Here is a 105,493-nt window from a genome sequence, read left to right on the forward strand (position 1 = left end):
ATATTGAAGTATTTTACAATCGAGTTCGACTGCACAGCCACCTTGGCCATCAGTCCCCTGAAGAGTTTGAAACTAGGTATAAATCAGCAAGCTAGGTGTCTAGAATTTCAAGGGAAGATCATGATGCTTCCAGAACCCATCAGGCATGTGAAAAGTTAGAGGCTATGGCAGAAGAATTGAGTATCTCTAGCTTAAACCTACCTTTATCCAATGGTATGAAAAGTGCTATTTCAGGTTGTAACTCATATTCTGAGAAAGTTGAGGATAAGACAATCACCTTGGTTGTAGAGCATTGGCCAAATCATAAGTTTAATGGGTTTGATCTCAAACTCTTGATATCAAGCATTTAACAAAGCGCTGCTGTCGGATAAATTTTCAGCTGCGCTCCAAATTTGCCGCAGAGCGCGGCGTTAAATCTTAAGTGGTAGTAAATGACTTCACAGAAAATCAAAGTAAATGAATACACATCTGCGAGTATCACTGGGAAGTCTACTCGTAAAAGTCTTAAGTCAATTGATAGAGCTTCAAACGTTCACTCAGATCTAAAAATAAATTTCTTAAAGCTCTCAACAGCAATGGTGAAGGCTAATACAACAATCTGCCAAAGCATGTTATCTCAGGTGTATGATATCTTTCTAAGTGCTTTGATGCTGCGTGGTTTACTCGATTGTAACCAGTCAAGAATATGCTTAAAAGATGGCTTTAGAGAAAAGTATCGCGATTTTTCAAAAAGTGGAAGAACCGGTGAGCTTGCTCAAGCGATAAACTACATATTCGCGCAAGAGAAATTGGGGTTTAAGTTTGTAATCGACTATGACGAATTTTTAACCGCGTGCTCGATACCTCGAAAAACAACAGGTCGAACACCAGATTACGTATTGTTTGGTAAAGCAAACTCCAATTTGGCTGTGCTGGAATCAAAAGGAAGTTCTACCAAAGAGGAACTTACAAAGCCCCAACTTCGCGGGAAACTTCAAGGCGCTATGGATAATCAATGCAACCCGGGAGTTCTGCACTTGCAAAGCGTAGGCAAGCAAAAAGTTTCTAATTCCTATGCATCTGTTGTTGAGTTGGCAGAGTCTTCAGAAAGTCGAGTTAGCGCTATTCACTTTGCTGATCCTGAGTACGATGAGTTTGAATATGAAACTTACGCAGAAGCTATTAGCAATTATTACATTAGATGGCTTCTCTTTATTTGTGAGGCGTCACTGGATTATACTCATGATATAAAAAAAATAATTGACATCCTTAATTTTGAAACTGATTTTTTTATTCATGAAGGGATTGAATTCTACATTCAAATGTCATCGTACAGTGACCAATATCTTAGGGTTCCCGTTCGCTATGGTATTTCCGTAAAGGTTATTGAGCTATTGTATCGAGAAGACTATGATGCGTTACACTCTCTAGACTTTAACGCTAAGTCAATGAATGGGCTGGAGATTTTCTCTGATGGTACAATTGCGATCGAGGATAAAGAGATTTAACAAACGGCTCAGGCGTAGAAAGAGGGAACATGGAAGATTTTGCTGTATTAGTTGGAAATGATATTAACAATATAAACCTTGGGAATTCATGGAGTGACTTGCTTTATGAATTGACAGATTACCTCTCCATTTCGGTAGACTTTGAACAAGATAAGCCATTTCCATTGGCATATGAAGAAATCTATTTTAAAGCTGTGAAAAATGGGAATTACAGCGATGGGGACATTAAAAAGTTTGTATCAAATCATATTAATAAAATTGGCAGTAGTTCTATTCATGAAGCGATAGTGAAGTTAAATACAAATCACATTATGACTACAAATTATGATCTATGTCTTGAATCATCCATTACTAAGAATCCTGAAAAGCTAATAAATAAAGGTTTCATAACTGAGAGTAAGTATAATATTTTTCGGAGTCATATCGTTGATGATAAGATATTTTGGCATATTCACGGGTCAGCAAATGCATATCTTTCAATTACTTTAGGTTACGAGCACTATAGTGGCTACCTACAGCATATGAGAAACTACGTGGTATCGGGAACCAAGGATGCGTATAAAAAGAAAAGTTTCTCACCACTAACGAAAAGGTTTAAAACAGGTGAAGTCGAAAATCACTCATGGATTGATTTGTTTTTTACAAAAGACATCCACATTTTAGGGTTGTCATTAGATTTTAACGAATCAGATCTTTGGTGGTTGCTGACTTTTAGAGAGAAGTCTAAATATAGTAAAAGCCTAAATATTACCAATAATATTTACTACTATTTGCCCGAAGAATATAAGAAGTTGTCCAAAAGCAAAATTGATATGTTGAGAAGTGTTGGCGTAACGATAGTATCACTGCAAGGACATTCGACTTCAAAAGCAAATTACTATAACAATGTAATAGATGTTATTGCTAGAAAATACGCTTAAAAAACTGTTTTAGAGGGATTCGCAACGCGTAGCATTTTTACTATGCGTTGGTTTAAGTGTTCGAGGCGGTATGCAGTGCCTTTGTACTTGCGTTGCTTACCCATTACGTCTGACTTTGGCACAAAGCTCGTATTCGTCCTATCTCATTTTTACCAAAAACCATTTAGTAAAGCGAAAATTAGCTCAGCACAATACAAACGAGGCGATGGTGAGTCGTCCCAATTAGCATGCTACAAAACGCCAATAGCAGAAGTTTTAAAAGCTTATCTATAATATGAAGAGCTAACATGATTTCAGGACACTCACCTATGATTGTAACTGTAGGTAAAAACAGAACTATTCCGCTACCTGATGAACTTTTAAAGGCTAGTAAAGTAAACATCGGTGACATTTTAATATGTAAAGTGATGGATGATAATCGTTCAATTAAACTAGAAATCTTTGATGATCAAACCTTGAGCGATGAACAAATAAAGGCACACGGTTCGTTGACTAGAGTCGAAGCACTGAATCCAAAGTGTTTTGACTAAGCCTTCCTGTGTAAGTTTCTGAGTGTTACTTACTTGATATTCAATATCCGAAGTTTGCGTATTCGCTATCTTGCGGGAGTTACGATTGACTGCTCATAACAATGGAAAAAAGCAATATTATTGCGAGGCAGTATAGATAAGGCTCCCTGTGTTTAAGCGAAAAAATATAAAAGTATTTTAATTCAATTGATTAGGCTGAAAAATTAGTGACACTTCTGAGATTTTAGTGACACTTCCGAGCAATTGGAAACACTTCGCGCTAATCTATAGCTAAAGATAACTAAACTTTGATTGCCTTATGTCTAACACCTCAAAGCGAGAACAAACTACCCCTGAAACACCGCCGGAATTCGATGAGTTATTTGAGCGCATAGAATCATCCTCAAAGGGTGCTGAGTCACTTTTCAACGCTAATACAGAGCAACTTCAAGAAACGTTTCACCCCGAAGGACGTCCAAGCGTATCCCAAAAAAAGCAAGCAGACGATGAACCTAGCACTTGATACTGCTATTACGCAGCGATTACCGAATTTAATGCTCTATGGGCCAATCGGTGTTGATGAGCGGTATCTGTTTATTGTTCACCGTCTACTTCGTACTCTCTGTGTTATGGCAGAGGACGATGTGATAGAAGTGCAATGTGTACTCACATGCCCAATAACCAATATTCCTACTGTTTATGTGGATGTTCCAATCGGTATGCTAAATCAGGTAGACACTCTTTTTGATGAAATTCAACGATTGTTACTCGTTGCATCTAGTAACAAAAGACTCTAGCAAAGCTGCTTTCTCTCTTCTGAAGGGTTGTAAAATCGCCCGAAGAATTCATAAACTCCGATTAATTGGGCCTCAGTTCTAATAGCCTTGCGAAATTACGCCATCCCATAGCAACATGAGTTCCTGGGCCGATTAGGTGATAGACTGAGTTTTGAGAAACAAAAGGATTTAATTCTGGGTGTTCAACAGATTGCCAACTACTTAAAACCCATTCAAAGCCTCTGGGCTGAGTATGCTCAATGGTGTCTTCACTAAACACGACTCGTGGTAGGTAACCATGTGATTCAAAGCTCATGTGTTCTTTTGGGTTAAGCAGGACATCGATTAACAGCCATCGTTTAAGCGAGACTTTCCTCATTCGCATCGGAAATTCAGCGCCTTTTTCGGGTAATACAACAGCACTAGGTCTGATATATGGGCGCAATGTGTCAGGCACCGTTGTCTGTAACATTGGAGTGATGATAGGCAGCACATTCATAATAGGTCTTCCAACAATGGAGGTGTGTAATAAGCTCCGAAGGAAGGGCCATCAATCGCGCGGTCAAAGCGCCACGCAGCATAATGAAAATGGCCTTGGGTTACATATTCCTCGACCTTTGGCGAGGGGATACCCAGACATCGTGCAACTCGGGTAATACCAATTGAATCTTTGCAAGCTAAGTTAAACTGAGCAATCAAGAACTTGGCAAATTCATCTTTATCGATATGCACTGATGATAAATCACCGACACTCACCTGATTAACGCATACTTCGCCTCGTAGCCATGCAGCTAACAAATCACCATAACTAGTCAAATACCGGCGAAAACTCCGATGATTTTCATTAATAAGTATGGGCTCCCGAATACTTTGCGTAAATCTCGCATTGAGAAAATGCGTTATCTCATGTGCATCAAACAGTTTGTCGCGCAACATTGAAGTGCTGTTAAGTTGTGGCAACAACTGCACGTCTGTGAGTGGCGTTAACGTTTCAGACTTAACACCAAGAAAGGAGGCGAGTAATGCGTGTGACAAATGAGTGTACCACTGTTCTTGCTTTTGTTTTGCTGCGGCTTTAGCCCGAGAAGATTTGATATAAGCTGCCGTTTCTAAGCTCTCATTACTTACAAGCAGATCACATTCATAACTTGGTTCATAACTCACTTCAGAACCGTCTTCATCACCTTCTTCATTAAGTATTGGCCAGTTGTCATATCTGAGCTGTCTAACAAACAGGTCTGACGGCGCTAATTGAGCCGGTTCCCATGCGTTATCAGCCATCGTTTTCCAGCTATCAAAATAGTTCACATCAAAAAGTAGTTTCAAAGCACGTAGTGCATAGCACCAGTGATGTGGTGTTTTAGGCACAGCAGTGAGGTTGTGTTGCAACATATCCTTTGGGCGGCCTGCGCTCATGAGTGCAAGCATGACATCGTGTAGTTGCGTTCTTTTGAGCGCGATAGTGCCATCATCGGATGGCCAAATCAGAGGCGTTATCTCGCAGAGCAAATCAACCTTCTCAAGCTCAATATTGCGCCATGGCGCTTTGCAAGCAGGGCAACATTCAAATAAGTCAGCATTCCAGTCAAACAAATGCTCACAGTAAGGGCACTGATTAATAAGTGGCGTGTTGTGCGTTGGACACAGGGGAATAAATGCACATTGCCAGCGCCAATCAAGAGCGGGGGATTCTTGCTCAGCAATGCAGTGAGGGCAGATACGAGGAAAATCGACCAATGCATGTTTAAATACGCGATTATCATCAAATTCCCACGGTATTATATACTCTCGCTCCATATCGTTTGCAGCATTCCGGCCCAGCACCTGAGATAGTGGTCCTTCAAGATGAGCGATTTCTGTAGGAGTGAAATGATTCATGCGGAGACTTTTAAGGGGTCGCATTCCAATCGTCCACAAAAAGTTGCTGAGCCCTGTAAATCCATTTAAATATGCGAGTCGTAACAAATAGCCTGCTAACGACTCGCTAGGTAAACGATATGGTCTTACACCCAACAAGCTTTCTGCTCTAGCCATATCTATTTATTGCTCGGATACTTAGCGTCATAGGACTCTGCTTGATATGCATGAGCACGCTCATTAACTTTGTGGATCGGCGCTTTAAACACTTGAAATTGTCCAACGTGACCGTTGAAGCCGCAAGAGCCATAGATTGCTTGCATCTGAGTAAAATTAATCCCGTTGTTTTTCTCAGCAAAGCGAACGAATCGAATGATAAGTTTAGTCAGCAGACGGGGCGAGCCTTTGCTTGCCAGCCACAGCCGAGACACCATATTGTCAGAGGTTAAGGGCTCACATTTAATTGAGTGTTTCACTAGCACCTGGTTAAAAGAACCGACATATTTCTTAAAATCCCCAAGATTGCTAGGGCCAGTCGAGAGAAATTGAAAATCATGTAAGCGGGTATCGGCATAACTCAAACGCTGGTTGAGCTCCGGGAAGGGTGCTAATAGTGCTTCAGATTCGGGCATCCCCGCAAAAGATACCGCTAATGCATGCTCATCCATCAATGTTTTAATGAAAGCCATCACATCATTGGTGCTTGTTAGTGCAAATTTGCGCAAAAGGTGTTGCACTTCATCAAAGATAATCATGCGTACTCCTTGATAACGGATGAGACGGTTTAGCCGCATTTCTGCTGACTCACCGCTTCGAGCGCTGGGTGCTAGATGACCCGCTGACTCAAGTAGCTTCTCTACTATGCGCTTGATTGTTGGTTTACCTGGGACACGAATAGCCAATAGCGGTAAAGGGGTAAGCGTGTCTGTAGGTTGAAACTCATCTCTGCTGTAGATATCTGCTGCAAAATAACGAATAAGGCGGGATTTCCCTGTCCCTGGAGGACCAAGCAATTTGCAGCCAATGCCCTCGAAACCGCTCATTTCAAAGCATTCATTTAAGCCTTCTTGTGCTTGCTTGAATTCTCGGTGCATAATCGTACCGTAGTATATTTCTTGAACCGCATCCGAAATGCTGTTGCCTAATCGTTTCGGCAAATCGCCACTGATATCGATAGGTAAAGGACGTTTCACCTTCATTATTTAATCACTCTCAAATATGCCGTCATCATCTTCATCAATGTCATCTAGCGGAGATGAAAGGTCCGATAATGATTGAGATGAGAACGATTTTGGTGGTGTGTAACTATTACTTTCAGATTGTTTATTAATCGCATCAGCCAAATCTTCAGGAATAGCGTCACGCTGACGTCGACGCTTTTTACCCTCATTTTTTGCGGCCAATTCGGATTTTTTATTTGCTAAATTTTTATCATTTGCAAGTACCATGGGTTTGTCGCGTGACATGAGCGATTTTTTAATTTTTTGTTTTATTTTTAATTCTTCATAAGTCGTACCCTCTCGAATATCAGAGTCAACTGAACTAACAATAAAATATTCGTCGGTACGCGGGTCTAATACGCTAATCTTTGATACATCGTTCTTGCTAAACTCACAATTAACTCTGGGAGGATGACCCAAGCCTTGTAAGTGGCGGGCGATATCTTGTAACCTTCCATCTTCATCGTTATATCGCAACGAGTTAATCGTGACACCCAAATGAAATGCATCACCTGAAACTTTTGCAACTCTTTGCTCACCGTAGGGTAATTCAACATTCTCCTCATGATATGGCCGCTCTGGTTCCCACTCATTTTCGATTTCGAACTCCCACGCTTCATACGGCGTTTTACCTCCCAAACCACTGTGGGGCGTATGATGATATTCATCAACAATCCAACATTCTAAGTAGTGCTTAAATTCGGGGAACGTCAGTACTGCATTTTCTTTTAGCGAATATTCAAGTTGCTTCTGATCATCCATTGGGCCTACATAGCCAGGTAGTTGGGATGCGAAGTTAAGACGGAGTGTCAGATTGAATCGCTCAATGAAAGGTTTTAACCAACCCGCTGCGACTGGAACTGTTTCAACCACAGTTCCGCACGTCATTGTTAAATAACTTATTGTAGGAACGCTAATAAATGCAGAACCACCATCCGCTACCCACTGTGAGAAAACACCGTGAAATGGCCATGTGTTTCCATTAATCGTCGAAAATGTGCCTTCTTTTTTCTCACAGAGGGCATGCCGAATAGCATGAATAACAGATGAGGAATCTTCACCTTTGCCAACTCTTGCAGAATAGCCAAGTATGCCCCGTGTGTGGACGTCGATAATGAAAATGACTGTGACAGCACCAAGATAATTACCATCATCATCAACTATGCCGACTTGCAAAAATACACCATCTGATTCTACTCGCTGTAGTGGATACTCAGTTTTAAATTTTCTATGGGCATTTCTTAGAAGCTTTTTAAACTCAGTAGCTTTTAATCCTGATTTAGGATGAAGCTCCCACACAAGTTTTTTTAGAAATTTACTAAGCCATGTCCGACTTGGCGCTTTGAGCTCTGGTTGGTTGAGTTTCTTAATTTTCTCTTTAACAACATTGAGAATGTGCGTAATAGACAGGTTTTTTGGAAGTTTTAATAAAATCTCTTCATCAATTACGCTTAACACACACAATGTGACACACTCGGGTAATGTAGGCTTTCTTGCACGTACTGGCTTCGTAATTATTTTATAAGCAGCACCTAGCGTTTGTTCGTTCTCATTTTTACATAATTCTGCAAGTGTAGAGGGGCTGATTGGATTTTTATCATTGAGAATCTCAGCAGCCTTAGCGATTGCTTTGCGTCGAGTCTGTAAACCACCGACACCTTTTGCAGAGTTGGGACCTACCATTTCTCTGTTAATTCTCACATATGTATCAATACGGTGCTTTTCTAGAATTGCAGCTGGCGTTAATTTAACACTCCCTGGGGTTTTAACTTTTTCACTCGGAAATAATAAATGTCCATACTGCATTTCAGATTTAAGATCATCATGCGTCAAAATGATTGTTTGAGGGCCATCTCGTGTGAACTGGATCGCAGCTTCTCCATTTCCCAGCTGCAACAAACGAGCATCAAGCCCTCTGTATCGAACCGAAATATTATCTGAATATATAGAATTTCGCTTAGACATTAATGAGTAACCTTATTGATTGTGAGCATCCATTGGGAATATCGAAGTGTTAAATCCACAGAAAATAAACCGTGAGCAACTGCACGGCGAATGATGATTGGCTTTATATCGCGCTCTATCGCGATAGACTTCATTTCGCTCATACTGTAAGCACGGGATTCCAGCCCATTTACTAAGCTTTTGAAACTAGAGACAGGGGATGGGTGGCTTAAAGAAGGAAGTAGCAGATAAGCGTTATTAACATTTTCACCGTCGTAAACATCAAGCTCAGTAACGACTTTAAAAATTGCGCCTTGTTTCAAATACTCATTAATGAGAAAAGCAACTTTATCTTTAAAGTCCTGATTTAACGTGTCTTTAAAGTATTTTATTTCAATGATATATCTGACACCTTTGATGATTACTTCAAAATCAGGGGTGTAATTAACCAACTTACCGTCAAGAAAGTGAGGTAATTCTCTAGGTTGGCTCTGTATAAACTCAGCCCCTAGTATACGTTGCAACACATAATAGTCAGCTTCTAGCTTAGAATCGGGTTGATTAACTAAATTTAAATTCTTATCAAAAATGACTCTGGTACTACCGTAAAACTTTTGTCTTGCTTGCTTTCTTCTTGCCAAAATTAAAACTAACCGAACTGAGTGATATTTAAGCGAATGCTAGTGTCAAACTTGGCATGAGTCAATATTGTAAATTACTGATAATATTGACATTTATTTAATTATTGATATATTATGTACCCTCCAAAATCACTAATTCTTTGTAATTTCATCATTTTTCAAAAAACGCTATTTTTAGTCGCAAAATCGCCTATTTGGCTGTTTTTATATGCTAACCATCTGAAAAGGTATGAATTTCTATAACATTTAAAATTTTTTAAAAAAAATTCATAAAATTTCGATTTTGGTCGGTATTTTGTTTCTGTTTAGAGTAAAAGTGATGAAGTAGGCACAGCTTCTATAGTTTAAAAATGTGAGATAAGCTCACATTTTTATCGCCAAACTGTAATATTGTGATAGCCTAGGCTTACTGCAATTATTGAGACTGAATTATGATCCGCTGCCACCTCGCTCGAATGATGGGCGAACACAAAATGCGTATTGCAGATGTGGCCAGAAAAACTGGTTTGAGTAGAGCCACAGTCACGTTGTTGTATAAAGAAACGGCCCAAAGAGTCGATCTCGATGCAGTAGACAAACTATGCGAACTGTTCGATTGCGATATAAAGGACTTATTTGAGCGTGTGTAACAAGGAATCTACCAGGCATGAGTGACATAAAGTTATTTCGAATTATCAAAGATGCGCCGCACGTTGAAGAGCTGTTAGCCCAATCAGCTAAGTTAGAAAAAGATCTACAACAACTTGTTGAGCCTCACATGGAAACGTTTTTGGGCGTTAAGTTCCTAGCAACTGAATTCACCACCTCTAACGGAGGGCGAATCGATTCGCTAGGACTCGACGAAAATGGCTGCCCGGTCATCATTGAATATAAGCGCCATACTAATGAAAATGTAATAAACCAAGGGCTGTTTTATTACGACTGGTTGCTCGATCACAAAGCAGAATTTCAACTATTGGTGATGAAAGTATTGGGCACTGATCTCGCAGATGATATCGAGTGGGATGGTGCTCGTTTGATATGTATCGCTACAGATTTCACTAAGTATGACGAACATGCGATTAAGCAAATTGATAAGAACATCGAACTGATGCGTTACAAGTACTTTGGAGAAAATCTGTTTCTTCTAGAACTGGTAAATAGTCACCTAAGTAAGAAAAACACAGTTCCAAAACAAGTGACAGCGTCTGACGTTAGTGGTGTTATCGACCAAGAACCACAGCAAATAAAGAAAGAACGAAGTGATTATCACGCTAATAGAAAAGAAGCCGCTGATTCAACGCTGATATCCTTATATGAGAGTGTATGCGACTTTGGGCTTTCGTTAGGAGATGACGTACAGCGTAAAGAACTGAAATTTTACACCGCCCTTAAAAAGATTAAGAACTTTGCCAGTGTACAAGTCTGGGCACCGCAACAAGATCCCTCATTACGAATTTATCTTCATTTGGATCCTGACTCCGTTGAATTACAGGAAGGGATAGTAAACGATGCCCGTAATAAAGGGCACTGGGGAACAGGTGATTTAGAAATCATCGTAAGAAACGAACAACACTTGGAGATAGCAAAACGGCTAATCCAACTAAGCTTTGAGAAGAATTAGGAAAATCATGCTAACAGGCAAACTTAAAAACCAAGTTGACGAGATCTGGGAAGTATTCTGGACGGGTGGCGTGACCAACCCCATCTCAGTGATCGAGCAATTCACCTATTTACTCTTTATCCGTCGTTTAGACGAAATTCATACCGCTCGTGAACGCCAAGCCATGTTGCTCGAAGGTGACATTGAAAATCCAATCTTCACCTCCGAGCAAAACAGCTACCGCTGGAGCAAGTTCAAAAACCTTGATCCGCAAGTGATGTTTGACTTGGTGAAAGACAAGGTATTCCCGTTTATCAAAACCATTAACGGTGAAGACACCAGCTTTGCTAAGCACATGGCCGATGCCATCTTTATGATCCCCAAAGCGCAAGTGCTTGATAAAGTCGTTAACCTCATCGATAAGATCCCTATGGACGATAGAGATACCAAGGGCGACTTGTACGAATACATGCTTTCGAAATTACAAAGCTCAGGCACCAACGGCCAGTTCCGAACACCTCGTCACATTATCCAAATGATGGTGGAGATGACAGCGCCTAAATTGGATGGTGATAAATCTGACATTATCTGCGACCCAGCATCCGGCACATGTGGTTTCTTAATGGCGTCAGAAGAGTATGTGCGAAAACAATACAGCGACGCTTTAATGAAGCCGGAAAACCACAGGCATTTCCATAACCAAATGTTTAACGCCTACGATTTTGACCAACATATGTTGCGCATCGGTGCCATGAACTTAATGTTGCACGGTGTAGAGCACCCAACGGTAGAATACAAAGATAGCTTAAGCGACCACGGTGACAATAACATCAGCGACAAATACACACTGATCTTAGCCAACCCTCCGTTTAAAGGCAGTGTAGCTTATGACGAGTTATCACCTGACTTGTTAACGGCACTAGGCAAAACGCCTAAAAAAACCACTCAAAAAGTTGAAACCGATGAAGACGGCAACAAGAAACAGAAAAAGGGACCATCAGAAAAAACTGAACTCTTATTCTTAGCGCTTATTTTACGTATGTTACAACCGGGTGGTCGTGCTGCGGTCATCGTGCCAGATGGGGTGTTGTTTGGTTCGACCAAGTCACACAAAGAAATTCGTAAAACCATCATTGAAGATCACAAGCTCGATGCGGTGGTGTCGTTACCATCCGGTGTATTTAAACCATACGCTGGCGTCTCGACCGCTATCTTGTTCTTTACCAAAACCAATAGTGGCGGTACAGACAATGTCTGGTTCTACGACATGCAAGCCGATGGTTTCTCTCTAGATGACAAGCGTACTCCGTTAATAAAGGATCAAGAGCTGACCACCGAAGCGGATGCCATCGACACCTCATTGCTAAAACAAGACAAAGCACCGTCAGAGCAACCAAACCATAAGCTCAATAATATTCCAGATGTATTGTACCGTTGGCAGTCGATAACAGATGACAGCCTTGAGCGAAGAAAGGTAGAGAACGAGCGTAAACGCATCGAACAAAGTTTCTACGTGCCAATGTCTGAGATCGTCGCAAACGACTACGATCTATCCATCAACCGCTACAAAGAAGTTGTGTACGAAGAAGTTCAGTATGACGAGCCCAAAGTGATTTTAGAACGCATCAAATCTCTGCAACAGGCGATGGATAAAGGCATTGCTGATTTGGAGAATATGCTGTGAGTTTGCAATTAATGAATTTTGACGAAATTTTTTATTTTCAAAAAAAGTCTAAAAGAAAAGCTGGAGATGGTGAAAAGGTTGGTGATTATCCGTTTTATACTTCTAGCCCGATATTATCAAAATATACTAATGAACCAGATTATAATATTCAGTCATTAGTTTTTGGTACAGGCGGAAGCCCTAGTGTACACATAACACCTAGCAAGTTTTCTTCTTCAGGCGATTGCTTAGTAGCTTGTCCGAAGGATACACTTAAAATGCATCTACCGTTTGTTTTCTATTTTTTCCTGGGCAATATGCATATTTTAGAAGCGGGCTTTAAAGGTGCAGGATTAAAACATATATCTAAAGCTTACATATCAAATATAAAAATCCCACTCCCACCATTAGCGCTGCAGAAGCAGATTGCGGCGGTGTTGGAAAAAGCGGATACACTGCGCAGCCAATGCCGACAAATGGAACAAGAACTCAACATCCTCGCTCAATCCGTGTTTTTGGATATGTTTGGTGATCCAGTGACGAATCCGAAAGGGTGGAATTCTGAAAAGCTAAGTCAACTAGCTTCCGTTCAATCTGGCGCCACACCATCTAAATCTAATGAGCTTTATTGGAGCGGCAATTATCCTTGGGTATCACCAAAGGATATGAAATCAACATACATATCGGACTCCATAGACCATATTTCAGAAGTTGTGTTCGAAGAAACAAATTTGAAAAAAATAGCTAAAGATACGATTCTAGTTGTAGTACGAGGCATGATTCTGGCACATACAGTTCCAATTGCACTAACAAAATCGAATGTATCAATTAACCAGGACATCAAGGCTCTTTTTATTAGTCGCGAAGAAGTATTGCCTCTTTATCTTTTGTGGTGCTTGAAAAGTCAACATTGCAATATTCTCCAAAAAGTTAGTACAGCAGCGCACGGTACAAAGAGGCTAGATATGCCTGATTTGGTGGGCTTAGATATTTGCGTTCCACCAATAGAATTTCAACAAAAATTTGTGTCTATAATTCAACAATATGATGCCCAACTTAGCATTTCTAGAGAGCTTACGGGACAATATCAAAGCCTATTTGAATCTCTCATGCAACGAGCGTTTAAAGGCGAGTTACAACTTAAGGATGTGGCCTAGCGTCAATGGAACTATGAACGGGATTAGATAAGGAAAGCCGATGTCGAACTTTGATTTTTTAGCGGAATGGCCAGAGTTACAAGAGCACGCAAAGCAAGCCGAGGCAGTGGTTAACTCCGATCCTCGTTCAAGCTGTTTTTATAGCCGTTATACACTAGAGCGTGCCGTTTACTGGATGTATGAGTTCGACCCTTGGCTAGCTCGAACTAAACCCAAGTACGACACCACCTTAAACACCTTAATCAACCAAGCCGAGTTCAAGCGCTCACTTGGCAGTACAGTATTTCCCAAAATAAAGGCCGTGCAAAAGGCCGGTAACAATGCGGTTCACAGTGAACGTAAGGTCCTACCGCCGGAATCAACCCAAAGCCTAAAAGAACTGCACCACATTCTTTATTGGTTCTATCGCACCTATACCTCAGTCAAGCCTGCAACCGATCAGGTGTTTGATTTAAGCAAAGTACCACAGACCATTCAGGTTGATGCCAAACTGGTGATGACCAGTGCCAAGAAGCTCAAAGAGCTTCAAAAAGAGCTAGATAGAAGCAATCAAGAGCGACAAAAGGAGTTAGAGGAAAAACTAAGAGAGAATACAGAGCTTCGTCGAGAACGTGATGAACTTCGCGAGAAATTACGCGAGCGTGTAACGCAAAATGAAAAAGAAGCAGATCCGGCAAACGATACACATGATTACAATGAGGCTGCCACTCGTAAATACCTGATTGACCAGTATTTGAAAGAGATGGATTGGGTGTTAGACGCTCCAAATGTTATCGAATTTCCGGTCAAGGGAATGCCTATCTCTAAGCAAAACCCCAATGGGAATGGCTCTGTAGATTACGTGTTATGGGGAAAAGATGGAAAGCCTTTAGCGGTAGTCGAAGCTAAAAGAACCATGCGCAGTGCCAAAGAAGGTAAACGCCAAGCTGAGCTATATGCTGACTGTTTAGAAAATGATCCTCAGTTCGGTGGCCAGCGTCCGCTAATTTATTATACCAATGGTTACGATATTTATTTTTGGGATGATACAAATTATACAGAGCGCCTAGTCCAAGGGTTTATGAATCAGGATGAAATGCAACGCATCGTTGACCGGCGTACGCTAGCTCTAGACCTAAAAGATATAGAGATCAATACCAATATTGCCGGTAAAGGCAGACCGTATCAACGCTTAGCAATTGAATCGGTTTGTGAAAAATTTCAATCAATAGAACTTGACGACAACGGTAACAAGAAATACGAAGCGAGAGAAAGGAAAACACTATTAGTAATGGCCACAGGCACAGGCAAAACGCGAACCACTATTGCCTTGGTAGATTTACTTATGCGAGCTGGTTGGGTTAAAAACGCCTTATTCCTTGCTGACCGTAACGCCCTGGTAAACCAAGCCAAGAAAGAGTTCTCAAAGTTGTTGCCCAAGTCATCACCGGAAATATTATCTAGTGGCACCAATACCTTGAAAGGGCGCTTGTACCTCTCCACTTATCCAACCATGATGAACCTACTAAGCACAGCACCTGATACTCGTTTATTTGGTGTTGGCCACTTTGATTTGGTTATTGTCGATGAAGCACACCGCAGTGTTTACAAGAAGTATCGCTATATCTTTGATTACTTTGATGGCTTGTTACTTGGCTTAACCGCAACACCGAAAAGCGAAATAGACAAAAACACTTTCGATATATTCGATCAGCCTGATGGCGACCCAACCTTTGCCTATGAATTACAAGAAGCGATTGACGATAAATTCTTGGTTCCGCCTAGAGACGTTAAGATTAATTTAGGCTTTGTTCGCAGTGGTATTCGTTATTCCGAGCTTTCAGATGAAGAAAAAGAACAGTGGGAAAGCAAAGAACAGCTTGAAGACCGAGATGAAGTGTTACCCAGTGAAGTGAATCAATTCCTGTTCAATAAAGATACGGTAGATAGAGCACTCAAGATCTTAATGGAACGAGGTGTTCGAGTTGCCGGTGGTAACCGATTGGGTAAAACCATCATTTTTGCCGCCAACAATGATCACGCTGAATTTATAGTCGAGCGCTTTGATGCTAATTATCCTAAATACAAAGGCAAGTTCGCACGAGTTATCACCTATAAGGAAACCTACGTTGATTCGTTAATAGACGAGTTTAAAGGCGAGAAGAAACCAGCAGATCCGAACATTCCACTGACTATCGCTGTATCTGTGGATATGTTAGATACTGGGATAGATGTGCCAGAAGTGGTTAACTTGATGTTCTTCAAGGTAATTAAATCTAAGGTAAAGTTTTTGCAAATGTTAGGCCGTGGCACCCGTTTGTGTGAAAACCTATTTGGGCCTGATGATCATAAGCTGTTCTTCAAAGTCTTCGACTGCTGTATGAACTTTGAATACTTTGAAATGAATCCAGATGGTGCCAAAGACAGTGGCAGCAAGTCACTCTCGCAAGCCATTTTTGAGAAGCGCTTAACACTATCTCAACAGCTAAAAGATAACGAAGAATTCGGAATTTACGGGGCTGAGTACCAGCGCTACCTCATCGAAACTTTGCATAATCGAGTCTTTGGAATGAATCTAGATAACTTTATCGTGCGTCCAAATCGTAAGGTGGTCGAGAAATACCAAAAGTTAGAGGCCTGGTGGCAACTTGATAACGAAAACCTAGCGGAGCTAGAAAAGCAAGTAGCAGTATTGCCAACTGAAGCTGAGCCAATCACGCCAGATGAAAAAGAAGAAGAGCTCGCTTTACGCTTCGACCATATGCTGTTGACCATGCAGCTCGCTCTAACCGAGAAAACCGGCATCAGTGATTATTACCGTGACAAGCTAGTTCAAATTGCATCAAAACTAGAAAGCAAAGCTAGCGTACCAGCCGTTGGTGAACAGCTAGAGTGGATCCAATACGTACAATCCGCCAACTTCTGGACGGATTTAACCTTAGAAGAATTAGAACAAACACGCCGTAAACTTCGCTTGTTAATGCGCTTTATCGAAAAAGAAAGCAAAGGAGTGGTTTACACCGATTTCCAAGACGAAGTGTTAGGTGTAGAAGAGAATGAAGGTGTTTATAAGTTCACTGGCGAAGGAGGTCTAGAGCTATATCGCAAACGTGTTGAATCTTATATTCGAGAGCATCAGGATAACCTAACTATTCAACGTATCAAGCGTAACCAATCCATCACCAAGCTGGACTTGGATGAGCTAGACAATAAGCTGTATGAAGCCAGTGGAATCGGTGATATGGATTCATATCTTAAAACCATTCACCCGGACAAATCATTAGGCGTATTCATCCGAGAGTTAGTCGGTCTAGACCGTGGAGCTGCTAAAGAAGCCTTTGCGGATTACTTGGATGAAACCAAGTTCAACAGCCAACAACTGCGCTTCGTTAACACCATCATCGACTACTTAACTCAAAACGGCGTGATGAGCCCAGCCATGCTTGCAAAACCACCGTTTTCCGACATACATTTCGAAGGTGTTTTTGGGCTATTTGATGATGGCGCAGTGATGGAACTAAGAAATAAGATAAAGGAAATCGAGGCTAAGGCAATAGGAGAGTAGGGATGCCAGTTAAGAAAAAGGATGATCGACAACAAAAATTCTTTACCTTTCTACAGAAAAAGCAAAACGCTGGCCAACTGTTTAGTCGTGAAGATGTAATTGCTGCCACCGGTTGGGAGGCAAATACATTTAAGACATATTTAAACAAGCGTCAGATATCACAATTCTTGGTTGAGGTTTCGGCTGATAAGTTTGAGGCAATAAATACCGTTGGCATTACGCTAACTGAGTTTAAGAAGCGGTTATCCCAAAGCAAGCACTTTCAAGAACTTGGGCATAAGTGTAAAAGCAATCTAGCCAAGGCTCTACTTAAAAAGTCTAAAGATAATATGATGCTGGCATTAGAGTTGTATAACAGACCCTCATTGGAGAATAAACTCGATGGCTTTGTGATGTTGTTCTGTACAGCATGGGAACAATTATTAAAAGCTAAACTAATTGAGAGAGATGGTGAGCACAAGGTATACGAAAAAGTTAATGGTAAGAAAGGATTGAAACGCACGATACCGTTACGTGTGTGCTTAGACAGGATCTATGAGCAGAAAAATAATATTCGCCGCAATATTGAAATTATAGCGGACTGGCGCGATGAAGCTGTTCATTTATTAATGCCAGAGATTCAGTCGATTGCGTCCAGAATATTCCAGTCAGGCGTACTAAATTTTTCAGCTGAGTTTGAGTCATTCGCTGAAGTGCCATTTATTTCTTCCCAACATACAGGCATGCTATCTCTGGTTGGAGATTTCCAACTACCACCGGCGTCACTATTAAAGTCGCTTTATGGTTCCGCCGCAGATCAAATATTAGAATTAGCTAGCCAATTAGAACAAGATATCGAAGCAGCGGATGACATTACGTTTGCCATACCGATTAACGTGTCTTTGATGTATACGCAGGATCAGAATGGTACACAGGTGATACTTGCCAAGGCCAATGGCAAGAAAGAAGACATTGAGAATCTCAAGAACGTACTGATGGTAGAAAAAGCGGTAAACCCTGAAAAGTCCCATCCATTTACACGAAGCAAATTGCTGTCTAGCGTTTTAGAGAAGCTGCAAAAATATGATGACGTAAAGCTAGGGCGTTGCTTAGTGTACACAGCTGGAGCAAAACCATCTTTAAACACCAACTGTATCGACGCTTGTATTCACAAGTTGAAATGGAAATCTAACGACAACGAGTATCATCATTACATTAAAGTATCAGACAGACACCTTTATTCGATGGGTGCGGTCGATGAACTTGTAAAGAGAATTACAGAAAACGAAAACTTTGTAAGAGAAGCTAAAGAGAAATACAACCGGCGTAATAAAAAGTGAAAGATATGACGCGCTACGTAAATAAATAGGCAACTTGGTGCACGCACTTAAATTTAATTCACGTAGCGTTGCGTTATTAGCATATGCAAATAATGTCAGTTTTCAGCCATCAAATGGCAGAATTGTTCAAACCAAATCCCAACAAAGGGATCCAGCGTTAAAATATCAAAATTTAAGTTCCTTAAATCTAATGTATGTCTAACCAGATGAATAGTAGTGTGAATTTATGACACATTAAACTGGATCGATCCAGAGTTAAAGTGCTAATTACACTAATGACTAATCAGGCTGCTTATAAAGATAAATACCTTATTTAACATAATATAAATTATAGGAAGTAATGAATCTATACATAACCACACCTACACTCTGTGTATGCTAAGTCCAATACTAGGCGGTATCGGACATTTCAGTGGTGTTTTATCAACTTATTCATTTAATTCGTGGCTGTTTCTTGAGCTTAGCTACTCCATAGCATATATTAAAACTATCAACTTGAGATGTAACGATAAGATGTAAACGATATGGAATTTGTGAAACCGTTAGAGCCAATTTTGATAATTGATGATATGCAAGATATCAGAGATTATTTAAATCAAATTTTAACTGGTCTGGGTTTTGACGATATTTTAGAAAGCCGAGATTTTGAATCAGCAAAAACTGTTATTGAGGAAAAGTCTCCAAATGTTATCTTTCTAGATATTGAGCTTCCTAATACAGACGGCACTGAGATCCTTGAATACTTAAATGACCATCACCCACATACTCATGTTGTTATGTGTTCCGGCCATAATAGTCTTGAGAATGTGCAAAATACTTGGGAACTTGGTGCTAAGGGTTTTATTGCAAAACCATTTAATGCCAAAAAAGTCGACACTGTCATGAAGCGCCTAGAAATGATGGAAACCATCGCAAGTTAAGTAGTTTATGAACTCAACAATCAATCTTATTATAGATGACCTATCTACTGTTATTCTTGGTAAACAACAACAAATTAAACTTGCTCTAGCTTGTTTGTTTAGCGAAGGCCATTTATTAATTGAAGATTTACCTGGGATGGGAAAAACCACATTATCTCATGCACTTGCGGCAGTCTTAGGGTTATCTTACCAACGTATTCAATTCACCAGTGATTTACTACCATCAGATATACTAGGAACAAATATTTTTGATGCAAAAGAACATGCGTTTTCTTTTCATCAAGGCCCTGTTTTTAGTCAGGTTGTGTTAGCAGATGAAATAAATCGCGCGGGACCTAAAACACAAAGTGCGTTACTTGAAGCCATGGAAGAAAAACAAGTTACTGTTGATTCGGTTAAACATGCCCTGCCTTCTCCATTTTTTGTTATCGCAACACAAAATCCAGTAAATCAATCAGGTACTTACCCGTTACCTGAGTCACAATTAGATCGTTTTTTCATGCGTATTAGCTTAGGCTTTCCTGATAAACAAGCAGAAAAAAGCTTAATTTTAGGTTTGAATAACCGCAATTATGATGAATTACCAGTTCGCATTACCCCTGAGCAACTTGCTGTTATTCAAAAAGAAATATCTGCAGTTACGTTGAGTAACGCGGTTGTTGATTATATTTTGGAACTGGTTGATTACACACGCCAAAGCTCTCATTTTGTTAATCCTTTATCGCCAAGAGCCAGTATTGCTATTTCGCGTGCAGCGAAATCATGGGCTTATATTGAAGGACGTGACTTTGTGTTACCTGAGGATGTTCAAGCTGTATTTAGCAGTGTGACTGATCACCGCCTTGGTTTGAACAATCAAGATAGTGGCTATGCATTAAATCATGTGCCTGTAAGCTTATAAGCATGTTAAAGCGCCCTGCTTTTATTATTTCTGAAATTGGCCAATCCATTTTCAATAAATTTTTGAAGTATAAACATAACGTTAATGAGATCTCTCTTCAACATAAAAACATTTATGTATTACCTTCTAAATTAGGCATGCAGTTTTTACTCATTGCACTGCTTAACTTTGTGATGGGCATCAATTATCAAAACAATCTGATCTTGGCGATGGCCTATTTGATGGTAGTTATTTTGGTGTTTTCGATTCTCACTGGTTATAAGAATATACGCGGTTTATCTGTTAAGTATCTTTTTGCTATAAATAGTTATGCTCCAAAATCTCCCTATGCTCGCTATCAGTTACAATCAACCTCTAGTAGCCAACAAATAAAATTAATGATATCTGGCTCAGAGTCAGAGACTATATCGCTGGATAACTCGGACAAAAAAAACATTGAAATAGCACTTAACTGTACTAAACGTGGTGTTTACGGTCTTGAAAAAGCAAAAATAATAAGTCACTTTCCATTTGGTTTAGTGTCTGTGTGGAGTTATATTCAGCCTAGTGATGTGATCTATGTTTACCCTACTCCTAAATCAGCAGAAAACTTAGATATTGAGTTACATGAAGAGCTGAACGATGCAGGTGATAATGCTCAATCTAGAACAGGTTCTGATGAGTTTTATCAATTAACACCTTTTATTAAAGGCTCAGCTTTGAATAAAGTATCATGGAAACACTATGCAAAAACACAGCAATTGTTGAGCAAAGAATTTACCAGTGATACGACTCAAGAGTTAGCGCTTAATTTTAATATGCTAAGTGGTAATACAGAGTATCGCTTAAGTCAGCTATGTTTTTTAGTTAATCAACTTACAGAACAACAAATCGCTTTTTCATTAACTTTACCAAAAAAGAAAATTTCAAAAGCGTCTGGTGATGTCCATAAAACAGCATGTTTAAAAGCCTTAGCGGAGCATTAGTTGTGAATTTATCGCTTATTAATGCCGTTTTATCATTCCTATTTATAGCAATCAGTGGCTTATTATTTAGTGAAATCCCTAGTTCGTTTTTATTCATATTAGTCGGCTTAAGTTTTTTTAATCTCGTGTTAGACCGGTTTTATAAAAAACTCACTGCACTGATGGCAAATATCCTTGCGGCACTGTGTTTAATTGCACTGTTTGTAACTGTAGGGATTAGCGATACAGTTAAACTGTTTGTATCTATGATGTTACTCGCTAGCACTTTTAAATTGTTGCAAGCTAAAGCTGTAAAACAGTATCAAACTGTATGTTTACTGGTATTTTTTAACCTTTCCACGGTATATTTGTTCTATCAAGGCATTTTAGAAACCCTGCTTGTCAGCTTGCTTTACATCATTAACTTTGCGGTTCTGGGTTATTTATCAAGCCCTAAAAGCTTTAAGGCTGCCAATAAGCAAAGTATTAAAACAGTTTTACTCGCATTACCAGTATCAGTTTTTTTAATTTTATTTTTACCTAAACTCCCTGCATTTTGGCAACTTCCGGGGCCAAAGCTTGCAAAAACAGGTTTATCTGAACAAGTTGACCCTTTTGCAATTGCAAAGCTTGCAGAGTCTGATGACCTTGTGTTCAGAGTTGAAGAGCAGCCGAACTCGACCTTACAAGCGCCCTATTATTGGCGCAGTTTAATTCATGATGCCTTTGACGGTCAGCAATGGTTAGTATCGGACATTTTGAAGTCTCAACAATTTAACGACAATCGTAGTGTCAATATAGAAGAACCTAACGTTGAATATAATGTTATTGCCGAGCCGTCATCATCGAACTGGCTTTTTGCGTTAGGGTTTGCCACGAGTAGTCATAATAATGTGGCAAGCACATACAACGGTTTACTAAAACGTAAAGGCAATCTAAATAAAAATATTAAATATGCTGTGCAAAGTACGCAAGTTAGTTATAGCCTAACTCCTTTTGAGCAGCGACTTTATACACAACTCCCCGTTGAAAGTAATCCCAAGACTCGTGAGCTGGCAAATAATTTAGCCAATAAAAATACTACCGCACAATCGTATTTTAATGCTCTATTAGGCTATTTTAATACGCAACAATTTAGCTATACCCTAACTCCTACTCCTATGCTTAATAAAAACACCATTGATCAGTTTGTGTTTGAAAATAAGAGTGGGTTTTGTGGCCACTACGCCAGTACAGCAGCTTTTATGTTTCGTGCCGCAGGTTATCCAGCACGCGTTGTATCAGGCTACTTAGGTGCGGAGCGACAAGGCAAAACCCTTAATATTTACCAATATGATGCACATGCATGGGTTGAAGTATTTTACGATGAGCGTTGGCATGTTTTCGATGCAACTGAAGTTGTTGCACCTGAGCGTCTCAACGGTTCGTTGTCAGAGTTTCAAGCGTTGAGCGAACGGTTTAATGATAATTTAAACTTTGGCTTAAAGCGCTGGAGTCACTTAAAAGCGATTAATTGGCTTCGTATAAAATTAGAAGAGCTTGATTACAAATGGACAAATTGGGTTTTAACTTTTGACGAGCAATCGCAACAAAACTTATTTAAAGCGCTTTTTGGTAATAATGCATTTTGGTTAACTCCATTGGTAATTATGGTTACTCTCGCACTTTGTTTTACCAGTTACTTTTTATACAGCAAGCGTTTACCTCGCAGTTCTGAACCACTTGTTTTTGAACTGATGCAGCTTTATCGCTGGGCTGAAAAACAACAAATTCACTACGATAAAACAAACACTCCTTTGCAAAATATCGCTTTGATGAAGCGCTCAAAGCCAACAGTTGCCAGCAAACTAGCTAAATTTGAACAAATATTCATCGAAGTACGTTATCAACAACAGGCTTTTAATCAAAACCGCAAAAAGCAGGTACGACTTCTGTTAAACTCCATCAAAACAGCAAAATAGAGAAAACCATGAATGCAGTAATTATTGGCGTTATTTTGATGCTGGTACTAACACTTTGCCGAATTAACGTTATTGTCGCAATGACACTGAGTGCGATTGTTGCTGGTCTAACTGCCGGGCTTGGTCTATCAGAAACACTGAATGCATTTAATGACGGGCTCTCTGGTGGTGCAGAAATAGCATTAAGCTATGCCATGTTAGGGGCATTCGCTGTGGCTATTTCAAAATCAGGATTGACCCGAATACTTGCTTCAACCCTGTTAAAACAGGTGAATGAGCACAGCCATAAAGGCGAAACAACGCTAAGTTATTTTATTTTAGTTATTATCTTACTTTGCGCGATCTCTTCGCAGAACCTAATCCCAGTGCATATTGCCTTTATTCCGATATTAATCCCACCGTTGCTGGTGATATTCAACAAACTGCGCTTAGATAGGCGTGCTATTGCGTGCATTTTAACTTTTGGTTTGGCAACCTCGTACATGGTTTTGCCCTATGGTTTTGGTGGAATATACCTATATTCAATTTTACATAAAAACTTAACCGATAATGGTTTAGAAATTGTGAATACCCAGGTGCCCATGGCAATGATCATCCCTGCACTTGGCATGGTTGTAGGTTTGTTTATCGCAGTGTTTATTAGTTATAAAAAACGCCGTGACTATGCTCCACACCCGCTTACTGAAACACCTCAAAATGTTGTTATCGAACAACCTAAAAAAGTGCTCATTGTGGGAATTGCAGCTGTGCTTTGCTCGTTAATAGCTCAAAGTGTTAGCAATTCGATGATATTAGGTGGACTAGTTGGTGTAATGATTTTCAGTTTATTTGGAGTTGTTAAGTGGGAACAAAATAGTGATGTTTTTAGTAAAGGCGTTGCTATGATGGCGATGATTGGCTTTATTATGATTTCTGCACAAGGGTTTGCTTCTGTAATGCAAGCTACAGGTGATGTCACCTCCCTTGTTAGTTCAGCAGCTGGCCTTATGGAAGGGAATAAACCACTTGCTGCTGCATTAATTTTACTTGTTGGGTTACTAATAACGATGGGCATTGGTAGCTCATTTTCGACGGTGCCTATTATTGCCACCTTATTTGTACCGCTGGCATTAGAACTAAACTTTTCAGTAATGGCCACTGCGGCGCTTGTTGGCACTGCAGGGGCATTAGGTGATGCAGGCTCCCCCGCATCAGATTCTACACTTGGGCCAACATCTGGTTTAAATGCAGACGGGCAACATGACCATATATGGGATTCTGTGGTACCGACATTTATTCATTTTAATATTCCGTTGCTGATCGCCGGTTGGATTGCAGCTATGGTATTGTAAAAGGCCCTTCGGGGCTTTGTTACTGACTAAATAGTACCCTCAAAGCCCTATTTAAATCATGAAAACGAATCGGTTTAGTTAATACTTTGTTCATTCCCGCATCTATACAGATTGCTTTATCTTGATGCGAAGCATTGGCTGTTAACGCTACTATGGGTAAGGTCATCTTTAATTCATCACGAATGTATTTTGTTGCGGTTATACCATCCATAACGGGCATCATCATGTCCATAAGAACTAAATCAAAGTGTTGTTGTTGTAACTTTTCAATTGCTTGTTGGCCATGATCAGCCAATGTGACATGGTGATTAAGCTTTTCTAAGAAAGCTTTAATCAACACTTGATTGGTCTTATTGTCTTCAGTTACCAAAATAGCGATAGGCTCTAATGTGTTTTCGTCGTCAACTACTTTGGTATCAGCACTGACAACCGTATAGGGGATCTGAATTGTAAACTTAGTACCTACATTTTGTTCACTAACAACTTTAATATCCCCTTTCATTAGATCAACAAGGCTCTTTGTTATGCTTAAGCCAAGACCAACCCCTTCAATCTGCCGGTTTACACCATAGTCATGTTGTTTAAAGGCATCGTAAATTGAATCAATATGCGAAGGAGATATTCCCTGCCCGGTATCTGATATTTCAAAGTGTAGGTATTGGTCAGTGTAATCTGCTACAAAATTGACCGTCCCCACTTTGGTAAACTTAAAAGCATTATCAAGAATATTAAAAAGTATTTGCCCTACTCGCGCACTATCAATATTTATTTTATCCGGTAAGCCGTCTTTGATTTGTGTAGAAAAAACAACGTTAGTGCCTTGTGTTATCTCTAAAAACTGTGATGCAATATTCTTCACCAAGGCATTGATGTCGGTTGCTTTAATGTCTAAATCTAATGAGCCACTTTCAATTTTAGAAAAATCCAGTACGTCACTAATTAAATCAAGTAATAAATCGGCACTTGAATTAGCATAATCAAGCCAGCGGCTTTGTTTGTCGCTAAGCTTTGAATCAGCAAGTAAATCTAACATTCCGACTATCGCATTCATAGGGGTACGTATTTCATGTGACATCACGGTTAAAAATTTAGATTTAGCAAGATTCGCTTCTTCTGCCTTTTCTTTAGCTAATTGCAAAGCTTGCTCACGGTCTTTGTTTACTGTGATATCTTTTGCAATTCCGAGGTACCCTCTAAACTGACCCTGCGCATCAAACTGTGGCTTGCCACTAAATGATACCCATGCCGATGGTGAGGAGTTAACTTCAAACTCAAAATCAAGAAACTCAGCATGCTCGGCTAAAAGATGTTTAAAGTGAGACCATTTTTTAAGCTGTTTTTGTTCTTGCTGAGTAATGATCGCATCGAAATTTTTATGTAAAAAATGACGTTTATATAAATTACTGTGGCTAGCTGTGGTCAGCACATTAATAAACCGCTCTTCTTTATTGGTGCGCCAAAACCATTCACTGGCAAAGTCTCTAAATAATTCTGACAGCTCTCCAAGGCGAGTTAATAACGATGTTGAATGAAATTTTTGCCTATTTAAACGTGTTAATTGTGAATACTGCCATGCTACTTGCTGTAATAGCACATGGAGCGCTGTTGATGCTTTTTTAGAAAAATAGTCACTTTCTTTAACTGAAAAAAACACAAAACATTGCATGCTTTCTTCAGACAAGGTGACTTTAAATATCAAGGCATCATTAAGTGGCTCTGAGTTTAGGAAAACATGGTTAGTATTAAAAAAACACCATTCGTCGTTACTGGATTTTAGTATTTCCTTTAGTAATTGTTCATCAAATTCAAGGTGTTTTGTGGTTCTCATTTCGAAAGATGCTTTGTCATGTTCGATATTGATTAAACAAAGTTCGTTAAAAGTAAAGTACGGAGCTAATACATGTTCAAGCTGCGCTTTCAACGCTCGACTGTCATTTATACCGTGAAACTTGCGAAGTTCACTCTGTAACTGTTGTAAATTTAATTCAGCCATTGCTTTTCCACGTTGATATTGCGTCGCATATTGCAAATAAATGCCCCACTTTTAGTGTAGACACTAAACCTAGAAAATAAAGTATTTAAATTTCATTGCCTTATAAAACTTAACCTTTTGGTACAGACTATGCTTTTTAAGTAGTATTGAACGAATAAGGGGTAAGAATCATGAAAATAGTATGCATTGGTGGTGGCCATGGTTTATCTCATATGCTCAGTGCTATTAGACCTCATTGTGCAGAACTAACTGCGATTGTAGCAACAACCGATAATGGTGGTAGCACTGGCAAGCTAAGAAATAGTCAAGATGTTGTTGCATTGGGTGACATACGGCGCTGTTGTTTACAGCTTGCAGATAATGACTCACTTATTCATCAAGTATTTCACCACCGTTTTAATGGCGGTGAACTCGATGGCCACAGCTTGGGTAATTTAGCATTATTAAGTTTAACGCAGCAAACAAACTCTGCGACTCAAGCAGTAGCATGGTTTAACGCAATGTTAGGAAACTCTGAAACTATTTTACCCATGTCAGATGAACCTACCGATTTACTTGCGGTGTTACCTTCTGGTTTAAAAGTATTTGGCGAATGCGAAATTGATTCTCTGGCTGAATTACCCGATTACGTCACCCTCTCTCAAAATGTAAATGCCGCACCAGGTGTTATTCAAGCAATAGAAAACGCAGATATGCTTATTATTGGCCCAGGCAGTCTGATTACCAGTGTTATGCCAGCCATGTTAGTAGAAGATATTGCCAAAGCCGTACAAAACACATCGGCATGTAGAGTGTTTATTGAAAACATCGCTAAAGAAACCAGTGTTATTAAATCGCTCGATATGAAACCTGTTGACTGGCTTGAAGGCATGCTGGGCTATAGTTTTTGCGATTTAAGTATTTCTTTAGATGCACTTAGTGAAATTGTTTCGCATTTTAATGATGTGGTGAAATCGGCTAATCAACAACACGATATAGAGCAATTAAGCACGGTGTTTGGGGAAATCTTAAAAATGCCGCTCAGTTTAGAGACTGAGCATGAGCAATTAATTCGCGCTGATCAAGCTCTGCGCGTGGGTTGAGGTCTGTGTAAATTGATCTTGCAACGTACTGATTAGGCTAACAAGTTGGTCATCGAATTGTTCTGCTTTAGCTTTCATTTCAATTTGTTCGGCAAGTTTTCCGACAGCTAATGCACCATAGCTCAGGCTACTGCTTTTTAAGCTATGTGCATTGATTTCGATGTCAGTTTGCTTGTTTGGATCAGCTAGGCTTGAAACAATTTGACTGGATTCAGTGATATAGACTTGCAAAAGCTGTTTAGCTAAGTCATCACCAACATCCTGTTTTAACTGAGAAAATGTAGCATTATCTATCATGGTCTCACCTTGGAGTGAATATGAAATACAGTGTTATTTTATTTGTTGATTCAAGCCTGATAGGTGGAATCGAAAGTCACCTAATTTCTTTAAATAAGCTTTTAGAACGAAACAATATTAAGAGTTCAATCCTATTTTATCAAGATCATAATAACCGGGATTTTTACTATCGCTTAGAGCAAGAAAATATCGTCTATGGTTTTGCTGGCGGAAGCTTAAAAAGTTTAAACGATATTTTAAAATCGTTTCCTCGTTCAGCGTTACTGCACACCCATGGGTACAAGGCAAGTATCATGGGTAAGTTAGTATGCCGCTGGCAAAACCGCCCTTGCATTTCGACTTACCATGCTGGAGAAGTTGGCCGTGGTAAAGTCTTTTTATATAACAAGCTTGATAAGCTTTTAAGCTTCTTTTCTAAAAACTTTGCAGTTTCAAATCAATTAGCTGCCGATATTTACAATGCTGAAGTGCTTGAAAACTTCATTTCTATTCCTGATGCTAACCCGACATTAGAACCTAAATGCAAAAGCAATTTAAATGTTGGTTTTGTTGGTCGGCTTTCAATAGAAAAAGCGCCCGATATATTTGTAGATGTTGCTAAGCAATTTGCCACTAGTTCTTTAAATTTTCATATGTTTGGCGATGGACCTATGCGTGACGAACTTGAGCTTTCTTCAGTATCCTTTCACGGCATGTGCGAGCAACATGAAATTTGGCAAAAACTCGATGTATTAGTGGTCTGTTCTAGGGCTGAAGGACTGCCAATGGTAGTGCTTGAGGCAATGTCGCATGGCGTATTAGTTATTGTCTCTCCTGTTGGGCAATTACCTCATATTGTGAGCCACTTAACCAATGGGCTATTAATGACAGACAACTCTGCGCAAGCGCTATCTAAGCAATTAAATAATTTAATCAATTTAACCCCTGACCAAATTACTTACATGCTTACTAATGCGCATACTTTGGTCAGGCAACGGTTTGGTGGAGAGCAACAATTCAAGCAACTTAACCGAGTTTATCGGACTAGCTTACTTGCATCTCTTCCCAGCTTTTAATTTTTCGGTATAAAGTTGAAGGGCTCACATCTAATAAAGCAGCTGCTTTAGGTATGTTGTTATCACATGCTTGTATAGCTTGTTCAATGTAACGTTTTTCAACAAGCCATAATGGTTCAATGTCTGCTTGAGTGAACGGCAACAAAGTGTCATTCATGGTAGCTTGTTCAGTATGCAAGCCTGTATCTACAGCAGTCATAATGACTTCTGGTTGCGGTACTTGATGCAACGATGCTAATTGATTCTGATTAGAGGATTGAGGTAATGAGGGGATCATATCCACTTCGATATATGATTCATCATGTAACACCATAATATTACGAATCGTGTTCTCTAATTGACGAACATTACCAGGCCAACTGTAGCCTAAAAATAAGTTTTTAACGCCTTCAGACATCCCTTTATATTGGCGCTTTTCTTCTTTACTTATTTTTTTAAATAACGCATCAGCAATTTCTATAACATCTTTGCCACGTTGTTTTAGTGGCGGTAAGGCTATTGGAATAACGTGTAAACGATAATAAAGATCTTCCCGAAAGCGACCTTCTTGTACTTCAAGTAACGGGTCTCGATTGGTAGCGCAAACGAAGCGTACATCCACTTTCACTTCTTTTTCACTGCCTACTTGTTGATAACATCCCGTTTGAATAAAACGCAGTAGTTTGCTTTGTAAGTTGATATCCATCTCACAAAGTTCATCAAGAAATAACGTGCCGCCATCAGCTTGACCTGCAGCTCCTTCTCGATTTGCTATAGCACCTGTAAAAGCGCCTTTTAAGTGTCCGAATATTTCGCTTTCAATTAAGTCTTTAGGAATAGCTGCACAGTTTAGAGCAACAAAAGGCTTATTAGCTCGAGGTGATGCTAAATGCACAGCACGTGCACACAACTCTTTACCAGTGCCACTTTCACCGGTGATGAACACGGTTGCTTTACTTGCCGATGCAGATTTTATGATTTGATAAACTGACTGCATCACGCTTGAGCTACCAATCAAATCAAAATATTTACCATTTTCGTATGTAGTTTGATAACTTTTTACCGTTTGCTTTAAGTCTTTTAATTTAAGCGCGTTATTTACGGTGATCCTAAAACGATCGGCTTCTATTGGTTTTTCTAAAAAGTCACTCGCGCCGAGTTTAATGGCTTTAATGGCCATTTCTTTGGTGCCATGACCTGTAAGAACAATAACTTGTGGTGCGGTGTCTGGGTCTAACGAAGATAAAATATCCAAGCCATTTATATCGGGTAGCATGACATCTAAAATTATTAAGTCAGGCTCGAATTCTTGTAATGCACACATTGCTTGCTCACCGTTATAAGCGATGCGTGTTTTCACTCCCGTTGGAATCAGATAAGACTGATACATCAAGGCGAGTGACTCAGTATCTTCAACAATGAGTATTTTAGGTGGCATTACTGGCTTCCTTTTTATAGTTTTTATGCTGAGATAAAGTGATTATTTTACAGTTCCTTACTAGTAGCTTAGTGCTTAATTGGTGACTTTGTAAACTCTATATTTAGTGTTTATTGATGACAATTAAAGACGCATCATCAACTTCGTCTGATAGTTTAACTTGGCTTGATTTCCAAAGCTTATATGCAAATTGTTCACTGTGAAGATCTTCGGCCGTTAAATTTGCTATGTGTTGACCCACCTCATTAAAATGTTGGTTGTCTAACCAGCCATCAGTAAATAGTAAAATATGCTCAACATCACTCAGGTCATATTGGTAATGTGAGTAGTGATGCTCATCACTTAAACCAAGTAAAGGGTCTGTTCCAGTTAACTGTATTAACTGCCCTTTTTTAGTAATAACACAAGGAGCAGGATGACCGGCATTGAACCAATGGAATGTGTTGTTTTCTATAAATGTTATTAATAAGGTCACTAAACTCGATTTACACAGTCGTTGTTCACAGAGTGCTGTGTTTAAGGTGCTAAGAACATTTTGTAAGGGGATCTCTGTGGCCAAACAGCCACTCAAAAAACCTTTGATGGCGAAGCTTTCTTTTAAAGCTGTAATGCCATGCCCCATCATATCTCCTAAGATAACTGGCTTTTGTGGCTGGTGGGGATATAAACAGAAATCGCCACCATTTTGTGAAATAATCGAGCCAAAATTATAGGCGGTATGATCTGTTAAACTACGCTGTGTTTGCATGCGCTCTTCGTTAATTAAATATTTTAACGCAGAGAATCGATGAACAATTCGTTCAATACTTTGTAGTAATCTAGTTTTTGTTACGGGTTTTACTAAGTAGTCATCAACCCCTAATAAATTTATCCGTTTAATAAGTTCATCACTATCATCTCCGGTTAGCATGACTACTGATAAATTTGTTTTTATATTTGACTGATTTAATTTTTTTAATAATGGCTCACTTGTGCCATTTTTTAGTTTATGGTCAAGCAACAAAACCGTTGCGCCCGATGTAAGTAGCTCTTGCCAACCTGACTCTATATCTTCACAGCAAATTACCTGAAAGTGATTGCAAAGATAAGCATTTAGCAAAGCTAACTGAGATTTGTCATCATCGATATAAATAAGTGTTGGTCGTTTATCAATGTTTGATAAATGAAATGAAAAGGTATTTTTATGCTTCTCTGATGTGTACTTAGCATTTGGGAAGTAATGCTTAATAAGTGCTACACCCATACCACCTTCTACTAACTCACCACTTTCTAGATGCCAATCAGAGCTATGATTCTCAAACAAATTATAGCTTGGCATTGCATCAGTGAACTCTATAAGCAATTTATTTTTAGGTAATTTATACATTGAAAACTGCAGCTTTTTATCACTTTCCTCGCTATGACGTAACAAGTTTGTTAGGTACTCAGTAGCGACCAAGCCGGCAGCATCAATATCTTGATTTTTAACACTTATAGCTGTTAATACATGTTTTAGAATATGGCGGATCTCACTAACTATAGGCCAATCTAATTGAAATGATTTTTGATATAAACAATCCATACAAGGCCTCAGTAAGGAACAAATAACCAACGTTGTTTGATCACTTTATCAATTAAAAAATTAGTGAGTGTTGGCCACTTTTGTTGATATTTATTGAGTGTATTTAAAATACGACTACCAAGCGGTGCAAACTGATGTTGAGCAACAACAATTTTTATATTTTTTATCCCCGCATTGTTTAAATTTGCGACCCCGTGACACAGCGCCTCTTCATTGTTGTAACCAAGTGATACTGTCAAAAAGGTTAATTCAGTACACAGACTTAATGCATGCAGCGGCACATTACCTCGGTTACGTTTCAAGGCCGGGCTCATATCTAAAAAAATAAAATCGTACTCTTGCTTTATTCGTTCAATGGCATCATTGAGTACTGTTTTATTTTTTACTGATTCCAGCTCTTTTAGGTGCTGCATGGTTAATAAATCAACATAATCAGTATTAATAATATTAAGCTGACAAGATATATCACTAAAACACCATGACTCTGCTTTTGTTTGCGCATTCAATTTAAAAGGGTTTAAAGGGTTCAAGTCGATAATAAGTACTCTTGAACTTTGTAAACTTAAACGTCTAGCGACACTTGCACACAATGACGTTGACCCTTCGTTGCCTGTTAAAGAAATAAAACAAATGCAACGTGCTTTAGCATTATCTATTTCGTTACACACAGCTTCTAGTTCTTGGTATTGCGCAGGAATTAATTTCATAAGCCCACCACTAAAGCTAGCACAGTAATAAAATCTAAGAAGTTTGATTTAAATTGACTCATTAAGTCTTGCCCTTTATCAGGGACATAAAGTGTATCGCCCGCTCGTAGAACCGGTATGTAGGCTGAGTTAGGGTTTTTCACAAACTCTTCTAAATCAAATACTCTTGATTGCTCTTTGCAGCAAGAGTGGTTTACAACCACGATTTTGTCGATGAGTGCTGAACTTGATGGACCGCCTGCCTCTGCTAAAACATCAAGTACTGTCATGGTATCGTCAAAGCTATAGCGTCCTGGTTTTTCAACTGCGCCCATGATTCGAACAACTTGCTCTTTAGGTGTCCGTAACCAGTCTTTGTTTTTTTCTGGGATATAAATGGTGTCGCCAGGTAACACATGGGGAAATAATGTTTCATCGCCGGTTTCAAAATACATTGCAAGGTTTAACCTGCTAACTTTAGCCGTATTACCATTACGGTGAGTAATACGAATATTACGTAGGTCTGCATTATCGGTCGGGCCATCAGCTGCAGCCAAAATATCAATAAAATGCATGTTGGTATTAAAAGCATATCGACCCGGTGAACCAACCTGCCCCATAATATAAATTGATTTTCCAGACTCTTGACGGATCCATTGTGATTTGTTGTCTGAAGGATCAACAGGTAACTCTTCAACTATAATGGTATCACCCGCTTGTAAACTCGGTAACGCATGCTTTTTAGCGCCACTAATTGTGTATTGCTCTAAATCAAAGCGTTTTGTCACTTCGCCATTTCTAACAATTTTAATGTCGTTTATATTGGCCCCTTTTGTTGGGCCGCCGGCATGGGCGAGTAAATCTGTAAAATCCATTTCTTGACTCCACTCATAGCGTCCTGGTGACATGATCGCACCAATGATTTTAATTGCTCGCTTGGGTGGAACCTTTAACCAGCTTTTCTCATTTTGATCGGTTTTCTCTGGTACAAAAATTACATCACCCGGATTTAAGTTAGGTACTTTTGCCGTGATAAGGCCTTCACTGTAGCCTTGTAAATCAAATAAGATGCTTTCACCTGCGGGAGTAAGAATTTTTATCTGGCGTGTTTCTGCAAAGCGTGTTGGCCCTCCAGCATTAGCAAGAATATCTAAAAAGCTTGTATTTTCTGCGGCTTCATAGGCACCAGGCTTTTGCACCTCTCCCATGATGTACACGGTTCTTGATGTGGTATTCACATCATCGACCATAATTGGTACATAGATAGTAGAGCCCGCTTTGAGCTCTGGCATGGTATCGTTGCTTGGTTTATCTAAGTATGCTTTTAGATCAAATACCACTGGGGTTTTATCAACAATGACGCGAATTTTAGTTACATCAGCATAGCGAGTTACGCCTTCTGCACGCATTAATGCATCTAGCACACTCATATTTTCTTTAAAAGAGAAACTACCCGGGTTGTGCACTTCACCCAATAAAGTAATCGCACTGTTATCGCTCGCATCGCCAGAAGCACTTAATGTTTGAGCATCAAAATCAATTTGTACATTGCCTAGTAGTGGAGAAACAGGCACAAATACAGTATCAGCACTTTGTAAGCTGGGTAGTAAATCTATGTTGCCTGAGTCTAGATACGCTTTATAGTTGAACTCTATAACTTCATTTACACGGCGGATTTGTAAGCGGTCTAGTTGGGCGCCGGGTTTTAAGCCCCCAGCTCTGGCTATTACCATTTGAATGTTACCGTCGTTTGGAATACTAACTTGTGAAGGTTCATTCACATAACCCATTACATTAATAAAGATATCGCGCGAATGTATTTCTACATAAAAATCATCCATTGCAACAAAGACTTCACTGAGTGATTTTTTGAGCTGTGCTTCAATTTCTTTAAGTTCTAAGCCTGCCACATTAAAACGACCCAGCTCAGGCAGTGTGATAGAGCCATCTTTATCTACCTCAAATGGTTGAGAAAAATCAGCTTCACCAGGTAAATAGACGAAAAGCTTATTGCCCACTTTTATTTCTTCAGCAGCCACTGTGGTTGCAAGAAAAATTAAACAAAGTAATAAAAGTAATTGTTTCATGGTATTACTCCTTAGGCCCGTTTAAGATTTTCGTCCAACTAGATAATGCAGGATGTTGCTCATTTGCTTTTTCGTCACCCTTGTCGATAATAATCGCGTTCACACGTCTATCTGAATGGCGCTTAAAACTTGAATCAGGTTGTTCGCTGTAAGGCGATAAACTTCCTTGCGTTAAGGTGGTCATAGTTGCAGGGTTTACACCATAAACACCCAGCCAATGTTTCACTGTTTCGGCGCGTTTAAAAGCCAGTTCATAATTTGTTATGTGCTGACCACTAATATCAGCATGACCGACAAGCAATAACTCAACATTTTTCACTTGTTTAATTAGATCAGCAGCTTGTGCTAAGCGTGAAAGATACTTCGGCGTTACCTGAAAGTCGTTTAACGAAAATTGATTATCGCTATTCAAAAGCTCTGTGAACTGTTCTTTAAGAGAAACACTCATAGGCTCTTCTGCTTTTGTTACTGCACCGCATTTAGTCAAAGCATTAACCGTCTCGAAGTGTTTAGTTAGTTGATTTAATCCGTGGTAATGAACGAGTAAATTATGCTCTGCATCAGACCACATTTTAGCCGCAATGAGGCGACGAATGCGGTTTTCATATATCTGTGCTTTTAATAATTGAGCAGGCATACATTGTTGAATACCTTGCGCTTTTAGTAAATCAAGTTTGAGTACGTGATGTTCAAACTCACTAAGTACAATGGTTTCCTGTGTATCGTAAATAAGCTCGTTTTGCTCATCGGTTAACGGGTAGTTCTGATATTTTTCAGCCCAGCCGCCTTGCCCTTCATCAGGCCAAGAAGCACATCCACCTAACGCGAGCAAAAAAATTATGATAAAGAGTGTGTGCTTCATAACTCACCTCAAGCTATATCATTTTGTTCAATGAAAGGGATTGTTTTGTCTACTCTTAACAGACACATTAACTTATGAGGCTGACCAGAGACATTAAGTAATGACAACTTTTGGCCTTTTTTCTCAATGCGTTTATATAAAAAGACCATCGCACCTATACCAGATGAGTCGATAAAAGTTGTTTCACTAAAATCGAGTACAACGTTGGTTTGTTTACCTTGTGCTACTTCTTCGAATTGATCTTTAAAGCCGTCTACTGCAAGGCCCGAAAAATCATTTGGGAGTGTGATGTATTTACTGTCTGCAGATACTTTTGTGTTGTTAGCCATGATCTTCTACCTTTGTATTTGGTTAGTCATAGTTAACAGTACAACTACAGTGCCAGTTTATAACACATTGATTTATATATCAATAAAGACTGGTTGATGCATAATGCAAACATTTTTGATAGCAAAAATTGCATTATGCAACGTAATTTGCAGAACCTGTTATTGTCCTTTACCAGTGAAAACAACAAGTAAGGTTCGCAGGATAATTGATAATTCTAATTTTGCCCATGCGACAGGAGAAGACATACTCAATGAATAAGCGTAATCCCAACCTATCTTACTTCTGGCGTCTTCTATTGTTTCGTCGTATCCGTTCATTACTTGTGCAAGACCTGAGATACCCGGTTTCACCCCGTAAGTACGTTGACAAAAATAGGGAATATCTTTTTCCAGTTTGCCATAGAAAACTGGGCGTTCAGGTCGAGGGCCTATTAAAGACATCTCTCCTTTAAGAACATTAAAAAGTTGCGGAAGCTCGTCGATACGGGTTTTACGCATAAAACGGCCAACCGCTGTTATTCTTGGATCATCTTTACTTGCCCAAACAGCACCTGAGTGTGACTCAGCATCAACAACCATAGAGCGAAATTTATAAACGTAAAAAAGCGACACAAATTCATCTGAGCTTTCGCCCACTCTCAACTGTTTAAATATCACTGGGCCTTTTGAGGTAAGTTTAATTACAACAGCAGTTATTAAGCAGATTGGCCATACAAGCGTGAGAAGTGCTAGCGCGCCAACAATATCAATTGTGCGTTTTATTATTTTAACTAGCGTTTTGGTTGAGGCCTTACGAATTGACCTAACCCGTTTCCAAGGTTTGTTAAAGTAGCCAAGTTCGTAGCGAATGATTCCCCACAATGCTAAGAAGTAGCTATTTAATATATAGTTGATCTTATCAATCAGAGGTATAGGTGTTGTAATTTGGCAAGTTGCTTTGACTATATGTGTAATGTGAAAAGACGCTATAGCTGTTGCAAGAGCTTGTGCCCACAATGTGTGTGCAATAAATGCCTCAAAAATAATGCTGGCATAGATAAAGGCTAAAATAATAGGCATTACACCACGCAGAACTTTATGAGAAAAATAATTAAGAAAAGTCCAACCTAAACGAGGATTTAACAAAATCATTAAGGCTTTAATTTGTTGCCAATTTCCGGCGCCTAAACGTACGCGACGGGTGTAATCATCGCTTTGTGAATCGCAATCACGTTCGTATATCACAACGTCTTCGTCAAGTACCGCCTTGCCCCCTTTGCCCAATACTTTCATCGATAAAACAAAATCGTCATTTATGGTGTTTTGTTCAAGTTCAAACGTATCGCTTGAGCGCATAGCAAACATAGCACCAGGGACACCAATAACAGCACCAAGGTTCGATTCTGATTTCTTAATTTGATTTTGGTAATGCCAATAAACCTTTTGTGACTCAGGTGCATCGTCATCCAATGTGTACACACCGGTTAAAATACTGATAGAGGGATTAACAAAATGCTCTACAACTTTATCGAGCACATCAATGCTTAATAAGGCACTGACATCGGTAAAAAGTAGAATATCGTTTTGATATTTTGCAATGCCCATCAGGGTATTTAAGCCTTGTACTTTCCCCATATTCTCATCGCGAATATGAAAAAAGCACTGTACTCCTTGGCTATGAAGCACTTGTTGAGCTTGCATTGCCTGTTCTATCGTGTTGTCTGTACAGCCATCAAAATAAACATGGATTGAATAGCGACTGTTATCATAAATTAATGAGGCTAGGTTATGGAGCTTCTCAGCAATGTGCTGCTGTTCATTGTAAGCGCACATTAAAATCGCAATTTTTGGTTGATACTTATCAGCACACTCTTGCTGTGTAGTTGGTTTTAACTTTCTTGAGGCAATCAGTTTTAACAAAATTGGGTAACCAATATGGTGATATATAACAACACACACCAAGGTAATAAATAGAAGCGTAACAAATGTCATACTAACCTCCTACATCAGCAGTGCTGAGTATAAATTATCGTATTTACTGCTCATTGTTCGTGCATCAGCAACCTTAATAGCATGGTGACGGATACAGAGTCCCCGCGGTAAAGTACAGGCTCTTTGAATTGCAGGAGCAAGTTGATTAAATTCATTAACACTGACAAGTTCACCTTGCTCTGGAGTAACGACTTCATGGATGCCTCCCACATCACTGGCCACAATTGGAATACCACATGCCATTGCTTCAATTATTGAAAGTGGAAGGCCTTCGCGTTGAGAGTACAAACACATCACATCAATACTTGAATAAAATGCACGCATATCATGTACATTTCCCAAAAAATGAACCCGCGAAGTTAACTGCAAGCTTCTTACCAAATTTAATAAATACTCTTTTTGGTCTCCATCTCCTGCAAATACCATATGAAAATCATCGGGTAAGTAGCGAAGTGAATGAATCATATCTTTATGACCCTTCCCTTCTATAAGTCTTGCTGCGCAGCCGATTAACCTAACATTATTTGGTAAGTTGAATTGTTCACGAGCTGCTTTAGCATCAATAGCCATAAAGTTTTCGCAATCTATGCCATTTAAAATAGTGCGCTCGGGGATAATCGCAGTTTTGGCTCTAAATTCGTCTGCAACAATGCGTGCGTCAGCAACCCAATATATATTAGTTAGCGAATCTAATAACTTTGTAAAAGTGCGTTGCTTTGTATTAGTAAGGTACCATGCGTCATGTATTGTTGAAATATGCCGTACTGAACCTTGCGATAACGAACTTGCTATACCCGCATAAATCAGTGGCCCAATGTGGTGGCTATGTATTATGTCGATATCATGCTCTTTGATTAGACTTTTGATTTTAGCTATAACAGATAAACTGATCCCTGGCTTTTTATCTAAACAAATGACGCGATGACTGAAAGGCTGAAGCTCAGGCCACTGTTCAAATGCAGTATTTCTATCCCCCTCAAGCGAAACAATAATACTTGAATGCTTAAATTGACTATTTTGAAGCAGCGTTATTGCCATTTTTTCTAAGCCACCTACCTGTAAGTGTTGAACTAAATGCATAACATTCATGATTTTTCTCCTTCAATAATGCCGGTTATTTCCCCGTTATTGACGATAGGAAGTATTGTTACCACCTCAGTGTTAGTTAACTTTTCAATGGTTTGCGTGTCTTTTAAATGGCTATCACAAAGGGCTGCAACAAACACACTTGCACCACCTGTAAATATCCCTAAGATAAGTCCAACTATTGCAGTCATTATAATTGAGGTATTTATTGGTTGCGTTGGGCTATATGCGCGTTCAATTGTCTTAACTTTGTCAGGGCCTTCATATTTAACAAGCTTGCCGGTCACTTTGGCCATTTCGTAACGACTGAGCATATCTTTGTATAGTGATTGTTTTACTTCATAGTCACGCTCGAGTTTACGTAATTGCTTTTCAACATCACTGGTCACTAATAAACGATCGCTCACTAGCTTCACTTGCTCTTCTAACATGGCAAACTCTTGCTCTTGCTGTAGTAAGTTGTTGCGTGCCTCTTCAAGTGCTAACAGTTGAGAAACCAATACACTTGATTCTTTGTTATCTTGAGAAGGTAAGGTGTTCACTAACTGCCAAAGCTGATCGATATTTGTTGTACTTAACTGTTCGCTTTTCTCTAGTAATGCTTGTTGACGGCTTTTTAAATTAACGAGGGTACGTTTTTTCTCGATGATTTTGCTGTGCTTATCGGTATAGCGAGTGCGCAGCAAACTGAGCTCTGATTCTGTTCGGATTATTTTTTCTTCTAAGTTTCCTAAAATAGGATTTGCTTGCCCTACTTTACTTACCAGTGCGTTAAGCTTTGCTTTTGCACCAGATAGAGCAATCATTTTTTGTTGTTTTTCACTTAGTAAGGTATCAAATGTTTGCCGGTTACTATGAAGCACGGCTGGTAAAGTATTACTGTTTTGACTTTTAAATTCTGCTAGTGCTTCTTCTGAAGCCTCTAATTCTTCACGTAGACTATCAAGTTGTATGTAGAAAAATTGCTCAGACGTATCCAGAGAAGCTTTAGTTGGAGCAAGTAAACGCTCTATAAATTTTTCAACGACCTTTTCAAGCACGGGTTTCATTTGTGCTTGGTTATGCCAAATAAAGTTGATGCGGACCAGCTCATCACCAATCAAAGATAAAGATAAAGCCTTAGACAACTGTTGATGTATTTCTTCAACCTGTTTATTGCTGGCATTTTCAGGGATTAATTGTGTTTCTTTCGCTACAGAGATAAGTACTTTGCGACTGATAACTAAGGTGCGTAACGCTGCAATACGATCTGATAATTGAAATGAGAAAGATAAGTCATCTAAATATGGGTTAAGTAGTGCAGATTCTTCGATTAAAATAGTTGCATGATTGCTGTATTGTTTTTGTGCAAATAAAGCAAGCACAATCACGACGAGTGGCACAATACAAAACGGGATTATAAAAAGCTTAATACGCGTGTATAGCGCATAAAGCCCTAAATATAGTAACCGTTTGATTTGCTCTTTTACTAACATGATTTACCTATTGCTTTGCATTTTGCAAAATGTTTGGGTTATTGATTGCAAATTGAAAATAAATAACCCTGATACATTCATTTAATTAGTAAGTTGCAGGTCTCGAGCCAAAATGCAAAAAGCTGCATGTTGTAGCTATACAAGATGCAGCTTTTAGGTTTTACGATTAAATCAGCAAAATCTTAGTTGTTTACAAACTAACGTGGCTTTTGCTTGCCAACTATGATTATTAGCTTGCTGAGATTGATTAGTTCGCCAGTTTAAGTTTTGTGATTTACTTAAGCTAACTGCATAGTCAATTCGATCGATAAAACCTTGATGGGTGTCTGCTATTAAGATGGTCTCACGATAAGGATTAACAGCAGCAAAGCGTGTTGTGACGATTGGTGTACCTGTGGCTATGTATTCTTTTAACTTGAGTGGATCACAAGATCTTATCTGCTCATTATCAACAAACGGTAAGATTGATACTTGCCAATGCTGTGAAAATGAAGCTAAGCGATGATGCTCTACAGCCTTTATATGGGTTACATTGTCCAACTTGAGTAGCTCAGAGAAATCTTCTATGAGGTGCCCTATTAACACTAATTGATACTCAGGCCTCTCTTTAGCAATAGTCAACAACAAGGCTTTATCAAGCCAAGCATTTAAGGAGCCATAAAAACCAATAATTGGTTTGCTTATTTGCTCAAGTTCTCTGGCTTTTGCTGTTTGCGTAGTAAAAAGTGCTAAATCAACCCCATGAGAAAGCATTTTCACTTTGGATTTTGGCATTTTGTTGGCAAGTCGCTCGCTAACAACATAGATAGAATCTGCTTTTTTGATAAGTTCTCTTTCAAATGGCGCAACCATTTTATGATCAACACCAGCCAGTGCTGAGAAGTCATCACCACAATAGTAAATTACTTTATCTTGCTCTCTTGGAGAGATTAAACTAATTGCTGTTGGCACACTTAACCAATAGACAATTGGCTCATCACCTATCAAACCTTTTTTATTAAAAATCCACTTATTATATAACCTTACAATAAGGTTATCGTGCCAAGGTAAAACGGCTAATGTGTGCGCTGTTAAATCTAAATTGAGGCTATGATCAGTTGTTTTAGCATTTGGGCTTGAGCGCTTTGATAAAAAAAGGCTTTTTAATTTATTAAAAACTCGTTTTAAATCAATCAAGCGAAATGTTGGTTTGCGCATCCCAATCGAGTTAATCCAAATAACCTGATGCTGTTTTGCTAGTTGTTTGAATAGATGCTGTGTACTACTTGGGTGACTTTGCCAGTCTTCGCCGAATACAATAAATTTCATAGCGAATCCTTAAGCTGTTTAACAACTTTTGCTGGATTACCGGCAACGATGGTGTTTGCAGGTACATCTTTAGTTACGACAGCGCTTGCTGCAACAATAGCCCCTTCACCGATTGTTACTCCTGCAAGTACAGTTGCACCAGTACCAATCCAAGCGCCTTGTTTAATGATGATATCGCCTACTTGGCACTCATCATCAGGCTCACCCTTTGCACGTCTTTCTGAATTTAATGGGTGACCAGGAAACCCTGCTAGAAACACCCTACCAGCAAGACGCACATCGTCCTCTAGAATGATATTACGCCCCACTGAAAATGCGTTTTGCCAGCCAATATCAACATTACTGCCAATTATAAGCTTAGGTGTAAATTCGCCCTGACTCCGCCCACAAAATGTTGTAATACCACTAATGCGCGTATTATCTTTACAACTAATTTCGAGTTTGCCTAATATTTGTGGCATTCCTGAATAAAGATATAAATTAGCTTTAGTGCCTTTAATTTGGCTTTTAAATAACGGTGTGTAATAAAAGATACGTGCCATCTCGCTAACCGTTGTGCTAATAAGTAAATGCAGCTTAAACAGCAAAGAATGTACACCAGGGATAACCCAAATTTGCGGATTGCGAATAGCTTTTGCAAATTGAAAAAGTGATTTTGCAAATGGGCTGTCACTTGATTTTAACCAATGTTTAAGTTGTTCACTCATGTGCGTTCTCCCGTTGTCTATCCATTACCAGCTTTTCTAAGGCAATTGTTAAAGCAAGGATTATATAAATAGGCCATGTAAATGCTTGAGTTAAAAAGGTTCCAGACACCATAAAGCCAATTAATCCGCCTTTTAACGCTTTCGCATTTACCGCTATTTTTTCATCATTTAACTGCGTATTTATCAAAAATACTCGGTTTAAACTGCGGTAAATACAGGCAATCACTAATATGAAAATGCATATGCCAACAATGCCTGTTTCACCTAAAACTTGAAACCATGTACTGTGTACCGCATGATTCTTGCCATCCCAATGGGGGCTGTAAAAATAGTAATTAACAACAAAATTATTAACGCCAACCCCCGTTAGTGGGTTATGAATCGCCATATTGATCGCTGCTTGCCATGCATAGATACGGCCCATAGCAGATTCATCAACTCCGCCTTCATGTGAACCACCGCTTTGCCTATCAGCAATACCAGCAAACGCCACCATAGCAAGCATTCCAACAGCGCCAATACAAGCTACAACTACGGGGTTCTTAACTTTTTGATAAATAAAGAAGCTAATCACTGCTGCAATACCGAGTAGTCCGCCTCGACTTTGAGTCGCAATAACGCCGCTAATAGCAATCACTAAGCAAATTAATGCAATTATTCGTCTGACTTTATGCGCACTTGTATCAAACACTTCTGCTGCTAAAAACGACACAGGGAACATCATTACCAATGACAAGTCATTGGGATCGCCTAATTGCGAGCGCAGTTCACGTGAGATTGTCACGCGTGTCCCTTCAACTAAACCAATCCCATTCATTTTGTTACTCAGTGCCACTAAGGCTATGGCCGCACCAGAAATCATGATGCCAATTCTGACTGCATTAAAATGCTTAAGTGATGTCATCCACCAAGAAATAGCAAAGACCATTATGAGCACTTTAGTTAAAACGCCACTCCAGTATTCCATCGCAAGTCCACGATTAGACGCACTGAATACACACACGGTTAGCCAGACAAACCATAAAAAGAACACAAGGTGACTTGTTTGCCAGTGAGGCTTAAGTTTTTGAGAAATGAAAAGATGCCAAACAATACCAAGCAACGATGCAAGTGCTAGCAGCTTTGGTATTTTAAAAGGCATTAATATTGGAAATGCCTCATGGAGTCTAAAGTAACTAAACAGGATGAATAATATAATAAATGCAACACTGACTTTTACCGCAGTGAAGGCTGCGAATGGCAGAAGCAACAAAGCAAATACAGCAATTGGCCCTACCATTGCGTATGTCACTGCTACAGCAAAAGTAATTAAAATGCCATTAATTAAAAGCGTGTTTTGTTTATAGTAATTGAGCATAATCATGCCCCTTAACTAGCTTTTTAATGGCAGGTAAAAATAGTGACTTATATTGGAAGGCTAATCCGGTAATGTAAAAGACAAGAATAAGCCCTTTAGCTGTTAGTGAACTTTCAAATTGCAGTGTTACAAAGGTTATTGATACTAATGCAAGCCAACTTGGGATAACAGCAAAAAAATCTAGCTGCAAAGGCTCAAGATGTTGACTCAAAATGTAAAAATACACTAATTTAAAGCTTTGCATGATAGCTAAAGCGGCTATTACGCCTTCAACTGCAAAACGTGGCACCAAGAAATACAGTAAAGTTAACCCTAAACATGCAGTTAGCAAATTAACAACAGATACATACACACCATTTTTATGCATGTAACAACCAATATTTAAAATGTCACTGTGATGTCTGATAGCAACAACTAATATTAGCAACACGAGCCATTCGTCATGCCCATGATAGTGAGTTGGTAATACAAAATTAAGTAGTAAAGGCGCAACAATGGCCATTATAACGCACAATACAAGACCCGTATTAAGAGACAAAATAGCATACTGTTGATACTGTAATTTGTTTGTTTTGATAAGGTTAAAGCGTTTAGCAAACCACCATAGTCTAATTGGCTCAAAGGTGAATGAGGTTATAATTGCAAACTGAGCCGCAACATAATAATTAGCTAACAATTTTTCATCGAAGTAAGCAACAATGAACCAATTTTCTGCACCATTACCTGCATAAACAAACAACCCCGATGAAATTATAGAAAGTAAAAACACACCCTGAGATTTTTTGATTCGCCAACTAAACTCTGCGTAGCTAACTTTTATTGCATCAGCAATATCATGAACAGTGAAAGCTAAAATAATTAGGGTGCACACAACTCCTGAAACCATCACGCCGGTGATATTATAGCCAAGCACTAATAAAGTAATTGTTAAACACGTTTGAATCAGTGCATGAGAAACGCTGTAAAAACAATACTTTTGCGCATGATCAAATAGTCGATAATAGGTATAAGGAATACTTAATATGGCTGCTAGCGCAAGATTTATTATTAATAACTTGAGATCTATCAGCTTGATATTGGCGGGTAGTGCTTTGATGATATCTTCTGAAAAAACAAATCCAAAAAGAATGAACATTAGACAGAACAATAGAATTAAGATTAAAGCGTCACGAAACAATGCCATTTTTTCTTTAAAAGAATCATATTGTTGTTTTAGCAATAACTCAGGTAACCCTAATGAAACGACCAGAGAACATAATGCAGACAGTGTTACTAGAAAGTTTAATTGACCAAACTCTTGTTGTTCTAAAAGGCGAGTTGTAATGGGTAAAAGTATAAAACCCATTCCTTTTACCGCAAAGATTGCACATGCAAAGTAGCCTATTTGCTTTAAGTTACTCATGGTCGTTCCTTATAAAGATTCAACCCATTGTGATAACCGTTCTGCCTGTTTTATTGCGTTATAGTTTAGATTTACATGCTGTTTAGCATTTTGACCTAGCATATAACGCTGATAAGGAGAGAGTTGCTGGAATTTAAATAGCATTTTGCTAATAGCAGAAATGCTCCCAGGCATGCATTTCATTCCAACTTGGGGTGTGACAATTTCGTTTGCCCCCATTAAGGTGGTGGTGAGTACAGGTAAACCAGAGGCCATAGCTTCTTTTAACACTAACGGGCCTGTATCCCTATCACCGTTTTCTGCAATACAAAATGGTGCGATAAGAGCTGAATAGTAAATTAGGTTTTCGCTGACCCAATCATGTGGTTTTTCACCTAAAAACCGGACAGACTTTCTTATTCCTAACTCTTCAGCCATAAAGGTTAAATCGTTCAACATAGGGCCATCACCAACAATATCAACAGTGATCCCAAGCTCTTTCGGAATTTGCCTCAAAGCAGGTAATAAAAACTGCAAACCTTTTTTTTCGACTAACCGCCCTATAAAAATTAGCCGGACGGACTCATTAAGTGATGTGGGGCTATGATTAAATTGACTGGTATCGATACCACAATGCAGTAACTTAACGTTACTGTCAGAAAAGCGCTTAAATTGCATAGCCATTTCTTCACAGACAGCTATCGAAAAATCACAAAATGCGAGTTTAGGTTTTAGATCAGCACTGTTTACATAAACATCATGTCCGTGGCCAATTGATGATACTGTTATATCAGCAAGTTTCGCTGCGACAATTCCATAAGCAAGTGGCCCATGCATAAAATGGCAATGTAGATGATCAATCTTTGCTGCTTGTATATAACGTGCAATTTGATAACCGTACGCAAGTAATGATTGAGTTGAAATTGATGTAAATTGAGCTGCAGTGTGAGCTGCTTTTGCTAACTTATAAATATTTAGCATTGAAGGCAATATTGATATAAGCGCTGGTTTAGTGATTTTTTTCACTTCAATAGCGCTGGTTAAGTTAATCAACACACTGGTTTTTTCGAAGGTTAACACCGTCACCTTGTGCCCTGCGTTTAACAGCGCTTTTATTTCTGTTACAACAAAGGTTTCTGATGCAATCGGAAAGCTTGGGACTAATATAGCAATGTGCTTCATAAAAAAACGCTCCTACAAAAACGGTTATAAGAGCTATGGCAAGTTCCATACCCGACAAAAAAGCCACTAAATTCCCGAAATGAGATAAAAACATGCTTAGCATTTGCAAAATGCAACGCACAAAGAGAAAAGACTTAGTAATTTAACAGAAAATACAGATTTAAAGCTGGCGTCTAAATTGCGTATCCTTTATTACGTGAAGAAATGCTTTTGGAGCATATTATGAACAGCCAAGTCAGTATTATCATTCCAAACTACAACTGCTTACAGTATTTAGATACTTGTATTAACAGCATTTATCAGCAAAAAAATGTTCAGTTCGAGATCATTATTATCGATGATGGCTCCACTGATGGCAGTATAAAATACCTACAACGACTCGCCGCTGAAAAAAATGAAGTAAGGATTTTTAGTCAACAACGAAAAGGCGTTGTTGCTGCTCGTAACCTTGCAATTACACAAGCAAAGTCAGAGTACTTAGCTTTTTTAGATGCCGATGATTATTGGTCTGCTGATAAGCTTGCTAGTCAACTTGCATTCCATCTAAAACATACTGATTGTGTGTTAAGTTTTACTGACTATATGCATTTTAATGAACAGAACGAGGACATTATTGGTTGTTTCGACTATTGGCCTGAATTTAAATGCAATAAAGAAAGTAAAGATTTCCAATTACTTGAAAACCCCATCAGCCAAATGATCACCACCAATATTGTTGGTACATCATCAGTAATGGTTAAACGTTCAGCCATTGTTGATGTGGGTGGTTTTGACAATAAGTTAAGTAGCGCTACCGATTTAGATTGCTGGTTAAAATTAGCTAAATGCGGTGATGTAGCCTACTCAACACAGTGTGCAATGCACTATTTAATGCGCGCCAATTCTATTACAGCAAACAGAGAAAACCGTTTAGCGGCCATGGTCGAAATAATTAATCGTAACCAATCTGTTGTATCAAACAATGAACTTAAAAAAATCAAAGCGAGATTAAGTGAATGCTATGGTGAATTTTATAGGGAGCTTGGTTACTACTCAAAGGCATTGGCCTACTCTTACAAAGCGTTTTGGTTATTTCCACATAAACGAAATTTTAAACATGTTTTGTATGATTTAAGGCATTTACTTGGGGCTCAATCATGAAAACAACCATTTTAATCATTGATGATGATGAAGCGATATTACGTGCCCTATCGCGTTTACTATCACAAGACCATGTTGTTGTATGCTTTAGTGACCCATGTGCAGCGATCAAATATACAAAATTAAATAATGTAAACTTAGTTATATGTGATTTACTAATGCCAACGTTAAACGGTTTAACTGTACTTAAAGAAATTCGACTGATCCAACCACATTGCTCGCGAATGCTACTTACAGGTTATGCTGAGTTAGAAGCAACTAAGCATGCGATATATAAAAACATCGCCAATATCATCACTGCAAAGCCATGGGATAATTTTGAGTTAACGATGATAATCAATCTTTTGATAGAAAATAGCTTTCTACGCGCTAATCAATATGTCGAAAAAGAAAGTTGATAGCTTAGTAAATGGTGATCACTACCTTTGATGACTTGCGTGTGTACTCCAGAAAGTCGCGTTCCTTGGCTTACAATACAATTATCAATTGGTAAACCCGCTAAGGAAATAGCCAATTTATTTTCAACAGCAGACCAACTTGCATAGTTACGACCTTGCTGAGAACAACTGTTGTTATGATTTAAAAAATAACGTGACCAAGGCACAGTATTAAAATCCCCGGCTATAAACCAATGCCCTTTTAATTGAAGCATTTGTTGATCAACTTTCGATAAAAGATAATTTCTTTGCACCCATAAAAGCTGATTTCTGGGTGATGGCGGATGCAGTAAAATTGCGCTCACGACTGTATCTTTGAACAAAAAGTTAAGTTTTACAAAACCTAGTTTTGGGTTATCTAAATACTTAATTTGTTTCTGGATAATTGGATGTTTTGAGATAACAATAATTCCAAATGGCGCCCCTTCAACTTCAGCATAGCCAAATAAATGATAACGTCCTTTAAGTTCACTAAGTAGGTGACGCTGTTTATCATTAAATTCAAACAAAATGAGTATATCGTTGTCGTTATTAACTAGCTGAGTATTAATTATGTCGGTTAAGTATGGATTACTATAATGGACGTTCGCTTGCGCTATTTTTATATCACCTGGTTGAGAGTCAGCTTGATTAAAATAATTGTAATGATGAAAGAGCAGTACCGTACTGAATACCACGCACACAGCGCCCAATTTCTTAGCCTTATGAACACAAGCCATTGCAAACAGCAAACTAAACGCAAGCAATTGCCCTCTTAATGAGGCGATAAGATCAAACCAATAGTTATCAACTTGGTTAAAAGCCAATATAAGTATGCAACTGTATAAAATAAAAAGTATGAAATTCATCGACTCCCCCTTGCTGAATTTATAGTTGCATAATTCATTCCTTGCTGAGCTTTTATTTATCCGAAATATTGTATGATGTGTTCTTTATCATATAAATAATAAGTACCCATAGGTACTTATTACATTAAAAATATTTGTCGATTAGTTAATCGAAACCGTTGATCATTTTTTCGCAAACAACCGGTGTTGGTCTATGGTTATCATCAACAGCTACAAAGGTAAAGCTGCCAGAAATAGCCAAGTGCTTATCATCTTTATGCATTCTTTCTAAGAAAATCTCAACGTCTACTTTAAGGCTGGTATTACCTACATGTACAACTTTTGAAATAAGCTCAGCAAATGTTCCAGCAGGAATAGCTTCTTTAAAATCCACACGGTCAGACGAAATCGTTACAAGTGGCTTTCTACAAAAACGCGTAGCAGCAATAAAAGCCACTTCATCCATCCAAGCAAGTGCATCACCACCAAATAAAGTATTATGGTGATTAGTACGGCCAGGAAAAACAGTTTTTGTTACTGATGTTGTTGAATCAGCAATACGCTTTGCAATAATAGCGTCACGATCGATTTGTTGTGTCATAGTCTCTACTTTTCATTAGCTAATGTGTCTTGCATCATTAGCGCAGGGTCAAGGCGTTCATTCTTCCAATTAAAACGCCAGTCTAAATGAGGGCCAGTTACGCGACCAGTCGCGCCAATTTCAGCAATTTTATCGCCACGCTTAATTTCATCCCCTATTTTGACATCTAATTTACTTAAATGAATGTAAGTAGAGGTAACGCCATGGCCATGATCAAGAATTAACGTGCCGCCTGAGTAATATAAATCTGCATCAGCAAATACCACAGTGCCACTTACAGGCGCATAAACTGGAGTGCCTGTTTTATTTGCAATGTCTAAACCAAAATGCGGTCTGCGTGGCTCACCATTAAAGTAGCGCTGGCTACCATAAACACCCGATATACGGCCGGTTGCAGGTTTATAAACTGGGTCTAAAAAGTATCTTAAGTCAGAATTAACTTGCCTAGCTTTACGCACAGCAACAGCTTCACGGCTAATACGCTCAGACACTTCTTTAGGTGGCGAAACATATTTTTTTGCAACACCAGTTATTTTATCAATTTTATAGTCACGCTTGGTGATTGTAATTGCTTGCTCGTGGCTCACACCATTACTATCAACCCAAGAAAGATTGTGATTTGTCTCAGCATCACGACCAAAACCAAATACAAACTCACCATTTTCTGAAAGCTTAAGTTTCTCGCCATTAAAACTAACGCTTTTAGCACCTTCAATTTGGCCTGTTACTAAACCGCCTTGGGTTAAATGTCCTTTTAATTCAACAGCACTTGCAGTAAGTGAGAACAGCCCTGCAAACGCTGCTACTAGTAATCCTTTACGCATAACTGATTGACCCTTTGCCAACACCTTCATAAGCAGTAATTTTTACCTCTGATTCAGGGTATTGGTTTTTAACTTGAGAACTTAAGTAGTCTGCAATGCATTCAACAGTGGTATCGCAAGGTAAAATGTCGCAGCGAGACTTATCAATTGCCATTTCAAAATAGCCTTGCTGTGATGTATACGCAAAACACACATCGTTATCATGTGCAGTTACATGTTTAAGGTCTGCTTTGTTAATTTCATCTTCAGCAGTGGCTAAATAAATGTCTTCCCATTTATCTGCCCATTCTTTTTGTAAGCGTGGCATAGCCATACCATCAAGGCCAATACCAATTTGCGAACGGTGACCATGAATAATACGCTGGCAATTACCATCATGCTTTTTAAGGCCATGGCTGTAATGATAGTAAAAGCTTTGGCTATGCTCTGGATATAAATTGATTTCGATCTTTTCGATGTTGCTAGGTAGCTCAGGCATTATCGTTTTAATCAAAAACTCAGTTACTGATTTTTCGTCAACAACATCCGCATCAATTAAACAAAATGCTTGGTTAGGAGCACTCATAGCTAAGTGATAATTATCACCAAAATGGCAATCTAGCACGCTGTGTTCAGCATGCTGTATTAGTGAACCGTTTAATTTGGCAGGCACAGCAAGTTTGTGGTCGATACAGTTATCAATAATGCCCTTGATTTGCTTTTTAACTAAGCCAAAATCAAGCACCATCGACTCATCATTTAATTGGCCATGCAGAGTTAAATCCACAATCCAGCTCTCGCCAACTGCGCCGCGTTTATTACACAAGTAAGAAAAATCAATCACTGTCAGTGAGTTTACAAAAAGGATCATAAATTTCCTTTAGACTGGTTAAAGAATCACAGTAATTATAATGATATTTACTTCACAATGCGCGGTTTTATCTCCCTTTATCGGCTACAGTTTAATTAAATGGTCATAAAACAAGCGAAAAATAGTAAATAATTAACTGCTCCGAGTTGTTTAGCGTACAAGTGTACGCTAAAGTACGTGGCAATTTCTAAGCGATGAATGAGAGTTATGGAACCTAAAAACAGCTATACAAAAGAAGAATTGGTCCTTTGTGGTCAAGGTGAAATGTTCGGTGAAGGCAACTGTCGTTTACCAAGTGACAACATGCTAATGATGGACCGCATTATCTCTATCACTGCTGACGGTGGTGAGCACGGTAAAGGTCAAATTGTTGCAGAACTAGATATCAACCCAGATCTTTGGTTCTTCGACTGTCACTTTAAAGGTGACCCTGTAATGCCAGGTTGTCTTGGCCTTGATGCTATGTGGCAATTAGTTGGTTTCTTCCTTGGTTGGTCTGGTGGTCCAGGTCTTGGTCGTGCACTTGGTGTAGGTGAAGTTAAATTCACAGGTCAAATCTTACCAACTGCTAAAAAAGTAACTTATCGATTAGACATGAAACGTGTAATTAAGCGTAAATTATTCATGGGTATGGCAGATGGTACTGTTGAAGTAGATGGCCGTGTTATCTATGAAGCAAAAGATCTTAAAGTAGGTCTTTTCCAAGATACATCTGCGTTTTAATCTCTAATTAAAGATACAAAAATAGTAGATACAAAAAAGCCCCTAAATGGGGCTTTTTTGCGTAAATAAGGTGCCTATATTAAGTTTTAAACATGTTTCGGTTTTCAATGGCTTCTCGCCAGCCACCTAACCATTCAGATTTAGGATCGACTTGTTGATAAGGGCATTGTTCTTTAGAACGGCCTGCCAAGCCTGCTTTATAACCTTGAGAATGAGCTCTTTCTAAACGATCTCTTTTCTGTCTCTTCATAGGTAATATCCTCACCTTTTTATATTTATAGATATGTAGCGAAATTGACATCTACATTTAATGAATAGTTAATAAAACTGTTAAATTCAAATAGCAAAAAGCAATTAAATAAATTGACAATAACTAACGTGCTGATGCTCAAATGAATTAACATTTAAAATGACTAAGTGGTCGTACCTCTTTAACTAAAACCATCTATTAATACACTTAAATTCAGCTAAAAACGATACAGCTCTTTTTAGCTTCAGTATTTGTGACCAACATCATTTGCGCAAAGTTCCCAATTTAATTGTAATCATGACAAATTTATGATGATTACAATTTAAGCAATATAGTTCTTGCATATTAAAAACCAATCGGTCTAATATAGTTGGCATGGAAACAAATAACTCTGTGCCAAGCCGTCGTGGCAGGCCACCAAAAATAGCACGTTCAAATGCAGATACTCGTGCCCTATTAATTAATACCGGGTTAGCTGTATTAACCGAAAAAGGCTTTAGTGCAACCGGCATTGATTTAATCTTAAAATCAGCTCAGGTTCCTAAGGGCTCTTTTTATCATTATTTCAAAAGTAAGAATGATTTTGGCCTAGCTCTAATTGATGCATACGACAGCTATTTTCAGGCCAAGTTAAAGCGCCATTTAACAAATAGTGCAACAACCCCTCTTGAGAGGATTGTGCTATTTGCCAATGACGCCAAACAAGGCATGGCAAAGTTTGAGTTTAAACGCGGCTGCTTAATAGGTAATTTAAACCAAGAAATCAGTCACCTTGATGAGCCGATGATTGGCCGCATAAAACAGGCTTACGCCAACTGGCAAGCTTTAATTGAGCAGTGCTTAATCGACGCCAAGCAGCAAAAACAAATACCTCAAGTTTCAGATTGTAAAATGCTTGCTGAGTTTTTCTGGATTGGCTGGGAAGGCGCAGTAATGCGCTCTAAACTTGATAAATCAAGTGAACCACTTACCCTTTATACAGCACAATTTTTACGATTAATTTTATAAAGCCGTTTTAATGCGGTTTTATTTTAACCATTAAAAGACGATCGGTCTAAAAGGAGTCACCATGACAACATCAGTAAAATCGGTAGTTATTAATAAAGATGATCAAGGCTATCGTGCCGAATACACAGACTTTCCTGTAGAGAGCATCCACCAGCACGATGTAAATATTGATGTTGACTACAGCACGTTAAATTACAAAGATGCCTTAGCAATCACAGGTAAAGGGCCAGTGGTAAGAACATTTCCTATGATCCCCGGGATTGACCTTGCAGGCACAGTGACAGAGTCTAAAAGCGATGAATTTAAAGTTGGCGATAAAGTGCTGCTAAATGGCTTTGGTGTTGGCGAAAAATACCTAGGTGGCCTAAGTGAAAAGGCATCTATGAGTGCTGATTGGCTCATCCCCCTACCCGCTAATTTAACACCTAAACAGGCTATGCAAATTGGTACTGCAGGTTATACGGCAATGCTGAGTATTATTGCATTAGAAAAACAAGGTATCACGCCCCAAAGTGGTGAAATACTTGTTACCGGTGCAAATGGTGGCTTGGGTAGTTTTGCTATCTACTTATTAAATAAACTTGGCTTCGATGTAGTTGCGACAACAGGTCGAATGAATGAAGCGCAGCACCTTGAAAAATTAGGCGCAAAACGCGTTTTATCTCGCGAAGAATTCTCAGCACCTGGTAAACCACTCGCTAAAGAGCAATTCGCTGGCGCAATTGATTCTGTGGGTAGCCACACCCTTGCAAATGTGTGTGCATCGATTAAATACGGTGGTGTAGTAACAGCGTGTGGTTTAGCACAAGGCATGGACTTTCCAGCAACGGTAGCGCCGTTTATCCTTCGTGGCATTAGTCTAATGGGTATAGATAGTGTAATGCGCCCTAAAGCTGATCGAATCGAAGCATGGCAACGTTTAAGCGAATTAGTTGAAACTCAGTACCTCAACACCATTTCGCAAGAAATACCGCTATCTAAAGCCATAGAAAATGCAGAAGCGTTATTAAAAGGTCAAATTCGCGGCCGCGTTGTAGTTAATTGCAAAGAATAAGCTCAAATATAAACATTCTTAGCAAGTTAGCTATAAAACTAGGGTAAAGGCAATTATACTTACCCTAGTTTTGTAATACCGGACAGTCTAATGAGTAATAAAGAAATTTTCAGCAATAACCCACTGCAAGGTGTAGGTATCGAGCAAGTAGTGACAGAGCTTGTCGAGCAATATGGCTGGGAATTGCTCCACGCCTATATGCGTTTAAACTGCTTTAAAAATAATCCAGATGTTAAATCTGCGGTTAAGTTTTTACGTAAAACACAATGGGCACAAGAAAAAGTAGAAAACTTTTATTTGTATCGCCTTAAAAATTTACCACGCCCAGACGATGTAAACTACGAGCTGCCACCTCGAGATCGCGTGATCCCTGCTGATCAAAAACCAGGTGAACCGTGTGAGTTAAGTTTTACCGACGCTAAACGCATTCACGCAAAAAAAGAAGCCAAGCAACAAGCACGAACTCGCAAACAACGTTCAAGTGCGAGTAATCCTTGGGGCAACTAATTAATAATTGCTAGTTACAAGCTGTCAATTTATTAGAGCCGCCTGTTGAGGCGGTTTTTTATGTGAGTTAGCAAGTTAATATCTTCACAACCAGTCAAACTGGTCAATATTATTTTTTATTAATTTAAGGGTAATCTGGTTATGTTAGACTGAGTGCATCATCATTAATGTCAGTTAAAAAGGATGTATATGTCTAACTACAACGAATCACCTGAACAAATCGCAAACGCAACGCAAGATTTCGTGATGCAACAAACTATGTTGCGTATTAAAGATCCAAAGCCTTCTTTAGATTTCTACCAAAACGTTTTAGGCATGAAGTTACTGGGTAAATATGACTTCCCTAAAATGGAGTTCACGCTGTACTTTTTAGGTTATGAGCAAGACATGCCAAAAGGCACCGATAAAGAAAAAGCACAGTGGGTATTTCGCCGCCCTGCTCTTATCGAGCTTACGCATAATTGGGGCACAGAAAACGACGACAGCTTTGCTGGTTATCATAGTGGTAATGATGAACCAAAAGGCTTTGGTCATATCGGTATTAGCGTGCCAGACGTTTACGCTGCATGCGAACGTTTTGCAAAATACGATGTTGAGTTTGTAAAAAAACCAGACGATGGCTCGATGAAAGGCTTAGCTTTTATCAAAGACCCTGATGGGTATTGGATAGAGATACTTTCTGCTGAAGGGATCACTGAGATAATTGAAGAGCATAAGTAAAAGCCAATTACCCACAAACCTGCTATTTAGCAGGTTTTTTATTTCATAAATTAGAAATCTTAGAATCTAATTTCTAAAAATTAGAAAAACCACTACTTTCATCATCACTTGATACTGTAACTGAAAGCTCTTCATCTATGCTTTTAAAAACTAAAAAGTTTATTGGTTTACAGCAAACCTGGCAATCTTCAATATATTGCTGATTTAAGTCTGCTGGATCCAGTAAGATTTCTATTTGCTCACCACAATAAGGACAAGTAATCTTTTTCTCTGTTAATTGATTCATCAGCCAGACTCCTTACTATTGAGATCACTTTTAGTTACTTTGTTTAAATACATTCAACATGTAGTTATTAGTTTCATCAAAAAACTCATGGCACTTAGGAAGATATCCCCAAATTCTTAATGTTGTTTTACCCTTTTCGTAAGATAAACCCATCTTATCTAAAAGCTCAGTTAAGCTCTCTGAGTGATCATACTCCTTTATAGATTGATGCCTTCTGACCTCTACTATTTCTTCAATAAAGTATAAATCTAGCCACTGAACACCAATAAAAGGAAATGGTAAATGATAGCACCACTCACAATCCCATTCTGATATTTGCCCAGTTACCCATTTCGAGCGAAAAGGTGGTTGCCAATTTTTCCATTCTCGAACTTCACAGATGAGCTCATTCCACTTTGTATTGTTTGCAGCTCCTACAAGATTCGGCATTTTAATACATCTTAATGCATCAATTTTGGCTTTCTAACTAGCTGAAGCATCAGCCAAAGGCAGAAGGCTCATATGTCTAACACTCTTTTCGGATCTCTTGGAAAAAACTCATCGGGCTGTCTGGTGCATAAATCAAATTCACGGGTATTTTTGTAAGGTAGCTTCATAAAGCCTGCTACACCTACATCTGTGATACTAACCGCGTATTGCATAAGCTTACTTAATAAACGTTTAAATTCAGGTTCTTTACTGGCATCTAGCAGACGATAGTAATGGTGTATCTTCATCCTATCAGGTAAGGCTTCGAAAATGATACAGCCCGTGTGGTGTATTTGGTTAAGCTCAAATACGCACTTTATGACCTTTTTTGGGAGCTGTAATTGCTCATCCGGGTCTTTACCATCTTCAAAGTAAGAATGCGGTCTGGTTACGTCTGAGGCTTGTACATCCATTACTTCGTAATCAAGCTCAGGTAAATGTTCAAACTTAAAAGCACCGGTGCCATCACGCTCTAGCTGAATGGTCTTACGCGCATCAAACAAGCAACATTTGAAGAGACCTTTTTGTTCAATCCCTTGTGCTAACATCACCGTGTTGTTAATCGCATCGGTAAACGCAGTGCCGAGTGTTTCATCATGCAGGATAAGTGATGATTCAACAAACATTGAGTTTTCTTTCCAATGAAAACTTAAGCCCCCTACTACCGGATATTTTGCTAATCGGCTAATAGAGGCCAAAAATGCTTTTTCGGTGTCGCCGGTATCAAATAAAAACTCTTTGTAGTATCTATCGAGCTGAGCATCGTTTACATCAAGTAATTGTTGATTATGGTCGGCTTGTCGTAAAAATTGCTTTCGAGAACTGTAAACCACTGTATCTGGGTGCTCATCAAACTCGCTAAACCAATAAGGGATATAAGGTCGAATGACTTTACGAGGCAGTTCAGGTAGGTACGCTTTAGCCATTGCAGGCATGTTACGCATAAAATAATCACCTGCGCCATCTCGGGTTGCCTTATCTTTTGAAAGCATGCCGTCAATGACCCGGGCAAGCTCCATAGGTAAATTTAAGCTTGTAGCCGGAATAACCGCCGCACCAAATCGGCAAGATTGTGCAGAGGCTAATGCATAAAGAGTTGAAGCAACACCTTGCTCATCAAAACGTGGCGATGACTGCCCGCCCGACATTTGCTCATCACCTATAAAATACACATCACCCATACGTGCATTGGTGGTGCTAATATCAGCAGACATAAGATCCATAAAGTTGCTAGCAACCGGATTCCCCTCTGTGTCTATTTGTGCATAAACAGAGCTGCCCCAGTCTACCAATGACAACTTATTAGTTTGTTCATCATAAACAATGTTAGAGGGTTTAATATCACCATGCACAATTGGCTGTGGGCTTAAGCCATTTTTGTGTTCGCGTAAATCTACAAGCACATTACGTAACCTAAGAGCCAGCGCCATGACTTTTGCTGCACTGAAACGCCCCTGTTTGATGGAGATTTTTTCTAAATCTTCACCTAGCGCGCGCTCCATCATTAAGATGCCTTGCTTTTTAATACGCTCAAAGGCATAAAATTTTGGCACGAGTGGGTTTTTAACTTGCGAGAGCATGTAGGCTTCGTCTTCTAAACGGTCACGCACACTTTGCGCTAGGGTTATCCGTGAAAACTTAAATACCCAAGGTAACTCTTCATCATCAACACCGGCAAAAACAAATCCAAACGCACCAGAACCAATTAATTCAACGTCACTGTAACCAAGCAAAGTAAGCTGTTTAATACAAATGTTAAGCCATTGACGGTGCTTTTTAGCATCATGGTGAGACAGCAAATAAACAGACTGTTCTTCATTGATATAAAAATTGCGGATTTGTTTGGGATTCACTGCATCTCTCAAAGTTAAGCGGCTTTTAACCGCTTAATTATTGAATGCTAGGCAGTTAATTACAAGGCTTTTGCTCTTCGATGATCCAGCCATGATCTTTCATAACCAGTTCTGATACTGCAAAGGTTAAGCAACAAAAGATAACCAACTCTAACAAGGTAAGAATATCGGCGGCAAAACACCAGCCTAACACCCCTGCTAATAAAAATGGGATTGCTTTTAAATACCAAGCAATTTTTCGGGTTTTACCGTATGTGAGTTGGTAACTGTGAACTAGCTTGCTCTCACATTCTAATGAAATTACAGAAGAAAACTTTCTAAATAAAGTTACTGAAATCGTTAATTGGCAGGCTTTACCATCAATATTAAATTCATGAACAGATTTTGTTTTAAAGTTACGTGATTCTGCTATTAATTCACCGTCTACTTTCAGAACTTCTTTTCCAGAATAAGCCGACCCCCAGTATTCAATAAAATGTTCACCCAGTTTGAAGTTGGCTTTAATTCCTTTGCTCATTGAGACTGTAATGCCATCAGTGTTCATAAAAATCTCCTTATCATTATGAATTTAAAATACTTAAAAAATAAAAAAACGGCAAGCTAGGCTTACCGTTTTGGTACTTTCAATGGGTAAAGGGTTACCATTTAAAACTAAAGGCGGATACCACCATCAATTTCAACAACACGACCTGTAAAGAAGTCATTCTCTACAATGTATTGTGCTGTTTGGGCAATTTCTTCTGCTTCACCAAAACGACCCACTGGCGTTACCGCCATCATGCGTTGTTTTGCTTCTGGTTTCATTGCATCTGTCATCGCGGTGCGAATAACACCTGGTGCAATTGCACCAACACGGATACCAAAGCGACCTAATTCTTTCGCCCAACCCGTTGTCATAGCAACAACACCGGCTTTAGACGCTGCATAGTTTGTTTGGCCGATGTTACCAGCACGGGCAACACTCGACATATTAACTATTACACCGCCTTTGCCTGACTCAATCATGTGGCTCGCAGCTTCACGACCAGCTAAGAATACACCGGTCAGGTTCACATCAATCACAGATTGAAATTGAGCCAGCGACATTTTATCAACTACTTTGCCTTCTTTTGCTTTGATAAACATACCATCGCGTAATATACCCGCGTTGTTAATTAACACGCCGATATGGCCAAAGTCTTTGTTGATAGTATTAAGCGTTGCTACCACAGCGTCTTCATCTGTGACATTAGCAGCATACGCCATGACTTTTGTGCCATGCTTGGCAAGCGCTGATACTGCAGTATCAAGTACGTCTTGTTGCATATCGATAAGGGCGATGTTCGCGCCAAGCGATGCAAATTTCTCGGCCATCGCAAAACCTAAACCTTGCGCACCACCGGTAATTACGATGTTGTTGTTTTTAATTTCCACAACAATCTCCTACTTCGAGAATAATTTAAAAATAGCGCTAAAATCATCACTACCCGCACCTTGATGCTGAAGCATAGTGTATAGATTCTTCGCCATTGACCCCATTGGGGTAGATGAATTACTTTGCTGAGCCGCTTCCATAGCAAGACCTAAGTCTTTCGCCATTAAATCAACCATAAAGCCCGGTTTATAATCATTACTTGCTGGCGCCGTTTCCATTACACCAGGGCATGGGTTATAAAGCTCAAGTGTCCAGTTACGACCAGAGCTTGCAGTCATGATGTCACTTAACACTTTTGGGTCGAGCCCGTTGTTAATGCCCATTTGTAGCGCTTCGCTGGTACCAGCCATTAAAATGCTGAGCAGCATGTTGTTACAGATTTTTGCGACTTGGCCTGCACCAATCTCACCAGCATGGAAGATGTTTTTACCCATATCAACTAAAGCCAGTTTGGCTTTTTCAAAGTGGCTTTGCTCACCACCGACGATAAAGGTTAAAGTGCCCGCTGTTGCACCTGCAACACCACCTGATACCGGCGCATCAACAAAATCAATACCTTTTTGAGCAAGCTCGCTACCCACTTGACGTGCTGATTCTGCATCAATGGTTGAGCAGTCAATAACTAAGGTTTTGCTATCAAGTAAGTTAATAAGACCCGTTTCACCTAAGTAAAGCGATTTAACGTGTTTGCTTGCCGGTAGCATACTGATAAAAATATCAGCGCCAATTGCACACTCAGCCGCATCATTTGCAGCAATTGCACCTTTATCGGCAAGATCACTGACCGCCGCTTTATTTAAGTCAAACACGCGAACTGTATGACCTGCATTGACAAGGTTTGCCGCCATTGGGCCACCCATGTTGCCTAAACCAATAAATCCTATTGTTAATTTAGCCATTTGTTTACCCCTTGGACTTAAGATGACGTTAATGAGTTAAGTGGATGAGATTGCTCATCCCAGCGTGCTGTAAAGAAGCTATCTACAACTGCTTCGTCGATATCGCTAAGCGATTTAAACTGCCAGTTTGGTGCACCGTCTTTGTCGATTAGTAGCGCACGAACTCCTTCTTGGAACTCACCTACTTCGCCACAGCGAACCGACATACCCAGCTCCATTTTAAAGCACTGTGCTAACGTCATCTCTTTTGAATTAGCTAATTGACGTTCAACCAGCGCACAACTAAGCGGACAACCATGCGCTAATGACTTTTGCGCACGGGTAAGCCATTTATCTTCGGTTTCTAAACCTTGGATGTAGTCAATCTTGCCCTGCAGTGAGTCAAATTCAGCCAGCTTTTGAATAACCTCAAGGTTATCTTTTACGTTACCTTTAGGGACACGGCCTGAAATATTATCAATAGAGATTAGAATGTTAGTTAGCTTTTCGTGATTTAATGAGGCTGTTTTTCCCCACTTTTCAGCTGTGATAGCCGTTAAAATAGCGTCATATTTATCTGCTGTTGCATAGTGATCAGCAAGATTAACAAACAATGCATCTTCAGCATTGATAGACGCCGCAGTTAACCCTAAAAATAAACCCACTTGCTCAGGCATTTTATGTAAGAAATAACTGCCGCCAACATCTGGGTATAAACCAATGGTTAGCTCAGGCATTGCGATACGCGATGTTTCGGTTACCACACGGTGACTTGCACCAGCCATTAAGCCAAGACCGCCACCCATGACTATGCCATTTCCCCAAAGTAATATTGGCTTTTCATAGCAGTGAATTAGGTAGTCTAATTTGTACTCATGGGTAAAAAAATCTTCAATGTAGTTAGCAGGCTCACCTGTGCTCATTGCTTTATGTAGGCTTACTACATCGCCACCAGCACAAAATGCTTTTTCGCCAGCCCCTTTTAGAATGACCATGGCAACTGCGTCATCGTTAGCCCATTTTCTAAGCTGTGGCTCAAGCAATTGGATCATGTCGTAATTTAAGGCATTTAACGACTTAGGCGCATTGAGTGTCGCAATTGCAATAAGGCCGCTCTCGGCCTCAGCAGTTTCAAACACCACAGGCGCATCTTGATGATTTAGTAGTGTTACGTTAGTCATTAGCCATTTACCCAATTAGCTTTACGCTTTTCTAAGAACGCATTAACGCCTTCTTTTTGGTCTTGCGTATCAAATAATTGTACAAATAACTCACGCTCTAGTGGCAATGCATGAGCCATAGGTTGTGTGCGACCTTTTTGAATAAGCTCTTTACATGCAGTCACAGCAACCGGGCTTTGTTCGCCAACTTGGTTAGCAAGTTTCATTGCCGCAGCTAAACTTTCACCAGTGCCAACGACTTCTTCAACAAGGCCAATTTCACGTGCTTTGTCTGCTTTTAAGCGCTCGCCACATAAGATCATGCGTTTTGCCCAACCTTCACCAACAAGCCACGCAAGGTTTTGCGTACCGCCAGCACAAGGCAACAATCCAACTTTCGCTTCAGGAAGTGCCATTTGAGCTTGCTCTTCAGCAATACGAATATCACAAGCAAGAGCCACTTCCAGACCACCGCCCATGGCATAACCATTAATTGCCGCGATTGATACACCACGGAAATTTGTTAATGCTTCAAATGCATCACCAAACACTTTTGACATAGTGGCAGCAACGCCTTTATCACCACTAGCAAACACGTTTAAATCGGCACCAGCGCTAAAGAACTTTTCACCTTGGCCTGTAATCACTAATGCATAGACATTTTTGTTAGCATTTAGCTCAGTCACAGTGTCTTTAAGCGCGGTTAATGTATCTTGTGTCCAGGTATTCGCTGGCGGGTTATTCATGGTTAAAACCGCTACATTACCTTCAATATTTAAATCAATCGATGGATTAGACATAGGTTGCTCCTTATAGAATGTCGCCAGCTGACTCAGCTAAGATACGACGTGCGATAATCACACGCATGATTTCGTTTGTGCCTTCAAGAATTTGATGTACACGTACGTCTCTAAAATGACGCTCTAATGGATATTCTTTGATGTAACCGTAACCACCGTGAATTTGTAGTGCGTCGTCACAGACTTTAAAGCCAACATCTGTAGCAAAACGTTTTGCCATCGCGCAGTAAGTGGTTTTTTCGCTGTCACCCGTATCAAGTTTAAATGCGGCTAAGCGCACCATTTGACGAGCGGCAACAAGCTCGGTGTTCATATCGGCAATCTTAAATTGCAGTGCTTGGAAAGCAGCTAATGGCTTACCAAACTGCTCACGTTCTTTTAAGTATTCGCGTGCAGTATTAAGAGCTGCTTGAGCTGTACCTATTGAACAAGTTGCAATATTAATACGACCACCGTCTAAGCCTTGCATTGCAAACTTAAAGCCTTCGCCTTCTTGACCTAGTAAGTTAGCCGCAGGAATTCTGACACCTTCAAAGCTAATTAAACGTGTTGGCTGTGCATTCCAACCCATTTTTTCTTCAGCTTTACCGTATTCAATACCTGCCGCGTCAGCAGGCACAACAAATGCCGAAATACCTGCTGCGCCTTCACCACCAGTGCGCGCCATAACCACAAGTAAATCAGTTTCACCGGCGCCCGAAATAAACATTTTAGAGCCTGAAATCACATACTCATCGCCCTCTTTTACCGCTTTAGTTTTTAGTGATGCTGCATCAGAGCCAGAACCCGGTTCTGTTAAACAGTAAGAAGCAAGTAACTCACCCATCACTAATTGTTCGCAGTACTGGGCTTTAACCTCATCAGTACCAAAGCTTGCAATCATCCACGTTGCCATATTATGAATGGTCAACATAGCAGTCGTTGCTGTACAACCCATGGCAAGCTGCTCAAAGATAATGCTTGAATCTAGGCGAGATAAACCTAAGCCACCCGCTTCTTCTGGGGTATATAAACCACAAAAGCCAAGCTCACCGGCTGCTTTAATGGTGTCTTTAGGGAAAATGTGTTCTTGGTCCCACTTAGCTGCATTAGGCGCAAGTTCAGACTCTGCAAACTGACGGGCTGTTTCAGCAAACGCTTGCTGATCTTCGGTTAAATTAAAGTCCATAGTAGACCTCTATTTGTTGTCATATACTTAAAAGAATTATTGTTGTCGTTTAAATGTGTGCTCTTTGAGCGAGCGTGTGCTCGCTCAGCAGTAAATTAATTACGGCTTATTTAAGGTTGATACTCATGTTCGGACCTGAGGCGATATCATCCTCAAACCAACGTGAAGTAATTGTTTTCGTTTCTGTGTAAAAACGAATACCTTGCTTACCGTAGGTGTGTTGGTCACCGTAGAATGAGCCTTTCCAACCGGTGAAAGAGAAAAACGGTAGTGGCACAGGAATTGGCACGTTGATACCAACTTGACCTACTTCGATTTCATGTTGGAATTTACGTGCAGCAGCGCCGCTTGATGTGAATAACGAAGTACCGTTACCGTAAGGCGAGTTATTGATAAGCTCAATCGCCTCATCGAGTGTATCTACAAACATACAAGCCAGTACTGGACCAAAGATCTCTTCTTTGTATAAATCCATTTCTGTTGTTACATCAGTAAATAATGTTGGGCCAACCCAGTTGCCTTGTTCGTAGCCTTCAACAGTAAAGTCAGAGCCATCAATTAAGCACGTTGCACCTTGTTCTTTACCACTTGCGATAAGTGATAAGATTCGATCTTTAGCTGCTTTTGATGTTTGTGGGCCGTAAGCCGCGTTAGCATCATCCCAAACACCAGGGCGTACGTTTTCAAAGCCTGCTTTAATTTCATCAACCCAGTCTTTTGCTTGACCAACGAATACAGCAACCGAAATACCCATACAGCGCTGACCCGCAGCACCTACAGACGCACCGACTAGGTTATTTACAACATGCGATTTACTTGCATCAGGCATAATTACCATGTGGTTTTTTGCACCCACACAAGCTTGTACGCGTTTAAGGTTTGCAGTGCCTTTTGAATAGATGTATTCACCTACACCACACGAACCAACAAATGAAATAGCGCGTACGGCTGGATCTTCTAATAAACGGTCAACTTGTGGTTTTGTACCATGAACAACTTGTAACACCCCTTTTGGCGCACCCGCTTCAACAAACAATTCAGCTAAACGCATTGGTGTTAGTGGATCTTGCTCTGATGGTTTAAGAATAAAGGTGTTACCACACACAATAGCCAGCGGGAACATCCATAATGGGATCATCGCAGGAAAGTTAAATGGCGTAATACCTGCACAGACACCCAGCGGTTGCATGTAAGAATAGGTATCGATTTTACGCGCTACGTTTTCCATTGTTTCGCCCATCATGAGTGATGGTGCATTGGCTGCTTGCTCAACAACTTCAATACCACGCCAAACATCGCCTTTGGCATCTTCAAATGTTTTACCCAGCTCATGACAAATAATCGTCGCAAGCTCATCATGGTTTTCTTTTAGTAGTGCGGCGTATTTCATCATAATGCGCGCACGCTCAGAAATTGGCACTTCTTTCCATGTTTTAAACGTTTCTTTTGCAGAGGCAATGGCTGCATCCATTTCAGCATCCGTTGCACACGGGACTTGAGCTAACACTTCTTGGTTTGCAGGATTGATAACATCAATCAACTGCGTTGAACTTGATTGGGTAAATTCGCCGTTGATAAATAAAGGTACTTGGTGCATGAGGCACTCCTCCCCAGTGGGTATAAAGAGGCCGCAACATGATAGTTTTTAAAATACGTTGCGGCTGTGAGAGATTAAAATTCTAAAGCGATTAAATAACTTCAACTGCCATAGCAACAGCTTCACCACCACCGATACACAGTGAGGCGACACCTTTGCTAAGACCACGATTCTTTAATGCATGAATTAAGGTAACTAAGATACGCGCGCCGCTTGCACCAATTGGGTGACCAAGTGCACAGGCACCGCCGTTTACGTTTACTTTGCTTTCATCAAGTTTTAACTCGTTAATTGCAAGCATAGTCACCATGGCAAACGCTTCGTTGATTTCCCATAAATCAACATCATTCACAGACCAACCGGCTTTTTCTAAAAGCGATTGCATCGCGCCAACTGGTGCTAAAGTAAATTCGCTTGGTGCTTGAGAATGTGTGCTGTGAGCAACAATACGGCAAAGTGGTGTTAAACCTTGTGCTTTAGCATCTGACTCACGCATTAACACAAGCGCTGCTGCACCATCAGAAATTGATGACGAGTTTGCAGCTGTAATTGTGCCGTCTTTTTTAAATGCAGGACGTAAACCTGGAATTTTATCAGGACGTGCATTGCCTGGTTGCTCATCAATCGCAACAGTCACATCACCTTTGCGTGTTGAGATAGTGTGTGCGGCGATTTCATTATCAAATGCGCCTGTTTCAATTGCGCTATTTGCTTTAGTAAGTGAGCTAAGTGCAAAGTTGTCCATTTGTTCACGACCAATTGAATATTGATCGGCAGTATCTTGTGCAAAACAACCCATTGCTTTGTTGTCGTAAGCATCTTCAAGGCCGTCACACATCATGTGATCTTTTACTTCGCCATGACCCATACGCATACCTGAACGTGCATTCGGTAACATATAAGGCGCGTTACTCATGCTTTCCATACCACCTGCAACAGCGGTGTTTATAGAGCCTGATTTAATTAAGTCATGGGCAAACATTGCAGCCTTTAAGCCAGAGCCACATACTTTGTTGATTGTTGTTGCGCCAGTACCTTGGTTAAGGCCCGCTTTTAACATTGCTTGTCGCGCAGGTGCTTGACCAAGACCAGCTGGTAATACACAGCCCATGATCACTTCGTCAATCTTATCGGCAGATAAACCAGCTTGCTCTAAGCTACTTTTAATAGCTGTAGCACCTAAATCAGTTGCGTGAGCACCACTAAGTGCGCCCATAAAACCACCCATAGGGGTACGTTTTGCGGCAACAATAACAACGGCTTCAGTAGTCATAATTGGCTCCATGTTAGTGGTTATCATCATGTGTTCAAATCATGTGTAACCAAACAGTTAATTTGTTATAGTTTAATTTCGATTTAATTCAGCATACATAATATTTACGTTTACGCCAACGTAAATCTAAAATCAACTTTTTTGCGGTCGTTAAAACTGTAAACTTATCTGTATTTTGTTGTATTAAAAATCGAACATCTGCTTACAAGGCTAGATAAATAGAGCTTTTCAACAAATCCAACCAGTTATCTTTATAAGTCTAAAGTATAACTCCCAAATCACCCTTTACCTTTACGTAAACTTCACTTATATTGGAGTTATTCGAATGAGGTAAATAAATCATGAAACAAGACAATCAAACAAACTTTGAAAGTGCAGCAGTTGAACCTGCTAGCAATGAGCAAACGTTTAGTATCAGCGAACTAGCAAAAGAATTTGATATTACCACCCGCTCTATCCGCTTTTACGAAGACCAAGGCCTGATCTCACCTGAGCGCAATGGTCAAACCCGTATTTATTCAAAACGCGACAAAGTAAGACTAAAACTTATTCTACGCGGTAAACGCTTAGGTTTTACCTTAGCTGAAACGGGTCGTTTGTTTGAACTTTACGATGCTGATAAATCAAGCGCTAAACAGCTAGTGACTATGCTTGACCTTATCGCAGAGAAAAAAGCGGACCTAAGCCAACAAATGGACGACATTAAAGTTGTACTGATGGAATTGGTTACAGCAGAACGCCGCTGTCGTGAAACCCTTAATAATTTAGACGAATAACCTGACAACAATCTCGTCGACAGACTCTCACAGGAACACACATTATGAGCACTATTTCACTATACAAAGAAATGAACTTCGGACTTGGCGAAACAGCAGACATGATCCGCGATCACGTTAATAGCTTTGCTAGCCAAGAAATCGCCCCACTTGCAGAACAAACAGATTTAGACAATGCCTTCCCTAATCAACTTTGGCCACAACTTGGCGAAATGGGTTTATTAGGTATGACAGTGCCTGAAGAATTTGGCGGTGCTGGCCTTGGTTACCTTGAGCACGTAATCGCAATGGAAGAAATTAGCCGTGCAAGTGCCTCGATTGGTTTAAGTTATGGTGCTCATTCAAACCTATGTGTTAACCAAATTAACCGTAATGGGTCACAAGCACAAAAAGAAAAGTACTTACCAAAACTTATCAGCGGTGAGCACATTGGTGCCCTTGCGATGAGTGAGCCAAATGCAGGTTCTGATGTTGTATCAATGAAATTAAAAGCTGAGAAAAAAGGCGATGTATTTGTTCTTAACGGTAACAAAATGTGGATCACTAATGGTCCAGATGCCGATACCTTTGTTATCTATGCAAAAACAGATTTAAATGCCGGCCCTAAAGGCATCACAGCGTTCATCGTTGAACGTAACACTCCGGGATTCTCTACTGCGCAAAAGCTAGACAAACTTGGTATGCGTGGCTCTAACACCTGTGAATTAGTGTTCGAGAACTGCGAAGTACCAGCAGAAAACATTCTAGGTAACTTAAACGAAGGCGTAAAAGTACTTATGAGCGGCCTTGATTATGAGCGTGTTGTTTTAGCGGCAGGCCCGCTTGGCATTATGCAAGCATGTATGGACATTGTGGTTCCTTATATTCATGAGCGTAAACAATTTGATAGCCCAATTGGTCAGTTCCAGCTTATTCAAGGCAAAATCGCTGATATGTACACACAAATGAATGCTGCTCGTTCATACGTTTACACGGTAGCTCGTGCATGTGACCGCGGCGAAACAACACGTAAAGATGCCGCTGGCGCAATTTTATATGCCGCAGAGCTGGCAACTAAGATGGCCCTTGATGCTATTCAAATCTTAGGTGGTAATGGTTATATCAACGAATACGCAACAGGTCGTTTATTACGTGATGCAAAACTGTATGAAATTGGCGCAGGTACCTCTGAAATCCGCCGCATGCTAATTGGTCGCGAATTATTCACTGAAAGCCGATAGGACCTTGTTATGACGATTTTAAAATCGAGTGTAAATCCACACGATCCGCAATTTTTGCAAAATCACGACAACATGGCAGCACTCGTAACTGACTTACGTGAAAAAGTAGCTGATATCCGTTTAGGCGGTGGCCCTGCCCTGATTGAGCGCCACCAAGGCCGTGGTAAGTTGTTTGTTCGTGACCGTATTGAAACGCTACTTGATGAAGGCTCGCCATTTTTAGAGATTTCACAATTTGCAGCCTTTGGCGTGTATGAACAAGCCATTCCTTGTGCAGGTGTTGTTGCCGGTATTGGTCGTGTGAAAGGCGTTGAATGTATGATCATCGCCAATGATGCAACCGTAAAAGGCGGTACATACTTTCCACTAACAGTGAAAAAACATCTACGTGCCCAAGATATCGCAGAGCGTTGTCATTTACCGTGTATTTATTTAGTTGATTCAGGTGGTGCAAACCTGCCTGAACAAGATGATGTATTCCCAGATAAATTACATTTTGGCCGTATTTTCTATAATCAGGCACGTATGTCTGGTAAAGGCATTCCTCAAATTGCGGTCGTAATGGGTTTATGTACTGCAGGTGGTGCTTATGTACCAGCGATGGCTGATGAAAGTATTATCGTAAAAGAGCAAGGCACAATTTTCTTAGCAGGCCCACCACTGGTTAAAGCGGCTACGGGTGAAGAAGTCAGTGCTGAAGAGCTAGGTGGTGCTGATGTTCACTGTAAAACATCAGGTGTTGCCGATCACTATGCTGAAAACGATGCCCACGCGCTTTCGATTGCGCGCCAATGTATTGAACGAATTAACTATCAGCGCCCAACAGCACCGTTACTTGATGATGTTAAACCGCCGCGTTACGACATTAACGAAATTTACGGCATTGTGGGTACCGACCTTAAAAAGCCATTTGATGTACGCGAAGTAATAGCACGTGTTGTTGATGATTCATCATTTGATGAATTTAAACGCTATTTTGGCGAAACATTAGTAACCGGCTTTGCAAAAATATTTGGTCACCCTGTCGGTATTGTTGCCAACAACGGCATTTTATTTAGTGAATCGGCGCAAAAAGGCGCGCACTTTATTCAACTATGTGCACAACGCAAAATTCCTTTGGTGTTTTTACAAAATATTACTGGCTTTATGGTTGGTAAAAAATACGAAGCCGAAGGCATCGCCAAGCATGGTGCGAAAATGGTAACCGCTGTGTCATGTGCTGATGTGCCAAAATTCACCGTGTTAATTGGTGGCTCTTATGGTGCAGGTAACTACGGTATGTGTGGCCGTGCATTCGAACCAACCATGATGTGGATGTGGCCAAATGCCCGAATCTCTGTAATGGGTGGTGAACAAGCGGCTGGCGTTCTTGCACAAGTTAAACAAGACGGTTTAGCCCGTAAAAGCGAAAGCATGACTGATGAGCAAGTCAGTGAGTTTAAAAAGCCAATTATCGAGCAATACGAAAAACAAGGTCATCCATATTACGCCAGTGCCCGCCTTTGGGATGATGGCATTATCGATCCTGCTGATTCTCGCAATGTATTAGGGCTTGCCTTAAGCGCAGCTAAAAATGCACCAGAGCGCGATTCGCAGTTCGGCGTATTTAGAATGTAATGGAGGCCTTATGTCAGTAACACTCGAAATAACAAAATCAAATGTGGCTGTACTGGTACTAAGTCGCCCTGAAAAACACAATGCATTTAACGAAGAAGTCATTAGTGAGCTGATCCGTTTAATTGAACACGCAAATAGCTGTGATGTGCGCGCTCTGGTTTTAAAAACCGAGGGTAAGCACTTCTCTGCTGGCGCTGATTTAAATTGGATGAAGTCGATGGCAGGCAATGACTTTGCTGAAAACTTAGCGGATTCAATGCAGCTGGCAAAGCTTATGAAAGTCCTTGCTACAAGCCCTCACCCTACAATTTGTGCCGTACAAGGTGCTGCTTTTGGCGGTGCGCTAGGCTTGATTGCGTGTTGTGATATTGCGATTTGCCAAGACGATGCACAATTTTGCTTAAGTGAAGTAAAGCTTGGTCTTATTCCTGCGGTTATCAGCCCTTATGTCATTAAAGCTATTGGTGAGCGCGCTGCACGTCGTTACTTTTTAACGGCTGAGATATTCGACGCTCATACAGCCAAGCAACTGGGTTTAATTCACCAGATCACCGGCGATTTACAAACAGCGCTCGACAAACACTTACAAAACCTTGTCAACAATGGCCCTATTGCCGTTAAAGCAGCAAAGCAGCTTATAAATGATGTCGCTGGCAACGTAATTGATGATGCACTTATTGAGTTAACCGCAGAACGCATTGCACGCATTCGTGTATCTGAAGAAGGCCAAGAAGGCCTAACTGCTTTTTTTGAAAAACGTGCCCCTAACTGGCAGAAATAGGAACCATTATGACAACAAAATCATTGAAAAAAATTCTCGTTGCCAACCGTGGTGAAATTGCCTGTCGAGTTATGCGTACAGCAAAGCAAATGGGCTTAACAACGGTTGCAGTGTATTCAGATGCTGATAAACATGCTCAGCACGTAAAGCTTGCTGATGAGGCGTACCATATTGGTCCTGCGCCAAGTAAAGACTCATACTTAGTGGCAGACAAAATCATCGATGTTGCAAAACAAGCAGGTGTTGATTGTATTCACCCGGGTTATGGCTTTTTATCTGAGAACTCTGAATTTGCGCTTGCGTGTGAGAAAAATGATATTGCCTTTATTGGCCCACCAGCATCTAGCATTGAAGCCATGGGCTCAAAAACCCGCGCTAAAGAAATTATGCACCAAGCGAATGTACCTTTAGTACCTGGTTATTATGGTGATAATCAAGATACTGAGTTCTTACAAGCCGAAGCTGAAAAAATTGGTTATCCCGTACTTATTAAAGCGGCCTTTGGTGGCGGTGGTAAAGGTATGCGAGTTGTTGAACACGCAAAAGACTTTATCAGTGCTCTTGAAGGCGCAAAACGTGAAGCAAAAGCCGGCTTTGGTAACGATTTAGTACTGTTAGAGCGCTACGTCACTAAACCTCGCCATGTTGAAGTACAAGTTTTTGCAGATAGCCATGGTAACTGTGTGTACTTAGGCGACCGTGACTGCTCTTTACAGCGTCGTCACCAAAAAGTAATTGAAGAAGCCCCTGCTCCGGGTTTATCTGATGCACTTCGTAAAGAAATGGGTGAAGCTGCGGTACGTTGTGCCCAAGCAATTAACTATCGCGGTGCAGGTACGGTTGAGTTTTTACTTTGCGGTGATGAATTCTTCTTCATGGAAATGAACACCCGTTTACAAGTAGAGCACCCAGTAACAGAAATGGTTACTGGTGTTGATTTGGTGAATTGGCAAATCAATATTGCGGCAGGTGAAGCATTACCACTTAGCCAAGCAGATATTCAACTGCAAGGTCACAGCTTTGAAGCGCGTATTTATGCTGAAGATCCAAGTAATGACTTTATTCCGTGTTCTGGTCACATTGATGCCCTATTTACACCGAACGAATCTGAATTTGTACGCATAGATACAGGGATTGCAGCGGGTGATGAAATCAGCCCGTTCTACGACCCTATGATTGCTAAATTAATTGTTCATGACGATAACCGTGAGGCTGCGCTTGGGCGTTTATCAAAAGCACTAGAGGAATTTCACCTAGCAGGTTTTAGCTGTAACGTTAATTTCTTACATAATCTTGCTAACCACCCAACTTTTCAAGCAGGTGCACCCGATACGCACTTTATTGAAGACCAAGGTGAACGCCTTGTTGCTAAAAGCGAGCAACAATCTGTTATTGCAACTGTTGTGGCAGCCTATGCGTATGCACATCAACTAAAAGGTGAAAGCAGCAGCCCATGGCAACAATTAACAGGCTTTATGCTAAACAGTGACGCTAAAACAACAATTCCGTTTGTTGATTTAAACGTTCATGCTGTTAAGGCGTCAGAAGGCTTTAAAATCAACCTAGATGAAGTTGACTATACAACTTCAGGTAGCGTTGAAAATGGCCTTGCGAACTTAGTCGTTAATGGCGAAAAAGTCGTTGCTCATATTAATCAAACAGACTCTCACATCACAGTGATGTACAAAGCACAGCAAACGGTGCTAGAGCTAATTGATAAACACTATATTAGTGAACATGAAAGTGATGCACTACCACTTGCTGCGCCACTCAATGGTACTGTTGTTAAGCATTTGGTTGAGGTGGGTAGTACGGTTGCTAAAGGTGATGCGGTCGTCATTATTGAAGCTATGAAAATGGAATACACACTCAATGCCCCGCATGATGGTGTATTAACGAGCTATTGCTTTGCTGAAGGTGAACTGGTGAGTCACGGTGATATGCTCGCGATCGTTGAAGAGCCGGAGGCGTAATGGCACTGTACCCTGATTTTGTTCGCATTGTAGAAGTTGGCGCCAGAGACGGTTTGCAAAATGAAGCAGCCGTTAGTACTCAAGATAAAGTCGCTCTTATCAACGCCCTTGCAGATGCAGGCCTTAAAGATATTGAAGCCGGAGCATTTGTGTCACCTAAATGGGTGCCACAAATGGCTGACTCTAGTGATGTAATTAGCGCGTTAAATTTGCCTAATGTTAACTTAAGTGCCCTCACCCCAAATTTACGGGGTGCAGAAGCGGCAAAACAAGTCGACATTCAAGAATTTGCTATCTTTACAGCGGCAAGTGAAGCGTTTTGTCAAAAGAACATTAACTGCTCTATTGATGAAAGTATTGATCGCTTTAAAGATGTGATGGCTTTTGCCAAAGCGAATAACATTCGTGTTAGAGGTTATGTGAGCTGCGTTATGGGTTGCCCATATCAAGGTGATGTCGACTACAATGATGTATTAAAAGTATCACAAAGATTACTTGAGCTTGGCTGTTACGAAATTAGCCTAGGTGACACCATTGGTGTGGGTACGGCGAAAAAAGTCGATGAGTTATTAGATTTACTTTTGCAACATATTGATAAATCGAAACTCGCTGTACATTTTCACGACACCTACGGGCAAGCGCTCACAAATATTTACACCGCCCTAAGCCGCGGTATAGCAACGGTTGATAGTGCTGTTGCAGGCCTTGGTGGTTGCCCTTATGCCAAAGGCGCGTCAGGAAATGTTGCCACTGAAGATGTAGTTTACTTACTACAAGGGCTTGGCATAGAGCATGGAATTGATTTAGAAAGACTGGCGAAAGCTGGTTGGGCTATTTGCAGTGCATTAAATAAACAACCTGTCAGCAAGGTATCACTTGCTCTAAAGAACACTCAGAATAATTAAGGAGTAGGCTCATGGCCGGTTTCGATAAAGTGGTTTCAAGTTATGAAGCTGCAATGGAAGGTTTAAAAGATGGCGATACTGTTATCGCTGGTGGCTTTGGCTTGTGTGGTATTCCTGAGGGACTTATCAATGAAATTAAGCGTAAACAGACTAAAAATCTAACCGTTGTTTCAAACAACTGCGGCGTAGATGATTTTGGTTTAGGTATTTTACTTCATGATAAGCAAATTAAAAAAATCATCGCTTCTTATGTAGGTGAAAATGCGCTTTTTGAAAAACAACTACTCGATGGCGAAATTGATGTAGTACTAACACCGCAAGGTACACTCGCTGAGAAGATGCGTGCCGGTGGCGCGGGTATTCCTGCGTTTTATACTGCTACAGGTTACGGCACTCCGGTTGCACAAGGCAAAGAAGTAAAAGAATTTGATGGTCGCCCGTATATCTTAGAAGAATCAATTACTGGTGAGTTTGCCATTGTTAAAGCATGGAAAGCCGACCGCTACGGTAACCTTGTATTTCGTCACACAGCAATGAACTTCAATCCTATGGCTGCGACAGCAGGTAAAATCACCGTTGCTGAAGTAGAAGAGATTGTTGAGCCTGGAGAACTTGAGCCAAGCCAAATTCATACCCCAGGTATTTATGTTAATCGCGTGATCAAAGGTAACTTTGAAAAACGCATTGAACGTGTAACAACTCGCGATTAAGGAGCATTCAAATGGCATTATCACGTGAACAAGTTGCAATGCGTGTTGCACAAGAACTACAAGACGGTTATTACGTTAATCTAGGTATTGGTATCCCTACTCTAGTAGCTAATTATGTACCAGAAGGTATTGAAGTCATGCTACAGTCTGAGAATGGCCTACTAGGTATGGGTGCGTACCCAACTAAAGACCAAGTTGATGCAGATATGATCAATGCGGGTAAAGAAACCGTGACAGCAGCCACAGGTGCAGCAATATTTAATAGTGCAGATAGTTTTGCCATGATACGGGGTGGTCATGTAGACTTAACAGTATTAGGTGCATTTGAAGTTGACCAGAACGGTAACATCGCATCGTGGATGATCCCAAAGAAGCTAATTAAAGGCATGGGTGGCGCGATGGACCTCGTTGCTGGCGCGAAGAATATTATTGTTACGATGACTCATGCAAGCAAGCATGGTGACTCTAAGTTATTAGAAAGTTGCACTTTACCGCTAACTGGGGTTAACTGTGTAAAGAAAATCGTAACTGATTTGGCCGTACTAGAAGTTAAAGACGGCGCATTTCATCTAATTGAACGCGCTCCGGGCGTGTCAGTAGATGAAATTATTAGCAAAACGGCAGGCAAATTGCTTGTTGAAGGTGATGTTCCAGAGATGGTTTTTTAAACCACTCTCATCCCATGTACCGACCTCATTCCCAGTGCCAATGGCGCTGAGTTACCCAAAATCCCTCGCAAGAGGGATTTTTTTTATCTCTTAGCTACAGAACTTTTGCACCAATTTGTCACACAAATGGTTTAAAATGCCCTAACTTTGTGAGGTGAAAGTCTTTGAGGCTTAGGGTGTTACCTGTTTCAGAAAAATGGTAAAATTCACAATCCACAATAAAAGTAGATTAAACAATCAATTACTGAGTGTTTTTTATGCGTTTATGCAAAGATTAGCTATATTTATTTTTTACTCTCTTACTTTTTACATTTTGGGATAATAATTGCTTAGCAGTTAATTAACTAATAAGCGCTATCGAGACTTACTGAAATTAACTATGCAAACACCTATTCGTGGCTTACGCTCATTTTGTTTTGCTGCACGTACTCTTAGTTTTAAAGATGCGGCAAACCAACTTTACCTTACGCCTTCTGCTGTAAGCCATCAGATCAAACAATTAGAAGAACAATTGGGTATTGAACTGTTTGAACGTCAAACCCGCTCAATTCGCCTGACAGCTGCAGGTAAGAATTTTTATGACTCTGTGTCACCGCTTATAAAAGCGCTTGAAAAAACCATCAACGAGTTTAGTCAATTACAAGAGAATGTGACTATTAGCATCACACTACCTGAATTTTTCGCCAGTGAACTATTAATGCCGAAGCTAAGCGAATGGACTAGTGAACACCCTAATACTAACTTACAGCTTAATACCTTAAAAACGCGTAAAGAGCTGACTAAGCAAAGTGATTTATCGATTGTATTGTCTTCGTCTAAACCGCATGAAGGCGTTGTACATGAGCTGTTTTCGCTATCGTATACACCAGCATGTAATAAAGAAAACTGGCAAGCATGGCAAGAAAACCCATTTCAGGCCTTAAACGAAGTACCTCTTATACTTCACAAAGCGCGTCCTTGGGCTTGGCACCAATGGGCAGAACATGCCGGTGTAGAAGACTTCGCACCAAAGCAAATTATTCAGGTTGATAGTATGTTTGGTGTGGCACGTGCAGCGCAACAGGGTATGGGTATTGCCCTAATCCCCTTACCTATTAGTCAGACTTGGTTTGATGAGCAATGGCTATTTAATTTCACTGATATGCCATTAAAAACCAAAGACAAATACTACTTAGTGCAACATGACCCTAGCGAAACAAATGCACAGCTAGAGCTGTTTATTAAATGGATGATTGATACTTTTAAACATCTAAAATAACAAATAATCACGACCCTCAACTTCATTGAGGGTCTTTTATTGCTAATTTAGCTTTTAGACTTGGTTACTAAAATACTTACTTTATTTTCACCAATTTCAAAAGACGCCTGTTTACCATACTCCACAATAAAAGAAGGTGTAAAAGATCTTCCAGCGAGCGTGATAGATGTTTCTATTGCCGCCGTATTCTCTTTTTGTGGTATCACTGTAACTTCATAGCTAAAAGAATCGCCAACCGAAATGGTTGCAGGTTGCTTCTCTTCCACCAGCATTACTGGTGATGCTAGTAGCTCATTCGCTTTATAAACTGATGTTTCTACTTGAAAACTATCAGCTGCGAAACAACTTGTTGATGCTAGTAATACTCCTGCCATTAAACCTAACTGTTTGTTCATATTTATGTCCTTATTCAATTTATTGGGTTTATCCGTAATTTAATCAGTTAATACGTTTATTAAATACACGGAAATTTCTGAATCTATAACTATGTCTATTAAAGCTCTCGGTAATAAACATCGATAGTATGTGATATTGCTTCATAGCGATTGTTTTTATGATTAAAACAGGCTTTGCGTAGTTCCTTCTCTTCGTAGTTTTTACCTCCAACAACGACTTGATCTAAAGTTTGTGAACTTGCACAGAATTGCTGTTTTGAAATTGTTTCTATTTTAACTAATTCAGCTTTTGAGCGTGGCAATGAACTAGGCTTTGGATTTTGCTTCATGCCCTGAAGTAACTGAGCTTTAGTAACTGGTACAGTATCTGACCCTATGCCTGGAATATGTAATGTTTGTTTAATCGTATAGTTTTTACTTAGTAATGGCGCAAACAAAGATACATCGTTACTCAAATAAGCCTGCTCAAAATTAAGATAAACAGCAACTTTATCTTCAGCTGCATTGGCAATAACAGGCCCTAAAAGTAACAACGCAAATATCAGTTTCATGGTTATACGCTTATTCTGAATAAATTAAGTCATCAACTATACATACCATCATAAAGTACCGATTTTATTTTTAATTAACAACAATTTGTTTTGCGTACTCTGCTGCTTTATCTTTCTTTATCGTAAACATTAGCTATTTAAACCCCGTGTCTACTTTATCGGGGTCACGGCTGACGGCTGACGGCTTAAAACTAATTCATTACATTAGACTAAAGTCTATAGGTTAAATTTCTTCATCTATTAGGTCATATTTTATCGTTTGTTGAATTTTCGCTGTTCAATTAAAGTTCATTTGTCGGCGATTGATACCGATTCAAATAGAGGAAAAGATTATGTTTAGTACACTTATGAAACGCGTTGCACTTAGCTCTTTATTAACTTGTTCAGCTATGGCAGTGGCTGATCAGAGTGACTACAAATTGATGGTAATTGACCAATCTATCACTGCTGATATTGCAGAAAACCGTCAATACGAACAAGCATTTAATGACTGTGCTTTGAGTGTTAAAGAGAAAAAATTCTCTGAAGCTGAAACACTTTGCTCAAAAGCAATCAGCTTACTAAGTACAAGTAAAGTACCTAGCTATAAACGTCGCGAACTAACATCATTTACGTTAAGTAACCGTGGTGTTGCTCGCATCATGTCTGAAAACGACACTGCTGCATTGTCAGACTTTTACGAAGCAGTACAAATTTCAGGTAACGAGTTAGTAGAGCACAACTTAACTCGTGCTAAAAAGAACTTAGCGTTATAAGTTCTCACAGAATTGTGTTGTCTCAAAACCCAGCTTCGGCTGGGTTTTGTCGTTTATGTTCCGATCATTTTTTGCTTCTTGCAAATTCGAGGAGCAATCTAGAAATTAAACTAACGAAGCTTACCTTAAGCTTCAGACAATGCTTGTTTGTAACTTAAATCAAAATGTTTGAGTAACTGATTCAGGTAGTTCAGGTTTATCTGGTTAGGTTTAAAACTTTGCCCTTTTTCTATATTTGCTATGTGTTTTTTTAGCTTTTCTTTGTCTTTATTCCAAAAAGCAATGTTCCCTAACACAAAGTCATTCCAATACATTTTTGAGGAAGTTAAATCTTCATGCGGTTCCAATACTTTTTTTGCGTGAAAAACCGCTTGTTGATAATCACCCGCCAAGCCTTCCATTTGAGCTAAATGCCACGTTAACGAGCTTTCTTTTGAATTATTATGAGAAATAAAACGTTTTATCAGAATAGCGGCTTCAGCATGGCAACCTGATTTTTCTAACAATCTAAACCCAGCATCGTATGTCTGATCAAATTGCTGGTATGTGAGATTTAAATCATCTTTTAGCCTTTCTTCAAGCGCTACTTTACAATCAGCAAAAACAAGATTTGATATAAATAATAACCCGATTGATAAAATTCCTGTTTTCATAATTATGTCCTTAAATTTGCTAATGTCTGTTGAGGATTACACTGCAATCAGCGCTAAGTTCACAACGAACAAAATGTAGTTGTTTTAATGTAACCTTTAAGTTGTTGTTATTTCTCTATCATGGTAAACATTTGGATTCCAAATTTGCATAAACATCTCTGGACTCTCAATTAGTTGAAAACCATATTGCGCGTACAAACCATGCGCATCTCTTGTCGCCAATACCATTCTCCTCAAGCCTTGAAGCTCGGGGTGAGACACTATGCTCTCAACAAGCCACTTGCTCAAACCTTTGCCACGATGGCTCTCTACTATGAATACATCAGCAAGATAAGCAAATGTTGCTTTGTCTGTTATAAGGCGGGCAAAACCTATTTGAGAGTCTTGGCTGTCATAAACACCAAAACAAAACGAGTTTGCAATGGCTTTTTCTAGCGTATGTTTTGGTATTCCTGACGCCCAGTAGCTTTTTGAAATAAAACCGTAAATCACTTCAAAATCGAGGTAAGTTTTATCTGTGCTTATTCTATATCCTTGCACCATAATTCCTTCATGAGGTTTAGCAAGTTAATTATGAGCTCAATGCTCAGACTATATGTCCTACAATGAACACCTGTTATTTAAGAGGATTAGTTTTAACAAAGTTACTAACCGATTGCTACATATATAATTAAAACGCTTTTTTAACAGGATATAGCCTACTGACACAAACACTACCACAACGTAAAACCATTACATTGTTATTAAATTTAACAATAATAGATTTGCAGGTTGTTCATAAGGGGCTTTAATACGCCCCTCTTTTTAATGAATTTTTACAAACGCTTTATGAGTTGATCTACTTTTGCCACAACAGGCCATGCTGAAGATTGAAAATTCCCCAAAACAACTAGAATATAGCCTTTTTCTTGATACATATTTAACCTTGCTGTCATGCCTAAATGGGACCCATTATGACCAACAGTTGTATTCCCTGCTGAACTTCTCACAGAGAAACCATATCCCCAGTTTGGTGCATTTAGCTCAGGTTTTGCTGATAAGGCTTTATTAGAGAGTTCACGACTTACTAGTTGAGCATTTTGAATTGCCATGGCGAATTTGTGTAAATCGCCTACAGTTGAATAACCTCCGCCTGCAGGACCCCCTTTTACCGATTGAAACATCAAATTTTCAGTTACTTGACCAGTTTCGACAGAAAACCAATAATTACGGGCAGTATTTTTGACAGGCACATCTAAGTCATAACTTCCGCTTTGTTGCATGTTAGCTTTTTTATATACATTTTCATTTATGTAATCATAGTAATTTTCACCAGTTACATTCTCAATCACCTGACCAAGTAGAACCATACCCGTATTGCTGTAACGCCATTCAGTTCCGGGTTCAAATGTAGCGTCAATTGAACTGTATAAATGTTGGATATCTTTAAGAGAGCGCACCTTATTTTGTATCTCGTCATAGCCAGAAATAATACCAATCCCTGATGTATGGCTTAATAAGTGTCGAATCTTAATTTTGCTAAAATCACCTTTCCCTAAAATGCTTTTATCAATAAATTTAGTGAGCGGATCATCAAGCGATAATTTGCCAGCTTCTATTAGCTGTAAGATAGCGACGCTAGTAAACATTTTGTTCATTGAGCCAATTTGAAACTTCGTTTCTAAGTTATTTTTCACATCATAGCGACGTGAAGCAAAGCCATATGCAGCGCTAAACAAAATGTCATTATTTTTAGCAAGTAATACCGTGCCAGAGAAACTACCTCTTTGCGCCAGTTTATCAGTATAAATTTTGATCTCTTCAATAAATTGTGACTCAGTTAAAGAGCCTTTTGAACCTTGGTTTTGTGGAGTTTCTTCAATAGACCACCCTGTTATTGCTTGAAATTGGTCATCATTAAAAAATAACACTACTTGATGCTGCATATCTGTATTCTTTGAATAAACTTTACTTATATGACGGATGCGATTAGTTGACGTATCAAGCTCTGTAGAAATAACACTCAACTCTCCATGAAAAAGCGCAACATTCATCGAATACCCAACATAACGGTCTTTACCTTTACCCTCCCAGCGTGCAAGAGAATTTGGCGAGAAGTTCTTTACTACAAATTTTTCGATCTCATCTAAATCTTTAGTGTTTAAAACCGTAATAAATTGACTTGCCAATTTGTTATAGTCTACCTCTTTCATTGCATGTGCTTTATGGCTAATAAAACACATAAAAAATATGAGCATTAGTAAATATCGCTTCACTTTACATTCCTTTTATTGTTTATTGAATAATATGGCGCTTGGCCTTTCGATACTTTTACTTTTGCGAATAACAAAAAGCGATGAAGTAGTGATTAAGAAAAGCTTAAGAAAACATTAAGCTGAAAATAACCAATAATAACAAATGGATAACTATCAACTTGAGTGAAAGTAAATTATCAAAACAATTTTTTCTTAATGACTCTTTGGTTAATTTTGAGACTGGCGAAATTCAAACAGATGGTAAAGTTGTTGTTGTAGAGCCTAAGGTGATGGCACTTCTTGAAGTATTTTCGCAAAAACCACATCAAGTGTTATCAGCCGAAATGCTTTTTGCTAATGTTTGGCCACAAGCTATTTTCAGTCCTAATTCAGTTCGCAGAAATATTGCTTTGTTAAGACAAGCGTTATCCGATGAAGAAAAGCACATTATAAAAACACACCCAAAGCGGGGCTATAGTCTCGAGGCTGAAATACGTTTTCCTGATGAAAAAACGAGCACTCCATTAGCAAAAATACATCAGATAAAAAATACAAAACTAGCACTCTTAATTATCCCTGCTTTGTTTATCATTATCTTCCTTTTCAATTTCCTTAACGAAGATAAGCTGATTTCTTTAGAAGATCTTAAGCCTATTACTGCAAGCAATGAAAAAGAGCGTTACCTACAAGTTAGTCCTGATGGGCGTTTTATGGCTTATATACAAAATACCAATCGTCCTAATAAGCGAAGGCTTTTAATCAAAGATTTACAATTAAATTCATATAAAGAATTAAGTACAGACTTAAAAGCGTTTACCTACCTTGCATGGGATACAGATACAAATACACTTGTATATTCGTTTCAAGATGAAGGGAGTATTTCATTCAATCGACTGCAACTAGATACAGAAGCGAACGTGATCAGCGAAGAAAAACTCTTTTCTCGTACAGATATAACCTGGAACAGCTTGTTTTTTATAGATGAACAAGAAAACCTTTTCTATTTAGCAAATCAAAACAGTTCCGAACACAGCCGTAATGTAAGCCTATATCGACATAACTTGATTACTGGCCATTCTTACGAAATTCTTCAACCAAATGATGATTTCAAGCCCTACAAGCTCGCTTTATCACCTAACCAGAAACAATTAGCGATAATTGGCTTCAATGAAGATGCAATCTCGGAGGTAAAACTATTAAATTTATCGAGTTTTAACCTTGAATCAGTCGTTGAAATTGATCATAACTGGCACTTTATGACTTGGTTTAACGATGGTGACTCTTTGTTATTGAGTAATGGCAGTGAGTTAAAACAACTTGAATTAAACGGCCAATTAACGACTCTTAATTTTAAAAGCTATAACTTTTTGATTTATCCACAAATCGTTAAGGACAAACTGTATTTTATTGAGGCTAAGTCTGATCAAGATATTTTGATTAGCGCTTTAGATTCACTCTCTACTCCTATAAAAATCGTAAACTCTAATACCATTGATAAAGAAGCTGCACTTTCACCTGATGAAAAACTCATCGCCTACATGTCAATGAAAAATGGACTTCCACAACTTTTTATTAAACATATTGAGACTGAAGAAGAACAATTATTGTTCGTTAACACTGAGCAAGAATATGCTTTATCAAAACCAATATGGGACCCCTCTGGAACACTTATCGCAAGCAGTATAAATAACAAACCATTTCTTATTAAGCTAGAGGAAGACCAGTTCGCAATCGAATGGTTAAATGGAATCATTGGGTATCCAATCGGATGGTATAAACAGTCAGATGCTATTTTGTTTGTTGATAAGAACACTCACAATGATGAAATAGTTAAATTTGATTTAGTTACAGACGAAATAGTGTCATTAAAAACGCAATTGAAAGATAAAAATATTTTTTTAAATGATAACGACGAATTACTGAGTTTTTCAATTGGCCAAGTAATCACTGCTTCTGGTACCAATCTATTTGATAATACGCATTTTATTTCAAGCATTTACCCTATTAAAAATGGCTTCTATTTTCAATACAAAGAAAACGACTCAAGGACAATGAATTTTTACGATTATGAACTAGGTGTTCAAAATTTAAGTATTGATTTTGAAAAGTTTTGTGCGGATTTATGTAGTCAAATAACTGCTATAAGCGGTAATACTATCTTACTCAAAGAACAAACTGATACAGCAGATATTTTAGTTTTGAATATTACATTAAATAAATAGCTTCAATCATAACTAGCTGATCTAGAGTATGTGTTTTCAACCAAACTGATAACATCAGTACATAAATAGCATTCACAAAACAAAGCTTATTGTGTTTGAAAGTAATTTTCAGACACTCTCCTCTCTAATTTTCCCTACTAAATCGCTGAGAACTGAGTAATTACTCTATAGATTAAATTTCTTCATCTATCAGTTCTAATTTAATCGTTTGTTTAGCTTATAGGAATATTTTAAAGTTCACTCGTTGGCAAGAAACACCAACTTATTCAGAGGAAAACTATCATGTTAAAAACACTTGTAACCACTATTGCACTTAGCTCTTTATTAACTTGCTCAGCGATGGCAGTAGCCGACCAAGCTGATTATAAACTGATGGTTATTGAGCAAGCTCAAACAAACGATAATGTAAGCAATGAATATGAAACTGCATTCAACCGCTGTGCATTAAGCGTAAAAGAAAAGAATTTTTCAGAAGCTGAAAACCTATGTACACAAGCGATTTCACTTCTAAACACAAGTAAAGTACCAGGTTACAAACGCCGTGAATTAACATCATTTGCATTAAGTAATCGCGGTGTTGCACGCATCATGTCAGAAAATGATACAGCTGCAATCTCAGACTTTTATGAAGCAGTTCAAATCTCAAAAAATGAACTGGTAAATCATAACTTAAACCGCGCGAAGCAAAACTTAGCGCTGTAATAGTTAGCCCAACCAAATTGTTGTCGTAAGCCCGGTCCTTGTGTGTTCTGACTGGGCTTTTTTTTGTCTAAAATATACACTCAAGCCACCTACCCAATAAGATATTTTTTTTCATCTAATGGGTGTATTTTTGTCGTTTGTCAATCAGTAACACTGTTTCTAAATTAATAGAGTAAGTGATGTACTTACATTATTAAGGAGATAAACAATGTTCAAGTTCATACCTCTCAAAACCATCTTGATTACCTCACTTTGCATGAGTTCGAATTGGGTGTTAGCAAATGATATCGACTTTAAACTAATGGTAGTGGATGACGAAGCCTCATCCATTGCGATTATGCAAGGTGACTACAATGCTGGTTTAGTAACGTCTGCTGAAGATCCAGCAAATCAATATATAGCGCCTTTTAATCGCTGTGTTGCAAGTGTAAAGCTAAAGCAGTTTGATAAAGCTGAAGCTGACTGTACTGAAGCAATAAGTCTATTAAAAGAGATTAAAGCATCTCGATTTAAACGTAATGAATTAACTTCGTTTGCATTAAGTAACCGAGGTGTCGCGCGATTTATGGCTAATAATGATACGGCAGCAATTGCTGATTTTTATGAAGCCTCAAGACTCGATGATAATGAATATGTATCATTTAATTTAAATCGCGCAAAACAGGAATTAAAATTGTGGTAATGACTGATTCTAATGCTGAAAAACCAGCCTTAATGGCTGGTTTTTTTGTATCTACGTTAAATTTGATCACGTGGCACAAAATCAAGCACCGTCGCATTAATGCAGTATCTATCTTTACCTCTTGGCCCTTCCCCAGGGAATAAGTGTCCTAAGTGAATACCTGAACTTTTAGATTTAAGCTCTATGCGCTGCATGCCATAACTGTTGTCTTCATGCATGGTCACACTGTCTTTTACCGGGTGAGTAAATGAAAGCCAACCGGTTCCTGAATTAAACCTATCACGAGTATCGAATAATGGCGCACCACTTAGCTTATCAACAAAAATACCATCCGGTGTGTTTTTAAAGATATCGTATTGTTTACAAAATGGGCTATCTGTTCTGGCATGGAATGCAACTCTAAATGCTTCACTATCACCTAGTTTAAATGCGCCTAAGGCTTTATAAAACTCATCTTTACTCACATAACCTTGACGGCCATATATCTCTTCGCCATTTTCTATAAATAATAACGTGGGTGTTGCCCATGTTGGGGTTTTAATTTTTAAGCCATCAAGCTGATCTGCATGACGGAATGTCATAGGTATCGAGCCCATGTACTCATTAGCGACTTCTTTTTTAAACTTTTCACAGTATGGGCAATAGCCTTTAGCATCAATAACGACTATCTGCTTATTGGTTAATAAGGCCGTGTTATCAACTTGCTGTTTTTCTACTGGCGTAAAAACAACCCCTGTTGAGTGATCAGGACAATAGCCATTAGGGTTTTTCTTTAAATAATCTTGATGATATTCCTCTGCCGCATAAAACGAATCGAGAGGTTTTATAATAGTAACAATCTTGCCGTACCCTGCTGCGGTTAACTTACCTTGGTATTCATCTTTAAGTTTATTAGCAACCTCAATTTGCTGATTATTACTTGCCAAAATTGTTGAGCGGTATTGAGTGCCAATATCATTGCCTTGGCGATTTAACTGAGTTGGATCATGATTTTCAAAATAATATTTTAATAATTGTTCTGTCGTTAACTGATTACTGTTGTAAGTCACTTTAACAACTTCTGCGTAGTTATTTTCATCAAATCGACGTGCGCTACGCGTTATGTTTCTATAGGTTGCTTTAAAACCGCTACCGTCAGCATAACCAGATACCGCGTCTAAAACACCACCAAGTGCTTCGTATCGTTTTTCGGCTCCCCAAAAGCAACCAGAACCAAGCACAATTGTTTCAATATGTCCGGTTGCGTTGTCTGGCATCTCTTGCGCTGTTGTATGATTCATGGTGAAAATGGCACTGCAAGTAAATAATGTCAGTAATATCGACTTAATTGTCATACTTATTTCCTCGTAAAAGCCTGTAATAGAGCAGACCGAGTAATCCTATTTATTATTTCACCTTAAACGCATGCAAACGGCTGTTCACCGCTAACAATTTAACTCTTAAGCCTATTTACGGTAAAACACAGCTTTTTAACATTGGGATATTAAAAATGAGAATTGCACACAGTTTGTCTGCTCTTGCTCTGGGTATAACACTTGCTACGCAAGTTAATGCGGCAGAGTTCACTTTTGCAAAATCGATTCAACCGAAAGACAACACATTAGTATTGTTTTTAGACACAGATAGCCAAGTTGCTAACTTTAATTACTTAAAACCAGAAACCCAAAACCACTTAAATAAAGTTATCGAATTTAGTGACTTTAAAGCGGGCTATGGCAAGACATTAGAAGTTATTGCACCAAATGGCAGCGAACACCAACGTATTGTGCTTGTAGGCTTAGGTGAGCAAGCTGAACTTAATGCAGCTAAAATGGCAAAGCTTGGTGGTAATGTTCATGCAAAATTACAATCAGCAAAACAAGCAACTGTGAGCCTTGATTTTTCAGAGCTTAAAGATGGTGAAATCAATGCTAAATACGCTGCTGAATTTGCACATGGTGCTAATTTACGTGACCACCGCTTTGAACAATACAAAAAAGAACAAGATACACATGTAGTTAACTATACTGTTGATGTTGAAAATTTAGACCAAGCGGTCAAAACCCATAAGTTACTACAAAGCATTGAACAAGGTGTCTTTTTAGCGCGTGACTTAACTTCAGAAGTTGCAACTGAGATGACGCCGTCTGATTTTGCAAAAGCCGCACAAGAGTTAAAAAAATTAGGCGTTAAAATTACCGTTTTAGAACCAAAACAAATTAAAAAATTAGGCATGGGTGCGTTAGAAGCTGTTGGCCGTGGCAGTGAAGAAGGTTCGCGTTTAGTTGTTGCACATTACCAAGGTAATAAAGACACCCCAATTGCATTGATTGGTAAAGGCATTACCTTCGACTCTGGTGGTTATAGTATTAAAACAGGTGCTTCGATTGCCCGCATGAAATCAGATATGGCAGGCGCAGCAGCAGTACTGGGTACGGTTAAAGCAATGGCACTTGCAAAAGCAGATACCAACGTAGTGGCTGTAATGGGTATGGCTGCAAATATGGTGTCACAATTCTCTGTAGCGCCTGGTGATGTTGTTCGCACAGCTGAAGGTTTAAGCGTTGAAATAGTTAATACAGATGCTGAAGGCCGTTTAGTGCTAAGTGATGCAATGTGGTATGCCCGCGACAAGTTTAAACCAAGTATTATGATTGATGTGGCTACATTGACTGGCTCAAAAATCGGTGCTGTAGGTAATGAATACGCAGCGGTTTTCTCTGATGATGACCAACTTGTTGAGCAACTTACAATTGCAGGAAAACAGGTTAACGAGAACTTATGGCGCTTACCACTAGGTTACGAAGATGCACTAAAATCGGATATCGCAGACCTTAAAAATATTGGTTCGCATGGTCCAGGTGCAACGACAGCAGCAAGTTTCTTACAAAACTTTGCCGGCGATACCCGTTGGGTTCATATCGATATTGCTGGTAATGCACTTAACAGCAAAGCTAAAGATGAGTTAGCTGAAGGTGGCACTGGTTATGGTGTTCGCTTGTTATCAAACTGGCTTTTAAACAACGCTAAGTAATAACACATAGCAATACGCCAAGCAGCTGTAATGATTTTATAACTGCTTGGCAATCATGAGTTTTTCTAATTAACATTAAACACTCATTTACATCATTAGCACTCACCCTATATGCTAAATAGTATCAAGGGATAATAATAAGATTGACCTGCAATGACGACAAAAAGCACACCAAAGATTATGGCGCTCACTACGCATTGTATCTTCTTCGATGCATATGAAAGTGCTGAGCATGGCTTAAATACACAAAAAAAGATTTGGTCGCTGGCTCAATTTTGCCAATCGACGGGAGATTTCGTTGATGTTGTTCCAGCTAATAACAACTTAACTCTGTATCTAAAAGAGTCTGAAAAGCTAGCAAGTTGGCTGCCATTATTGCTTGAGCAGTGGCAAGAGACTACGACTAAAGATTTTGCATCAACTCATCACAAGCTACCCACCATATATGGTGGTCAACATGGCCCTGACATTGCTCATGTAGCTGTAGAGCACAACTTAACTGTTGACGAAGTCGCGCAGTTACATAGTAGTAAAACCTACCCTGTTTTATTTTTAGGTTTTCAACCTGGTTTTGCTTACTTAGATGGCTTGGATCCTAAATTATATACGCCACGTCGAAGCGAGCCGCGCATCTCAGTGCCAAAAGGGTCTGTCGCTATTGGTGGCGAGCAAACAGGCGTATATCCTGAAACGTCACCCGGTGGCTGGCAAATAATCGGTCACACCGACTTTAAATTATTCGATATTAATGCAACCTCTCCCTGTGCTGTTAAACCCGGTGATACCTTAGAGTTTGTTATTCAGGAGGTGTTAAAATGATCACCATCGTTAAACCTGGCATGCAAATGTCTATACAAGATCAAGGCCGCGTGGGTGCTCGTCATTTGGGAATTGGCCAATCTGGCTGTATTGATCCTTATGCGCAGATCATAGTAAACCGATTAGTTGGAAACGCAGACAACAATCCAGTCATTGAGATCACACTAGGTCTTGCTGAAATTAAATTCGATAACGACTACTACATTGCCTTGCATGGAACAGATATGAAAGCCAGTGTTAATGATAATGCGATTGAACCAGGCTGGAGTTTTTACATTAAAAAAGGTGATGTGTTAAAGCTAAATGCCGCACGGCATGGGTTTAGAAGCTACCTTGCTATAGGCGGACAATGGCAGCTACCTGACCCTATATTAGATTCCTACTCAACAGATATAACGGCTGGTTTTGGTGGTCTAACCGGACAAGCACTGAAATCTGGAGACAGCTTTGAGGTAATACCAAAATACAACACTAAAGTCGGTTTAGGTGCAATGCTACCACCTAAAAGCACCCAAATACGCATACATGCTGGCCCACATGCTGCAGTTTTGCCTAAAGACACCATAGTTAATTTTATAAATCATTCATGGCATGTATCACCTAATAGTAACCGCATGGGTACACGATTATTAAGTGATGAGTGTAGCTTAGAGCATGATGTGTCATTGCCATCGATGGCAGTAGCACCAGGCAGCATACAGTTACCGCCAAATGGTGAACCAATTGTGTTATTGAATGATGCGCAAACAACCGGTGGCTATCCTTTGCTAGGAACTGTGATCGACGCTGATCTTCGTCATTTTGCCCAATTAAAGCCAGGTGATTTTTTACATTTCAAGTTTGTTACTCTAGCAGATGCTTTTAAGGCAAAAGAAAAGCTAACAGCTCACCTTAATCAATTAGCCATTGCGCTAAAATACAAAAACAAATAGTTAATCTGATTAGCAAGTGGCTCGCCACTTGCTTTCTTAAAGCTCCCACTTGTCTATACATCTTCGATAAACAAATTGAAAAATTAGTTTGCTTAACGCAACGCACCAAAATGGTGCGTGAAACATCACTTTTAATGGCGCTATTTACCACTTCAAGCCAGCCCATTTGCTCAAATCAAGTATTTAAATTGCTCACAACTTAGGCAGCCATCCCATTTTGGTGCAAAGCAATAACACTTGGTGCATATTTTATTCTCAAATATTTAAAAAAGCTGTGTGACTTAGGTAATTATTTCTGTTAAAACAAACATTCGCAGTTATATAAATTCTGTTAACTGCGCACATATTTGGAATGAGGAGTCACTATGTGTTCAATATTTGGGGTATTAGATATCAAATCTGATCCCGCCCAATTGCGAAGTCAAGCAATTGAGATGTCAAAACTTTTAAGACACCGCGGACCTGACTGGTCTGGCGTATATTCATCTGATAAAGCTATTTTAGTCCACGAGCGTCTTGCTATCGTTGGTGTATCAAGTGGTGCGCAACCTTTATATAATCCAGAGCGCACACATATCCTTGCTGTAAATGGTGAAATTTATAACCACAAAGAGCTTGCGGCAAATCTAGAAACAGACTTTAAGTTTCAAACTCAATCAGACTGTGAAGTTATCTTAGCTTTATATAAACAAAAAGGGCCTGAATTCTTAGACGACTTGAATGGTATTTTCGCTTTTTGTTTATACGATGAAGAACAAGACGCCTACCTAATAGGTCGTGACCATATTGGTATTATCCCGCTTTACACAGGTCATGATGAGCATGGTAATTTTTATGTTGCTTCAGAACTAAAAGCGCTTTCACCAATTTGTAAACACATTGAAGAGTTTCCTCCGGGTCACTTCTTGTGGAGCAAAGATGGTCAACTTCGTAAGTATTACAGCCGCGATTGGCAAAGCTATAACGCAGTAAAAGACAACGAAGCTAAATCGAGCGATGTTAAAGAAGGCTTAGAAGCAGCTGTAAAACGTCAACTAATGTGTGATGTACCTTACGGTGTTCTATTATCAGGCGGTTTAGACTCATCGGTTATTTCAGCTATCACGCAACGTTTCGCCGCAAAACGTATCGAAGATAATGACGAGTCTGATGCTTGGTGGCCAAAACTGCACTCTTTCTCTGTTGGTCTTGAGGGCTCACCAGACTTAGCTGCTGCACAAAAAGTTGCAGATATGATTGGTACGGTTCACCACCCTATCCACTTTACTATTCAAGAAGGTATTGATGCTCTTCGCGAAGTGATTTATCACATTGAAACGTACGATGTGACAACCATTCGTGCCTCAACTCCTATGTACTTAATGGCGCGTCAAATTAAAGCCATGGGTATAAAAATGGTGTTGTCGGGTGAAGGTGCTGATGAGCTTTTTGGTGGTTATCTTTATTTCCACAAAGCACCTAATGCGCAAGAGTTCCATGAAGAGCTAAACCGTAAAGTGTCTAAACTACATATGTTTGACTGTTTACGGGCTAATAAATCTATGGCTGCTTGGGGTGTAGAAGCACGCGTGCCTTTCTTAGATAAAGAATTTGTAGACGTTGCAATGCGTATCAACCCTGAAGCGAAAATGTGTAAAGACGGTAAAATCGAAAAACACATTATTCGTGAAGCGTTTGACGGCTATCTACCAGACGAAGTGTTATGGCGTCAAAAAGAGCAATTCTCTGATGGTGTAGGCTATAACTGGATTGATACTTTAAAAGAGTATGTGAGCGAGCAAGTAAGCGATCAAGACCTTGCTAACGCTAAATATAAATACCCGATTAATACGCCAGATTCTAAAGAAGCGTATTTCTATCGTAGTATTTTTGAAGAGCACTTCCCTGGTGATGCAGCGGCAAAATGTGTTCCGCATGGCAAATCAGTTGCTTGTTCAACACCTGAAGCGCTTGCTTGGGATGAGTCATTCCAAAACAATGCTGACCCTTCTGGTCGTGCTGCTGGCGTTCATAACGACGCTTATAAAAAGTAGTAATTTTGTGCTGCAAGCCTTGTGTTTGCAGCACTTTCCTCTCAATTGAAATAATTTGTTTTGAAATAATACTGTCATCAAATTATTCCTCTGCTGCATCAAATTGTTCACAATTCCAACAAAAAACGTAAAAAACCGCATTTATTCGGCTGTTTAGGGACAAAACCATTTACATTTTTTTTCGAACTCCTACACTAAAGACTAAACTTTGGTACAAATTTAGTTCGTCTACAAACTATTTTTCGGTTTCATACGTATAAATAGTGTTAGCCGAGATGTGCCAACCGGCCGTTTAGCTTTCTGCTAGATATAACTACAACAAGAGGTATTCATGAGCGAACATCATGATAAGTACAGTATCGACAATACCGACTACACCGTCGGTCAGGACAATGTACAAAAATGGGGTTTTGATGTGCACAACCCTGTATTTGGCATTAGTGCAGGTTTAATCGCGCTATTTTTAGTGGCAACACTTGTGTCAGATGCTGAAACAGCAAAAACAACCCTGAATGGAATTAAAAACGACATTATTAATAATTTTGATGGCTTTTTTATGTGGTCAGCAAACTTATTCGTATTGTTTTGCTTGGCGTTGATTGTTTCACCATACGGCAATATCCGCCTTGGTGGTAAAGAAGCGCGCCCAACTCACTCTCGTATTTCATGGCTTGCAATGTTATTTGCTGCGGGTATGGGTATTGGCTTAATGTTTTGGGGCGTAGCAGAGCCTGTCGCTTACTTTACAGGCTGGTACGAAACACCACTCGGCGTTGAAGCAAACACACCAGAGGCTGCGAAATTAGCAATGGGTGCAACTATGTTCCATTGGGGTTTACATCCTTGGGCAATTTACGCCGTTGTTTCGCTTTCGTTAGCATTCTTTTGCTACAACAAAGGCCTGCCTTTATCAATTCGCTCTATTTTTTATCCTATTTTAGGTGACAAAGCATGGGGCTGGCCGGGCCATCTTATTGATATTCTAGCTGTACTTGCCACCTTATTTGGTCTTGCAACGTCTCTTGGTTTAGGCGCACAGCAAGCCGCAGCAGGTATAAACCATGTGTTCGGTACTGAGAGCGGTATTGGTCTACAAATCGGCGTTATTGTTGGTGTTACTCTACTTGCAGTGATCTCTGTTGTTCGTGGTATCGACGGCGGTGTAAAGCTGCTTAGTAATGTAAACATGGTTATCGCATTTGTATTACTCGTATTTGTTGCTCTCGTTGGTTTTTCAGCAGCGTTTGGTAATCTTCCTAATACTGTTATGGGTTATGTTGAAAACATTATTCCGTTAAGTAACCCACATGGCCGTGAAGATGAAACCTGGATGCACGGCTGGACAGTATTCTACTGGGCTTGGTGGATTTCATGGTCACCGTTTGTAGGTATGTTCATTGCGCGTGTATCTGAAGGTCGTACAATTCGTGAATTCTTAATTGCCGTATTGCTTGTGCCTACCGTTGTGACTATCTTCTGGATGTCTATTTATGGTGGTATCGCTATTGAACAAGTTATTGATAAAGTGGGTGTACTAGGTGAGAAAGGTTTAACTGATGTACCACTTGCGATGTTCCAAATGTTTGAAGCCCTGCCAATGTCGCAAGTGCTTTCATTCATTGCAATTGTGCTGGTACTCGTGTTCTTTATTACGTCATCTGACTCAGGTTCATTAGTTATCGACTCTATCACTGCCGGTGGTAAAGTTGACGCGCCAGTACCACAACGTATTTTCTGGGCAACAATCGAAGGTGCGATTGCAGCAGCGCTTGTTTGGATTGGTGGCACACAAGCTATCGAAGCATTACAAGCCGGTGCCGTATCTACGGGCTTACCGTTTACCTTTGTATTGCTATTAATGTGTGTAAGTTTAATCCTTGGTCTACGTACAGAGCCAAGAAACTAACCACTACCTTTAAATAAAAAACGCCGCTATATGCGGCGTTTTTTATTTATAAGCTTTGCTCAATTAATTTAAATTACTCGTCATAAAATCTGTGCTGTTAAGCACGCTATATGAGCAATTCGCTTAGCGGTGTATCTGGGCGGTAATGATAAGCAATTTGCGCTTGTAACAGCTCTGCGGTGGCAATGGCATCGTTCAGTGCGTTATGGTTTTGATACGCAGGTAATGAATAACGAATACGAGAATCCGCAAGACGAACGGAATCAAGCTTAGAATTAAACAACCTACCTAGTAGACCTTGTTTAGCTCTAAGCGCCCTGCTTTCAAGCTCCAGCGTGTCTATTACTGCAAACTCAAGGCCTTCACCTAATCGCGATTGTAGAGCTTGATACAAAAAGTGTCGTTCAATGGGAGCAAAATGCACCACTATGACTTTACCTTTTAATGCTGCTAGTAATGGCTCCATAATAGATGAAAAATCTGGCGCATCACTTACTTCTGAATGGGTAATACCATGAATAACGATCGACTCTTCAGCGAGCTTACGTCTTGGTTGTACAATCCAATGCTGGCTATCTTTACAAAAGATGCGCCTAGCATTAAATGGGATTAAACCAACACTGACTATATCATCATTTTGAAAATTTAGACCGGTCGTCTCAAAATCAAGCGCCACTAAGGGTACGTCGCTAATTGGCATGTTTAAATCACAAATAGCGGCTTGATAAAACTCTTGAATTAGCGGCTGTTTGCTAGCCGCCAATAACTGCTGATACCGAGTCGGCCAATCAAGTTTTACACCTTGTTTAGCCATTACTTCATCCCTGTATTGGCAGAGTATCTGAATTTAAGGAAATTCTGCGCTTTATCTAAAATCGCAAACGCTTCTTTAAGGTTGCGCTGCTCAAAAGGCGATAGTAAATGTGGCTCAAGATCGTTATCTGGGGCTTCGTCTAACTTTTCAATTTGCCATGCTTGGTGGCGAATACGAACCATCGCAATGTATTCTAAGGCATCTCGAAGATCTTGCGCTTTCCCTGCAGGTAAAAGCTTTGCTTCGATGATATCTTCTAAACGCTCGAATGAATTTTGTTTACGACTGCCTATTGCTAAAGCGTGAACACGAATCACATCTGATAATGGCGCAGTACCACGGCGTTTTAAGTTCATAGAACGCTTATGCTGACCATTATGCTCTAGCACAAAATCTTTAAAGAAACCTAAAGGTGGTGTTCTGTTACGGGCATTGGCTGCAAGGTTAGCCAAGAAACGCTTATTCTTACGCCCTTCAGTTGCAATAAATCGTTTGAGCTCATCAGCCCATTTGGTTTTACCGTAAACGCCATCTAAATCAAAAAAGATAGAGCTGTGTAATAAAGCCTGTGGTTTTGGTTCTGCCATCCAGCCTGCAAATTGCTCTTTCCACTGCTCACGAGTTAAACGCCACTTTTTAAATGACGCCATAATTTCCCCTTCGCAGTATTTATAGCCACATTCGGCTAAACCATCACAGACAAAATCAGCGAGCTTTTGAAAATATTCGTCATGTAATTCCTCGTTAAAGCTATTATCAAGAATAATGGCGTTATCTTGGTCGGTAACAATTAATTGCTCATCACGAGCCATTGAACCTAACGCAATAAAACAATAAGGAATGGGCGGCGGGCCAAATTTTTCTTCGGCTAAATCTAGTAAACGCTGTTTAAAGGTACGCCCTATTACAGCCATTGCTGTACCAATCATATGAGAGTTAGCGTCTTCGTTAACCATGCGTACAAACACGTTAGGTAGCTGACGTGCATAATGCGCTAAATCTTCCACAGATTGCTGAGCTAAAATCCCCCGCACTAACAATAAACTGCTTTGTGATTCATATCGCAAAATGTCAGATAACGAAATAACACCGATGGGCTTTTTCTTAACAACGACAGGTAGGTGATGAATGTTATCTCTGAGCATAGCAAGAACAGCCTCAAATACATAGGCGTTGCTATCGAGTAAGATAAGATCCGTTTGCATAATTTGCTCGGCAGGTGATTCGTAACTTAAACCTTCAGCAATCACACTGGTGCGCAAATCTCGGTCTGTAATTATGCCAACTACTTGACCATCGTCATCGTCAGGATCATCACTGATGGGTTTATCGGCATCTGTTACTAATACAGACGATACCGACTCTTGTGTCATCAATTGAGCAACCATTTGCACAGACGCGTCTTTTGCAACGGTGACTACATCTCTGTGCAGTAATGATTTAACCTTTGCAGTTGTTAAATCATTACTGTCAGCCTGCTCTACAATGGCCTGATGAAGACGCACATTGCCATCTGCTTCAAAGAAGTCTGCAAAGGCTTCGTATTCATCACAGTATTGATTAAATAGCTCTACATTAATGCAATACACTAAGGTGTCTTCGAGAGCCTTGGCAGGAAATCGGACTTTGCGGTTCATCAGCAAACCCATTTGTCCGAAAATACCACCGACAGTTAAGCGGTTATACAAATCACCATCGCGTCGATACATTTCGACGGCTCCGGTTCTAATTACATATAAATCGGCAATGTCATCGCCGTAATTAAGGATTTGTGTTCCCGCTCTGAAGTAGGCTATCTCTACTTGTGAAGCGAGAGTGTTAACCGCTTCTTCGGGCAAATCATCAAATGGAGCATGATCACTTAAAAATTGTGCTATATCGACGTGTTCGGCTTGCATAAGCGTACCTAGTTTTGAGCTTTTCCTTGATTGTGAGTGTAATCTGCTATTTTTTCAAAGAAAAAATAGCAGATTTAAATGGATTAAGCCTTTTCTAGTTCTTCGGCCAGAAGTTTCGACTCATCACCACGAGGTTTGGTAAAGCGCGCTAAACCAAGATAAATCACAGGTGTAAGGTATAATGTGAACAGCACTGCTAATGCTAAGCCACCAAATACCACCCAGCCAATCGCGTTACGCGCTTCGGCACCGGCACCGGTGGATAATATAAGTGGTAATGCACCTAGCAAAGTTGACACTAAGGTCATCGCAATTGGGCGTAACCTCACAAGAGCAGCTTCTTCAACTGCTTCTCTAACACTGCGACCTTTATCTCGTAATTGGTCAGCAAATTCCACCAGCAAAATAGCATTTTTAGCTATTAAGCCAATAAGCATGACCAAACCTATTTGTGAATAAATGTTCAATGATGTACCCGTTAGATACAAGGCCAAAATGGCCGATGTAATGCCAAATGGCACAGTGATCATCACTACAATGGCACTATTAACACTTTCAAATTGCGCAGCTAAAACAAGTAATACAATCAAAAATGCCAAAATATAGGTGATCAAGACTTCATTAGCCGTTTCTTCAAAGGTGAGAGCCTCACCCTTGAAGGCTAAACTTATACCAGCTGGCAGGTTTTGCTCTGATATTTCACGGATTTTATTTACAACTTCGGCAATGGTAATGTCATCTGGCATTTCCATGCTTAATTCGATTGCCCGGCGCTGAGCATGGCGCTCTAGTTCTGCTGCAACACCTTCTTCTGTAATGGTTGCCACACTACTCAGTGGCACTAACTGACCATTACGACCCCCAACATATAAGTTTGCTAAGTCACTTGGGTTTGTAATAGTTTGGTTTTGTGCTTGCAGCATAATAGGGATTGATTGATCGCCGATGTTTAAATCAGCAATGTCATCGCCGTTAATGGCTGCTCTAAGCGTAATAGATATATCACTGAGCGATACGCCGAGCTCTTCAGCACGACGTCTATCAATATTAACCCGTAATTGCGGTTGTGACGGTTGGTACGAGATACGTACTGGCGCCACTTCTGGCAAGGCTTTTTCAATTTCTGCCGAGAAACTTTGTGCCGCTTTAAAGATCTCAAGGTAATCTTGCCCCAATAATGCAAGCTCAATACCACCGCCTTGACCACGCAAGTTCAAACTATTTGAACCACCTGGGTAGCCAGCCGCACCAGGAATGTTTCCTAAAGGTCCACGAATTTTATTGATAATTTCTTGCTGACTAAAATTTCGTTCGTCCCAATGCTTTAACGGCACAGTGATAAATACGATATTCGGATCCCATTGCCCAACGACGGTATAAATAGACTCAATATCACCACTTTCAACATAGGGCAGTAAAATGTCTTCCATTTGCACCGCTTGCCTGTCCATAAAGTTAAGGCCTACACCATCTGGGCCACGGGCGAAAATGCGAATTTTACCACGGTCTTCTGTCGGCAATAATTCATTATCTAAATTGAAATACAGCGCACCAGAGCCTGCTGCAACGAGTAAGCAAGCAAAAAATGTTAGCCATGCATGTTTAAGTACGCCGTGAATTGAGCGTTTGTATATATTCGCTAAAGCATGCCCAACTTTTGCAAAAGGATGAAAACCACCCTGCTTTAATTTAAGTTTTGAGGTTAGTGCAGGCACTAAAGAAAGCGCTACAAAGCTTGATATAATGACAGCTCCAGCAAGCACACCACCAAACTCTCTAAATAATCGCCCTGCTGTTGAAGGCAAAAAGGCAATCGGCACAAACACAGCTGCTAATACAGCGGTTGTTGCCACCACAGCAAAAAATACTTCGCGGGTGCCAATTACAGCCGCAGCTCTGCGGCCAAGGCCTAAGCCACGCTGACGTTGAATATTTTCACTGACCACAATCGCATCATCTACAATAAGGCCTGTCGCTAATACCAGCGCCAACAAAGTTAAGATATTAATCGAGAAACCAAGCGCCCAAATAAGTGCTAAAGAACCAATTAACGCAACAGGTATGGCAAATGCGGGGACGAGCGTTGCTCGCCATGAGCCAATAAACACCCAAAGTGTGATCACTACTAACAACACTGTCAGTAATAGAGAGTTTATTACTTCATCCACTGAGCTTCTAATAAACTGCGCATCGTCGGAGGTTAAAGTAAATTCCATTTCAGGAAAACGAACTCTCATACGTTCGATTAAGGTCAGCACTTCATCAGAAATTTCGATAGTATTTGATTGAGCTTGGCGTATTATCTCCATGCCAATCACTGGCGTCCCATTTAATCGCACGAATGAACGCGGATCAGCTGGGCCAAAATACACTGCAGCAACATCACCAATTCGGGTATCGTCGCGCACTATAATATCTGCCACTTGTTCAGCTGATATTGACGTAGCATCGGCACGAACAATCACCTGTTGATCGCTTGATTTTAAACTACCTGCAGGCACATCAAAAGGAGCTTGACGAAGTACATTAGCAATATCTGGTACAGTAAGGTTAAAGCTGCTTAGTTTTAGCGGGTCAATTCGTACTCTTAATACCCGCTCGCGGTCGCCATTTAAACGAACATCGGCAACCCCAGGAATAGTTAAAAACTGCGGGGCTAAGTCAACATCAACGCGTTCAGTAAGTGCTTCTAATGATAAGCTGTCGCTTGATACCGTTAGGGATACCACCGCTTCGGCATCGTTATCAGCTTTAATAATAGATACACGCTCTACTTCTTCGGGCAATTCTCGCTGTACACGGGCAACCGATTCGCGCGTTTCGTTGGCTGCATCATCTAGGTTAACACCCGGGCGAAACTCAACCACAATACGGGCATTATTTTCTTCACTTTGCGCACGAATTGTTTTAACACCACTTACCCGAGCAACAGCCCCCTCAAGTTTACTGGTTACCTCGGTATCAACGGTTTCAGGCGAGCCCCCAGGAAACGATGCTGAAACAGTAATGCGTGGCCTGTCTACATCTGGTAGTTCACGTATTTCAATACCAGCAATAGCGGCAATACCCGCTATGATGATTAACAAATTCAGCACCACGATTAATACGGGGCGACGTATCGCCATTGATGGTAAATCTTCCATCATAGGTTGCTGTTTCATTATCACTCCTTGGCAAGCGTTGTATCATTCATAAAAGTAAGCTCTTGGTTTGGGCGTAAACGTTGCACGCCTTCAGTAACCAATAAATCACCTTCTTTTAAGCCACCAGATACCAATAACCGACCGGCTAAACGCTGTTCAATTTTAACATCAACACGTGTGGCTTTTTTATTAACACTTTTCCACACGTAAGGGCCCGCAGCTCCCCACATCATGGCAGCTTCAGGAACCACTGCATGCTCTTCACCAAGTAAATTAATATGCACACGAAAACTCATACCAGGCATAAACTGATGAGATTCATTATTTAACTTTGCTTTGGTTCTTAAGGTGCGCGCTTGAGGATTAATACGAGAGTCTAACTGGGCAACTTGTGCGCTGTAAGTTTTGTCGCCTAGCCAAGGGATCACGTCAACAGCTGATTTTTCCTTTAAAACATCAATTGCGGCTTCTGGTGCATTAAAGTTTATGTACAGTGTTGATACATCATCAATCGTTGCAATCGCAGTCTGTGTTGTGATCCGGTCGCCAACTTCTACATCTGTTAGCCCCATCACACCACTAAACGGAGCACGAATTTCGCGGTCTTCACGCTCTGTTTTTGCTTGCATCAACTGCACTTTCGCAAGCTCATGCAACGTTTTTGCATCGTCTAAATCGCTTTGTGGTACAGCACCTCGAGCGTGGCTTTCTTCGAGCCGCTTCATTGTTCGCTCTGTGTCATTTAACGTTATTTGTGCTTCTAAAAGAGCAGCTTGCTGCCTGCGCGAATCAAGCTCAAGTAGCAAGTCTCCTTTTTTGACATTGTCACCGGGTTGGAAGTGAACAGCAGTCACTCTGTCCCCAACCGCAGGGTATAAGGTTACAGAACGCACAGCTTCAGCACTACCAACTGCTTTTATTTGTTGTTTTGCTTTTTCAACCGTAACTGATTCAACAACTACGTTTGCAGCCTCAGCGACTGATACGCAACTAATTAAGGCAAGAAAAGTCCATGAATGCAATTTGCCAATTATCAAAAGTGTCACCTAAATAAGAATCGTTTTAATTGTTACGAAGTGTAACAGCTTTGTGATCAATAAAAAGGATGCTTCGTTTAATAAACAAATTGATAAGTTAAAATGAATAATTAGAAATACGGCGCTGATTTTGCCGCATTTCTATCTGTAAAATCGCTTATTTAAGTGAGCTATTTTCAGGCAATAAAACCTTACAGATAACTAAGTCACTTTAAACGCATGTAGCTACAGGTTTTATCCCTCAAACTGGTTTGTATGAATGCAGATTAATCTGATAAATTAATACAGTTAACTGCAGGCACGGTTTTTAAACGCGCTTCTGAGGCAATAGTCACTTCTACACAACCAGAATTAAGATCAATTTCGTCCTTTTGAATAACAGAAAAACGCCCTTCTTGCTCTGATCTAAGTGCGTATTCAAAGGCATTGTTGCTGCCCTCTGCAATGGCAGTAAAAAGCCCACCAATAATTGCACCAGCTAATACCCCAGCAACCATATCTTCATGATTGCCATCTAATTCATCGATAAGCCCTATTGCAGAGCCACCAACAATGCCTGTTTTTACATTAGATGACAGTTTTACAGGTTTAACATCTTCAACTTTGGCGTAAAACTTTTTAATCATGACCTGCTGATCGGCTCTATCAACACCTTGTGTCGCGCAGCCACCTAGTAATAATAAGCTCACTAGTAGTTTCTTCATACCCATTTAGTCCTATAAAGTATTGCTGTTAGTTAGAATAATAACTACTTAGTTCGTAAGGGACTGTGAGATATATGTAGATAAGTGTAAAAAAGCGCACTAACTTATTACTAGGTAACTCAACTAAAAAATCCTCGGATAAATCAGAGCTTAAACACTATTGAAGCAACGATAGTATGTGTGTTGCTATCATTAATTTTTGTATTTTCATAATCAAGTGTTAAGGCCGTACCACTAGACAATGCATAACCAATACCTAGCCCGGTTAAAAGTGATACTCCAGAGTCTTTTTGATCAACAATAAAGTAATCATCAGAGAATTTTTGAAGAAAACTAAAATTACTATCCCAAAGTACACTACCTAAATGCGCCCTAACAAATACATTGCCAGTAATTGGGTATGTACCAAGTAAACGCAGATCAAGTGCATTGGTTTCAAGCCCTCCGCTGTAAACAGAATTTTTAACGACCGTACCACTTTGATTAGTTGTTTCGCTATAGACATTAAATTAGGCTTCGCCAAGCACACTAAAACCTACTTCTATTGCTAGATATTGATTAAATTGGTAGCCGGCAAATCCTCTAAACCCAGTTCCTGTGTCACTGTAGTCATAACGTAACGGTAAAATTTCTTGCTGCTCTAACAAGGGGATAAAATTAACATCGTAGTAATTTTTTTGAGCAGCAATGCCAATGTAACCAAATTTATTTTCGTTAAGCGCTGAATGAGCAAAAAATGGCATTGAACACATTGCCACCGTAAGTAGTTTGTACATTGTATATATCCTTATACTTCAAACGTTTACTTTTTAAAATTAAGAAAAGATAGTGTTGGAGATGGTATCTAAAATAAATAATCGGCAGATTGTACATCAATAAGGAACAAATGATAGCTTTTATAGCAATTACAGTGACTTAATAAACAAAGTAACTATATTTAAAAAGCTAACTAATAAATAATCCATAAAAAAACCCCAGACTATGCTGGGGTTTATAAGAAATTTGCTAAAGGTTACTGTTGGCGCTGTGCTTCTTTTTGCGCTTTTTTAGCTTCTTTACGCTTACGAAGAACTTCTTGCGCTTCGTTACCGATGTGACCTTCACCGCGCGCTTGTGCTAATTCGATTTGCTTTTGACGCTCAGCAAAGCGTGCACGTTGCTCTTCTGTTAGGCTGTCGTGACAGTGGTGACACGAAACACCTTCCATGTATTCAGGCTTTTGCTTTTCTTCTTCAGTGATAGGCATACGACAGGCATGGCATTGGTCGTAAGAGCCTTTTTGTAAATCGTGATTTACCGCAACGCGGTTATCAAATACAAAACACTCACCTTCCCACATGGTTTCTTCTTTTGGTACTTCTTCTAAGTACTTAAGGATACCGCCTTCAAGGTGGAATACTTCGTCAAAACCTTGCTCTTTCATATATGCAGTTGATTTTTCACAACGAATACCACCGGTGCAGAACATAGCGACTTTCTTATGCTTTGCTGGATCTAGGTTTTCTTTTGCCCATGCTGGGAATTCGCGGAATGTCTTCGTGTTTGGATCAACCGCATTTTGGAAAGTACCAATCTCGATTTCGTAATCATTACGCGTATCGATAAGAATCACTTCAGGGTCTGAAATTAACGCGTTCCAATCAGCAGGCTTAACGTATGTACCCACTACTTCACGTGGGTCGATACCTTCAACACCCATAGTTACGATTTCTTTTTTAAGTTTTACCTTAGTACGGTAGAACGGGCATTCGTCATCGTATGACTCTTTAGTCACAATGTTGTCTAGGTTTGGTTGTGAATCTAGCCATGCAAGTAGGTTATCGATACCTTCACGTTTAGCAGAAACAGTACCGTTGATACCTTCAGCCGCAAGTAATAAAGTACCGCGTACTTCATTGTCTTCCATTACTTTAAGTAATGGTTGGCGAATAGCTTCAAAATCTGGAAGGGCTACAAATTTGTAGAGTGCGCACACAACAAAGTGCTCGCTGGTTACATTGTCTTTATGAACAGCAGTCATGATTTTACCTTTTGCCTTAAATGCCCATGTGGGGCGTTAACCGAATCGTAAATCCGGCGCATTGAGGGCGCGTATTTTACGCGAATTAGCGATAATTGCAAAAACTGATGCGAAATAGCTGTGTTTTTACTGTCTCCTAGCAAGGCAAGTACGTTATAATGAACAAGATTTACTAAATTTTGCTCATCGGAGATTACGCATTGCATTTTACTGAACTTGGGATTGATACACGCCTCGAAAAACAACTTGCGCATCAAGGCATCACCCAGCCCACTGACATTCAAGCTCACGCGGTACCAACAGCTATCGCAGGCCATGATATTTTTGCACAGTCAAAAACAGGATCGGGCAAAACGCTGGCGTTTTTATTACCTGCTGTACAGCGTGTAATGAAACAAAAAGCACTCAGTAAACGCGACCCTCGCGTTTTAATCGTTGCGCCTACCCGCGAATTAGCAACCCAAGTATACAGTCAATTAAGACTATTAATTGCCGGCACAAATATTAGTGCCGTTAAAATACTCGGTGGCGAAAACTTTAATGACCAAATTAAGGCGCTACGCAAAGATCCTCATTTTGTAGTGGGCACACCGGGGCGTTTAGCTGACCATTTAAGTCAACGTTCATTACAGCTTTCAGGCTTAGAGCTTTTAATTTTTGATGAAGCTGACCGTATTCTAGATTTAGGCTTCACCGATCAAGTTAAAATGATCAACGAACTTGCTGATCACCGATTACGTCAAACGTTATTGTTTTCAGCAACGCTTGACCATGCACAAGTTGATGCCCTGTCACGTAACTTATTACGTTCACCAAAACAAATACTGTTAAGTGCTTCTAATGAGCAGCATAGTGACATTACCCAGCAGCTTTATTTAGCTGATCATCTAGATCACAAAGAAGCGCTACTTGAGCACTTTGTAAAACAAGACAATGTCGGACAATGCATTATATTTACCGCAACACGTGCCGATACTCAGCGTTTAAGCCAGTTATTAACTGATAAAGGCTTTAAAGCACAAGCACTCGCTGGTGACTTAACCCAAGCCAAACGCCTTGAAATCATGGATGCCTTTAGCCGTGAAAACTTTAAAATCTTAATCACTACCGATGTTGCATCGCGTGGTCTTGATTTATTAAGCGTGACCCATGTAATTAACTTTGACCTACCAAAGCATGCTGAAGAGTATGTGCACCGTATTGGTCGTACAGGTCGCGCTGGCTTTAAAGGGACTGCTATTTCGTTAGTAGGCCCGAAAGATTGGCCAAGCTACAAAGCAATTAAAGCATTTTTAAATGATGAATTAAGCTTTTTCACCGTTGATGGCCTTGTTGGTAAATTTAAAGGCCTACGTGAGAAAAAACCACAAACGGTTTGGAATAAAGCAGAGAAAAAAGTCGCTGCAAAGCCTGCTAAACCAAAACGTAAAGCTGCCCCTAAAAAACCGAAAACGCCTATTAAACCACCTATTGATGTCGATGGTTTTTCACCTATGCGTCGTAAGAAAAAACCAGAACAGGAATAATAATGAGCATTCTTGGAACAACCCAAACACTATTCGTTAACGAAATGTCAAACGAAGGGGCCTATTTAGATGGCCGTGACTTAGGTGAAGTATTTTTACCAAGTAAAGAAATTGAATACGAACTTGAAGCTGGTGACAGCGTGCAAGTATTTATTTATTTAGATCATGCAGGCCACCCAACAGGCACCACAAAAAAACCTTTAGCTGAAGTGGGCGAATATGCTCTACTCCGTGTTAAAGCTATTAATAGCACTGGTGCGTTTATGGATTGGGGCCTCGAAAAAGATGTACTTGCGCCATACAATGAACAAAAGCCAAAAATGAAAGAAGGCTTTTCGTATCTTGTACGTTTATATCTCGATAACGCCAGCCAACGTATTTGTGCATCGAGCAACTTTAATAAGTTTTTATCGAAAGAAGAACCAACTTACTCAACGATGGAAGAAGTTGACTTAATCGTTGCCGGTAAAACAGACCTTGGCTACAAAGTACTCGTAAACGAAGCCCACATTGGTGTGGTTTACTACAACACCGTATTTAAAAAGCTATTTGTTGGACAGCGCTTAAAAGGCTTTATTCAAAAAGTACGTGAAGACGGCAAAATCGACGTATTACTTGAAAAGCCAGGTATGGGCAAAGTAAACGACTTAGGCGAAAAAATCTTGACTAAATTAAAAGCCGAAGGCGGCGTACTTCACTTAGGTGATAAGTCTGACCCAGAAGCAATTAAAAAGACTTTCTCAACCAGTAAAGCAAACTACAAAAAAGCCATTGGCGGTTTGTTTAAGCAAGGTTTAATCGAGATTGAAGCGACGTCGATTAGATTGAAGTAAGTTGCGAGTTAACAAGATAGTGAATTATCTGAAAGAGTAAAGTGAACGCTTTACTCTTTTTTATTTTTTATAGGTTTGATAGCCGTAAACTTTCTAACGCTATTTCGAGTATTTTTCATAGATGTGAAGTCGGTATTGTGTCATAAGCAGACTTTCCGGATTAACTCATTTCTGCCCCAAAATGTGTTAAGGCGAATTACTCAAAAGAGCGAACTTCGGCCATTCAAAATTGCTTTTCTTTTTCGTAAAAGTATATTGCTCGCATAGTCAAGAAAACGACCCAATCGCTCGTTTTTGTTCCGTGACAAAAGCTAAAACCACTGTGTTTTAGTAGTATTGGCAATTAGTTAAGAAGTTTGTTAC

Annotated in this window: 95 protein-coding genes and 1 pseudogene; 46 read left to right on the forward strand and 50 right to left on the reverse strand. The window is 39.7% G+C overall.

Translation table 11 applies throughout. The features are described from left to right. Positions 1-95 precede the first annotated feature (95 nt). From AAEU31_RS16130 to AAEU31_RS16155, 6 genes are all read left to right on the forward strand, one after another. Positions 96-350 (forward strand): hypothetical protein, encoded by a 255-nt coding sequence (locus AAEU31_RS16130; RefSeq protein WP_421967725.1) that lies wholly within the window; start codon positions 96-98, stop codon positions 348-350. An 81-nt stretch (positions 351-431) separates the two neighbouring features. Beyond that, positions 432-1,487, forward strand: a complete 1,056-nt coding sequence (locus tag AAEU31_RS16135; RefSeq protein ID WP_421967726.1) for a hypothetical protein — start codon at positions 432-434, stop codon at positions 1,485-1,487. Between the two features lie 29 nt (positions 1,488-1,516). After that, a complete protein-coding gene (locus AAEU31_RS16140) occupies positions 1,517-2,407 on the forward strand; it encodes an SIR2 family protein (RefSeq protein ID WP_421967727.1) in 891 nt (296 codons plus the stop codon). A 287-nt stretch (positions 2,408-2,694) separates the two neighbouring features. Further along, positions 2,695-2,937 carry a hypothetical protein gene (locus tag AAEU31_RS16145; protein ID WP_421967728.1) on the forward strand — a complete coding sequence of 81 codons (243 nt, stop codon included), beginning with the start codon at positions 2,695-2,697 and terminating at the stop codon, positions 2,935-2,937. A gap of 298 nt (positions 2,938-3,235) precedes the next feature. After that, positions 3,236-3,439: a hypothetical protein gene (locus tag AAEU31_RS16150; RefSeq protein WP_421967729.1), complete on the forward strand. Its 204-nt coding sequence runs from the start codon at positions 3,236-3,238 to the stop codon at positions 3,437-3,439. Next, the gene (locus AAEU31_RS16155; RefSeq protein WP_421967730.1) at positions 3,423-3,713 is read left to right on the forward strand and encodes a hypothetical protein; all 291 of its coding nucleotides are present in this window, start codon (positions 3,423-3,425) and stop codon (positions 3,711-3,713) included. Before AAEU31_RS16150 ends, AAEU31_RS16155 begins: the two co-directional genes overlap by 17 nt. A 61-nt stretch (positions 3,714-3,774) precedes the next feature. Here the strand turns inward: AAEU31_RS16155 and AAEU31_RS16160 are convergent, their stop codons facing one another. The 5 genes from AAEU31_RS16160 to AAEU31_RS16180 are packed head-to-tail and all read right to left on the reverse strand — an operon-like array spanning position 3,775 to position 9,354. Continuing rightward, positions 3,775-4,191 carry a DUF6957 family protein gene (locus AAEU31_RS16160; protein ID WP_421967731.1) on the reverse strand — a complete coding sequence of 139 codons (417 nt, stop codon included), beginning with the start codon at positions 4,189-4,191 and terminating at the stop codon, positions 3,775-3,777. Further along, positions 4,188-5,726, reverse strand: coding sequence for a TniQ family protein (locus AAEU31_RS16165; protein WP_421967732.1), 1,539 nt, complete (start codon positions 5,724-5,726; stop codon positions 4,188-4,190). Before AAEU31_RS16165 ends, AAEU31_RS16160 begins: the two co-directional genes overlap by 4 nt. Positions 5,727-5,728: 2 nt before the next feature. Continuing rightward, positions 5,729-6,748 (reverse strand): TniB family NTP-binding protein, encoded by a 1,020-nt coding sequence (locus AAEU31_RS16170; RefSeq protein ID WP_421967733.1) that lies wholly within the window; start codon positions 6,746-6,748, stop codon positions 5,729-5,731. Positions 6,749-6,751: 3 nt separating this feature from the next. Further along, complete coding sequence (locus AAEU31_RS16175; protein WP_421967734.1) at positions 6,752-8,734, reverse strand: TnsB C-terminal domain-containing protein; 1,983 nt, start codon at positions 8,732-8,734, stop codon at positions 6,752-6,754. After that, positions 8,734-9,354 carry a Tn7 transposase TnsA N-terminal domain-containing protein gene (locus AAEU31_RS16180; protein WP_421967735.1) on the reverse strand — a complete coding sequence of 207 codons (621 nt, stop codon included), beginning with the start codon at positions 9,352-9,354 and terminating at the stop codon, positions 8,734-8,736. The genes AAEU31_RS16175 and AAEU31_RS16180 overlap by 1 nt, the downstream gene beginning before the upstream one ends. Before the next feature lie 455 nt (positions 9,355-9,809). On the opposite strand from AAEU31_RS16180, the gene AAEU31_RS16185 reads away from it, so the two are divergent. The 11 genes from AAEU31_RS16185 (at position 9,810) to AAEU31_RS16235 (ending at position 24,676) form a co-directional block, all read left to right on the forward strand. Then, on the forward strand, positions 9,810-9,983 hold the full coding sequence (locus tag AAEU31_RS16185) for a helix-turn-helix domain-containing protein (protein ID WP_498049591.1): 174 nt from the start codon (positions 9,810-9,812) through the stop codon (positions 9,981-9,983). A gap of 17 nt (positions 9,984-10,000) precedes the next feature. Further along, on the forward strand, positions 10,001-10,957 hold the full coding sequence (locus tag AAEU31_RS16190; protein ID WP_421967736.1) for a DUF91 domain-containing protein: 957 nt from the start codon (positions 10,001-10,003) through the stop codon (positions 10,955-10,957). A 7-nt stretch (positions 10,958-10,964) separates the two neighbouring features. Continuing rightward, positions 10,965-12,620, forward strand: coding sequence for a type I restriction-modification system subunit M (locus AAEU31_RS16195; RefSeq protein WP_421967737.1), 1,656 nt, complete (start codon positions 10,965-10,967; stop codon positions 12,618-12,620). Next, entirely contained in the window at positions 12,617-13,756 is a 1,140-nt protein-coding gene (locus AAEU31_RS16200) for a restriction endonuclease subunit S (RefSeq protein WP_421967738.1), read from the forward strand. Before AAEU31_RS16195 ends, AAEU31_RS16200 begins: the two co-directional genes overlap by 4 nt. A 40-nt stretch (positions 13,757-13,796) precedes the next feature. Beyond that, the gene (locus tag AAEU31_RS16205) at positions 13,797-17,300 is read left to right on the forward strand and encodes a DEAD/DEAH box helicase family protein (RefSeq protein ID WP_421967739.1); all 3,504 of its coding nucleotides are present in this window, start codon (positions 13,797-13,799) and stop codon (positions 17,298-17,300) included. 2 nt (positions 17,301-17,302) lie between these two features. Continuing rightward, on the forward strand, positions 17,303-18,619 hold the full coding sequence (locus AAEU31_RS16210) for a DUF3644 domain-containing protein (protein ID WP_421967740.1): 1,317 nt from the start codon (positions 17,303-17,305) through the stop codon (positions 18,617-18,619). A 524-nt stretch (positions 18,620-19,143) separates the two neighbouring features. Beyond that, positions 19,144-19,539, forward strand: coding sequence for a response regulator (locus AAEU31_RS16215; RefSeq protein WP_135924536.1), 396 nt, complete (start codon positions 19,144-19,146; stop codon positions 19,537-19,539). Positions 19,540-19,546: 7 nt separating this feature from the next. Beyond that, positions 19,547-20,440 carry an AAA family ATPase gene (locus AAEU31_RS16220; protein ID WP_421967741.1) on the forward strand — a complete coding sequence of 298 codons (894 nt, stop codon included), beginning with the start codon at positions 19,547-19,549 and terminating at the stop codon, positions 20,438-20,440. Positions 20,441-20,442: 2 nt separating this feature from the next. Next, positions 20,443-21,405, forward strand: coding sequence for a DUF58 domain-containing protein (locus tag AAEU31_RS16225; RefSeq protein ID WP_421967742.1), 963 nt, complete (start codon positions 20,443-20,445; stop codon positions 21,403-21,405). Between the two features lie 2 nt (positions 21,406-21,407). Beyond that, positions 21,408-23,345: a transglutaminase TgpA family protein gene (locus tag AAEU31_RS16230; RefSeq protein WP_421967743.1), complete on the forward strand. Its 1,938-nt coding sequence runs from the start codon at positions 21,408-21,410 to the stop codon at positions 23,343-23,345. A gap of 8 nt (positions 23,346-23,353) precedes the next feature. Next, positions 23,354-24,676 carry a Na+/H+ antiporter family protein gene (locus AAEU31_RS16235; RefSeq protein ID WP_421967744.1) on the forward strand — a complete coding sequence of 441 codons (1,323 nt, stop codon included), beginning with the start codon at positions 23,354-23,356 and terminating at the stop codon, positions 24,674-24,676. A 19-nt stretch (positions 24,677-24,695) separates the two neighbouring features. On the opposite strand, the gene AAEU31_RS16240 is transcribed toward AAEU31_RS16235, so the two are convergent. Then, positions 24,696-26,669 carry a response regulator gene (locus AAEU31_RS16240; RefSeq protein WP_421967745.1) on the reverse strand — a complete coding sequence of 658 codons (1,974 nt, stop codon included), beginning with the start codon at positions 26,667-26,669 and terminating at the stop codon, positions 24,696-24,698. 170 nt (positions 26,670-26,839) lie between these two features. Here AAEU31_RS16240 and AAEU31_RS16245 point away from each other — a divergent pair, with 170 nt between their 5' ends. Next, complete coding sequence (locus AAEU31_RS16245; protein WP_138557539.1) at positions 26,840-27,751, forward strand: gluconeogenesis factor YvcK family protein; 912 nt, start codon at positions 26,840-26,842, stop codon at positions 27,749-27,751. On the opposite strand, the gene AAEU31_RS16250 is transcribed toward AAEU31_RS16245, so the two are convergent. Continuing rightward, positions 27,716-28,048 (reverse strand): Hpt domain-containing protein, encoded by a 333-nt coding sequence (locus tag AAEU31_RS16250; protein ID WP_199526498.1) that lies wholly within the window; start codon positions 28,046-28,048, stop codon positions 27,716-27,718. The two genes, AAEU31_RS16245 and AAEU31_RS16250, sit on opposite strands and share 36 nt — an antisense overlap. Positions 28,049-28,068: 20 nt before the next feature. On the opposite strand from AAEU31_RS16250, the gene AAEU31_RS16255 reads away from it, so the two are divergent. Then, the gene (locus AAEU31_RS16255; protein WP_421967746.1) at positions 28,069-29,103 is read left to right on the forward strand and encodes a glycosyltransferase family 4 protein; all 1,035 of its coding nucleotides are present in this window, start codon (positions 28,069-28,071) and stop codon (positions 29,101-29,103) included. Here AAEU31_RS16255 and AAEU31_RS16260 read toward each other — a convergent pair. The 14 genes from AAEU31_RS16260 to AAEU31_RS16325 all read right to left on the reverse strand — a co-directional run bounded on the left by AAEU31_RS16260 (position 29,072) and on the right by AAEU31_RS16325 (position 46,512). Beyond that, entirely contained in the window at positions 29,072-30,520 is a 1,449-nt protein-coding gene (locus tag AAEU31_RS16260; RefSeq protein WP_421967747.1) for a sigma-54-dependent transcriptional regulator, read from the reverse strand. The genes AAEU31_RS16255 and AAEU31_RS16260 overlap by 32 nt on opposite strands. A gap of 103 nt (positions 30,521-30,623) precedes the next feature. After that, entirely contained in the window at positions 30,624-32,081 is a 1,458-nt protein-coding gene (locus AAEU31_RS16265) for a SpoIIE family protein phosphatase (RefSeq protein ID WP_421967748.1), read from the reverse strand. An 8-nt stretch (positions 32,082-32,089) separates the two neighbouring features. After that, a complete protein-coding gene (locus AAEU31_RS16270) occupies positions 32,090-32,788 on the reverse strand; it encodes an AAA family ATPase (protein ID WP_421967749.1) in 699 nt (232 codons plus the stop codon). Then, entirely contained in the window at positions 32,785-34,854 is a 2,070-nt protein-coding gene (locus AAEU31_RS16275; protein ID WP_421967750.1) for an SLBB domain-containing protein, read from the reverse strand. Before AAEU31_RS16275 ends, AAEU31_RS16270 begins: the two co-directional genes overlap by 4 nt. A 4-nt stretch (positions 34,855-34,858) precedes the next feature. Continuing rightward, entirely contained in the window at positions 34,859-35,716 is an 858-nt protein-coding gene (locus AAEU31_RS16280; protein ID WP_421967751.1) for an OmpA family protein, read from the reverse strand. An 8-nt stretch (positions 35,717-35,724) separates the two neighbouring features. Continuing rightward, positions 35,725-36,045 carry an STAS domain-containing protein gene (locus tag AAEU31_RS16285; RefSeq protein ID WP_421967752.1) on the reverse strand — a complete coding sequence of 107 codons (321 nt, stop codon included), beginning with the start codon at positions 36,043-36,045 and terminating at the stop codon, positions 35,725-35,727. Positions 36,046-36,204: 159 nt separating this feature from the next. Continuing rightward, on the reverse strand, positions 36,205-38,016 hold the full coding sequence (locus AAEU31_RS16290; protein WP_421967753.1) for a sugar transferase: 1,812 nt from the start codon (positions 38,014-38,016) through the stop codon (positions 36,205-36,207). 9 nt (positions 38,017-38,025) lie between these two features. Next, complete coding sequence (locus AAEU31_RS16295) at positions 38,026-39,105, reverse strand: glycosyltransferase (protein WP_421967754.1); 1,080 nt, start codon at positions 39,103-39,105, stop codon at positions 38,026-38,028. After that, positions 39,102-40,577, reverse strand: a complete 1,476-nt coding sequence (locus tag AAEU31_RS16300) for a GumC family protein (RefSeq protein ID WP_421967755.1) — start codon at positions 40,575-40,577, stop codon at positions 39,102-39,104. The genes AAEU31_RS16295 and AAEU31_RS16300 overlap by 4 nt, the downstream gene beginning before the upstream one ends. A gap of 171 nt (positions 40,578-40,748) precedes the next feature. Continuing rightward, positions 40,749-41,885 (reverse strand): glycosyltransferase, encoded by a 1,137-nt coding sequence (locus AAEU31_RS16305; protein ID WP_421967756.1) that lies wholly within the window; start codon positions 41,883-41,885, stop codon positions 40,749-40,751. Then, the gene (locus tag AAEU31_RS16310) at positions 41,882-42,592 is read right to left on the reverse strand and encodes an acyltransferase (protein WP_421967757.1); all 711 of its coding nucleotides are present in this window, start codon (positions 42,590-42,592) and stop codon (positions 41,882-41,884) included. The genes AAEU31_RS16305 and AAEU31_RS16310 overlap by 4 nt, the downstream gene beginning before the upstream one ends. Continuing rightward, positions 42,585-43,949 carry an O-antigen ligase family protein gene (locus AAEU31_RS16315; protein ID WP_281546852.1) on the reverse strand — a complete coding sequence of 455 codons (1,365 nt, stop codon included), beginning with the start codon at positions 43,947-43,949 and terminating at the stop codon, positions 42,585-42,587. The genes AAEU31_RS16310 and AAEU31_RS16315 overlap by 8 nt, the downstream gene beginning before the upstream one ends. After that, the gene (locus AAEU31_RS16320; protein WP_421967758.1) at positions 43,933-45,351 is read right to left on the reverse strand and encodes a lipopolysaccharide biosynthesis protein; all 1,419 of its coding nucleotides are present in this window, start codon (positions 45,349-45,351) and stop codon (positions 43,933-43,935) included. Before AAEU31_RS16320 ends, AAEU31_RS16315 begins: the two co-directional genes overlap by 17 nt. 9 nt (positions 45,352-45,360) lie before the next feature. Then, the gene (locus tag AAEU31_RS16325) at positions 45,361-46,512 is read right to left on the reverse strand and encodes a glycosyltransferase (RefSeq protein WP_421967759.1); all 1,152 of its coding nucleotides are present in this window, start codon (positions 46,510-46,512) and stop codon (positions 45,361-45,363) included. A gap of 222 nt (positions 46,513-46,734) precedes the next feature. Between AAEU31_RS16325 and AAEU31_RS16330 the strand changes: the two genes are divergently transcribed. Together AAEU31_RS16330 and AAEU31_RS16335 are read left to right on the forward strand one after the other, a co-directional pair. Continuing rightward, positions 46,735-47,652, forward strand: a complete 918-nt coding sequence (locus AAEU31_RS16330; RefSeq protein ID WP_421967760.1) for a glycosyltransferase family 2 protein — start codon at positions 46,735-46,737, stop codon at positions 47,650-47,652. Next, positions 47,649-48,050: a response regulator gene (locus AAEU31_RS16335; protein WP_421967761.1), complete on the forward strand. Its 402-nt coding sequence runs from the start codon at positions 47,649-47,651 to the stop codon at positions 48,048-48,050. The genes AAEU31_RS16330 and AAEU31_RS16335 overlap by 4 nt, the downstream gene beginning before the upstream one ends. On the opposite strand, the gene AAEU31_RS16340 is transcribed toward AAEU31_RS16335, so the two are convergent. The 4 genes from AAEU31_RS16340 to AAEU31_RS16355 form a co-directional block, all read right to left on the reverse strand. Further along, entirely contained in the window at positions 48,026-48,937 is a 912-nt protein-coding gene (locus AAEU31_RS16340; RefSeq protein ID WP_421967762.1) for an endonuclease/exonuclease/phosphatase family protein, read from the reverse strand. The two genes, AAEU31_RS16335 and AAEU31_RS16340, sit on opposite strands and share 25 nt — an antisense overlap. A 145-nt stretch (positions 48,938-49,082) precedes the next feature. Then, a complete protein-coding gene (locus AAEU31_RS16345) occupies positions 49,083-49,517 on the reverse strand; it encodes an acyl-CoA thioesterase (protein WP_135924597.1) in 435 nt (144 codons plus the stop codon). Positions 49,518-49,522: 5 nt separating this feature from the next. Beyond that, the gene (locus AAEU31_RS16350; protein WP_421967763.1) at positions 49,523-50,341 is read right to left on the reverse strand and encodes a M23 family metallopeptidase; all 819 of its coding nucleotides are present in this window, start codon (positions 50,339-50,341) and stop codon (positions 49,523-49,525) included. Continuing rightward, positions 50,334-51,191, reverse strand: a complete 858-nt coding sequence (locus tag AAEU31_RS16355) for a 6-carboxytetrahydropterin synthase (RefSeq protein WP_421967764.1) — start codon at positions 51,189-51,191, stop codon at positions 50,334-50,336. Before AAEU31_RS16355 ends, AAEU31_RS16350 begins: the two co-directional genes overlap by 8 nt. A gap of 207 nt (positions 51,192-51,398) precedes the next feature. On the opposite strand from AAEU31_RS16355, the gene fabA reads away from it, so the two are divergent. Next, complete coding sequence (fabA, locus tag AAEU31_RS16360) at positions 51,399-51,914, forward strand: bifunctional 3-hydroxydecanoyl-ACP dehydratase/trans-2-decenoyl-ACP isomerase (RefSeq protein WP_054553819.1); 516 nt, start codon at positions 51,399-51,401, stop codon at positions 51,912-51,914. 79 nt (positions 51,915-51,993) lie between these two features. Here fabA and rmf read toward each other — a convergent pair whose 3' ends face one another. Then, on the reverse strand, positions 51,994-52,164 hold the full coding sequence (gene rmf, locus AAEU31_RS16365) for a ribosome modulation factor (protein WP_138557519.1): 171 nt from the start codon (positions 52,162-52,164) through the stop codon (positions 51,994-51,996). Positions 52,165-52,539: 375 nt separating this feature from the next. Here rmf and acuR point away from each other — a divergent pair, with 375 nt between their 5' ends. The 4 genes from acuR to gloA all read left to right on the forward strand — a co-directional run bounded on the left by acuR (position 52,540) and on the right by gloA (position 55,453). Then, entirely contained in the window at positions 52,540-53,172 is a 633-nt protein-coding gene (gene acuR, locus AAEU31_RS16370; RefSeq protein WP_421967765.1) for an acrylate utilization transcriptional regulator AcuR, read from the forward strand. A gap of 61 nt (positions 53,173-53,233) precedes the next feature. Beyond that, a complete protein-coding gene (acuI, locus tag AAEU31_RS16375; RefSeq protein WP_421967766.1) occupies positions 53,234-54,226 on the forward strand; it encodes an acrylyl-CoA reductase (NADPH) in 993 nt (330 codons plus the stop codon). Positions 54,227-54,316: 90 nt separating this feature from the next. After that, positions 54,317-54,733 (forward strand): VF530 family protein, encoded by a 417-nt coding sequence (locus AAEU31_RS16380; protein ID WP_105180503.1) that lies wholly within the window; start codon positions 54,317-54,319, stop codon positions 54,731-54,733. Between the two features lie 189 nt (positions 54,734-54,922). Beyond that, complete coding sequence (gloA, locus tag AAEU31_RS16385; protein WP_235382104.1) at positions 54,923-55,453, forward strand: lactoylglutathione lyase; 531 nt, start codon at positions 54,923-54,925, stop codon at positions 55,451-55,453. A 73-nt stretch (positions 55,454-55,526) separates the two neighbouring features. Here the strand turns inward: gloA and AAEU31_RS16390 are convergent, their stop codons facing one another. The 11 genes from AAEU31_RS16390 to AAEU31_RS16440 all read right to left on the reverse strand — a co-directional run bounded on the left by AAEU31_RS16390 (position 55,527) and on the right by AAEU31_RS16440 (position 66,350). Next, a complete protein-coding gene (locus AAEU31_RS16390; protein WP_421967767.1) occupies positions 55,527-55,739 on the reverse strand; it encodes a CPXCG motif-containing cysteine-rich protein in 213 nt (70 codons plus the stop codon). A 30-nt stretch (positions 55,740-55,769) separates the two neighbouring features. Beyond that, complete coding sequence (locus AAEU31_RS16395) at positions 55,770-56,168, reverse strand: DUF6678 family protein (protein WP_421967768.1); 399 nt, start codon at positions 56,166-56,168, stop codon at positions 55,770-55,772. A 68-nt stretch (positions 56,169-56,236) separates the two neighbouring features. Beyond that, on the reverse strand, positions 56,237-58,060 hold the full coding sequence (locus AAEU31_RS16400) for a protein kinase domain-containing protein (protein WP_421967769.1): 1,824 nt from the start codon (positions 58,058-58,060) through the stop codon (positions 56,237-56,239). Positions 58,061-58,115: 55 nt separating this feature from the next. Further along, positions 58,116-58,604, reverse strand: coding sequence for a hypothetical protein (locus AAEU31_RS16405; protein WP_421967770.1), 489 nt, complete (start codon positions 58,602-58,604; stop codon positions 58,116-58,118). Between the two features lie 107 nt (positions 58,605-58,711). Continuing rightward, positions 58,712-59,473 carry an SDR family oxidoreductase gene (locus AAEU31_RS16410; RefSeq protein WP_421967771.1) on the reverse strand — a complete coding sequence of 254 codons (762 nt, stop codon included), beginning with the start codon at positions 59,471-59,473 and terminating at the stop codon, positions 58,712-58,714. A gap of 9 nt (positions 59,474-59,482) precedes the next feature. Next, a complete protein-coding gene (gene mmsB, locus AAEU31_RS16415) occupies positions 59,483-60,373 on the reverse strand; it encodes a 3-hydroxyisobutyrate dehydrogenase (RefSeq protein ID WP_421967772.1) in 891 nt (296 codons plus the stop codon). Positions 60,374-60,390: 17 nt separating this feature from the next. Then, complete coding sequence (locus AAEU31_RS16420) at positions 60,391-61,533, reverse strand: enoyl-CoA hydratase/isomerase family protein (RefSeq protein WP_421967773.1); 1,143 nt, start codon at positions 61,531-61,533, stop codon at positions 60,391-60,393. Next, positions 61,533-62,312 (reverse strand): enoyl-CoA hydratase, encoded by a 780-nt coding sequence (locus AAEU31_RS16425; RefSeq protein WP_105180497.1) that lies wholly within the window; start codon positions 62,310-62,312, stop codon positions 61,533-61,535. The genes AAEU31_RS16420 and AAEU31_RS16425 overlap by 1 nt, the downstream gene beginning before the upstream one ends. Positions 62,313-62,322: 10 nt before the next feature. Beyond that, entirely contained in the window at positions 62,323-63,480 is a 1,158-nt protein-coding gene (locus AAEU31_RS16430; protein WP_138557508.1) for an acyl-CoA dehydrogenase family protein, read from the reverse strand. Between the two features lie 106 nt (positions 63,481-63,586). After that, entirely contained in the window at positions 63,587-65,077 is a 1,491-nt protein-coding gene (locus AAEU31_RS16435; RefSeq protein WP_135924628.1) for a CoA-acylating methylmalonate-semialdehyde dehydrogenase, read from the reverse strand. A 91-nt stretch (positions 65,078-65,168) separates the two neighbouring features. Continuing rightward, a complete protein-coding gene (locus AAEU31_RS16440) occupies positions 65,169-66,350 on the reverse strand; it encodes a thiolase family protein (RefSeq protein WP_421967774.1) in 1,182 nt (393 codons plus the stop codon). Between the two features lie 341 nt (positions 66,351-66,691). Here AAEU31_RS16440 and AAEU31_RS16445 point away from each other — a divergent pair, with 341 nt between their 5' ends. The 9 genes from AAEU31_RS16445 to AAEU31_RS16485 all read left to right on the forward strand — a co-directional run bounded on the left by AAEU31_RS16445 (position 66,692) and on the right by AAEU31_RS16485 (position 76,258). Next, positions 66,692-67,126, forward strand: a complete 435-nt coding sequence (locus tag AAEU31_RS16445) for a MerR family transcriptional regulator (RefSeq protein WP_036968456.1) — start codon at positions 66,692-66,694, stop codon at positions 67,124-67,126. Positions 67,127-67,170: 44 nt separating this feature from the next. Further along, entirely contained in the window at positions 67,171-68,346 is a 1,176-nt protein-coding gene (locus AAEU31_RS16450) for an isovaleryl-CoA dehydrogenase (protein WP_135924632.1), read from the forward strand. Positions 68,347-68,355: 9 nt separating this feature from the next. Continuing rightward, positions 68,356-69,963: a carboxyl transferase domain-containing protein gene (locus AAEU31_RS16455; RefSeq protein WP_421967775.1), complete on the forward strand. Its 1,608-nt coding sequence runs from the start codon at positions 68,356-68,358 to the stop codon at positions 69,961-69,963. Between the two features lie 10 nt (positions 69,964-69,973). Then, positions 69,974-70,744, forward strand: coding sequence for an enoyl-CoA hydratase/isomerase family protein (locus AAEU31_RS16460; RefSeq protein WP_054553800.1), 771 nt, complete (start codon positions 69,974-69,976; stop codon positions 70,742-70,744). Between the two features lie 8 nt (positions 70,745-70,752). Continuing rightward, positions 70,753-72,717, forward strand: coding sequence for an acetyl/propionyl/methylcrotonyl-CoA carboxylase subunit alpha (locus tag AAEU31_RS16465; protein ID WP_421967776.1), 1,965 nt, complete (start codon positions 70,753-70,755; stop codon positions 72,715-72,717). After that, the gene (locus tag AAEU31_RS16470; protein WP_421967777.1) at positions 72,717-73,622 is read left to right on the forward strand and encodes a hydroxymethylglutaryl-CoA lyase; all 906 of its coding nucleotides are present in this window, start codon (positions 72,717-72,719) and stop codon (positions 73,620-73,622) included. The genes AAEU31_RS16465 and AAEU31_RS16470 overlap by 1 nt, the downstream gene beginning before the upstream one ends. An 11-nt stretch (positions 73,623-73,633) precedes the next feature. Beyond that, positions 73,634-74,332, forward strand: a complete 699-nt coding sequence (locus tag AAEU31_RS16475; protein ID WP_421967778.1) for a CoA transferase subunit A — start codon at positions 73,634-73,636, stop codon at positions 74,330-74,332. An 11-nt stretch (positions 74,333-74,343) separates the two neighbouring features. After that, the gene (locus AAEU31_RS16480; protein ID WP_062564432.1) at positions 74,344-75,000 is read left to right on the forward strand and encodes a 3-oxoacid CoA-transferase subunit B; all 657 of its coding nucleotides are present in this window, start codon (positions 74,344-74,346) and stop codon (positions 74,998-75,000) included. Positions 75,001-75,379: 379 nt separating this feature from the next. Beyond that, positions 75,380-76,258: a LysR family transcriptional regulator gene (locus AAEU31_RS16485; protein ID WP_135924646.1), complete on the forward strand. Its 879-nt coding sequence runs from the start codon at positions 75,380-75,382 to the stop codon at positions 76,256-76,258. Between the two features lie 47 nt (positions 76,259-76,305). Here AAEU31_RS16485 and AAEU31_RS16490 read toward each other — a convergent pair whose 3' ends face one another. Together AAEU31_RS16490 and AAEU31_RS16495 are read right to left on the reverse strand one after the other, a co-directional pair. Continuing rightward, the gene (locus tag AAEU31_RS16490) at positions 76,306-76,653 is read right to left on the reverse strand and encodes a hypothetical protein (protein ID WP_421967779.1); all 348 of its coding nucleotides are present in this window, start codon (positions 76,651-76,653) and stop codon (positions 76,306-76,308) included. 98 nt (positions 76,654-76,751) lie between these two features. After that, positions 76,752-77,204 (reverse strand): hypothetical protein, encoded by a 453-nt coding sequence (locus tag AAEU31_RS16495; RefSeq protein WP_421967780.1) that lies wholly within the window; start codon positions 77,202-77,204, stop codon positions 76,752-76,754. A 332-nt stretch (positions 77,205-77,536) separates the two neighbouring features. On the opposite strand from AAEU31_RS16495, the gene AAEU31_RS16500 reads away from it, so the two are divergent. Then, positions 77,537-77,959 (forward strand): hypothetical protein, encoded by a 423-nt coding sequence (locus tag AAEU31_RS16500; RefSeq protein WP_135924653.1) that lies wholly within the window; start codon positions 77,537-77,539, stop codon positions 77,957-77,959. A 125-nt stretch (positions 77,960-78,084) separates the two neighbouring features. Here AAEU31_RS16500 and AAEU31_RS16505 read toward each other — a convergent pair whose 3' ends face one another. The 3 genes from AAEU31_RS16505 to AAEU31_RS16515 form a co-directional block, all read right to left on the reverse strand. Further along, a complete protein-coding gene (locus AAEU31_RS16505; RefSeq protein ID WP_421967781.1) occupies positions 78,085-78,612 on the reverse strand; it encodes a hypothetical protein in 528 nt (175 codons plus the stop codon). A gap of 96 nt (positions 78,613-78,708) precedes the next feature. Continuing rightward, on the reverse strand, positions 78,709-79,155 hold the full coding sequence (locus AAEU31_RS16510; protein WP_421967782.1) for a GNAT family N-acetyltransferase: 447 nt from the start codon (positions 79,153-79,155) through the stop codon (positions 78,709-78,711). Between the two features lie 272 nt (positions 79,156-79,427). Beyond that, positions 79,428-80,867 carry a serine hydrolase domain-containing protein gene (locus AAEU31_RS16515; protein WP_421967783.1) on the reverse strand — a complete coding sequence of 480 codons (1,440 nt, stop codon included), beginning with the start codon at positions 80,865-80,867 and terminating at the stop codon, positions 79,428-79,430. Between the two features lie 158 nt (positions 80,868-81,025). Between AAEU31_RS16515 and AAEU31_RS16520 the strand changes: the two genes are divergently transcribed. From AAEU31_RS16520 to AAEU31_RS16530, 3 genes are all read left to right on the forward strand, one after another. Further along, positions 81,026-83,068 carry a winged helix-turn-helix domain-containing protein gene (locus AAEU31_RS16520; protein ID WP_421967784.1) on the forward strand — a complete coding sequence of 681 codons (2,043 nt, stop codon included), beginning with the start codon at positions 81,026-81,028 and terminating at the stop codon, positions 83,066-83,068. A gap of 282 nt (positions 83,069-83,350) precedes the next feature. Beyond that, entirely contained in the window at positions 83,351-83,770 is a 420-nt protein-coding gene (locus AAEU31_RS16525; RefSeq protein WP_135924667.1) for a tetratricopeptide repeat protein, read from the forward strand. Between the two features lie 208 nt (positions 83,771-83,978). Then, entirely contained in the window at positions 83,979-84,452 is a 474-nt protein-coding gene (locus tag AAEU31_RS16530; RefSeq protein ID WP_421967785.1) for a tetratricopeptide repeat protein, read from the forward strand. 56 nt (positions 84,453-84,508) lie between these two features. On the opposite strand, the gene msrA is transcribed toward AAEU31_RS16530, so the two are convergent. Further along, positions 84,509-85,732, reverse strand: coding sequence for a peptide-methionine (S)-S-oxide reductase MsrA (gene msrA / locus AAEU31_RS16535; protein ID WP_421967795.1), 1,224 nt, complete (start codon positions 85,730-85,732; stop codon positions 84,509-84,511). 209 nt (positions 85,733-85,941) lie between these two features. Here msrA and AAEU31_RS16540 point away from each other — a divergent pair, with 209 nt between their 5' ends. The 5 genes from AAEU31_RS16540 (at position 85,942) to AAEU31_RS16560 (ending at position 93,155) form a co-directional block, all read left to right on the forward strand. Beyond that, positions 85,942-87,465, forward strand: coding sequence for a leucyl aminopeptidase (locus tag AAEU31_RS16540; protein WP_421967786.1), 1,524 nt, complete (start codon positions 85,942-85,944; stop codon positions 87,463-87,465). Positions 87,466-87,618: 153 nt separating this feature from the next. After that, positions 87,619-88,284 carry a 5-oxoprolinase subunit PxpB gene (gene pxpB / locus AAEU31_RS16545; RefSeq protein ID WP_421967787.1) on the forward strand — a complete coding sequence of 222 codons (666 nt, stop codon included), beginning with the start codon at positions 87,619-87,621 and terminating at the stop codon, positions 88,282-88,284. Then, positions 88,281-89,216 carry a 5-oxoprolinase subunit C family protein gene (locus AAEU31_RS16550; protein ID WP_421967788.1) on the forward strand — a complete coding sequence of 312 codons (936 nt, stop codon included), beginning with the start codon at positions 88,281-88,283 and terminating at the stop codon, positions 89,214-89,216. Before pxpB ends, AAEU31_RS16550 begins: the two co-directional genes overlap by 4 nt. A 365-nt stretch (positions 89,217-89,581) precedes the next feature. Continuing rightward, positions 89,582-91,249: an asparagine synthase B gene (asnB, locus tag AAEU31_RS16555; protein ID WP_421967789.1), complete on the forward strand. Its 1,668-nt coding sequence runs from the start codon at positions 89,582-89,584 to the stop codon at positions 91,247-91,249. 331 nt (positions 91,250-91,580) lie between these two features. Beyond that, entirely contained in the window at positions 91,581-93,155 is a 1,575-nt protein-coding gene (locus AAEU31_RS16560; RefSeq protein ID WP_421967790.1) for a BCCT family transporter, read from the forward strand. Positions 93,156-93,261: 106 nt separating this feature from the next. Here AAEU31_RS16560 and AAEU31_RS16565 read toward each other — a convergent pair whose 3' ends face one another. The 7 genes and pseudogenes from AAEU31_RS16565 to trhO all read right to left on the reverse strand — a co-directional run bounded on the left by AAEU31_RS16565 (position 93,262) and on the right by trhO (position 102,771). After that, positions 93,262-93,969 carry a 3'-5' exonuclease gene (locus AAEU31_RS16565; protein WP_135924687.1) on the reverse strand — a complete coding sequence of 236 codons (708 nt, stop codon included), beginning with the start codon at positions 93,967-93,969 and terminating at the stop codon, positions 93,262-93,264. Next, a complete protein-coding gene (locus AAEU31_RS16570) occupies positions 93,969-95,867 on the reverse strand; it encodes a DUF294 nucleotidyltransferase-like domain-containing protein (RefSeq protein ID WP_135924690.1) in 1,899 nt (632 codons plus the stop codon). The genes AAEU31_RS16565 and AAEU31_RS16570 overlap by 1 nt, the downstream gene beginning before the upstream one ends. 83 nt (positions 95,868-95,950) lie before the next feature. Beyond that, entirely contained in the window at positions 95,951-99,028 is a 3,078-nt protein-coding gene (locus AAEU31_RS16575) for an efflux RND transporter permease subunit (protein ID WP_421967791.1), read from the reverse strand. Positions 99,029-99,030: 2 nt separating this feature from the next. Further along, positions 99,031-100,047: an efflux RND transporter periplasmic adaptor subunit gene (locus AAEU31_RS16580; RefSeq protein WP_421967792.1), complete on the reverse strand. Its 1,017-nt coding sequence runs from the start codon at positions 100,045-100,047 to the stop codon at positions 99,031-99,033. Between the two features lie 266 nt (positions 100,048-100,313). After that, positions 100,314-100,751 (reverse strand): hypothetical protein, encoded by a 438-nt coding sequence (locus tag AAEU31_RS16585; RefSeq protein ID WP_421967793.1) that lies wholly within the window; start codon positions 100,749-100,751, stop codon positions 100,314-100,316. A gap of 143 nt (positions 100,752-100,894) precedes the next feature. Next, positions 100,895-101,527, reverse strand: a pseudogene (locus AAEU31_RS16590) (outer membrane beta-barrel protein). Between the two features lie 236 nt (positions 101,528-101,763). Further along, the gene (gene trhO / locus AAEU31_RS16595; protein WP_166340207.1) at positions 101,764-102,771 is read right to left on the reverse strand and encodes an oxygen-dependent tRNA uridine(34) hydroxylase TrhO; all 1,008 of its coding nucleotides are present in this window, start codon (positions 102,769-102,771) and stop codon (positions 101,764-101,766) included. Positions 102,772-102,971: 200 nt separating this feature from the next. Here trhO and AAEU31_RS16600 point away from each other — a divergent pair, with 200 nt between their 5' ends. Further along, entirely contained in the window at positions 102,972-104,297 is a 1,326-nt protein-coding gene (locus tag AAEU31_RS16600; RefSeq protein WP_421967794.1) for a DEAD/DEAH box helicase, read from the forward strand. 2 nt (positions 104,298-104,299) lie between these two features. Then, complete coding sequence (locus tag AAEU31_RS16605) at positions 104,300-105,130, forward strand: CvfB family protein (protein WP_135924703.1); 831 nt, start codon at positions 104,300-104,302, stop codon at positions 105,128-105,130. The last annotated feature ends 363 nt before the right edge of the window (positions 105,131-105,493 follow it).

Source organism: Pseudoalteromonas thalassia (assembly GCF_049257215.1).
GTDB classification, from domain to species: Bacteria; Pseudomonadota; Gammaproteobacteria; order Enterobacterales; family Alteromonadaceae; genus Pseudoalteromonas; species Pseudoalteromonas lipolytica_C.

What these genes read in the sequence shown, in the direction of transcription:
- AAEU31_RS16525 (WP_135924667.1), top strand. Translation starts at nt 83,351, where the DNA reads ATGTTAAAAACACTTGTAACCACTATTGCACTTAGCTCTTTATTAACT.
- AAEU31_RS16245 (WP_138557539.1), top strand. Translation starts at nt 26,840, where the DNA reads ATGAAAATAGTATGCATTGGTGGTGGCCATGGTTTATCTCATATGCTC.
- AAEU31_RS16225 (WP_421967742.1), top strand. Translation starts at nt 20,443, where the DNA reads ATGTTAAAGCGCCCTGCTTTTATTATTTCTGAAATTGGCCAATCCATT.
- AAEU31_RS16330 (WP_421967760.1), top strand. Translation starts at nt 46,735, where the DNA reads ATGAACAGCCAAGTCAGTATTATCATTCCAAACTACAACTGCTTACAG.
- AAEU31_RS16320 (WP_421967758.1), bottom strand. Translation starts at nt 45,351, where the DNA reads ATGAGTAACTTAAAGCAAATAGGCTACTTTGCATGTGCAATCTTTGCG.
- AAEU31_RS16305 (WP_421967756.1), bottom strand. Translation starts at nt 41,885, where the DNA reads ATGAAATTTATTGTATTCGGCGAAGACTGGCAAAGTCACCCAAGTAGT.
- AAEU31_RS16325 (WP_421967759.1), bottom strand. Translation starts at nt 46,512, where the DNA reads ATGAAGCACATTGCTATATTAGTCCCAAGCTTTCCGATTGCATCAGAA.
- AAEU31_RS16430 (WP_138557508.1), bottom strand. Translation starts at nt 63,480, where the DNA reads ATGGACTTTAATTTAACCGAAGATCAGCAAGCGTTTGCTGAAACAGCC.
- AAEU31_RS16445 (WP_036968456.1), top strand. Translation starts at nt 66,692, where the DNA reads ATGAAACAAGACAATCAAACAAACTTTGAAAGTGCAGCAGTTGAACCT.
- AAEU31_RS16440 (WP_421967774.1), bottom strand. Translation starts at nt 66,350, where the DNA reads ATGACTACTGAAGCCGTTGTTATTGTTGCCGCAAAACGTACCCCTATG.
- asnB (WP_421967789.1), top strand. Translation starts at nt 89,582, where the DNA reads ATGTGTTCAATATTTGGGGTATTAGATATCAAATCTGATCCCGCCCAA.
- AAEU31_RS16295 (WP_421967754.1), bottom strand. Translation starts at nt 39,105, where the DNA reads ATGAATGTTATGCATTTAGTTCAACACTTACAGGTAGGTGGCTTAGAA.
- AAEU31_RS16335 (WP_421967761.1), top strand. Translation starts at nt 47,649, where the DNA reads ATGAAAACAACCATTTTAATCATTGATGATGATGAAGCGATATTACGT.
- AAEU31_RS16510 (WP_421967782.1), bottom strand. Translation starts at nt 79,155, where the DNA reads ATGGTGCAAGGATATAGAATAAGCACAGATAAAACTTACCTCGATTTT.
- gloA (WP_235382104.1), top strand. Translation starts at nt 54,923, where the DNA reads ATGTCTAACTACAACGAATCACCTGAACAAATCGCAAACGCAACGCAA.
- AAEU31_RS16185 (WP_498049591.1), top strand. Translation starts at nt 9,810, where the DNA reads ATGATGGGCGAACACAAAATGCGTATTGCAGATGTGGCCAGAAAAACT.
- AAEU31_RS16195 (WP_421967737.1), top strand. Translation starts at nt 10,965, where the DNA reads ATGCTAACAGGCAAACTTAAAAACCAAGTTGACGAGATCTGGGAAGTA.
- AAEU31_RS16270 (WP_421967749.1), bottom strand. Translation starts at nt 32,788, where the DNA reads ATGAAATTAATTCCTGCGCAATACCAAGAACTAGAAGCTGTGTGTAAC.
- AAEU31_RS16190 (WP_421967736.1), top strand. Translation starts at nt 10,001, where the DNA reads ATGAGTGACATAAAGTTATTTCGAATTATCAAAGATGCGCCGCACGTT.
- AAEU31_RS16135 (WP_421967726.1), top strand. Translation starts at nt 432, where the DNA reads ATGACTTCACAGAAAATCAAAGTAAATGAATACACATCTGCGAGTATC.
- AAEU31_RS16265 (WP_421967748.1), bottom strand. Translation starts at nt 32,081, where the DNA reads ATGGATTGTTTATATCAAAAATCATTTCAATTAGATTGGCCTATAGTT.
- AAEU31_RS16155 (WP_421967730.1), top strand. Translation starts at nt 3,423, where the DNA reads ATGAACCTAGCACTTGATACTGCTATTACGCAGCGATTACCGAATTTA.
- AAEU31_RS16460 (WP_054553800.1), top strand. Translation starts at nt 69,974, where the DNA reads ATGTCAGTAACACTCGAAATAACAAAATCAAATGTGGCTGTACTGGTA.
- AAEU31_RS16140 (WP_421967727.1), top strand. Translation starts at nt 1,517, where the DNA reads ATGGAAGATTTTGCTGTATTAGTTGGAAATGATATTAACAATATAAAC.
- AAEU31_RS16235 (WP_421967744.1), top strand. Translation starts at nt 23,354, where the DNA reads ATGAATGCAGTAATTATTGGCGTTATTTTGATGCTGGTACTAACACTT.
- AAEU31_RS16470 (WP_421967777.1), top strand. Translation starts at nt 72,717, where the DNA reads ATGGCACTGTACCCTGATTTTGTTCGCATTGTAGAAGTTGGCGCCAGA.
- AAEU31_RS16420 (WP_421967773.1), bottom strand. Translation starts at nt 61,533, where the DNA reads ATGACTAACGTAACACTACTAAATCATCAAGATGCGCCTGTGGTGTTT.
- AAEU31_RS16490 (WP_421967779.1), bottom strand. Translation starts at nt 76,653, where the DNA reads ATGAACAAACAGTTAGGTTTAATGGCAGGAGTATTACTAGCATCAACA.
- AAEU31_RS16455 (WP_421967775.1), top strand. Translation starts at nt 68,356, where the DNA reads ATGACGATTTTAAAATCGAGTGTAAATCCACACGATCCGCAATTTTTG.
- AAEU31_RS16145 (WP_421967728.1), top strand. Translation starts at nt 2,695, where the DNA reads ATGATTTCAGGACACTCACCTATGATTGTAACTGTAGGTAAAAACAGA.
- rmf (WP_138557519.1), bottom strand. Translation starts at nt 52,164, where the DNA reads ATGAAGAGACAGAAAAGAGATCGTTTAGAAAGAGCTCATTCTCAAGGT.
- AAEU31_RS16565 (WP_135924687.1), bottom strand. Translation starts at nt 93,969, where the DNA reads ATGGCTAAACAAGGTGTAAAACTTGATTGGCCGACTCGGTATCAGCAG.
- AAEU31_RS16395 (WP_421967768.1), bottom strand. Translation starts at nt 56,168, where the DNA reads ATGCCGAATCTTGTAGGAGCTGCAAACAATACAAAGTGGAATGAGCTC.
- AAEU31_RS16290 (WP_421967753.1), bottom strand. Translation starts at nt 38,016, where the DNA reads ATGACATTTGTTACGCTTCTATTTATTACCTTGGTGTGTGTTGTTATA.
- AAEU31_RS16435 (WP_135924628.1), bottom strand. Translation starts at nt 65,077, where the DNA reads ATGCACCAAGTACCTTTATTTATCAACGGCGAATTTACCCAATCAAGT.
- AAEU31_RS16560 (WP_421967790.1), top strand. Translation starts at nt 91,581, where the DNA reads ATGAGCGAACATCATGATAAGTACAGTATCGACAATACCGACTACACC.
- fabA (WP_054553819.1), top strand. Translation starts at nt 51,399, where the DNA reads ATGGAACCTAAAAACAGCTATACAAAAGAAGAATTGGTCCTTTGTGGT.
- AAEU31_RS16340 (WP_421967762.1), bottom strand. Translation starts at nt 48,937, where the DNA reads ATGAATTTCATACTTTTTATTTTATACAGTTGCATACTTATATTGGCT.
- AAEU31_RS16175 (WP_421967734.1), bottom strand. Translation starts at nt 8,734, where the DNA reads ATGTCTAAGCGAAATTCTATATATTCAGATAATATTTCGGTTCGATAC.
- AAEU31_RS16500 (WP_135924653.1), top strand. Translation starts at nt 77,537, where the DNA reads ATGTTTAGTACACTTATGAAACGCGTTGCACTTAGCTCTTTATTAACT.
- AAEU31_RS16405 (WP_421967770.1), bottom strand. Translation starts at nt 58,604, where the DNA reads ATGAACACTGATGGCATTACAGTCTCAATGAGCAAAGGAATTAAAGCC.
- AAEU31_RS16310 (WP_421967757.1), bottom strand. Translation starts at nt 42,592, where the DNA reads ATGAGTGAACAACTTAAACATTGGTTAAAATCAAGTGACAGCCCATTT.
- acuI (WP_421967766.1), top strand. Translation starts at nt 53,234, where the DNA reads ATGACAACATCAGTAAAATCGGTAGTTATTAATAAAGATGATCAAGGC.
- AAEU31_RS16495 (WP_421967780.1), bottom strand. Translation starts at nt 77,204, where the DNA reads ATGAAACTGATATTTGCGTTGTTACTTTTAGGGCCTGTTATTGCCAAT.
- AAEU31_RS16210 (WP_421967740.1), top strand. Translation starts at nt 17,303, where the DNA reads ATGCCAGTTAAGAAAAAGGATGATCGACAACAAAAATTCTTTACCTTT.
- AAEU31_RS16540 (WP_421967786.1), top strand. Translation starts at nt 85,942, where the DNA reads ATGAGAATTGCACACAGTTTGTCTGCTCTTGCTCTGGGTATAACACTT.
- AAEU31_RS16505 (WP_421967781.1), bottom strand. Translation starts at nt 78,612, where the DNA reads ATGAAAACAGGAATTTTATCAATCGGGTTATTATTTATATCAAATCTT.
- AAEU31_RS16170 (WP_421967733.1), bottom strand. Translation starts at nt 6,748, where the DNA reads ATGAAGGTGAAACGTCCTTTACCTATCGATATCAGTGGCGATTTGCCG.
- AAEU31_RS16450 (WP_135924632.1), top strand. Translation starts at nt 67,171, where the DNA reads ATGAGCACTATTTCACTATACAAAGAAATGAACTTCGGACTTGGCGAA.
- AAEU31_RS16355 (WP_421967764.1), bottom strand. Translation starts at nt 51,191, where the DNA reads ATGATCCTTTTTGTAAACTCACTGACAGTGATTGATTTTTCTTACTTG.
- AAEU31_RS16480 (WP_062564432.1), top strand. Translation starts at nt 74,344, where the DNA reads ATGGCATTATCACGTGAACAAGTTGCAATGCGTGTTGCACAAGAACTA.
- AAEU31_RS16165 (WP_421967732.1), bottom strand. Translation starts at nt 5,726, where the DNA reads ATGGCTAGAGCAGAAAGCTTGTTGGGTGTAAGACCATATCGTTTACCT.
- AAEU31_RS16255 (WP_421967746.1), top strand. Translation starts at nt 28,069, where the DNA reads ATGAAATACAGTGTTATTTTATTTGTTGATTCAAGCCTGATAGGTGGA.
- AAEU31_RS16315 (WP_281546852.1), bottom strand. Translation starts at nt 43,949, where the DNA reads ATGCTCAATTACTATAAACAAAACACGCTTTTAATTAATGGCATTTTA.
- AAEU31_RS16205 (WP_421967739.1), top strand. Translation starts at nt 13,797, where the DNA reads ATGTCGAACTTTGATTTTTTAGCGGAATGGCCAGAGTTACAAGAGCAC.
- AAEU31_RS16380 (WP_105180503.1), top strand. Translation starts at nt 54,317, where the DNA reads ATGAGTAATAAAGAAATTTTCAGCAATAACCCACTGCAAGGTGTAGGT.
- AAEU31_RS16280 (WP_421967751.1), bottom strand. Translation starts at nt 35,716, where the DNA reads ATGAAGCACACACTCTTTATCATAATTTTTTTGCTCGCGTTAGGTGGA.
- AAEU31_RS16575 (WP_421967791.1), bottom strand. Translation starts at nt 99,028, where the DNA reads ATGAAACAGCAACCTATGATGGAAGATTTACCATCAATGGCGATACGT.
- AAEU31_RS16300 (WP_421967755.1), bottom strand. Translation starts at nt 40,577, where the DNA reads ATGTTAGTAAAAGAGCAAATCAAACGGTTACTATATTTAGGGCTTTAT.
- AAEU31_RS16285 (WP_421967752.1), bottom strand. Translation starts at nt 36,045, where the DNA reads ATGGCTAACAACACAAAAGTATCTGCAGACAGTAAATACATCACACTC.
- AAEU31_RS16215 (WP_135924536.1), top strand. Translation starts at nt 19,144, where the DNA reads ATGGAATTTGTGAAACCGTTAGAGCCAATTTTGATAATTGATGATATG.
- AAEU31_RS16475 (WP_421967778.1), top strand. Translation starts at nt 73,634, where the DNA reads ATGGCCGGTTTCGATAAAGTGGTTTCAAGTTATGAAGCTGCAATGGAA.
- mmsB (WP_421967772.1), bottom strand. Translation starts at nt 60,373, where the DNA reads ATGGCTAAATTAACAATAGGATTTATTGGTTTAGGCAACATGGGTGGC.
- AAEU31_RS16350 (WP_421967763.1), bottom strand. Translation starts at nt 50,341, where the DNA reads ATGCGTAAAGGATTACTAGTAGCAGCGTTTGCAGGGCTGTTCTCACTT.
- AAEU31_RS16240 (WP_421967745.1), bottom strand. Translation starts at nt 26,669, where the DNA reads ATGGCTGAATTAAATTTACAACAGTTACAGAGTGAACTTCGCAAGTTT.
- AAEU31_RS16550 (WP_421967788.1), top strand. Translation starts at nt 88,281, where the DNA reads ATGATCACCATCGTTAAACCTGGCATGCAAATGTCTATACAAGATCAA.
- AAEU31_RS16605 (WP_135924703.1), top strand. Translation starts at nt 104,300, where the DNA reads ATGAGCATTCTTGGAACAACCCAAACACTATTCGTTAACGAAATGTCA.
- AAEU31_RS16530 (WP_421967785.1), top strand. Translation starts at nt 83,979, where the DNA reads ATGTTCAAGTTCATACCTCTCAAAACCATCTTGATTACCTCACTTTGC.
- AAEU31_RS16345 (WP_135924597.1), bottom strand. Translation starts at nt 49,517, where the DNA reads ATGACACAACAAATCGATCGTGACGCTATTATTGCAAAGCGTATTGCT.
- pxpB (WP_421967787.1), top strand. Translation starts at nt 87,619, where the DNA reads ATGACGACAAAAAGCACACCAAAGATTATGGCGCTCACTACGCATTGT.
- trhO (WP_166340207.1), bottom strand. Translation starts at nt 102,771, where the DNA reads ATGACTGCTGTTCATAAAGACAATGTAACCAGCGAGCACTTTGTTGTG.
- msrA (WP_421967795.1), bottom strand. Translation starts at nt 85,732, where the DNA reads ATGAATCATACAACAGCGCAAGAGATGCCAGACAACGCAACCGGACAT.
- AAEU31_RS16390 (WP_421967767.1), bottom strand. Translation starts at nt 55,739, where the DNA reads ATGAATCAATTAACAGAGAAAAAGATTACTTGTCCTTATTGTGGTGAG.
- AAEU31_RS16250 (WP_199526498.1), bottom strand. Translation starts at nt 28,048, where the DNA reads ATGATAGATAATGCTACATTTTCTCAGTTAAAACAGGATGTTGGTGAT.
- AAEU31_RS16220 (WP_421967741.1), top strand. Translation starts at nt 19,547, where the DNA reads ATGAACTCAACAATCAATCTTATTATAGATGACCTATCTACTGTTATT.
- AAEU31_RS16425 (WP_105180497.1), bottom strand. Translation starts at nt 62,312, where the DNA reads ATGTCTAATCCATCGATTGATTTAAATATTGAAGGTAATGTAGCGGTT.
- AAEU31_RS16150 (WP_421967729.1), top strand. Translation starts at nt 3,236, where the DNA reads ATGTCTAACACCTCAAAGCGAGAACAAACTACCCCTGAAACACCGCCG.
- AAEU31_RS16160 (WP_421967731.1), bottom strand. Translation starts at nt 4,191, where the DNA reads ATGAATGTGCTGCCTATCATCACTCCAATGTTACAGACAACGGTGCCT.
- AAEU31_RS16260 (WP_421967747.1), bottom strand. Translation starts at nt 30,520, where the DNA reads ATGCCACCTAAAATACTCATTGTTGAAGATACTGAGTCACTCGCCTTG.
- AAEU31_RS16570 (WP_135924690.1), bottom strand. Translation starts at nt 95,867, where the DNA reads ATGCAAGCCGAACACGTCGATATAGCACAATTTTTAAGTGATCATGCT.
- AAEU31_RS16585 (WP_421967793.1), bottom strand. Translation starts at nt 100,751, where the DNA reads ATGAAGAAACTACTAGTGAGCTTATTATTACTAGGTGGCTGCGCGACA.
- AAEU31_RS16465 (WP_421967776.1), top strand. Translation starts at nt 70,753, where the DNA reads ATGACAACAAAATCATTGAAAAAAATTCTCGTTGCCAACCGTGGTGAA.
- acuR (WP_421967765.1), top strand. Translation starts at nt 52,540, where the DNA reads ATGGAAACAAATAACTCTGTGCCAAGCCGTCGTGGCAGGCCACCAAAA.
- AAEU31_RS16275 (WP_421967750.1), bottom strand. Translation starts at nt 34,854, where the DNA reads ATGAAACAATTACTTTTATTACTTTGTTTAATTTTTCTTGCAACCACA.
- AAEU31_RS16485 (WP_135924646.1), top strand. Translation starts at nt 75,380, where the DNA reads ATGCAAACACCTATTCGTGGCTTACGCTCATTTTGTTTTGCTGCACGT.